Here is an 85,827-nt window from a genome sequence, read left to right on the forward strand (position 1 = left end):
AAAAGTGTGGGTCAACACCACCACCGGTGAATTTGGCGGGCGCGCCGACTGATCCCGACACCTTCCGCACATGCACGCAGTCCTCACCCCCATCGTCCTCAAAGCCCACGGAGTCCGGCTTGAACCGCTGGCGCTGGCGCATGTCGATGGCCTGATCGACGCCAGCTGCGATGGCGCACTGGCCACCCTGAATTTCACCAGCGTGCCCGCAGCCAATCCTGCCGACGTCCGTGCCTATATCGAAGCAGCACTGGCCGGGCAGCACGCCGGCACGATGCTGCCATTTGCAGTGCTGGACGCCGCTGGCCAGGTGCTGGGCAGTACCCGCTATTACGACATCGACAGCAGCGTGCCCACGCTGGCGATTGGCTACACCTGGTACCGCGCCAGCGTGCAGCGCAGCCACGTCAACACCACCTGCAAGCGCCTGTTGCTGGGCCACGCCTTCGAAGCCTTGGGCATGCGCACGGTGTACCTGCATACCAGCCACGCCAACCTGCGCTCGCAGGCCGCCATCGAGCGTTTGGGCGCGCACCAGGATGGCGTGCTGCGCCAACACAAACGCCACAAGGACGGCAGCCTGCGCGATACCGTCTGCTATTCCATCATCGATACAGAATGGCCTGAACTGCGCAAACGACTGGATGCGCGACTAGTCGCCGGTTGATCAATCGAACACTTTGCCCGGATTCAGGATGCCATTGGGATCCAGCACCGCCTTGATCCCGCGCATCAGCGCGATTTCAGTGGCGCTGCGGGTGCAGCCCAAGTAAGGCTTCTTCACCAGGCCAATACCGTGTTCGGCGGAGATGCTGCCGCCGTGTGCTTCCAGGACTTGCGCCAGCAGTTTGGTCACCCGTTCGCAATCGGCCACGAAGTCGGCCTGCGACATGGCGTCGGGCTTCAGGATGTTGATGTGCAAGTTGCCATCGCCGATATGGCCAAACCACACCACCTCGAACTGCGGGTATTCCTTGCCAAGCAAGGCTTGCGTGGCCAGCAAAAACGCCGGCATCGCGGAAATGCGCACCGACACATCATTTTTGTACGGTACATACTTGGCCAGACTTTCGGTGATGCCCTCACGCAAACGCCAGAGCTGCGCGGCTTGTGTGTCGCTGGCGCTGATCACGCCATCACTGACGAGCCCCTGTTCCATGCACTGCTCGAACGCAGCCAGCGCCTCGCTTTCATTCGCTGCATCGCTGGCAAACTCCGTCACAACGTAATACGGATGCGTTTCCGCGAAGGGCGGCTGCGCGCCATGTGCAAGGACGTGTTTGAGCGCCACATCGGTCAGAAATTCGAAGGCCTGCAATTGCAAGCGCGCACGGAATGCGGCAAACACCTGCATCAGTGCATCGAACGAGGGCAGCGCCAGCAACATGACATTGCTGGGCGGCGGTGGGTCGGTGAGCTTGAGCGTGGCCTCGACGATCAGGCCCAGGGTGCCTTCCGAGGCAATCATCAGATGCCGCAAGTCGTAACCACTGGAATTTTTCACCAGCGCACGCCCAAGCTCGACCAGCTCGCCGCTGCCGGTGACCACTTTCAACCCAGCCACCCACTCGCGCGTGTTGCCATAACGCACCACACGAATACCGCCGGCATTGGTAGCGATCGTGCCACCGATGCTGCACGAGCCGCGTGACGCAAAATCCACCGGGTACTGCAAGCCGTGGTCGCGGGCGGCGTCTTGTGCAGTTTGCAAGGCAATCCCGGCCTGCACCGTGAGCGTGCGATCCACCGCATCGAAGGCCAGCACCTTATGCATGCGCTCCAGGCTGATGACCAACTCCCCTTTGGCCGCCACCGCCCCCCCCGACAGACCGGTGCGGCCGCCCGAAGGCACGATGGCCACGCCCTGCGCATTGGCCCAGCGCACCACCGCCTGCACCTCATCCACACTGCTTGGCAGGGCAATGGCCAAGGGCGCGGGCGCCCAGCGCCGGGTCCAGTCGCGGCCGTAGTGCTGCAGATCGGCCGGATCAGTCAGCAGGCGCAGTGCAGGCAGCGCAGCGTTCAGTGAAGCAAGGCGGGGATCGGTCATGGGCGGTATTCCTGACGTGCGAAGACAGTGACCAGCATCGCTGGCACATCCGCCGCACTGGACAATCATTTGGCATGGGTTGCTCGAAAAATAGCATGTCGCAGTGCAACAATTGCGATTGATTTGTGGCTATAGTCGGGCTTCACTCCCCGCCCGGAACCCTGCACGCATGGCCAGCAAGAAGACCTCCTTCCCGAAACAGGACATCCGGGTGCTGCTGCTGGAAGGCGTCAGTCAGACCGCGGTGGAGATCTTCCAGGCCGCCGGCTACAGCCAGATCGAATACCACAGCAAGGCACTGCCGGAAGACGAGCTGAAGGCGCGCATCAGTGAGGCGCATATCGTCGGCCTGCGTTCGCGCACCCAGCTCAGCGCCGAGGTCTTGACCGATGCCAAGCGCTTGCTGGCGATTGGCTGCTTCTGCATCGGCACCAATCAAGTGGATTTGGAGGCTGCCGAACAGGCCGGCATTCCGGTCTTCAATGCGCCCTACTCCAATACCCGCAGCGTGGCCGAGTTGGTGGTGGCGCAAGCCGTGCTGCTGGCACGCGGGATCCCGCAAAAAAATGCCGAATGCCATCGCGGCGGGTGGTCGAAAGCCGCCACCGGCAGCCACGAGGTGCGCGGCAAGACCCTTGGTATCGTGGGCTACGGCCATATCGGCACCCAGGTGGGCGTGCTGGCCGAAGCACTGGGCATGCGGGTGATTTTCCACGATATCGACACCAAGCTGGCGCTGGGTAATGCGCAGCCGGCAGCCGGGCTGGAGGATCTGCTGGCACGCGCCGATATTGTGACGCTGCATGTGCCGGAAACGCCGTCCACGCAATGGATGATCGGTGCCGAACAGATTGCGAAAATGAAGCGCGGCGCGCATCTGATCAATGCCGCGCGCGGCACCGTGGTGGTGATCGAGGCCTTGGCTGCGGCACTGCAATCAGGCCAGCTGGGCGGTGCGGCGGTGGATGTATTCCCGGTCGAGCCCAAGGCCAATGGTGATGAATTCCAGTCGCCATTGCGCGGTCTGGACAACGTGATTTTGACCCCGCATATCGGCGGCAGCACACTGGAAGCGCAGGACAATATCGGCGTGGAAGTGGCGGCCAAACTGGTGCGCTACAGCGATAACGGCAGCACGCTGTCGTCGGTCAATTTCCCCGAAGTGACCCTGCCCGAACACGCCGGCAGCCTGCGCCTGCTGCATATCCATCGCAACGTGCCGGGTGTGTTGTCGAAGATCAACGACATCTTCAGCCGCCACGCCGTCAATATCGACGGCCAGTTCCTGCGCACCGACCCGAAACTGGGCTATGTGGTGATCGACATCACCGCCGACGAGGCGAAGGCCGGCGCAATCAAGGACGAGCTGGCAGCGATCCCGGGCACGTTGCGGACGCGCGTGCTGTATTGATGTTCAGGCCTCGGCTTGACGGGCTAACCACTTGCCCGCCATGCGCCGCACCGACGGGTCGGCATCGGCATCCACGGCCAGCTCGGCAATGTCGCGCCATGCCAAATCCAGTGATTCCTCACTGATGGTGTACGCCTCATCCGTGCCTGCGCGCACGATAAACCGTACATCGTAATGCCAGTGCTCTGGCACCGTTTTGTGGATCGGGATGCGGTGGCGGTCCAGATCAAAAATGGCCGGCTCGACACGCAGCCCGGTCAGTCCGGATTCTTCTTCGGCTTCACGCAATGCCGCCGCGCTCAAATCACGCTGGCCATCAGCATGCCCACCCAGTTGCAGCCACAGCCCCAGCTTGCGATGGTGGGTCAACAGCACGCGTGCGCCGTCTGCGCTGACCAGCCAGCACGATGCGGTGAAATGCCCCGCCAGACGTTCGCGCAGGAACGGGTTCTCGGCATCCCCCAGCAGCGTGTGGAACAGCGCCACGGTGGCGGCTTCCTGCGGCCAGCGTGCGGCATAGGTGGTCAAGGCGCTGGCAAGTTCGGCGTCCATGCAACACAGGTTCCCGATGACTGAATACGTCCATTATCGCCTGCCATGACCACTAGCGCTTGTGCTGAATGGCCATGACCGTATAAGGTCGGCGGCTTGCGGCGAGCTGGGGCTTGCTGCCCATTCACCATCCACCGGGGAGTCACCTGATGCTGTTCCAGCGCGTCAAGCCGCTTGACAAGATTCTTGAAACTGCCGAGAAAAAGGCACTCACACGCCAACTCGGTGCCTTCCAACTCACCATGCTGGGTATCGGCGCGATTATTGGCACCGGCATCTTCGTGCTGACCGCCGAAGCTGGCCAGAAAGCCGGCCCAGCCATGATGGTGGCGTTCGTGATTGCCGCCGTGGTGTGCGCACTTGCCGCACTGGCGTATTCCGAATTGGCCTCGATGGTGCCGGTGGCCGGCTCTGCCTATACCTACACCTATGCCGTGATGGGTGAAGCCATCGCTTGGACAGTGGGTTGGGCACTGGTGCTGGAATATGCGGTGGCGGCCGGCGCGGTGGCGGTGGGCTGGTCCGGCTATATGAACGGTTTATTGGCCAGTGCTGGCATTGAATTACCCACCGCACTCAAAACCGGGCCGATGGATGGCGGTGCTTTCAACGTGTTGGCATTCACCATCTCACTGGTGATTACCGGCCTGCTGGTGCTGGGCACCTCCAAATCTGCCAAGGTCAATGCGTTCCTGGTGTTGATCAAGGTCATCGCACTGACTGCCTTCATCTTCATCGCAGTCCCGACGGCCAAGGACGTGAACTTCCAACCGTTCTTCCCCACTGGCTGGGGCAGCCCGCTGGGTGGCGTCGGCGTGCTGGGGGCGGCAGCGTCAATTTTCTTCGCCTATGTCGGCTTCGATGCGGTGTCCACCGCTGCGGAAGAAACCAAGAACCCCAACCGCAACATTCCGATCGGCCTGATCGGCTCGCTGCTGGTGTGCACCGTGTTCTACATGCTGGTGGGCTACGGCGCGGTGGGTTCCATTGGCTCGCAACCGATGATCGTCAACGGCATCGCCTTGCACCCGGGCACCCCGGAAATGGCCGCCGCTTGCGCCGGCTCGGACGCGCTGGTGTGCAGCAAGGAGCCGTTGGCGCATGTGTTGAAGATGATCGGCTTTGCCAAAGTCGGCAACCTGATTGGCCTTGCCGCAGCCATCGCACTGCCATCGGTGGTGCTGATGATGATCTACGGCCAGACCCGCATCTTCTTCACCATGTCGCGCGACGGCCTGCTGCCGGAAGCGCTGTCGAAGGTGCACCCGAAGTTCAAGACTCCGCACGTGGTCACCATGATCACCGGCGTGTTCGTGGCGCTGTTCGCCGCGATGTTCCCGGTGGGCATCCTGGCCGACATCTCCAACTCCGGCACCTTGTTTGCGTTCATGGCGGTGGCTGCGGGTGTGTTGATCTTGCGCAAGCGCGAGCCCAACCGCCATCGCCCGTTCCGCACACCGATGGCGTGGGTGGTGTGCCCGCTGGCAATTGCCGGCTGCTTGCTGCTGTTCTTGAACCTGTCGATGTATACCATCGGTATGTTCTTCGGCTGGGCCATCATCGGCTTGATCGTGTACGCGCTGTATGGCTATCGCAAGAGTGAATTGGCACGCGGCGTGGATCACCCGAACGCGCCGAAGATGGATGCAGAACCGCCGTTCCACGAAGGCCCGCAGGCATGATTGCGTAGGCTAGCGTCACCAAAAACCCGGCTTCGGCCGGGTTTTTGGTGATGGCCTTCCGTTATGCTTTGCGCATGCCCAATACGCATCATTTGCACGACCACGAACGCGCCGCCCGCCAGTCGCTGATTGACCACTGCCGGGCGATGAATGCCAGCGGGTTGTCGCTGAACAAATCCGGCAATGCCAGCATCCGCTGGCGCGATGGCTTACTCATTACCCCCACCGGGCGCAGCTACGACCGTTTGCTTCCCGAGGACATCGTGTTTCTGCACGCCGATGGCCAGTGCCCACCGGGGCAGTTGTTGCCTTCCAGCGAATGGCGCTTCCACTGCGACATCCTGCAAGCCTTTCCCGACATGAACGCGGTGGTGCACGTGCATTCCACCCACGCCACCGCACTGGCCTGTTTGGGCGAAGAAATCCCGGCCTTCCATTACATGGTGGCGGTGGCCGGTGGTGACCGTATTCCCTGCACCGACTACGCCACCTTCGGCACGCCAGAGTTGTCGGCCAGCATCATGCAGGCACTGCAGGGCGGCCTGCGTGCATGCTTGATGGGCAACCACGGTCAGGTCAGCACCGGCATCAGCCTGTCAGCCGCCTATGCACTGGCCGAGGAAGTGGAGAATCTGGCACGCCAATATCTGCTGGCGCGCTCGCTGGGCCACACCCGCAATCTATCTGCCGAAGAAATGGCGGTGGTGGTGGAAAAGTTCAAGACCTACGGGCAACAAGCGCGGCCTGAATAATCGGCATGCCCGCCAAGCCGATGGGCATTCGGGATCGGGCCGGCACCGGCTAAACTGAGCACATGAACACACCTGCCTTCGACCACAATCTGTACGCCGGCTGTGCCGCGCAGATCATCACCCATACCCGCGAATTGGCTGCCAAGGGCTTTACCCCGGCCACTGCCGGCAATTTCTCCATCCGCATGGGGCCCGATCATGCCGCCATCACCATTTCCGGCAAGGACAAAGGCCGCCTGACCGAAGCCGACATCATGGTGGTCAACATGGGCAATGAGCCGGTGGCCACCCACCACCGGCCATCGGCGGAAGCCGCACTGCACACCCATTTGTATCGCAAGTTCCCGGATGTGGGCGCGGTACTGCACACCCACTCGCCCACGCAAACGATTGCCGGCTTGCTGTATGCCGAAACGGGCCATGTACCGCTGCGTGGCTACGAACTGTTCAAAGCCCTGCGCGGCCACGCCACCCACGAAACCAAAGTGGATTTGCCGGTAGTGCCCAATTCGCAGGATATGGACACGCTGACTGCCAGCGTGGATGCCGTGCTCACCCAACCCAACCAATGGGGGTATCTGATCGCCGGGCACGGGCTGTACGCCTGGGGTCGCGACATCAGCGAAGCGCGCCGGCATCTGGATGCGTTTGAATTCATGCTCGGTTGCGAGCTGGAAATGCGCCGGCTGGGCGCGCGCTAAAGGAATCCTGATGAGCCGTCTTCGCATCTTTCACGACAACGACCCGCACGCCCCAACGCACACTCTGCATGCACACGCCGACATCGCCGATGCCCTGAAGCATATCGGGGTGGCGTTCGAGCAATGGCAACCCGCGCATCCGGTGACTCCCGGTGATCCTGCCGAGGCCATCATGGCCGCCTACCAGTCCGATATCGACCGACTGGTAGCCGCACGCGGCTTCAAAAGTGTGGATGTGGTCAGCATCGCACCCGACAACCCCAACCGCGAAGCGATGCGCGCCAAGTTCCTGGACGAACATGCGCACAAGGAAGACGAAGTGCGCTTCTTCGTGGCCGGCAGCGGCCAGTTCAATTTGCACGTGGGCGGCAAGGTCTATGAAGTGCTGTGCGAAGCCGGTGATCTGATTTCCGTTCCCGATGGCGCAACGCATTGGTTTGATATGGGCCCGCAGCCCAGTTTCGTGGCGATTCGTTTTTTCACCGAACCGGATGGCTGGGTGGGGTATTTCACCGGCAGCGATATCGCGTTGCGGTTTCCACGGTATGCGTAATCCTGCGTCTGCCATGACCACCATCCTTACCGATATCGAAGGCACCACCTCCAGTATTTCCTTTGTCAAGGACGTGCTGTTTCCGTATGCGCGCGCGGCCCTGCCCGGCTTTGTGCGCGAACATGGGCATGCGGCCGAGGTGCGCCGCTGGCTGGATCAAGTGGCCATCGAAATCTCGGCCAGCGCCTGCCAGGACGCGGTGATCGTGGAAACCCTGCAAGGCTGGATTGATACCGATCGCAAACACACTGCGCTGAAAGCGCTGCAAGGCATGGTCTGGGCGGCTGGCTATCAGGACGGTGATTTCACCGCGCCGCTGTACCCGGATGTTGCCCCGGCACTACGCCAGTGGCATGCAGCGGGGCATCGGCTGGCGGTGTATTCCTCGGGCTCGGTGCCGGCGCAAAAATTATTGTTTGCGCATACCGATGCGGGGGATTTGACGCCGCTGTTTTCCGGCTTCTTCGATACCGAAGTGGGTGGCAAACGTGAGGCCGAAAGTTATCGCGTGATTGCCCGACAATTGGGGCAAGCCGCACGCGACATTGTATTTTTGTCGGATGTGGTGGCCGAACTCGACGCCGCCCGCGACGCCGGCCTGCGCACGGTATTGCTGGACCGCCGCAACGACTACCCGCAACCGCGTTCGGGGGATGCCGCCAACGGGCATTTGCGGGTCGAATCGTTTGCGCAGATAACCCCCCTGTAGGAGCGCATCACAGGGGCGCGCCCGATCACTCAGGGTGAGTCCAGCAGCGTATAACGCGTGACTGCCGTCACCTCACCACGCCAACGGTCGAAGGCGCGCACTTCCACTTGATGCACGCCCGCAGCGAGTTTGGTGGGCAATGCGCCACGCCATAAATGCGGAGACACCGCCGCTTCCGGCGAACGATCAAAGCCACGCAACACCGTGGTTTGATCGTCGCGCATGTTTTCCTCGGTCAATGCCGGATCCGGCAGCAGCACTTTTTTCATCGGCATCCACGCGCCGTCATCCACACGGAACTCCAGCCTGGAGTCGTTATCACCCATGTAGAAATTGGCAAATACGCCCCATGCCGGATACGCGCCGCGACGCAGCACTTTGGGTGCATGCAGGCCGATTTGCGTATTTGGCGCGTGATGTGCCGGTTGCCATGCCAATGCGTATTCGCCCGCAGGTTTCACCGTGAGTACGGCGTAGCCATTGGGCGTGCCATCGTCCATGCGCGCATCGGGCAAGCCTTCGGCATCTTTGGCCCCCGACCAGTACGAGCCACAGGCCGCACCCAAGTTGAATTCATGCAGCGGGCTTGCACCCAACCAACCATCCGCCGCCGTGTGAAAGACGTGGCGCTGATTATGGCTGTGCGCACTCAACACCAACACGTGCGGGAAGGGGGCCAGCAAGGCAAACAAGCGCGCACGATCAGTCGCGCGAAAGTTCTTCTTGTCCACCTCATCAAACAGCGGGATGTGCATGGCCAAGACCAGCAGCTTGTCTTTGTCCAAAGTGGGCAAATAGCGCTGCAGAAATGCGTACTGATCTTCGCGGAAGCCGCCGATATACGCAGGCTTCTGCCCGGGCAGGGTGATGACATCATCCAGCACCACAAAATTGGCCAGCGGCGTTTGCCGGGCGCGGGTATCGGCACCGTACACACGATGGAACGCGGCAAGCGCTGTCGCATCGCTGGTCGCGCCGGGGTCAATGTCATGGTTCCCGGGCGCATATAGCCACGGCACGCCCAAGGTTTCCGTCACCTGCTTGACGGTGGGCAACAACGCCGGCACATCGTCCACCAGATCGCCCAAGGTGAGCCCCAGCGTGGCCGGGATGCGCCCGTGGATGGGCTGCACGATGTCGCGGCGGAAATAATCCACGTCCGACTCCGACTTGACCTGCGGGTCACCAAACACCAACACCTGCGCGGTGGGCCCGGCCGCGCCGGCGGGCACGCGGCGATAGTCGAGACAGCCCGCGCCGCGCCAGCCATCGGCATGCGGCAGCGCCTGTGGGGCTTCCACATCAACCGGAACACAGGACACCGTTTCCGCCTGTGCGACCGGCGCCAGCAACAGGAATCCCGCCAAGAATAGTTTATGCATTGCCTATTATGCGCAATCCGAATAGCCCTGCACTAGAATGCCGCCATGGGGATGGGTTATTCAACAATCGGGCGATACGCACGCTGGCGTGCTTGGGCAGTCCTGCTGCTGGCGCTGGCTGCATGTTTGTGTGCAACGCTTCCTGCAATGGCATCCGCCCCCCCAGCATTGCGCTTGGATGCTGGCGATAACAGTTTTCAATTGTCACCGGGTTTGCGCTACTGGCACGACCAGCATGCCAACGCCAGTCCTGAGCAAGCCTTTTCACAAGCGCAAACCGACGTATTTGCACCGTTGCCGGGAGGCAACCCCGCGTTCGGTTTTCAAACCGGTGCATACTGGTTTTACCTGCCAATCGAGAACATGCAGCGGGACGAACCGCGCTGGTTGCTGGTGCAGGAATACGCGCTGAGCGACCACTTGGACTTATACCTGCGCTACCCCGATGGGCATGTGGAGCATCAACAGGGCGGTGACCATGTGCCCTTCTACAACCGCTTCGTGCGTTTCCGGCATCCCAATTTCAGGATCGATTTGCCTGCCGGCACGCGGGTGGAATTGTTGCTGCGGGTGCAGAGCGAAAGCTCGATGCAGGTGCCATTGGTGTTATTCACGCCACAGGCCTTTGCCGAATTGATGCGCGATACCCAATTTGCCAATGGCCTGTATTACGGCATCGTGCTGGCATTGCTGTGCTACAACTTGGTGTTGTGGTTAATGCTGCGGGATAGCAGCTACTTCTGGTATTTGCTGCACACACTGGCGTTCGGGCTGGTGTTGTTCACTTTGAACGGCTACGGGTTTGAGTACCTTTGGCCCACCTCGGCGTGGTTGGCCGATGCCGCGGTCCCCATCTCCATCTGCCTGGCCTTGATGGGCATGCAGATGTTCTCGCGCAGCTTTTTGGATCTGCAAGCACGCTGGCCCGCCGGCAACATCGCGTGTTTGGTAATGGTGGGGGTGTTCGGTGCGATGGGTGTGGCATCGATTTGGCTGCCGTACAGTACCGCGACGCCGATAGTCTCGCGTGCAGTGTTGCTGGGGATCGCGTGGATCATCACTGCTTCAGTGGTGATGTTGTTGCGCGGCTACAAGCCCGCCCGCCTGTTCTTGCTGGCATGGTCGATGTTCCTGATCGGCACCACCGCGTTCACCCTGCTCGCCTTCGCCATCTTGCCGCAAAGTTTCTGGACCCAGTACGGCGTGCAGATTGGTTCGGCATTGGAATTGTTGCTGCTGTCACTGGCACTGGGGCACCGTTACGCCGGGCTGCGTAACGCCAATATCCGACTGGTGCAAGATGCCAACGAACGACTGGAGCGCGGGCTGATCGATCGCACCCGTGAATTGCGCACAACCTTGGCACAATTGGGTGAGGCCAACGTCAAGTTGCAAGAGTTCAGCCGACGTGACCCGCTGACAGGGGCATACAACCGTCGCCACTTCCATGAAGCACTGACCAAAGCCCTGGACACCAGCGGCAACAAACATAAATCACAAGCCCTGCTGTTGCTGGATATCGACCACTTCAAGCGCATCAATGACCAATACGGCCATTTGGTCGGCGATGATTGCTTGAAATCGATTTCACGCAGTATCAATGAAATCGCGCAAACCTTGAACGGTTTGGCGGCGCGCTACGGTGGCGAGGAGTTTGTGTTGCTACTGCCAGGCACGGATGCCCGCATGGCGCTGCAAACTGCCGAAACCGTGCGCTTGCGCATCCAGCAAACCATCATCCACAGTCACGGCCACGTGATTCAACTCAGTGCCAGTATTGGTGTGCACACGATTGGCGTGCAGCAAGACATCCTGCCAGACGAGGCGATCCGCTTGGCCGATGAAGCCCTGTATCGGGCCAAACATGATGGCCGCAACTGTGTGCGGCATTCGATCAGCGTGGCTTGAACTCAACCACGCCTTGTTGCGAGTATCTGTTTGGCATCTTGTAGCGACAAGCCACGTGCGCGCAGCAAAACGGTCAGGTGATACAGCAAATCCGCCGCCTCACCCAGCAAGGCCACGTCGTCTTGCGCTACCGCAGCCAACGCGGTTTCCACGCCTTCTTCGCCGACCTTCTGCGCGATACGGCGAATGCCAGACTCAAGCAATTTGGTGGTATAGCTGCCAGCGGGCCGCTCACGTTCGCGCTGAGCGATCAGCGCATCCAGCGCCATCAAGTCATCAGCGGGGGCATCGGCAAAACAACTGGCGCGCTCAAGGTGACAGGTGGCACCGTGCGGATGCGCTTGCACCAGCAGGGTATCGGCATCGCAATCAGCCGCAATCGACACCACGTCCAATACATGGCCGGAGGTCTCTCCCTTCATCCACAAGCGTTGTTTGCTGCGGCTGAAAAATGTCACCCGCCCACTGGCCAGGGTGGCGGCCAGCGCATCCTTGTTCATATAGCCCAGCATCAATACGCGCAGGGTGGTGGCGTCTTGCACGATGATGGGCAACAGGCCGTTTTGTTTGTCCCAGGCCAAGGTTTCGATGTCGATCAACGTACTCACAAACGCACCTCGACGCCCTGCCCGCGCAGGCATTGTTTGAGTTCTGGAATAGCAATTGCGCCGGAGTGAAACACGCTGGCGGCGAGTGCGCCATCCACATCCGCTTGCTGGAATACATCGGCAAAGTGCACAGCCGTGCCAGCACCACCCGAGGCCACCAATGGCACGCTGCACAGCTCACGCACAGCGCGCAGTTGTTCGATGTCATAGCCACTGCGCACGCCGTCGCTACCCATGCAATTGAGCACGATCTCACCGGCACCCAACTGCTGCGCCTGGTGCACCCAATCCAATGTGGTCTTGTCGGGCGCACGCATCGCCTGCGGGTTGCCGGTATGGCTGCGCACGCGCCATTGCCCATCGGCTTCGCGCACTGAATCAATGCCCACCACCACGCACTGCACACCAAAGGCATCGGCCAATTCCGCGATCAATTGCGGACGCTCCAACGCAGGGGTGTTGATCGACACTTTATCGGCCCCGGCAAACAGCACCGCACGCGCATCCCCGACACTGCGGATGCCACCGGCCACGCAAAACGGAATGTCGAGGATACGGGCGATGCGTTCCACCCAATCACGCGACACGCTGCGCCGTTCAGGGCTGGCTGCGATATCGTAGAACACCAACTCATCCGCACCGGCATCGCGGTAGCGCAGCGCCAATTCGACGATATCGCCCATATCCACATGGTCACGAAAGCGCACGCCCTTCACCACGCGGCCATCGCGCACATCCAGACATGGAATGATGCGGCGGCTCAACATGCCAGTGCTGCCGGAAGTTGCAGATTGCCATCCAGCAATGCCTTGCCCAACACGATGCCGGCGCAACCTGCGGCACGCGCCGCCATCACATCCTCCGCATTACGTGCGCCGCCACTGGCCTGGATGGCAAGCGTTGGATGTGCGACACGCAGACGTTGATACAGCGCGATATTCGGCCCCGACAACATGCCATCACGGGCGATGTCGGTACACAGCAAATGGCGCAAACCCGACTCGGCATAGCGCGCCGCCAACGTATCCAGCGTGTCGTTGGCTGTTTGTGTCCAGCCATGCACGGGCAAGCGCCATTCGCCGCTGTCGTCCTGCCGTGTATCCAGAGCAATGGTCAACGCATCGCCGCCAAACGCCGATAACCAATCCAGTACCAAGGCAGGCTCGCGTACCGCCAGCGAGCCCACCACCACGCGCTGTGCACCTGCACTCAGCAGTTGTTGCACATCTTCGCGACAGCGCACGCCGCCGCCGGTTTGCACCTGCAACCCCGTGATCTGACAGATCGATTGCAATAACGGCTGCAAGGTATAGCCGCCAGCTTTGGCAGCATCCAGATCCACCAGGTGCAGCCACCGCGCACCAGCATCCGCATAGCGCTGGGCCAGCGCAAGCGGATCATCGGCATAGCGCGTCTCCTCTGCATAATCGCCCTGCCGCAAGCGCACTACGCGCCCAGCGCGTACATCGATGGCGGGATACACGGTAAAGCTCATGCCCCACTCCATTGCAGGAAGTTCGACAACAAGCGCGCGCCCGCAACGCCGGAACGTTCGGGATGAAATTGCATGCCCGCCACCTTGCCACGCTGCACCACCGCCGCAAACGTGGCCCCATGCGTACAACTGGCGATGCAGGCATCGGTGACCGGCGCGGCATAGCCATGCACGAAGTACACACTCGCCTCACCCACACCCTCCAGCAGCGGCGAGGCGCGCAATGGCTGCAAAACATTCCACCCCATATGCGGCACCCGCAACCCCGCATCAGCTTGCAGTTTTCGCACCCGCCCCGGCAACACACCAAGGCAGTTCACGTCGCCTTCGTCGGAAGCCTCAAACAGCAATTGCATGCCCAAACAGATGCCGAGCAAAGGCACCGCAAGTGTGGGCAGGACATCGGCAAAGCCGCGTTCGCGCAACAGCCGCATCGCCGGCGCCGCCGCGCCCACACCGGGCAAGATCACCCGTGTTGCGGCGCGCAGGCCATCGGCATCGCGCACGATGCGCGGCTGCACGCCCAATCGCTCCAGCGCGTAGCAGACCGAGCCGAAATTGGCCCCGCCCGCATCAATGACAGCCACGGCAGTCACAGCACGCCCTTGGTCGAAGGCAGGTCTGCGCCTTCACGCCTGATCGCTTGCCGCAATGCACGTGCCAAGGCTTTGAAGCACGCCTCGATCTGGTGGTGATCGTTATCGCCGGTCACACTGAGGTTGAGGTTCAACCCTGCGGCATCACACAACGACCGGAAGAAATGCGGCACCAATTCGGTGGGCAGATCACCTACGCGCTCGCGCTTGAAGTGTGCAGTGAACACGCAATACGGGCGGCCGGAGAAATCCAGCGCGGCCTGCGCCAGACATTCGTCCATCGGCAATGTAAACCCATAACGCGTGATGCCGCGTTTATCGCCCAAAGCCTCACGCAGGGCCTGTCCCAGGGTCAGCGCCGTATCTTCCACCGTGTGGTGCTCGTCAATGTGCAAATCGCCATCACAGCGGATGGATAACGCAACGCCACCGTGCTTGCCGATCTGCTCCAGCATGTGGTCGAAGAACGCCAGCCCGGTGGCAATCTTCGGTTCGGCCACGCGATCCAGATCAATCTCGACCTGAACCCTGGTTTCCTTGGTATTGCGCACCACGCTGGCACGGCGCGGCGCATCGGCCAGTGCATGCGCAATTCCGGCCCAGTCCCATTGCCCGCCAAATTGCGCGGTCTTCAGCTGGAAGCCACGAATGTTCATGTTCTCGGCAAATTGGATATCGGTCATGCGGTCGCCTACCATCGCGCTGCGTGACCAATCAACCGTGCGGTCTTGCAGATAGCCCAACAGCATGCCGACACCGGGTTTACGGTTGGGAGTGTTGTCCTGCGGAAAACTGGTATCAATGAATTCATCACGAAACACGATGCCTTGGCTGGCAAAAATCTGCTTCATCAAGGCATGTGGGCCATCGAAATTTGCTTGCGGATAGGTGGCGCTACCCAACCCATCCTGGTTGCTGACAATGACAAACACATAGCCGGCATCGCGCAGTTTGAGCATGGCCGGAATCACGCCTTCCACGAAGCGCAATTTTTCATAGGCATCGATCTGGAAATCCTCTGGCTCCTCGATCAAGGTGCCATCGCGATCCACAAACAGGATTTTTTGCAGACTCATGCCGCCACCTCACGCACAGCTTCCAGTGCTGCCAATACTCGGCTGCATTCTTCTTGCGTGCCCACCGTGATCCGCAGTGCATCACCCAGTTGCGGCATGGCGCGCATATCGCGTACCACCACACCGGCAGCCAACAGCGCCGCGAACGCGGCATCGGTATCGACAAAGCGCACCAGCAAGAAATTACCTGCGGACGCATAGACCCGGCGCACAGCCGGCAAGTGCAGCAAGCCCGCCTGCAACTGCTGGCGTGCTTCACGCACCGTACCGATCCGGCTGGTTGTCGATGCCAATGCCTGCGGTGCCAATGCCGCAAGCGCAGCGGCGGCAACGGGTTGCGGCACCGGGTACGGCGCTTGGCAACGGCGCAGTGCGTCGATCAGTTCACGCGATCCGATGACGCAGCCCACTCTTGCCGCCGCCAATGCATGCGCTTTCGACAAGGTACGCAGCACCGCGATATTGTCGTGCCCACTGAGCAATGCCGTGGCCGAGGGTGCATCGGCATACTCCAGATATGCCTCATCCACCACCACCATGCAACGGCCACGCAACCGCTGCGCCAGTGTGGCGATGGCCTCCAGGCTCAGCAATTCACCCGACGGATTGCCCGGCGAGCATAGGAACAGCAGGGTGGCGTTTTGCGTCAATGCAGCATCCCCCATTGCCGGCACATCCACGCATAGGCCGGCATCACTGTCGACCAGTGGCACATCGATGATGCTTGCACCGTGCAACTTCGCGCACACCGCATACATGCCAAACACCGGTGTTGCGATAACGATGCGGCCCTGCCCCGGCGCGCAAAACGCACGCACTAACAGGTCAATGGCCTCATCGCTGCCACGCCCAATCAAGAGCTGCTCCGGTGCCACCGCATACAACTGCGCCATGCACTCACGCAAGGCTTGCGGCTGCGGCTGCGGGTAGCGGCGCAAACGCGCATCGTCATCTGTAGCATTGGCCCATGCGGATTCGTTGGCATTGAGCCAGACCTCACCTTGCAGGCTGGTCGTGCGCGCCGACTGATAGCCTGCAAATGTGCGCAGGTCATCGCGCAGCAAGGCATTCACGGTGGTCTTCATGCCGCCTGCTCCAGCCGCACTTCCACTGCCCGCGCATGGGCCTGCAAGCCTTCAGCGTACGCCAGCGTGACGGCACATGGCCCTGCATTGGCGAGACCCGTGCGGCTGGCGTCCTGCACGCTGATCGCCTTCTGGAAGCTTCCCACCGACAACCCGCTCCACGCCCGCGCGGCACCGCCAGTAGGCAGCACATGGTTGCTGCCGGAGCAGTAATCGCCCAAGGCTTCGGGTGTGTAGTCGCCAAGAAAAACACTGCCTGCGTTGCAAATCATATCCAGCCAAACGCGTGGTTCACGCACCGACAAAATCAAGTGCTCAGGTGCGTAGCGATTGCTGATCTTGATCGCCTGCGCGATGTCTTTCACCAAGACCAAACGCGAACGGCTTAAGGATTGTGCTGCGATATCAGCGCGTGGCAATTGCGCCAATTGCGCATCGACCTGTGTCGCCACGGCATCCAGCATGTCTACGCTATCGGTCAGCAACAACACTTGCGAATCCGGCCCATGCTCGGCCTGCGAGAGCAGATCGGCCGCCACGAATGCGGGGTTCGCACCGGCATCGGCGATCACCAATACTTCCGATGGCCCCGCTGGCATGTCAATGGCAAGACCACCGGGACGCTGCGCCGCCTGCCGCTTGGCCTCATCCACCCACGCATTGCCGGGGCCGAATAGTTTGTCGCAGGCAGGTACCACTGGGGTGCCCAAAGCCATCGCCGCGATCGCCTGCGCGCCGCCGAGTTTGAATACACGCACGCCTGGGGCCTGTTGTGCAGCCAGCAACACTGCCGGATCTGCGCTGCCGTCCTTGCGCGGCGGTGTGCACAACACGATGTCCTTGCAGCCTGCCAAGCGTGCTGGAATGCTCAACATCAATGCCGTGGAGGGCAGCGGCGCGCTCCCGGCGGGGACATACAAGCCCACCCTCGGGATCGGTCGCTGGATGCGCTCGCAGCGCAGGCCAGGTGCGGTATCCACGGCATAGACACTAGCCATGCCGGCACGGTGAAAGGTTTCAATGCGGCCAGCGGCTTCGGCTATCGCCGCCTGTACGGTGGGGCTAACCTGCGCGAAGGCCGCCGAAAATTCTGCTGCACCCACTTCGAAATCTTGCAGCGCCACGCCATCAAATTGTTGCGTGTAATCACGCAAGGCGGCATCGCCGCGCATCGCCACTTCGGCAAAGATCGCCTGCACACCCTCGCGCAACGCATCCGATACCGCTTGCACCGGGCGCTGCAACACGGCCATGCGTGCGGCGTCATCCAACACATTCCAGTCCACGCGCTTCATGCCAGCATCCGTTCCACCGGCAACACCATCAAGCCGCGTGCGCCAGCGCGCTTGAGATCTTCCAGCCGCTGCCACGTCATCGCGCCGTGACACAGCGCCTGCAACGCCAAGGTATCCGCACCATCCACCGCACAGACCGTGGGCGGCTCGGCATCTGGCAACAATTGCAGCAGCTCGTTCATGGCCTCGCGCGGGGCCTGGAACATCAACAGTTTGCTATCGCGAATACGCAGCACGCCGTCCATCCGCCGCAGCAGCAAATCGGCCAGGTCGGCGCGGGCATCAGCGAAGGGGTGTGCGGGGCCGGCCAGTACCGCTTCGCTTTGTAAAATATCCAGCACTGGCTTGAGCTGATTGGCGGCAAGCGTGGCACCGCTGGATACCAGATCACAGATGGCATCGGCCTGCCCCAAACGCGGCGCGATTTCCACCGACCCGTTGAGCATCACGATGTCGGCCTGCACACCCTGCGTGCGCAGCCAAGCCCGCAGCTGGTTGGGATAGGTGGTGGCAATACGCTTGCCGGCAAGCTGGGTGGGGCTTTGCCAGTCCCAAACATCAGGCACCGCAATCGAAAGGCGGCAACCGCCAAACCCCAATGCGCGCCATTCGCGGAATGCGGCCGGCTTGCCGGATTCCTCACGCTCATTGATCAGCTCACGCAGGACATTGCGACCCACGATGCCAAGATCGCACACACCCTCGGCAATCAGGCCGGGGATGTCGTCATCGCGCACCAACAGCAGATCCACCGGCAGTGATTCGCCATAGCAAAACAGCTTGTCGCGACTTTCGCGCCAAGACAGCCCGGACGATGCCAGCAGTGCACGCGCCGGTTCACTCAGGCGACCGGATTTTTGAATGGCAATGCGCAAACGGTCACGCACGGCGGAATTGGCGACAGGGCTCATGGGAATGGCTTCAGTTGGTGTTGGAAACAGCGGGCAGTTGCAGACGGCGTGCGGCGGCTTGATAGCCGCCCGCGCCACGCTCGATGCAACGCGCTACCCGGCCAATCGTGGTGACGCTGACCTTGGTGCTGTCATGGATGTCGCGATACGGCTCGCCTTTCAGCAAATGCGGCACCACCCTCCAGCGGTCGCCCATCGCTTCCAGCTCTGCCGGCGTACACAGATCCTCCAGAAACGCCTGCACCTCTGCCGCCCCTTTCAGCTTCGACAGCACATGGGCCAGCGCTCCGATGGCAACCGCGGCGTCGTACTTCGGCAAGGGTTCGGGACGTTGCTTCATGGTGATTTCACCGGGCTGGGAAGTGTCTTTGCGCGTTACTACCTTAACGCATTAATGTAATAACGCGTTAGTACATTAATGCAACACTACCCTGATGTCAATGATAATGACGCGGTGCAAATTGCTGTTCGGATTGGTGCTGACAGCCACCATTCAAGCCCGCAGCAGGGAAATGCGGCAAAAGAAAACCGCCCCCTGAACATCAGGGGACGGTCATGTCTGCCTGCAGTCCTGAATCGCAATCAGCCGTGGCGCACCGCATCCAGAATGCTGCCATCCAGCACCATCGCGATGGCCGTGGCCACTTCACCATCCAGCGCACGATCGCGGTCGAGATAGGCAATCCGGGAGCGAATCGCAACATGGGCGGCGGCCACGGCCCTGCCCGGTTGGAATTCGCTGGCCTGTGCCAATTGCTCGCGCAGTGCATTTACCTCACTCAAAAACACGGCGCGGTCCGCACCTTCCGGCAGCGGCCCGCCGGCGACTTTGCTGGCGAAGCTTTCCGCATCGGACTGCTTGGCCAAATCGCGGGCGGCGTTGATCATGCCGCGACGCAAGTCCAGCGCTTGCGCGGCGGTGTACAGCTCCAGCGCCAACACCTTGCTCAGATCCCCCACCATCGCCAGCACATGGCGTGCTTCGTTGGCGCCCATCGACACATGGTCTTCGGCGTTGGCACTGGTGGGGATGGAGTACACCGAGGCCGGCATCGCACGACTGGCCAGATCATTGACGATGGCCGCTGCGGTGTACTGCACGATCATGTGCCCCGACTCGGTACCGTCTTCGTTGCCGATCAGGAATGCAGGCAAGCCATCATTGGTGGACGGATCCACCAGTTTGTTGAGGCGGCGTTCGCTGATCGAAGCCAACACCGGGATGGCGGCTTTCACGTAACTCATCGCCAGCGCCAGCGGCATACCATGGAAATGGCCGGCGGAAATCACCTGCTCTTCCACATGCTTGGCATCGATCTTGTCAGGGAACACCAGCGGGTTATCGGTCAGCGCATTGAGCTCGATCTCCAGCACGCGCTTGGCTTGCTCCAGCGCATCGCGCACGGCACCGTGTACCTGCGGGGTACAGCGCAGTGAATAGCTATCCTGCGGCTGGTGTTTCTTGCCGCCACGAAACGGCAGGAAGCGTTGGTAGAACTTCTCGCGACCGTGGCGCTGCGACAGCGGTACCCAATCCCAACCGATATCGAAATTGAGTGCCTGTGCTTGCGCGGTGTGCCAACTGCCAGGCAACCATTGGCGGAATTTCGGCACCAAGTGATAGGCGATGTCGGACAGGGTGGAGCCTTCCAACAGGCGCAGCAGATTGGCCGCCACTTTCACCTGCCCCGGATGCGGGCGCAGTGCGTGGACTTCCGGCGCGAACGCGCCCAAGCGGCCGGCAAACGCATCAATGGTCATCGCGGCGGCAAGATCTGCGGTATCCAGCAAATCTTCCAACTGCTGCAACGCCAGCACACCGGTGGCCAGCATTTGCGCGGTGCCGTTGTTCAACGCCAAGCCTTCCTTGTACGACAACTCCACCGGCTGCAACTGTTTGCGCGCCAGCGCCTCGGCACCGGGCATGCGCACGCCATCGACAAACGCCTCGCCTCCGCCCAACAACACGATGGCCAAGTGCGAGAGCGGTGCCAGATCACCAGATGCACCCACCGAGCCCAGCTGCGGCACCACCGGCACGATGCCGGCATTGAGCAGATTGGCCAGCGCTTGCAGGGTTTGCACGCGAATGCCGGAATGCCCGCGCAACAAAGTATTGATGCGAATGCACAACATCGCCCGCACCACCTCCGGCGCAAACGGTTCACCCACGCACACGGCATGGGTGATGATCAGATTGCGCTGCAATTCGATATGCGGCGATTGCCCGGACTTCACCGCACCCGGCAATTCATCGCGCAGGCGATGCGCGCCCAGCAGCTTGTCGGCATTGCTGCCAAAGCCGGTGGACACGCCATAGATCGGCTCCTGCTTGTCCACTTGCGCCGCCAGGAAATCGGCCGCGCGCGCCACCCGGACCAGGGCTGCGGCATCCAGCGCCACTGCTGCGCCATGCGCCACCGCCACCAACTGCGTGCGCGTCAGCGACAGGCCATCCAACCTGATGACATCACTCATGACCCCGTCCCTGCAGCGCCACGCAGCTGCTCACGCTCCACCAACAAGGCCGCCGCCAATTCGGCTTCGACCACTTCAAATTGCTCACCACGACGCAGGTCTTTCACCGCAACCACCCCGCGTGCGGCCTCATCATCGCCACGCATCACCACAAAGCGGATGCCGGCCTTGTCGGCATACTGCATTTGCTTGGCCAACTTGCGCGGCTCGAGTTGGGTTTCCACGTTCAACCCCGCCGCGCGCATTCGCTGCGACAGCGCCAGTGCGTGATCCAGTCCAGCATCATCCAGCAACGCCATCAGCACATCGACCGAACTGTCTGCAGTGCCCACCAACCCGGCCTCGCGCAGCTGATAGAACAGCCGGGTCAGGCCAATCGAAATCCCCACACCCGGCAATTTCGACTTGCTGTAATGACTGGCCAAGTTGTCGTAGCGCCCGCCCGAGCAGATCGAACCGATCTGCGGATACGCATCGAGGGTGGTTTCGTACACCACGCCGGTGTAGTAATCCAGCCCGCGTGCGATCGACAGATTCAATGCATAGCGCGACTCGTTCACGCCCAAGGCGTGCAGCTGCGACAAGATCCCGCGCAAGGCCTCGCGCCCCTCTTCGAACAACGGTGTGCCGCTGCCCAACGCATCCAGCTTGGCCAAGGCATCCGCATGACTGCTGGACCGCACCTGCGAGAATGCCATCAATTTGTCGATCACCTCCGACGCCAGCGCAAAACCCTCGCCTGCCAGCGTTTCACGCACAGCATCGACACCGCGCTTGTCGAGCTTGTCCAGTTCGCGCAGCACCAACAATTGCGCCTCGCCTTCAATGCCCAGTCCTTCGAAATACCCGCGCAGCAACTTGCGATGGTTGAACTGGATGGTGAACTCACCGATGGACAATCGCTCGAATACCGCCGCGATGACCGCCGGAATTTCGGCATCAAACCGTGGCGACAGCTCATCCTTGCCGATCACGTCGATATCGCATTGGTAGAACTCGCGAAACCGCCCGCGCTGCGCCCGCTCGCCGCGATACACGCGCTGCATCTGGTAGCGGCGGAACGGAAATGCCAATTCGCGCTCGTGCTCGGCCACATAGCGCGCCAGCGGCACGGTCAGATCGAAGCGCAGGGCCAGCTCGGGCAACCCCTCCGCGGCACGGTCGAGCGCGCCGGTGGATTGCACGAAATACACCTGGCGCTCGGTTTCGCCGCCGGATTTGGTCAGCAACACCTCCGACAACTCCATCACCGGCGTCTCCACCGGCAGGAAACCAAAACGCTCGAAGGTCTGGCGAATCGTGTCCAGCATGCGCTGGAACGCGATCTGGTCGCGGGGCAACAGTTCCATCACCCCTGGCGGGGTACGTGGCTTGATCACGGTGGGGGCTCCGGGGATACGGAAAACCACTAGTTTAACGTCCGCACCCATCCACCGTGCCTTTAAGTTCCAGCATTGCTTGCAGCACTCGCAGCAACTCACTAAACTTGGCGAAACCTTTTGGGGCCATAGCTCAGCTGGGAGAGCGCGTCGTTCGCAATGACGAGGTCGGGAGTTCGATCCTCCCTGGCTCCACCAAAATTCAACGCCCAACTGTTTTCAGTTGGGCGTTTTCATTTGTGCTTCCCGCATGCCACGCGGGGTTCGCGGACATTCTGTGTGTGCGACCGGGGTTCTATGGTCTGGCAGGAGCATCCCAGGTTGCCCTCCGTTTCGCCCTCTCTTCTCTCGAAATCGGCACTAACTTCTTCGCCGTAGCGCACGCACATGGCCTTTTGCGACGGCGAGTTCAATTCTGATTCGCAACAGTGTTGATTGATTCCTCGTTGATGACTTCGAGGGGCGTTTTGAAGCCGAGTATCTTTCTGGGGCGGTTATACATGCGCTGCTCTTTCAATTGGGCAAAACGGTAGATCGATGGCTGGTCACGCCAGCACCGAAAACAACTTTTTCAGGTAGGCACTGCCGCCGTCCTCCATGAACAGCACATGGCGGCCCTCCAGATCGGCTACCGAACGGAATCGCACCGTTCTCCGTCCTGCTCCCTCACGAGTTCATGCCAGCGCGGCACACGACCCGAGGCGTCCGGTTCAGGCTCTGGTTCGACGATTTGCACCACAGTTTCCGGTACGCCACCCCGAACGCTGTTCGCCAGTTCCCATTGCAGGATGGCCTCCAGCGAAAAACGCAGGTTCCTGACCAGCAGCAGATGCGGGATGCGCTTGCGCTCTCGCTCGATTCGGTCGGTGAACAGGTGCGCAGGCAGGCTGGTCGCCTCGATGATCTCCTTGGCACTGATGTACTGCAGTTCGGGCTCGGCGGCATCGGAAGGTTGAGGGTCGCCTTCGGCCTTCGGCGAATGAGTCACAGCGCGCGGGACACGCTCACCATCTCCAAGGATCGCCGTCCAGTGCTGTGCGCTCTGGCGTTCGAACTCGAGAACGTCCGCCTCGTGGTAACGGACGTGTTGAAACAACTTGTGCCAGACGGGCCCCTCGCCATCGAGGCGCCAGCGCCGCAGGGTTTTCAGGCTGATCTTCCAGCGGAAGGCAAGTTGCCGTTCAGTCATCACGGGGTAGTGCATCTTCTTCTCCTCAGCAGATGACCCCATGACAACGCTGTTCACCGTGGAAGCCAAGCTCAGTGCTCGATGATCACCCTGCGGCCGTTTCCGCAATCAGCACATCGGCCGGGATGCCCAGGCTCTTGTGCAGTCGTCGGATCATGGCCAGCGTCAGCGGGCGCTTGCGGCTCAGGACTTCGTAGACGCGGTTGCTTTTGCCGATGATCGGCTCAAGGTCTTTGATGGACAGACCGCTCTGATCCATCCGGAATTTGATGGCTTCCACCGGATCAGGCGCGGTGATGGGCACGTGCTTGGCCTCGTAGGCTTGCACCAGCGTGGCCAGGATGTCCAGGCGATCACCCTCCGGCGTACCCAGATCAGGGTCGGATTCCATCAAGGCCGAAATCTCTTTGAGCGTGGCCTTGTAGTCTGCTTCGGTGTGGATGGGGCGGATGTCCATGTTTTCCTCCGTGGCCGGTCAGGCCATTTCAACGGTTTCTGCGTCGACGGCGTCGTACTCCTTGTGGGTGCCGACGAACTTCACGTAGACGATCTGCAACTTGTATGCAATCGCCACGATCAGCCGGTAGTCATTGCCTTTGATGTTGAAGACCACGCGACGGTTCTTCAGCACGCTGGCGCTGCGGTACTGCGACTTGATGTCGGCGGGCTGAGACCAAGTTGCACTCGTGGCTTCTTCGTACCAAGCCTTCAACGGCTGCTCGGCCTCGGGATGGCGCTCCCAGAAGGCTCGAAGGGTGGACACGGCAATCACTCGCATGGGGTGCAGTGTAGTCCCATTTTGGGACTATCGCAACCCTGCGCTGACCCAACCGTGGGTTTCACGATGCAAAACGGCCATTTGGTAAAGGTGGGCACCCTCAAGAACAATGCTTTGCTAACGGACGTCATATACGGGCGCGGGTTCGGTTCCGTGTTCCGCCACTAATACCCAACCCCCAACTGTTTTCAGTTGGGCGTTTTCATTTGTGGATTTCGCCCGCCATGCGGGGCTGCAGCCGTTGTACATCAACCACTTGTGCGCGTGCCGATACGAAACTCGCAACGCGACATTGGACTTGCGTCGAATTCACCCACGCGCATACCGCGGCTGGGGCGATATCGTTGCCGGTCGCGCGCCCGTCGACCCGTACGCGATGATCACCTTTGCTGCCACCCATCCGCAAAAAGTGCGCCTCCGACAGTACAACCCGGCTTCATTTTGATGGTTTGGGCTGGGCAGCACTCACCGCACGATGCGGATTCGAGGCCCCTTGCGCCCACTTCCCCCAAACGGCGGTTGCCCGCGCCAGTGACGGATCAGCAACCAGCCAAACAGCATCCCGCCGAGATGGGCGAAATGCGCGACGCCAGGTTGCAGGCCGGTAATACCCACGCCCAGCTCGAACAGTCCATACACGATGACCAAGGTGCGCGCCTTCATCGGGATCGGCGGGAACAACAACATCACCCGCTGATTAGGGAACAACATGCCATAGGCCAGCAGCAGGCCAAACACCCCACCGGAGGCGCCGATGGTGGGGTACGGGTCACCGCCCTGCGCCACGGCATACGAACCCACCAGCAACTGGCACAACCCGGCACCCAGCACGCACACGGTGTAATAGGTCAGAAAACGGCGCTGGCCCCAGGTGTATTCCAGAGGTGCGCCAAACATCACCAACGCCAGCATATTGAATGCCAAATGCATGAAGCCGCCATGCAGAAAGGCGTAGCTGAGCAGCTGCCATGGCATAAATGCAGGCGCACTGGTTGCCGGGTCGTATACGCCATCGGCCCACGGCCACAGCATTAACGACAACATGGCATCGTTGCCAAGAAAATACTGCAGGGCAAACCCCAGCAGATTGGCAATCAGCAGGGCTTGCGTGATACGGGGGAGGTTGAACGGCATCCGTGCATCGATCCAGTTGCGTTGCGGTGCATCATAACGGTTCAGCGCGGAGCCCAGAATGCCGCATCCAAAGTATCCTCCGCTAGCGGCATGCGTACCTTGCCGTTATTCACTTGCACGCCTTCGGCTTGCAAGCGGCGAATCTGCTCTTCCCAGCCGGGGGAGCCGGCTGGAAACGCGATGCGGCCATCGGAGCGCAGCACCCGATGCCACGGCAGGCCGGGATCGTTGTTGTGGGCCAAAACCCGCGCCACCATCCGCGCCCGCCCTGGCAACCCGGCACGCCGCGCAATCGCACCATAGCCGGCCACCTGCCCGTAGGGCAGCGCACGGACCGCCGCCAAAATGCGTTGCTCTGAGGTCGGGGGCGATGCGGTGGGTAACATGGTCGGGTTAGCATAGCCGCTTGCTCCATTCGCAGGACGCAGAATTGGATATGAAAAATTTCGAACAAATTCGCCGCCACCTGGTCGCCGCTGGCTACAAGTTGAGTGTGCAAGAACCTTTTGTGGCTTGTGTTGAACTGTCGCTGGCACACGGCAAACGGCATCAAGCGATCTTTCTAGCAGAAATGCAGGATGACGATGGCCGTGACTATCTGCGCATCAGTACTGCGTTGGCCCCGATCACTGGGCTGGACGCACGGCGTGCACTACGCTTCAACTGGGATAGCCGGGTGGGCTATCTGGCCATCAGCGAACTCGATGGCGTGCCCTATCTGCACCTGTGCGAAAACCGCCCCTACGACACCCTGACCGCGTCCGAGATTGACCGTCTGGTGCTGGAAATTGGCGGCACTGGGGATGAAATGGAACACCGCATGTCGGCTGGTGGTGATTTGCTGTAACCCTTTCTGCGCCAACGCATTGCACAAAAACGCCGGCATCGGGGCCGGCGTTTTTGTGTTGCCTCAGTGCGGCAAGGCTTACACCCATCCACACAACCGTAGCAGTTGATAGACCCCATAAGAGACGGCACCGGATGCGGGAATGGTGAGGATCCACGCCCAGACGATGCGCTCGATCGTGCCCAGCTTCAGCTTGCGCGGATTCTTGGCAAAGCCCACGCCCATGATCGCGGTAGACACGGTATGCGTGGTGGAGACCGGCATACCGAAATGCGCCGCCGCCATCAATACCGTGGCCGAACTGGTATCTACGGCAAACCCGTCCAACGGGTGCAGCTTGACCATCTTGTGACCCAGCGTCTTGATGATGCGCCAGCCACCCGATGCGGTGCCCGCCGCCATTACCAGTGCGCAGGTAACCACGATCCACGTCGCCACATCGGTGCCCGACGAATGCGCCGGATGCATGAAGGACAACCAGCCTGGCAAACCCTTCAAGGCTCCACTGGCTTCGGCACCGACCAAGGTCAATGCAATCACGCCCATGGTCTTCTGCGCATCGTTATGCCCGTGTGCATAGCCCATGTAGGCAGCCGACGCGATTTGCAACTTGCCGAAGCTGGCATTGATCCAGCGTGGGCGCGCCATGCGCTTGAGCACGCCCCCCACACGCTCCATGCCGAAAATCAAGCCCCACAGCAGGGTCATCAGCAGCACCCCCAGCAAGAACCCAACCAGCGGCGAGGTCACCATCGGCACCATCACTTTCCACACCAGACCCTTGCTTTTGGTCCAGTCGGCCGCGCTTTGAATCCAGATCAGTGAATTGAAGTTCATGTGCGAGGCTGACAATGCGGCGCCGCACAAGCCACCAATCAACGCATGCGAGGACGATGACGGCAACCCAAACCACCACGTCAGCAGGTTCCACACGATTGCACCAAGCAATGCACTCAACACCAATTGCGAGGACGCATCCACCACTCCGGTGTTGACGATACCAGTGGCGATGGTGGCCGCCACCGCCGTCCCGGTCAGCGCACCCAGCATGTTGGTCACGGCCGCCAGGATGACCGCCTGACCAGGCGTAAGCACCTTGGTGGCCACCGACGCAGCAATGGAGTTGGCGGTGTCGTGGAAACCGTTGATGAACTCGAAAGCCAACGCGGCCACGATCACCACTAAGACGAGGGTCAGCATGGTGCTGGCTCCGTCACGAATTCTTCAACACGATCTGGTAGGCCACCACACCGGCTTCGCGGCAGCGGTCGATGGCTTTTTCCAGAATCTCGAAGAACTCCTTGAGCAGGAACATCTGCAAGCTGTCCAACTTGCCCGAATAGATCTCGCGGTACAGCTCCAGCATCAGGCGATCGGCTTCGTTCTCGATCGAACGCAGCTTCTCGTTGAGTGCCGTCATCCGGTCCAAATTCATATGTTCCAGCTCATCCACCATTTTCACGACCACTTCCGCCGCTTGCTCCAGCATCGCGGCGCGTGGCGCAAAGTCGATGTGCGCAAGATGCGCGGTGGCCAGTGCGTAGCGGTCGGCAAATTTTTCAATTTGCTTGGGAATTTTGTGCAGGGCCGAGCCCAGCGCTTCGATGTCTTCACGCTCGAACGGGGTGATATAGCTATCCACCAGCGCCTTGCTGAGCTTGTCGGCAGCCGCGCGCTCACGCAGGCGCGCCAACTTGAAAGCATCCAGTGCCGGCTGGCGGTCGGCCTCTTTCATCATTGCGTGCAGCGCTTTGGCGCTATCCAGGGCTGCGGCAGCGGCATCGTCCAGCAGCGCATAGAACTGGGTACCGGAGCCGAAAATAGTTTGCAGGGAGAACATGGGAGACCGCCAGATGTCAGGAATGTTGCAACGATAGTGCGCAATTATGACGGCTAGATGACGGCTTGTGCTGCTTCCGCGTACCGCACCCTGCCCTGCTATGATGCGTTCGCGCTCCGGCGCACCCCATGGACGCACATTACCTTCCGCCGCCAGCCATCCATTGCCGCACCGCACAGGTGCCGTGCGTGCTGGCCGCATGCCCCCATCTCCTTTTCGCCTGCACCTGGTGACCCCCCGTGCTGGAACTATTACTCATTGTTTTCGCCCTGATCTTGCTGAACGGCTTTTTTGCGCTGTCGGAAATGGCCGTGGTCACCTCGCGCAAGGCACGTTTGAAGCAGAATGCCAGCAGCAGCCGTGGCGCCCGCAAAGCGCTGGAACTGGCCGAGCACCCCGAGCGCTTCCTGTCCACCGTACAAGTAGGCCTGACCCTGATCACCATTGTCACCGGCATGTTGGGTGGCGAGGCGATCGGCAGCCTCATCGGCGCATGGCTAGCCACCCATGCGCCGGCATTGGGTGAATACGCAGGCACGCTGGGCAAGGTGCTGGCGGTCAGCCTGATTACCTATCTCAGTATCGTACTGGGTGAACTACTGCCCAAGCGGCTGGCCTTGCTGGCCCCCGAACGGGTGGCTGCCGCAGCTGCGTTACCCATGCACTGGCTCTCGCGGCTCGCCAGCCCGGTGGTGTGGCTACTCAGTGCCACCGTGCGCGGCTTGCTGCAATTGATGCGCGTGGGCAGTGGGGACAACGCGCAAGTGACCGAAGAGGAGATCCAACTACTGGTCAGTGAAGGCCATGAGCAAGGCGTGATCGACCTTGACGAGCGCAACATGCTGAATCGAGTGATGCGGCTGGGTGATCGCACCGCGGATAGCCTGATGACCCCGCGCACCCGCATCACCTGGCTGGATGCCTCGGCCAGCCTGGCCGAGAACCTGGCCGCAATGCAGGACGGCGCGTTTTCGCGCTACCCCGTCTATCGTGGCGATGACAGTGACGTGGCCGGCATTTTGGAAGTCAAAACCCTGCTGGATGAATTGGGCAAGCCGCATCCTGACTTGTTCAATGATTTGCGCCCGGCAGTATTCGTTTCCGAATCCACCCATGCCATGAAACTGTTGGAAATCCTGCGTGAAGAACAACAATCCCTGGCCCTAGTGGTAGACGAATACGGTGATATTCAGGGCATGGTGACGATTAGCGACATCGTGGATGCTGTGATCGGGCGGCTGCAAACCGGCACCGAGGCCGATACCGACGAAGCGCTGGTGGTGACCCGCGAGGATGGCTCACTCTTGGTTGATGGCGGTCTGCATGTACAGGAATTGCGCGAACTGACTGGCGAGCGTTTGGCCGATGCTGACGAGCTGGAATATCGCACTGCGGCCGGCATGGTGATTGCCCAATTAGGCCGCATCCCGCGGGTGGGCGAACATTTCCGGATCGGCGCATGGCGGATTGAAGTCGTGGATCTGGATGGCCCGCGCATCGACAAACTGCTGCTGCAACGCATCGACCCACTGCCCGGTGAAGGCTTGGGCTAGGCTCTCGCGACCGCCACACCCTGCCGGCCCGGCGGCGCGCATCAACCCAACAGATCGACAAATTGCTGCGGCTCCAATGGATAGCCCAGCCAGAAGCCCTGCACCAGGTCGCAGTCGCGCTCGCGCAGCAGATCAAATTGTCCCTGCCGTTCCACACCTTCGGCCACCACGGTGACCCCCATCGAGTGGGCCATCGCGATGATCGCGCTGGTCAACACCAGATCATCCGGGTCACGCAACAGATCCGAAATGAAACTGCGGTCGATCTTCAGCCCGTCCACCTGCACCCGCCGCAAATGACTCAAGCTGGAAAAGCCGGTGCCAAAATCATCCAGCCATACCCGCACACCCAACTGCCGCAACTGCCCCAGCAGCTCGGTCGCGTGCGCCTCGTCGCTGATCACAGCGGTTTCGGTCAACTCCAAATGCAAACGCTCGGCTGCCAAGCCGGTTTGCTCCAGCGCGTTGATCACTTGCCCGATCAGGTCCCCGCTACGCAACTGCCGCGCCGATACGTTAACCGAAATGAATGGCGGCTCACCCGCACCTTGCGGTACCGGCCAACTGGCCGCTTCCTGGCAGGCACATAGCAGCACTTGCACACCAATCTGCTCGATCAAGCCACACTGCTCGGCGACATCAATGAACAGTGAAGGCGCGATCACGCCTTCCGCGGGATGATTCCATCGCAACAAAGATTCTGCCCCCACCAACACCTTGTCGCGAGTACGGTAAATCGGCTGATAGGCCAGACTCAACTCGCCACGCTCCCAGGCACCGCGCAAATCGTGCTCCATCCGCACCCGCCGCTCCACCGCCAAGTCCATCGCCCGACTGTAGAAACGGTAGCAATTCTTGCCGGCCACTTTGGCCTGATACATTGCGATATCGCCATTTTTCAACAGGCTGGACACGGTAGCGGCATCCTCCGGGAACACCGCTACGCCGACCGAGACACCCAGCAAGACTTGACGCCCATGCAACAGCATCGGCTCGCCCAAAGTAGCAACCAGTGCTTCAGCCAACTGAATCGACTTCTCGCGCACGCTGCCATCACTCATACCCTCGGCCAATTGCAGCAAAAGCACGAATTCATCGCCGCCAAATCGCGCTACCAAGATGTCAGCGCCGGTGATTGATTGCACGGCTTGTTCGATACGCAAAGCCACCTGCTGCAACACTTCATCGCCTGCCTCGTGGCCAAGCGTGTCATTAATGCGTTTGAAATCATCCAGATCCGCAAACAGCAAGGCCAATTGCTGTCCAACCCCCTGCAAGGCACGCAAGCGATTTTCCAACGACTCACGGAACGCCAGCCGATTGGCCATTCCGGTCAAGGCGTCGCTGTAGGCCACCCGCCGAATGTCGCGGTCATGCCTGTTCAGGCTTTCACGCATGCGCCCCACCGCACGAATCAGATCACCAATTTCATCGGCACGCTTGCTCTCGGCAATGGGAGAAGAAAAATCGCCGGCTTCGGTCTGACGCACGGCATCACCCAACAGGTTCAGCGGCCGCAGCAGCAGCCGCTGCAACAACATCGCCACTAAAAGCGCAAAGGTGGCCAACATCGCGCACAACACGAGCAGCCAGGTCAGGCTGCGCTGATTCACCTCATCAAATCTGGCCCGCAATGCAAGCAGCGACTGCTCTTCCGCGTGATTGGTGCGCGCCGTCGAATAGCCAATCCGCACGCCCCCCAAAGATTCGTCACCAATACGGATAGGTGCCGACACATCCAGCACATTGGCCAAAAAACGCGTATGCGACCCGGACGCCGCCATGATTTCTGGCGCCAACGCGTCATTCATCGGTTTGCCAAATGCTGCAATATCCCCGGAGCCATCATGCAGAATGCGGCCTTGCGCGTCATACACCAGCACATATTCCACATCTGATGAACGCAAGGTACCGCGTGCCAAGGTACCCACCGCATCCAGATCGAAGTAATACAGCGGGTTGGTCAAGGCATCGGCCAATTGACTGGCCTGTGCCTCACCACTGCTGCGCAACTGCTCTTCCAGCAATTTGTGTGTGCTTTGCTTGGTGATCTTGATGGCCTCGTTCTGGATCACCTGCAGGCGATGCCATAACAGCGCTGTCAACATCAGCACCAGTGCCAGAACCCCCAGAATCACAATCTGAAACCGTGCTTGCAGGCTCAACTGCGGACGCTTCATTCAACCTCCGTGTTGACCCGACGCACATCCCGCCCGAGCTGCTGCAACACTTGCTTGTCGGTATCCGTTATCGGTACGAAATGCGCTGTTTTCATGAATCGGCGCAGTGCTTCGCCGGCGTCGGGATCGCGTGCAGCCTCCATCAATACCTCCTGCAGCCGCGCCTGCACATTGGGGGCTAGCCCGGTACGCGTCAGCATCAGCGCACGCGGCACATCCGGAGTACGCCCGATCACCCGAAAATCCTGGGCGAAAGTGGGTGGCATTCGTGTCGGGTTGATCCAATCCAGATTGCTCAGCACGCCCACATCCACCAGACGCTTATGTACCCACGTGGTGATGTTCAACTCGGTACGCGCAAATACATACCCGACCCGATCCGATGCTGGCTTGTCCATCGGCGAGAGCAGCAGCTCCAGTGCCAAACCATCACTCAATAATTGCGCCGCCGGTAGAAAGTAAGCACTTGTCGAATACGGATTTTGAAACGCAATGCTATGCCCGGCCAAGTCTTTGAGAGTCTGGATAGGACTATCGCGGCGCACGAAAAATACCGTGTGGTAGCGCACCGCGCCCTCTCGTTCGGTAATCAAGAACGCATGTGCCACCCCACGCTGCTCGAGGATCGCAGCATTGCCCGCGGTTTCATTGATCCAATCCACCCGCCCACGACGCAGATAACTGGCCATTTGCTGCGGATCTCTGGCCATCAGGATCCGCCCACTGCGAATGCCCACCGAAGCCATGCGTGGTATCACGTAATCCAACAGCGGCTTGAGCTGGTCGTAGTGGGCCTTGGGGTCATCACTGACCCGCCCCAATACCAGCACACCATCATCCGCCTGCAAGTTGGATTGTTGCGCATGGGCTGCCGGCAGCCATGACAACAGGCACAGCAGACTGAGCAATGCGGAAAACAGGCGACGCATGATGTCAGGGTGTCATGTTCTGATGGCGGTTGTCGGAGGCTACCGGATTTTCTTGTCAACGGAAGCCTCACCCGCAATTCGGGCCATCCGTTGGGTGTCAGCCAACACGCCTCGCAGCAGGCGCACATCAGCGCTGTCCAGATTGGCGCGGAGGTACAGGCGCCGCAATTTGCGCATCGCAGAATCCGGTGCGCGCCCTTTGTGAAAATCGATTTGATCCAATGTGTCGGCCAATTGCGCGAATAGCCCCTCCAGTTCGGCGTGCGCCGCCACCTCGGCAGTGGGCGGCGGGGTGCGGCTTTGGCCGGCGCTGCCGGCATCACCCAGCAGCGCGCAACGCAGTTCGTAGCTGAGCACTTGTACCGCGGCCGCCAGATTGAGCGAGCTGAACGCCGGGTCCGAAGGGATATGCACTGCGGCGTGGCAAAGCTGCAACTCTGCATTGTTCAGCCCGGTGCGTTCGCGCCCGAACACCAAGGCCACTGGGCCTGCAGCTGCCGCCACCAGCGCGCGCTGCGCGGCATCGCGCGGGTGCAGCGGCTCCAATTGAATGCGCCGGTTGCGCGCCGTGGCCCCCAACACCCACCGGCAATCGGCCACCGCTTCGGCCAAACTGGCAAAGACGGACGCACGCTCCACCAGGTCATCGGCCCCTGCCGCCATCGCCAGGGTATCCCGATCCGGTGCCTTCTCGGGGGCTACCAGCACCAATTTCGACAGCCCCATGGTCTTCATCGCACGCGCCGCAGCACCGATATTGCCGGGATGCTGGGTGCCCACCAGCACAATGCGCAGGTGGTCAGCCAATATCGTGTTCACTGCATGCAGATCATTCATGTGCAAATGGTAAACTTTGCGCACCGGTCTGTGCGCCGGAATGCTCTTTTCCGCCGTTGCCCATCCACCTCACACCTGCGAGGCGCTTTTCCATGCAAAAACCCGTTGTCACTGTCATGGTCAAGGCTGCACGTGCAGCTGGTGGCGTGTTGTTGCGCAACATGAACAAGTTGGATGCGATCAATGTGATCGAGAAAGATCGCATGGATTACGCCAGCGACGTCGATGAACAGGCCGAGCAAGCCGTCATCAAGGAGCTGCGCCGCGCCTATCCGGATGCCGCATTTCTGGGTGAGGAAGGTGGCAAGCAAGGCAAGAACGGCGGCAGTTTGTTCGTGATCGACCCCTTGGATGGCACCAGCAACTATTTGCATGGCATCCCGCATTGGTGCGTGTCGATCGCCTTGGTTGAAAACGGCGAGCCGCAACATGCAGTGATCTTCGACCCGCTGCGCAATGAATTGTTTACCGCCAGCAAGGGCAGCGGCACAGTGCTCAATGACCGTCGCGTACGCGTATCCGAGCGCAAGGACCTGAATGGCGCGATGCTGGCCACCGGCTTTCCTCCGCGTGAGCGCGAGCGCGCACCGGCGCAACTGGAATGCGTGCGCGAGCTGCTGCGCAGTATTGAAGATATTCGCCGCACCGGTTCGGCGGCACTCGACTTGGCATATGTGGCCTGCGGCCGCTTTGATGGCTATTTCGAATCGGGCGTGAAGCCGTGGGACATCGCCGCCGGTGCGCTGCTGGTGCGCGAAGCTGGCGGCCGCGTCTGCGACTTCAAGGGTGCCGCCACCGGGCCCATGGATACCCGCGGCATTCATGGCCGCGCACTGCTGGCCGGCAATCAGAAATTGTCTGCCGAATTGCAGAAAGTGATTATGCAGTCGGGGTTTGCGGCGGCCTGCGCATAACCGATTGCTTTCGATTTGACCCACAAAAAACCCGCGCAGCTGCGCGGGTTTTTTGTGGGTCACTGCAGCACCGATTAGGGCCGGCGTGCCAGCTCGGCGTGATCTTTGGCTTTCGGCATCAAGTCCTGCTTGACCACCTTGAACGGCCCGATGGTCAGCATCGGTACCGCCACGATCACCGACGACACCACCACGATGACGGCACCGATCATATGGGTTTCGGCCAAACCTTCCATTGATTCACCGCCGTACATGTACAGCGCCATCGCCGACAGGAAGAACATCACCGCAGTAATGATCGTGCGTGACAGGGTCTGGTTGATCGAGCGATTCAGCACTTCCAGCGGATCCACCCGCAGACTACGGAAATTTTCACGCACGCGATCGAACACCACGATGATGTCGTTGATGGCAAACCCCATCACCGACAGCATGCCGGCCAGCACGGTCAGGTCAAACTCGCGGCCCAGCATCGACATGTAGGCAATCGTCAGGATCAAGTCGAAGAACGCGGTGATGATGGCCACCATCGCAAACTTCCATTCAAAGCGTGCGGCGATGTAGATCAAGAACCCCACCAGCATGAACAAGGTGGCATAGACACCGTTCATTGCCAGGTCGCGGCCTACCTGCGGGCCGACGAACTCGCCAGGCTGCACGGTGGCTGCATTCTCTGGCGTATTCACTGCGGCCAACACCTGTGCCGACACTTTTTGTGCGGCGTCGGCGGCGTTGTTGTGTTCGGCATCGGGTTGCAAGCGAATCATCACATCGCTGCCGCTGCCCACGCTTTGCACCTGTGCATTGTGGATGCCGGCCTTGGTCAGGCGGTCACGCACATCTTCCACGTGGATGGGTTTGGCGAAATGGGTGCGCACCATGGTGCCGCCGGTGAACTCCAGCGCGTAGTTGAAGCCCTTCAGGCCGATGATCGCGATGGAAGCCACCAGCAACACCAGCATCAAGGCCAGCACCGGACGGCGGTGGCGCATGAAGTCAATCGTGGTGTCGTTTGGGATAAGGTGCAGCGGAAACAGTTTCATTCGGTCATTCCTTCCCGGTCAGATCGCCACGGAGGTGAGCTTCTTGCGACGGCCGTAGATCAAACTGGCCAGTGCACGCGACACGGTAATTGCGGTGAACATCGAGGCGAAGATGCCGATGATCATGGTCAGGGCGAAGCCCTTCAGCGGCCCGGTACCGAACGCATACAGCGCCACACCGACGATCAAGCCAGTCAAGTTGGCGTCCATGATGGTGTGCGATGCGCGTTCGTAACCTTCGGCAATCGCCGATTTAGGCGGCAAGCCCAAACGCAATTCTTCGCGGATCCGCTCGTTGATCAGCACGTTGGCGTCCACCGACAAACCCACCGACAACGCCAACCCGGCAAACCCGGGCAGGGTCATGGTGGCACCAAACATCGACATCACCGCCACCACGATCAGCAGGTTGAACAACAACGCCACCGATGTGATCAAACCAAACATGCGGTAGTAAATGCCGAAGAACACCAGCGTGAACAGGAATGAGAACACCACCGCCTTGATCCCGCGTGCCACGTTTTCGGCACCCAGGCTGGGGCCAATCACGTACTCCTCGACAAAGTCCATCGGCGCGGCCAGCGAACCGGCACGCAACAGCTTGGACAGGTTATCGGCCTCGGTGCGTTCCAATCCGGTGGTCTGGAATTGCTTGCCAAACACGCCACTGATGTTGGCCACCGAAATCACTTCTTCCTTGACCTTGAAGCTGCGCACTTCCTTGCCATCGACCATCGTCACTTGCGGAATGCGCTCGGTGTACACCACCGCCATCGGCTTGCCCACATTGCCGCTGGTGAAGTCGAACATGCGCTGCCCACCCACGCCGTTCAAGGTCACGCTCACCGCAGGCATGCCGTTCTGATCGGTGCTGGCGCTGGCGGTCACCATTTGGTCACCGGTGGCGATGACGCGCTTGTTCAGCAGCACCGGGCGACCAGCGCGGTCATGATAAAGCTTGGCTTCCGGCGGGATGCGGCCACTTTGCTCGGCCTCCCCTGCATTGCCATCCACCACCGCGCGATATTCCAAGGTGGCGGTGGCACCAATCATGCGTTTGGCTTCGGCGGTGTCCTGCACGCCGGGCAATTCGACCACGATGCGATCTTCGCCCTGACGCTGGATAATGGGTTCAGCCACACCGAGTTCGTTGACGCGATTGCGCAAGGTGGTCAGGTTTTGCTCGATCGCGCTGGAAGCGATTTGCTGCATTTCCGCCTGCGGCACGGTGGCCAAAATACCCGCGGCATCATCAGTAAAGGTCAGTGTGGACTGCGCCTTGGCGAGGGCCGCGTGGGCTTTGTCGATATCACCCGGGCTATTGAGCACCACGCGCAGCGTGCTGCTGCCATTACGCTCCACCGAGCGATAAGCCACCCGCGCATCGCGCAAGCTGGTACGGATGTCATCGGCAAATGCGTCAAAGCGCTTGTCGACGGCCGCCTTCTTGTCTACCTGCATCGCAAAGTGCACGCCGCCCACCAAGTCCAAGCCCAGCACCATGGGCTTGCCGCCCAGTTTGGTCAGCCATGTCGGCACGGTGGAGGCCAGATTCAGCGCCACCGTGTAGTTTTCACCCACTTGTTCGCGGATCAAATCATTGGCGCGGGTCTGATCATCCAGCGACGCCATTCGCACCACCAAGTTGTCGCCCTCTTTGGCGATGGCCTTGGGTTTGAGGTGGGCACTATCCAGCATCGCCACCACCTTGGACGTCAATGCGGCGTCAAGCTGCGCGCCACGGTTGGCGGTAATCTGGATGGAGGGGTCCTTCTGGTATTTATTGGGCAGCGCATACAACACGCTGACCGCCAAAATCAGGAAGATGAGGACATATTTCCAGCGCGGGAATTCAAGCATTGCAGGATCCTGCTAGACGCCACTAGGGCGTCAGGTCTTGGTGAATCGGATGGAGATTGAATCAGGCCGACTTCAACGTGCCCTTGGGCAGCACGCTGGTGATGGCACCGCGTTGCAGCTTCAACTGCACGCCGCTGGCCACTTCCACACTGATGAAATTTTCACCAATGCCCACCACGGTACCGGCAACGCCACCGCTGGTGATGACTTCATCGCCTTTGGCCAGCTTGTCCAACATCGCCCGGTGTTCTTTCTGCCGCTTCATCTGCGGACGGATCATCAAAAAATACATGATCGCGATCAGAATGACCGGGAACAACAGGGTGGACAGCATGCCACCCGGCGCAGCAGCAGGTGCAGCGGTTTGGGCATGGGCAACGGGAATCAGGAAATCAAGCGGGTTCATTACGTATCCGAGTCAGTCAAACAAAGAGGCGGGCCTGAGGCCAGCCGGGGATTATGCCATGTCCCGCCCTGCCACTCCCTGCAAGCAGGGAAAGTGCGGGGTTCAGGTACGGCGCGCTGCGTAAAAAGACTCGCGGAACTGCGTAAAAGTTCCGTTAGCAATGGCGTCACGCATCTGCGCCATCAGGCGCTGGTAGTAGCGCAGGTTGTGCAAGGTGCCCAGCATCGGCGCCAGCATTTCGTTGCAGCGGTCCAGGTGGCGCAGGTAGCTGCGCGAATAACCACCGGTGCAGGCCACGCAATCACAACCTTCCTCAATCGGGCGCAGATCGTGCTCGTACTGCGCATTGCGCACCCGGATCACACCCGTGGAGGTAAAGAAATGTCCGTTGCGGGCGTTGCGGGTGGGCATCACGCAGTCAAACATATCCACCCCGCGCGCCACCGCTTCCACCAAGTCCTCGGGCCGGCCCACGCCCATCAGATAGCGTGGCCGGTCTTGCGGCAATTGCGGCGCGGTGTGCTCCAGCATGGCATTGCGTTCGGCTTCGCTCTCGCCCACCGCCAGCCCGCCAATGGCGTAACCGTCAAAGCCGATGTCCTTCAAACCCTCCGCAGACTGCGTGCGCAGGTCGTGATGCACGCCACCTTGCACGATGCCGAACAGCGCGGCGTCATTGCCTTCGTGGGCCCGCTTGCTGCGCGCAGCCCAGCGCAGCGACAGCTGCATTGATTTTTCGATCACCCGCCGATGTACCGGCTGGCCATCCTTGTCGTTTACCGGCGGGCACTCATCGAAAATCATCACGATGTCGCTGCCCAGCACCTTCTGGATGTGCATGGACTCCTCGGGCCCGAGGAACACCTTGCGGCCGTCGGTGGGCGCGGCGAAGGTGACGCCGGCCTCGGTGATCTTGCGCCGATGCGCCAGCGAGAACACCTGGAAGCCGCCGGAATCGGTGAGGATGGGCTTGTTCCAGCGTGCAAACCCGTGCAGCCCGCCGTGCGCTTCAATCACATCCAAGCCGGGGCGCAAGAACAAATGGAAGGTGTTGCCCAGAATGATCTGCGCGCCCAAGTCTTCGACCTGCGGCGGCAACACGCCTTTGACCGAACCATAGGTTCCCACCGGCATGAACGCCGGAGTTTCGATCACGCCACGCGGGAAAGTGATGCGGCCGCGACGGGCGGCGCCATCGGTTTTCAGAAGTTCGAAGGACATACGGCTCATGCGGAAGCCTCCTGCGGCCACAGCAACATCGCATCGCCATAGCTGAAAAAACGATAGCGCTCGCGCACCGCATGCGCGTAGGCGGCCAATATCCGGTCCTTGCCCGCGAACGCCGACACCAACATCAGCAGGGTGGATTCGGGAAGATGGAAATTGGTCATCAACGCATCCACGCTGCGGATCCTGTAGCCGGGAAAAATGAAAATGCTGGTATCCCCGGCAAACGGCTGCAGCACGCCATCCACCAACGCACTTTCCAATGCCCGCAGCACCGTGGTGCCCACCGCGATCACCCGCCCACCGGCAGCACGGGTGTGGCGTACTTGCTGCACCAGCTCGGCACCCACATTGATCCACTCACTGTGCATCTTGTGCTGATGAAGATCGTCCACCCGCATCGGCTGGAACGTCCCCGCGCCGACATGCAGCGTCACATGCCCAAACTGCACGCCACGTTCGCGCAGAGCGGTCAGCAAGGCATCATCAAAATGCAGGCCCGCGGTGGGGGCAGCCACCGCACCAATCTCGCGAGCAAACACGGTTTGGTAGCGCTCGGCATCATCCGCACCGGGTTCGCGCTGGATATACGGCGGCAGCGGCATCCGCCCGGCGTGTTGCAGCCAATTCTCCAGCGCCTGCCCAACGTGGAAACGCAGACGCCAGAAACCGGCCTCATCGCGCTCCAGCACCTCCGCCTCACCGCCGGCATCGAGTGCAATTTTGCTGCCGATCCGCGGCGGTTTGCTGACCCCCAACTGCGCACGCGCTTCATTGTCAGGCAACAGCCGCTCGATCAGGAATTCGACACGTCCACCGCTGGCCTTGTTGCCAAACAAACGCGCCGGAATCACCCGGGTGTCGTTGAAAACCAGCAAGTCGCCCGCGCGCAACAACAGGGGCAAATCACGCACCTGCTTGTCGGCAAACGCGCCGCCATCCGCCGGCACCAGCAACAAGCGACTGGCCGAGCGCTCCGGCAAGGGCACCTGCGCGATCAGTTCGGGCGGCAAGTCAAAATGGAAATCGGACTTCTTCAAGGCAATTCGCAGCGGCAAGGGAACCGCTTATTGTAGTCTGCGCCAATGCCTGCTTCAGCGTTCGAACTTGGTGGACAAGATGATCGAGCTGTTGGTGCGCTCCACCCCGTCGATCGCGCCGATGCGGTCGGTCAACACGTCCATTTCGCCCACGCTGGAGGTCACGGCCAGCGCGATCAGGTCATGCCCGCCACTGACCGAATACAGCACCCGCACCTCGTGCATGGCTTGCAACGCTTTCACCACCGCCATCATTTGCTTGGGGCGCAGGGTGATCATGATGTGGGCGCGAATGCGGCTGCGCTCCAATTCATCGTCGATGCGCACCGTATAGCCACGAATGACGCCAGACTGCTCCAATCTGGCAATCCGGTTTTGCACCGTGGTGCGCGACAGCCCCAAACGCCGGGCAATATCGGCGGTGGCGGCACGGGCATCCTCACGCAGCAGGGACAATAATTGTTCGTCGGCAGCGGATATTCTCATATCGCAAAATCATACCGGCATTTTGCCCAAAATGCCCGTCATTCAAGTCGATTTCACCCTACCGAATGACATGGAACCTCCCATAATGTGAGCTTTGGCGCTGCTGTTTCCGACCATTGCGCCCCGATGGAGACCCCAATGAGCCTGCTCGACACCCTCGCCCCCCTGCGCACGCACGGCCACGCCCGCACCACCGGCTTGGACGATGCCACCTTGCTCGACTTCGCCGGCCGTGACCCACAGCTAACCGAAGCCGCAGTGGCCGCCGCCGCAGAGTACGCCAGTATTCGCGCCGAATTCCCCGCACTGCTGGATCTGGACGAGAACGCGCAGGCGCAGCAAGTGCAGGCCGGCTTCATCAATTTTTATGCCGCCGATGCTGCCAACCCGTATGTCGCGCTGGCTGCACGCGGGCCGTGGATCGTCACCTTGAAAGGCGCGGTGCTGTACGACACCGGTGGCTACGGCATGCTGGGTCTGGGCCACACGCCGCAGGTGGTGATCGACGCGATGACCAAGCCGCAGACGATGGCCAACATCATGACCCCGCATGTCTCGCAGCTGCGGTTTGCCAATGCCATGCGCAAGGAAATCGGCCAGACCCGTGGCGGCTGCCCGTACACCGCCTTCATGTGCTTGAACTCCGGTTCCGAATCGGTGTCGCTGGCCTCGCGCATTGTCGATGCCAATGCCAAGAGCATGACCGACCCGGGCGCACGCCATGCCGGCAAGACCATCAAACGCTTGGTGGTGAAAGGCGCGTTCCACGGCCGCACCGAACGCCCGGCGCTGTATTCCGACTCCAGCCGCAAAACGTATTCGCAATATCTGGCCAGCTACCGCGGCGAAGACTCGGTACTTACGGTAGCACCGTACGACACCAATGCCCTGCGCAAAGTGTTTGCCGAAGCCGACGTCAACGGCTGGTTTATCGAGGCGATGTTCCTGGAACCGGTGATGGGCGAAGGCGACCCCGGTCGCAGCGTGCCGGTGGCGTTTTACAACCTTGCCCGCGAGCTCACTGCCGCGCATGGCAGCCTGCTGCTGGTGGACTCCATTCAGGCCGGACTGCGCGCCACCGGATATCTGTCGATTGTCGATTACCCCGGCTTCGAACACGCCCAAGTGCCGGACATGGAAACCTATTCCAAGGCGCTCAACGCTGGCCAATATCCGCTGTCGGTGCTGGCCGTCACCGCCGCCACCGCTGAGCTTTACAAGCGCGGCCTGTATGGCAACACCATGACCGCCAATCCGCGTGCATTGGACGTGGCCTGCAGCGTGCTGGGTTCACTGACCGCCGAGCTGCGCAGCAATATCCAGCAGCGCGGCAAGCAAGCACTGGAACTGCTGGAAGCACTGAAAGCCGAATTGAATGGCCCGATCACCAAGGTGCAAGGCACCGGCCTGTTGTTCTCCTGCGAGCTGACCAAGCAGTTCAAGGGCTATGGCGCAGGGTCCACCGAGGAATGGATGCGCGAGCACGGCATCGGGGTGATCCACGGCGGCGAAAACTCGCTGCGCTTCACCCCGCAATTTGCAATCAGCGAAGCCGAACTCAAGCTGATCGTGGCAATGGTCAAACGCGCCATTCTGGAAGGCCCTCGCGCAGCTGCTTGACGCTGCCTTGCAATTGACGCATCAATACGGGGCGGCCAGTGGTCGCCCCGTTTTCATCCGGTTTCCGTTTGGAGACTGACCGTTTGGAGAGCCGCCGCATGAAAATTGTCGAAGTCGACCACCCGCTGGTGCGTCACAAACTTGGCAAGCTGCGCGACATCAGCACCGATCCTGTGCATTTCCGGCAGTTCGCCGGTGAAATCGCCGCCTTGCTGGCGTTCGAAGCCACCCGTGACCTGCCCACCCAAGCCATCCGCGTGGACACTTGGGCCGGGCCATTGCAGGTGGATCATGTGCGCGGCGAAGACCTGACCCTCGTCCCTATTTTGCGTGCTGGGCTAGGTTTTCTGCCCGGTGTGCAAGCCCTGCTGCCAGCCGCGCCGGTGAGCGTGGTCGGCCTGCGCCGCAACGAAGCCACGCATCAACCGGAAGGCTATTACCAGCGACTGGCTGACCGCATGGAACAGCGCACAGCCCTGTTGATCGACCCGATGCTGGCCACCGGCGGCAGCGCGATTGCTGCAATTCAACTCCTGAAAAACGCCGGTTGCCGGCGCATCAAATGCATCTTTTTGGTCGCCGCACCGGAAGGCTTGCGCGCATTGGAGGCCGCGCATCCCGAGATTGAGGTGTATGTCGCGGCGATCGACGAGCGCCTGGACGAAAACGCCTACATCCACCCAGGGCTGGGTGATGCCGGCGACCGTTTGTTCGGAACGCCGGTGGATTGAGAAGGCCGCGCTATCCAGATAGTGCGCTCGATTGACAGGTTCTGGCACAGGCAGCCGATCTTTGCGCAACCCCGCCCTGTCCACCGAGAGGCGCGTGCAGGACTTCGTTCCATTGCAAATGACGAAATGCCCGTCGCGCATTTTCTCGGGAACATACCAGGCCACCTGGAAATACCGGGTGACTTGCGTTATGTGCCTGGTTGTCAACGATGCGGCAAACGACTCAGCAACGCGCTCCAGAACGACTCCGGCAACTGTGCGGAAATCGGCACGACCCATGCGGACGGCAGGGCAAAACTGGCGCACTTCACTGCGTCTTTTTCGGTCATCAAGATGTGCAGTTGGCTGCCAAAACTGAAGTCTTCCGGCGTATAGGCATGATGGTCTGGAAACGCGTGTGGCACTACACCAATGCCGGCTTCGCGCAACATCGAGAAAAAGCGCTCGGGCTCACCGATTCCGGCCACAGCGTGCACGCGCTGGTCACGAAAGGCCTCCAAGGATAGCCGCGCCCCAGTGTGCAATGGCCTTACCACGCCGATCTTCAACCGCATTGGCCATTCCGTGGTCTCGCAAGCCACCGGGTGTGGGACTGCACCAAAATTCAACACGCGAAATTCACAATCGGCGGCACGTTCGATGGGTTCGCGCAACGGCCCGGCCGGCAGCAGGCGGCCATTGCCGTAGTGGCGGCGTTGGTCTTGCACTTCAATTTCGATGTCGCGTGCCAACCGGTAGTGCTGCAAACCATCATCGCAAACCACCACATCGCAACCCACCTCGCGCAAGGCTTGAGCCGCGGCCACGCGATCACGATCAACGCGAACTTTCGCGCCACTGATGCCGGCGATCAGCAATGGCTCATCGCCACATAACGCAGCATCCATGCCCACCTCCACCCAGCGCGGTGTGCGTGCATCGTTGCGCCCGTAGCCACGACTGGCCACGCCGGGCGTGTAACCCGCCGCACGCAATCGCTCAATCACAGCCAACACCAGTGGTGTTTTCCCGCTACCGCCGGCAACGATATTGCCCACCACAATGACTGGCACACCGGGGTGATATTGACGCAGCAATCCACGCCGATAGGCGCTGCGGCGCAGGGCGATTAGCCCCGCATACCCTGTCGATGCAATGCGTGCCCACCACGGTGGCGTACTCCCATCGAACCACCAAGCAGGCGTCTGCGGCAGCCACGCAACGCTCAAGTGCCGGCTTCCCTAAATTGCATGGCATGCAGATGCGCATACAAACCGCCTCGCGCCAGCAGCTCAACATGCGTGCCTTGCTCGACCAACCGGCCTTCATCCAGCACCAGCACTTGATCGGCATGCTCAACGGTGGACAGACGATGGGCGATGACCAAGGTGGTGCGGTCTGGAATCAACGTAGCCAAAGCCTCCTGCACCAAGCGCTCGGACTCATTATCGAGTGCAGCGGTGGCCTCATCCAGAATCAGGATCGGTGCATCTTTCAACATCGCCCGCGCAATTGCCAGGCGCTGGCGTTGGCCGCCCGACAACTTACCGCCCTTGGCGCCGATATGGGTGTCCACACCTTCCGGCAACTGGTTCACAAACTCCATCGCATTGGCCGCCCGCAACGCTCGCGCCACCGCATCGGCATCAGCTTGTTGCAGTTCGCCATACGCCACATTCCGCACCACGCTGCCATCAAACAACATGACTTGTTGCCCCACCATCGCCACTTGTCGGCGCAGGGCAGCCAATGGGTAGTCGTTGAGGGCGTGACCATCCAGCAAAATCTGTCCGCTTTCAGGTTCGTAAAAACGCGGAATCAGTTTGACCAGTGTCGATTTACCGCTGCCAGAGCGTCCCACGATCGCGGTAACGGTGCCGGGGCGCGCAATGAAGCTGATCCCGGATAACGCCGCCTGGGTCTGCCCAGGGTAACGCGCCTGCACTGCGCGAAACTCCAGCACACCCTGCGTGCGTTGCAATGGGCGCTGGCCACTATCGGGTTCGTCTTCGGCATCCAGCACTGCAAACAGGCGATCGGCCGAAACAATGCCGCGCTGAAGCATACCCTGCACATTGGTCAGCTGTTTCAGCGCAGGGATAATCGCCATCATCGCCAGCATCAACTGCACAAAGCCGCCCGCAGTCAGTCGCCCTTCCATCGCCTCACGACCGGCAAAGAACAACATCAAGGCCAACCCGACTGCACCGGTCAATTGCACCACCGCCGACGAAATACTGCGGGTGGCTTCCACTTTCAGATTCAGCCGCAGATATTCATTGGCCAAACTGGAATAGCGCTGCATTTCGACGGCCTGTGCGCCATACACCTTGACTTCCTGTTGGTTCGACAAGGCTTGATCGGCGGCCAGCATTAACTCGGTGGCACTTTCCTGTACGCGATGGCCGAAGCGCCGATAGCGCTTGCCCACCTTATCCATCAACCATGCAATCGCCGGTGCGAGTAACAACACCACGAACGTGACCCGCCAACTGGCGTACAGCATCACCGCCAGCATCGAAATCACCTGCAAGGATTGTTGCAGCATGACCTTGGCCGAATCAATCGCCGCCTGCGCCACTTGGTCGCTATCCGAGCCCAGGCGCACCAGCATCGAGGGCACCGGTTCGGAATCAAACCGCAGACCCGGCAAACGCAGATACTTGGCCATTGCGCCCACCCGCATATCGCGCGCAATGCCGCGCCCGGCCTTGGCCATGAACAGGTCGCTGAGATACCCCGCCACACCGCGCACCACGAAGATGCCAACGATGGCCAGCGGCATCAACAAGCTGAATTCCTGATTCCGGGCGACGAAGGTCTCGTCAACCATGGGTTTGGTCAATAACCCGAACGCGCCGGCCGCCGCGCCCTCCAGTAACATCCCCACCATCGCCACCAGCAGCACGCCACGATAGGGCCGCGTGAACCCCATCAACCTGCGATAGATCGCCCACGGCGTATTGCCGTCGGTCATGGGGCGGCCCCTTGCGTCATCGGTGCCGGCGCAGTGGCATTGGCGATTTTGTGGAACCCCAATTGGCCCAAGGCTTCGTAAGTGGTGACCACAGCCTGCCACGGCGTACGCGCGTCGGCACGAATCAGCACGGTGCGGCCACGATCTTCTCCTGCCACTGCACGCAACGCCACTTTCAGAGACTCCACATCGGTACGCAATACTTCGCGATCCCCCACGAAGTAGCGCCCCTGTGCATTGATCAGGATCGACAGCGGCTGCCCTTGTGCCTGCGCGGGTTGACCATCGGCACGCGGCAGTTCCAGTTTCAACACTGAGCGCGCATCGAAGGTGGTGGTGACCACAAAGAAGATCAGCAGGCACAACAACACATCAATCAGCGGCACCAAGTTGATCTCGGGCGTGTCGTCGTCGCGGTAATCGCGGATGCGCATGCGGCCTGCCCTTACTGCTTCTTGCGGGCATTACCCGAAGCAGTTGCCGTGCTTGCACTGCCTTCCAGCACATCCCCCAGCCGCATTGCCTCGTGCTCCATCTCCACGATGTAACTGGCAATCCGGCCACGGAAGTAACGATGGAACGCGAGTGCCGGGATCGCCACGATCATGCCAGTGGCTGTGCACACCAGGGCTTTGCCGATGCCGCCGGCCAATTGATTGGCATCGCCGATGCCGTGATCAAGGATGCCCAAAAACATTTGAATCATACCTACCACAGTACCGAACAAGCCCAGCAAGGGGCCAGCTGCGGCAATGGTACCCAGCGAGTTGAGAAACCGCTCCATGCGATGCACGAGATGCCGGCCCACATCCTCGACCCGTTCACGCATCACCTCACGACCACGCTGGCGCACGTCCAGCTGTGCTGCCAGCAAGGCCCCAAGTGGCGAATTGGAGCGCAAAGAGTCGATATGCGCCTGTTCCAGCGGCTTGCCTTTGGCCACCCAGATACGAACCTCTTCACCCAGTCCTGGCGGCAGGATGCGCTCGCGCCGCAGGCTCCAAAAACGCTCGACCACGATTGCCAATGCCACTACGGTGAGCAGTAATAGCGGGATCATGGGCCAGCCGCCCGCTTTGATCAGTTCCAGCATTTAGCAATCCTTCGGCCATCATGGCCGCAAAATCTCAGGCGCGTAGCATAGCCCAGCCGCTTGCCCGCGCCGTTGTACCGCATCCCACAAACGTGGCTGGTCGCTGCGGCGTTCGCGCAATTGCAGGCCCTGCCGGCCAATCCACACCTGCAATGCGCCCGAGCGCGAGGTATCCAGTACCTCCGCACCGGCCGCGCACCAGCGCCGCACCACCGCCTCACGCGGGTGCCTGAAACGGTTGTCCGCGCCCGAAGACACCAGCGCCAACCGCGCCCCGGTAGCGCTGACAAAGCCTGGATCAGACGACCCCGCGCTGCCGTGATGGGGCACGATCACCACGGCATTGCGCAGGCTGGCGGGTTGTTCGGCCAACAGTTTGCGCTCGACGTATTGGCCGATATCGCCGGCCAACAAGGCGCTGTCGGTGGCGGTTTCGATGCGCAGCACGCAACTGGATTCGTTATCGAGATAGGGCATGCCCTCGGCCGGGTGCAGCACACGAAATCGCACGCCATCCCATTGCCACTGCTGCCCGGCCACGCAGCGTGCCGTGCCATGGGTGGGGCTGCCCGCTGGCACCCACACTTGGGGTATCGGAAAGACGCTGGCCACCGCCTGCAAACCGCCGGCATGGTCATTGTCGCCATGACTGACCATTGCCAGATCCAGGTGCCTTACGCCCAGCCCATGCAAGGCGGGGATTACCGCACGCTCGCCGGCGTCATACCCATCAGCCACCGCGGGCCCCATGTCATACAGCAGGCTGTGATGTGCGGTGCGCACCAGCACCGACAAGCCCTGCCCCACATCAATCACGGTCAGCTCAACCGCCCCGACCGCCGGCAATTCTCGCGCTGGCAACAGCAACGGCAGCCAGAGCAACAAGACCAGCGGCTTGCCCGGCAATCCGCGTGGCAGCAGCAACCAGAATGCCGACAACAGCGCCAGCGGCAGCGCAAACCAGCGTGCTTCGGGCAACCACAGCATGGCCAAGGGACTGTCGGCAATCCGCGTCAACACTGGCCAAAGCAGGTCAAAACACCACGCCGCTGCCTGCCAGCACCACGGCCCAGCCCCGGCATGCAGGGTTTCGGCCAACACGCCCAGCAAACTCAGGGGCACCACCACCAAACTCCACCACGGCACCGCCGCTAGGTTGGCCAAAGGCCCGGCAAACGAGGCCTGCCCGAACAGCACCACGGTCAGCGGCAGCAAGCCCAAACTGGCCACCGCTTGTGCGGCGAAAAAACCGCGCAGGATCGGCATGATGCCCTTGCCTCCTCCCTCCCCCGCATCCCCCGGCAAGCACCACAGCAACCACGCTACGCCAGCAAAACTGAGCCAAAACCCAGCGCCCAGCACGGCCAACGGATCCAGCAACAGCAATACGATGCAGCCCAACCCCAATGTATCGGCGATGCGCTGGCGGCGACGCAAGCAGCGCGCCAGCACCAATACCGCGATCATCACCACCGTGCGCATGGTGGGCACCGCCATTCCGGTCAGCAGCGCGTAGCCAAACGCGCCCAGCACTGCGCCGCCACCCGCAGCAAACGGACGTGGTAGCCAGCGGCACAGCGCAGGCAACAGCCACCACAGCCCCCCAGCCAGCAAGGCGCAAAACCCGGCCACCAGCCCCACATGAAACCCGGAAATCGCGATTAAATGGGTCAAGCCGGCAGCGCGCAGGCGCGCCCAATCGGTATCGTCCAATGCGCGGGTATCGCCCAGCGCCAATGCCTGCACAAAGCGCGACGACGCGACCGGTGTTGTGCTGGCGATGCGCGCACTCATCGCCTCACGCCACGCATCAATACCAGACGGCCCCGCCAAACGACGTGCGCGCAGTGGCTTCTGCACAAAGCCGGTGGCGCTGATGCGCGCCGCCAGTGCATACTTTTCCGCGTCACTGCCGCCGGGGTTGCGCAAGCCACGTGGCGCACGCAGCTTGAGCGGGAATTCCCAACGGCTGCCAGCCTGCAAGCGCGCACGCGGCCGTGGATCATCGTCATACCACGCCAGCCGCAACCGCTGGCCACGCAGTGATGCAGGTTGGCTGATATCCGTATCCACCACGAATTCAAAACTGGTGCGTCGAACCTCGTGCACCGGCAGCTCGACAATCTGCCCACGCAAGATCAGCGACTGGCCCTGCAAAGCCACAGGTAGCTGTGCCTGCAGCGCATGCGCGGCCTGCAAACCGGCCAATGCCATCCCCAGCAGCAGCACCCCGAGCACGCGCCCACCGCGCAAGGGGCCGGCATTAGCGCGCCATGCCAACCCCCCACCCACCAGCACGCAACACCACAGCACGCCTCTCGGTGGCAACCCCGGCAGCAGCAGACACAGGCTGACGCCTGCCAGCAAGCTCGCGGCACAAAGTGACCCAAATAATGCAGCGCCCGCATGCGCAACGTGCACACCCGATGCGCGTTGATGAAACCATGCAAGCGAGAAGTGGGCGGCCATGCGGATAGCATCCAACACCCACCTGCTGCTGTCCGTCGGTGCAAGGAACACCGTAAGGTCAGGATTTTCCCCGTCAGACCTCGCTGGCCGCCAATACGTGCAAACGCCCCTCGCGCAGCTCCAACACGCGATCCAGCTTGCGTGCCAAGCGGCGATCATGGGTCACCAGGACAAGACTGGTAGCTTGGACGCGGTTGAGTTCCAGCATCTGCGCAAATACGGTTGCGGCAGTCTTTTCATCCAGATTGCCGGTCGGCTCATCGCCCAGTACGCAGGCAGGCGTGTTGACCAAGGCCCGCGCCACTGCTGCACGTTGGCGCTCACCGCCCGACAGCTCACCGGGTTTGTGCGCAAGCCGATGCCCCAAGCCCACCGACTCCAGCAGTGTTTGCGCCCGCGTGGTGGCTTCCTGCGTGGGCAGTCCCGCCAACAGCACCGGCATCATCACGTTCTCGAGTGCAGTGAATTCCGGCAGCAGATGGTGGAACTGATAGATAAAACCCAGCGCTGAATTTCGCAAACGACCGCGCGCGGCATTCGAGAGTGCGCTCATTTGCTGGCCGGCGACAAAAACCTCGCCCGTCGTGGGTACATCCAAGCCGCCCAACAAGTGGAGCAACGTGCTTTTGCCGGCACCGGATGCACCCAAAATCGCCACGGTCTCACCGGCTTGCACGGCAAACTCCAAACCATCAAACACCGGCGTATGCAGCTTGCCTTCGATGTAGGTCTTGCCCAGCCCTTCGGCACGAATTACGTCATTGCTCTGTGGCTCACTCATAACGCAGCGCCTCCGCGGGTGCGGTGCGTGCGGCGCGCCACGCTGGATACAAGGTGGCCAAGAACGCCATCGCCAAGGCTACGCAAGCAATCGTCACCACATCACCCGATTGCAGATCAATCGGCAGGCCGGTGATGTAGTACACATCCTCGGGCAGCAACTGAATGCCAAAGATATGTTCGATGCCTTTCAAAATGGCCCCCAGGTTGAGGGTCAACACAATGCCCCCAATCACCCCCACCACGGTACCAATCACGCCAATCAGGCTGCCCTGCACCATAAACACCCGCATCACCTGCGCGGGGGTCAGCCCCAAGGTGCGCAGAATGGCAATGTCGGCCTGCTTATCGGTCACCAACATCACTTGCGAGGACACCAGATTGAACGCGCCCATCGCGATAATCAGCGACAGCAAGATCGCCATCACCGTTTTTTCCATTTTCAATGCGCGAAAAAGATTGGCGTTTTCTTCGCTCCAATCGCTGACGCGGTACGGGCCCTTGAGATTCAGCGCCAAAGCACGAGCCACCGCGAACGCTTGATCCATGTCGTGCAGCCGCAAGCGTACCCCGGTTACACCCTCGCCCATTCGCAACACGCGCTGCAAATCGGTCAGATTGACCACCGCCAAGCCTTTGTCGAACTCGTTGTAACCGGCCTCGAAAATGCCGCTGACTTTGAAGCGCTTCATGGTCTGTACGCCGCCCACCGGGGTACTGCGAAAATCGGCGAGCGTGACGATGACATCATCGCCCACGCCGACTCCCAACCACAGCGCCAGTTCCCGGCCCAGCACGATGTTGAAGCTCCCAGGCGTGAGTTGGGTCAATTTGCCTTGCACCATTTTCTGCGGCAGTACCGAGACCTTGCCCTCTTCCGCCGGAATCACCGCCCGCAGCATTGCCGGCTGGTTGTTGGCGGCAGAAATCAGTGCTTCTTTTTCAATATAGGGCGCGGCCCCGGCCACGCGCGGATCACGCATCGCCACTTGCACCGCGTGCTGCCAGTCCTGCAGCGGCTCACCGTAGCCACTGACGGTGGCGTGTGCCGCCATGCCCAACATGCGATCACGGATTTCTTTCTGAAACCCGCTCATCACCGCGAGTGTGGTGATCAAGGCAGTGACCCCTAGTGCGATGCCAAGGATCGACGCCAATGAAATAAACGAGATGAAACCATTGCGGCGTTTGGCACGCAGATAGCGCAGGCCGATGGCGACGGGAACGGGTTTAAACATTACTCAGCCTTGAATGCGACGCGCTATCCTGCCATCGATGCCGGCATCGTGGCAGCCGCACGTTGCTGGATGGCCAGCCGCAGTTCACGTCGTTGCGAGTCGGACAGCGTGTCCGGGGCCCAAACCAGCCGCTGTGTGCAGCCAGCACGATTCCGCCAGTGCAAGAACACCAGCGGGCCACGCACATGAAGTTGCAGGTCCAGCAGTGGCTCATCATCGCAAACAGCCGGCGCGTTGCCGCCAGAAATGGACACATGGCGAATGCGCCGCTGCCAATAGCGCCTGGCATCCAGCAAGCCGCACCCCCCCGCAAACAGTGCCAGCGGCCACGCCTGCCAGCCCGATAGATCACTGGCCAGCACCGCCATCGGCGCCAACAGCACAAGCCCCAGCAGGGCCCCGGCCAGCAACCGGGAGGGCCGCCAATCACACTGGAACATTACGGATCTTCTCGACAAGCGCTGCGATTTCGACATCCGAGGACACCTCATGCCCCAAGAACCAGCGCCAGAGTGTGTCGTCTTCGATGTCCAAAAGCCGCAGGAAAACGGCGCGCTCGGCGGTCGGACTTTGCCGCCATTGCCGTTCCAACCACCTGTCCAGCAGCTGATCAAGCTCACGCATCCCGCGCCGGCAACGCCAGCGCAGTTTTTTCAGCTCGATGTCGTCGTCCATCACACCTTGCGCGCCACCATCAGCTTCTTGATCTCAGCGATGGCTTTGGCCGGGTTCAAGCCCTTCGGGCAGGTACGGGCGCAATTCATGATGGTATGACAGCGGTACAGTTTGAACGGGTCTTCCAGCTCGTCCAGGCGCGCCCCGGTGTCTTCATCGCGGCTGTCCACAATCCAGCGGTACGCTTGCAACAGGATCGCCGGGCCCAGATAGCGGTCGCCATTCCACCAGTAGCTGGGGCACGATGTGCTGCAGCAAGCGCACAGGATGCATTCGTACAAACCATCCAATTGTTTGCGATCGGCAGGCGATTGCAAGCGCTCGCGACCCGACGGTGCGGGGGTTTGGGTGCGTAGCCACGGACGAATGCTGGCGTGCTGCGCATAGAAATGCGTCAGATCGGGCACCAGATCCTTGACCACCGGCATATGTGGCAGCGGATAGATCGGCACTTCGCCCTTGCCCTTGCAGCTCTCGATAGCGCAGATGCAGGCCAGCGTGTTGGTGCCGTCGATATTCATCGCGCACGACCCGCAAATGCCTTCGCGACAGGAGCGACGGAAGGTCAAGCTGGGGTCAATTTCGTTTTTGATCTTGATCAGCGCGTCAAGCACCATTGGCCCGCACTTGTCCAAATCCACCTCGTAGGTGTCGGTACGCGGGTTTTGATCATCGTCCGGGCTCCAACGATAGATTTTGAAGGTGCGGGTTTTCTTTGCGTCTTTCGCCGCAAAGTGCTTGCCCTTGGTGATCCTGGAGTTCTTCGGGAGGGTAAATTCAGCCATGGTCTTAAACGCTCCCGATCAGTAAACGCGCGGCTTGGGCGGCACAACCGCCACATCGCTGGTCAATGTGTACATGTGCACCGGGCGGAAGTCGAAACTGCAAGCGCCCTTCTCGTCCACGCTGACCAAGGTGTGCTTTTGCCAGTTGGCATCATCGCGATCAGGAAAGTCTTCGTGCGCATGCGCGCCACGGCTTTCCTTGCGTTGTTCGGCCGAATTGATGGTCGCCACCGCGTTGATCAGCAAGTTGTTCAATTCGTAGGTTTCGATCAGGTCCGAGTTCCACACCAAGGAACGGTCGGTCACCTTCACATCTTGGAATGAGTCAAATACCCGCGCCATTTTTTGGCAGCCTTCTTTCAAGGTCTGGCTGGTGCGGAACACGGCAGCATCGCTTTGCATGGTGCGCTGCATATTGTCGCGAATCACCGCCGTTGGCGTGCCGCCATTGGCGTGACGCAGTTTATCCAGCAGCCCCAGCGCCTTGTCGCAGGCATCGCCTGCCAGTGGCTTATGCGACGCGCCCGGCTTGATGGTCTCGGCACAGCGGTTGGCCACTGCACGGCCAAATACCACCAAGTCCAACAGCGAGTTGGAGCCCAGACGATTACCGCCATGCACCGACACGCACGCGGCTTCACCAATCGCGTACAAACCCGGCACCACGGCATCGTTGTTGTCGCCAAGTTTGCGCACCACTTCGCCGTGGTAGTTGGTGGGGATACCGCCCATGTTGTAGTGCACCGTGGGGATTACTGGAATCGGCTGTTTGTGCACGTCCACGCCAGCAAAAATCTTGGCACTTTCGGCAATCCCGGGCAGGCGCTCGTCGATCACGCCGGGGCCCAGATGGGTCAGATCCAGCAGGATGTGATCCTTGTGCTCGCCCACGCCACGGCCTTCGCGAATTTCGATGGTCATCGAACGTGATACCACGTCGCGCGATGCCAAGTCCTTGTAATGCGGCGCATAGCGTTCCATGAACCGCTCGCCGTTGCTGTTGCGCAGAATACCGCCTTCGCCACGCACGCCCTCGGTGATCAGGCAGCCGGCACCGTAAATACCGGTGGGGTGGAACTGCACAAATTCCATGTCTTGCAACGGCAAGCCGGCACGTGCCACTAGGCCGCCACCGTCACCGGTGCAGGTATGTGCCGAGGTGGCGCTGAAATAGGCGCGACCATACCCCCCGGTGGCCAGCACCACACCCTGCGCACGGAATAGATGCAGGGTGCCTTCGGCCATGTCGAGGGCCAACACACCACGGCAAGCGCCGTCTTCATCCATGATCAAGTCAAGCGCAAAGTACTCGATCATGAACCGCGCATCGTGCGCCAGTGCTTGCTGATAGAGGGTGTGCAACATGGCGTGGCCGGTACGGTCAGCGGCAGCACAGGTACGCTGCGCCGACGGGCCCTCGCCGTATTTGGTGGTCATGCCGCCGAACGGGCGCTGGTAGATCTTGCCATCGTCAGTGCGCGAGAACGGTACGCCGTAATGTTCCAGCTCGATCACCGCCGGGATGGCTTCACGGCACATATATTCAATCGCGTCTTGGTCACCCAGCCAGTCACCGCCCTTGACGGTGTCATAGAAGTGATAGCGCCAGTCGTCCTCGCCCATGTTGGCCAGCGCGGCAGCGATGCCACCCTGCGCTGCAACCGTATGTGAACGGGTAGGAAACACCTTAGTGATGCAGGCGGTCTGCAGACCCTTGGCGGCGAGTCCAAACGTCGCACGCAGGCCAGCACCACCGGCGCCGACCACGATCATGTCGAATGTGTGTTCTTGGATCTTGTAGGCAGACATTGCGAATCAGCTCCCAAGCGCGATGCGCAGCACCGCAAGCACGCCGGCAATCGAGGCCAGTGCGCAGACAAAAATATTGGCGAAATGGGCAATCCCGGCGGTCAGCGGCGTATGCACATAGTCTTCGATCACCACTTGCAAGCCCAACCGCGCATGCCAGAACGCGCCGAGCAAAAACACGATCAACACAGTGGCATTGATGGGATCCACCACCAAATCACGAATATACGGATAACTTGCGGTACGCAGCGACAACAGCACGCCCAGCAGCCAAATACCCGACAACGCCACCGCGATTGCCGTGACTCGCTGCCAGATAAAATGCCCGGTGCCGTCTTTGCCCGAGCCCAAGCCGCGTGCACGCTTCAATGGCGTGCGCAGATCATTGCTGTTGCTGCTCATACTTGCCCCCAACGCATCAGCACGAAAGCCCATGCCAACACCACCAGCACGATGCTGCCGCCGATGGAAATCCAGCTGCTGCGAATGAAATCGGGAATGGAAAATCCATTCCCGGCATCCTGCACCAAATGGCGAATACCATTGAGAAAGTGGTAAGCCAGTGCCCAGCTGAAGCCAAACAGCACCAGCAAGCCCAACGGCGAGCCTGCACAGGCGGTGAAGCCTGCCCAGCGTTGCGGGCCTGCGGCCAGCGCCAGCAAACCCCAAACCAAACCAAGGGCACCCACCGCCAGCGCGACGCCGGTGATGCGGTGGGTGATCGAAGTCATCATTTGTACCTGTTTGCGATACACCTGCAAATGGGGTGACAACGGACGCTCGCGGGTCGCCATGTGGGGGCTCTCCGGTTAGGCGGCTAGGCCGCGTGGACGAAATCAGAAATCGATACAGCGGCCATTCTTTTCCCAATCTCCGAAGCGCGTGGGTTCCGGGCCTTCGCGTCCACCGTGCTCAACGGTGGCGGGCGGCGGCGGAACCGGCGCAGCATCGGACCCCTTTGCGGGTACCGAAACCGTTCCAGACTCGGGGTTTTGGGCTAAGTGGCCTATGATCGACGCATTCACAATATCGCAAGTTTACGCCCCGCCGACGATGCACGACAAGCCGAAAGCCGCACCAGCGAACGAATTCCACCTGTCCGATCACAGCGTACTTGCACTTTGCGGGCGCGATTCAATCGCATTTGCACAAGCACAATGCATGAATGACGTGGCTTTGCTGGGCGATGGCCAGTGGCAATGGAACGGCTGGTTGAATGCCAAAGGTCGCGTGATTGCGCTGTTCGCACTGGTTCGATTGAACCCTGAAACCCTGTGGCTGCTGCTCCCCGACGTGCCCGCCGAGGACCTGGCCGAGCAATTACGCCGCTATGTCTTTCGCAGCAAAGTGAGCCTGACTGCACGCAATGACCTGCAGGTGATTGGCAGCTTCGCCGTCCCGTTGCAGGCGCAATCCAACCAGATTGGCCTGCTTGGCGAAGCAGCAGGCGAAACGGTTGAGTTGGACCTGTCGGCGCAAGGCGGGTTTCGCCGGCTTTGCATCCGCGCAACATCTGCAACCGAAGATGCGGCCTGCATGGCTCAGTGGGCCGCATTCGATCTCCATCACGGCCTGCCTCGGCTACCTGCTTCACAAGCCGAACACTGGACACCGCAACAGCTCGGACTGGATCGGCTGGCCGCGTTCAGTGTGAAAAAAGGCTGCTACCCAGGCCAGGAAATCGTTGCACGCACGCATTTTCTTGGTCAAACCAAACGCACTGCCGGCTTGCTGCATTCGTCGCGCACGCTGGTTGCAGGCGAAGACATCTGCGATTCACAACAGCACCCGTCAGGCAAAATCGTGGCGTGCCGCGGCCCGCTGGCAATGGCGATATTGCCAACGCAGGACTTGGCAGAGGACGCCGGCAACTCTCTTTTCATCGCTGATCAGCGTGTCGAACTTGTGGCGTTTTTGGGTGGCCTGCAGCGCTGATTGCGTGGCCCATCGGAAATTTTTACTGCATTCGCTATTCTTGCGGCATGACCCGGGCCATGATGCAAAGGCACAAGGGGCAAGCTTCCAGAAGGCAATGATCCAGGAGCGAGGGGCATGACGACACTGCAATCGGATGTGCTGGTGATCGGCGGCGGGCTGGCTGGAATCGTGACTGCGCTGGAATGCCTGCGCGGCGGTCGTGACGTGATTCTGGTCGATCGCGACACCCCCGAACGCTTTGGCGGACTTGCGCTGTGGGCGTTTGGAGGAATGGCCCTGGTGGGCACTCCGCTACAGGCACGCAAACACATCATCGACACCCCCGAGATCGCACTGCGCGACTGGCTGCGGTTTGGCGAGCTGGATCTCAATGATCCGCTACCAATTCAATGGGCGCGCCACTATGTCGAGCAGTCGCGGCCGCAGGTGTACGACTGGCTGCAACAATTCGGCATCAGCTTCCTTCCGGCGGTGAATTGGGTGGAACGCGGCCTGTACGGCGAAGGCAATAGCGTGCCGCGTTACCACCTGCTGTGGGGTGGCTCGACCACGCTGGTACGGCGCTTGATTGCAGCACTGCATGCCGTGGACACCGGTGCCAAGCTCACCTTGCTGCATCGCCATCGCGCTATCGGCTTGAACTACGGCGGTGGTGGCGTGACCGGTGCACAGGTATTCGATGAAGCCAACCGCGTGCAGTTTGGAATTGAAGCCGATGCGGTGGTACTTGCGATGGGCGGTATCAATGGCAACCTGAGTGAGGTCCGCAAACACTGGCCACGCGACCGTCCGCAGCCGATGACCATGCTCAATGGCGCGCACCCGTATTCCGATGGCAGCTTGCATCATCTGGCGGCCGGTCTGGGGGCGCAGATCACCCATGCCGGTGAAATGTGGAACTATGCTGCCGGCATTGCGCACCCGCAGCCGCATTTCGACGGCCACGGCTTATCCACCATCCCATGCAAATCGGCACTGTGGCTCAATCATCGTGGCGAACGCATCGGCCCGCAGCCATTGGTCACGGGGTTCGATACCCATTGGCTCTGTCAGCAAGTGGCACAACAAGAACGTCCGTGGACGTGGCATCTGCTCAATCGTCGTATCGCACTGAAGGAATTTGCCATTTCAGGAGCCGAACACAACCCGAATATCCGTGATCAGAAGTGGTTGCCGCTGCTTTCGGAAACATTGTTTGGCAACGCGCGCTTGTTGCGCCAAATGCAGCAGGACAGCCCGGATTTTTTGACCGATGCAAGCCTGTCCGGGCTTGCGGCTCAAATGAATGCACTCACCGGCACCGAGGACATCGACCCGCAAACCTTGCAGGCCAGCGCAGATGCCTTCGATGCCAATTTCAGCAACGGTAATCGTGGGCAAAACGACGACCAGATCCGCCGCATCATGCATGCCCGTCAATGGGGCTCGGACCGGCTGCGCACTTGCAAACCCGCCCCGCTGCAGAAGCCCGGTGCTGGGCCCTATATCGCCATCCGCATGCAATTGATCACACGCAAGAGTTTGGGTGGGCTGCGCACCAATCTGCAAAGCCGGGCCCTCGATGCCAATGGTCAGGCAATTGCCGGCCTGTATTGCGTCGGCGAGGCCGCCGGTTTCGGCGGTGGCGGCGCCTGCGGCAAGCGTTCACTGGAAGGCACGTTCCTGCCTGGCTGCATTCTTACCGCACGCGCTGCGGCACGTTCCATCACCACCGGGCTGTGAAAAATTCCGCATGAATGGCGCGCAAGCATTGATGAAAACGCTGGCCGATGCCGGCATCAACGTATGTTTTTCCAACCCCGGCACCAGCGAGATGCACTTTGTTGCAGCCTTGGACTCAGAGCCCAGGATGCGCGCCGTGTTGACCCTGTTTGAAGGCGTCGCCACCGGTGCCGCCGATGGCTACGCACGGATGGCTGGCACACCCGCCGCCACCTTGCTGCATTTGGGCTGCGGGCTGGGCAATGGGCTGGCCAACCTGCATAACGCACGCAAGGGCAAGGTGCCGGTGCTCAATATCATTGGCGATCACGCGACCTACCACGTGCCGCTGGATGCGCAGTTGCAATCGGATATCGAAACCGTGGCGCGCAATGTCTCGCCCGGTTTTGTGCGCGCCGCACGCAGCACAGCCAGTCTGTGCAGCGACGCCGTCGACGCCATCACCTGCGCACGCGGCTTGCCCGGCCAAGTGGCAACCTTGATCCTGCCCGCTGACGTGTCGTGGGGCGAAGGCGGCACTCCCTGCCCGCCGCTGGCTGCACCGGCCCCGCCGGTGGCCGACGATGCGTGTATTGCCGCGATTGTCGATGCCATTCGCAGTGGCGAGCCCTGCGCATTCCTGCTGGGCGGACAAGCCCTGCTGGAGCCCGCCTTGCTGGATGCGGCACGCATCGCTGCGCACAGCGCAGTCAAGCTGTTTTGCGAGGTTTTCCCAACGCGCCTGCCGCGCGGCGCAGGGCTGCCCGCCATCGAACGCATCGCCTATCTGGCCGAATTGGCCAGCGTGCAACTGCGCGACACGCGACACCTGATCCTGGTCGATGCCAAATCGCCAGTGTCGTTTTTTGCCTACCCCGGCAAGAAAAGCGAATTGGTGCCGGAAGGTTGCCACGTGCACACCCTGGCCACCCCGGCACAAGACGCCGCCGCCAGTTTGGTCAAATTGGTCGCCGCACTGGGCGCGGGCAATACGCCTGCACCGCTGCAAGCCCCGCAGCGCCCCACAACGCCACGCGGAAAGCTGACGGCCGCCAAAGTCTGCAAAGCGGTAGGCGCATTGCTCCCCGACAATGCCATCATCATTGATGAGGCCATCACCTCCGGCCTGCTGCTGGGTGTCATGACCCAAGGCGCGCCGCGTCACGACCTCATCACGCTCACTGGCGGTGCAATTGGCCAAGGACTCCCCAATGCGGTGGGCGCAGCCATTGCCTGCCCGGACCGCCCGGTGATTGCATTGATCGGCGATGGCAGCGCGATGTACACCATTCAAGCGCTGTGGACGCTGGCGCGTGAACAACTCAACGTTACTGCGATCATCTTCAACAATGCCAGCTATTCGGTGCTCAACGTGGAATTGGACCGTGTGGGTGCCGGCCAAGCGGGGACCAAAGCACGTGCCCAGCTTGACTTGCATGGCCCGGTGCTGGATTTTCAACAGCTGGCGCAGGGGATGGGCGTGCTGGCGGTTCGCACGGATACCGCTGCAGGCTTCAACAAGGCAATGAGCAATGCTCTGCACACGCCCGGTCCACACTTGATCGAAGCGATGGTGCCGGAATCACTCTCCGGTGCCAAACGCCGGTTGCTGCCGTGGATGCTGCGCGCCATGCCGCGCCTGCCTCCGGCAGTGGCACTGGCGCTGAAGCGCAAGATTGCGCCCTAGCTGGCACAGCAAGCCGGCACAGCATGCCAGGGCGCGGCACGTCCTTGTGCTGCAGCAACAGGACACCGGCCACTGCTACTTGTCACTGCCTGACCAGAATGGGTGCGGCACATCCATGTGCCGCAGCGACGGTGGTTCCTTGTACCGTCGCCTTTAACTTTGAATTTGCTGCTGCGGGCAACTGGCATCCAATTGCTGGAGGCGGATCATCAGCACCTCGCCCCCCCCCTCCAGTGCATAACGTGTGCGCTCGTCGCCACCTTGCAAAATTGCGGTGTCACCTTGCTGCATCCGGGGCAATCCGCATTCCGCGTTAAATTCAGCCTGCCCTGCCAACAGATAAATCACCCAGGTTTCACTGCGATCGACAAATAACACCATTGGCCCAACCAAAGGCCGCCGCCAGGTTTGTGCAGTGACGCAAGCGCGCTTCCACATGAGGTTGAAATCGCGACTGGGTCCCTCCAGCAACTCCCCTGTCAATGGCTGCTCTCCTGAAAATCGTGCTTCCCCATGCGGCGGCAACAGGGTCCGGATGTGGCCATCGTCAAACTTCAGGCGCATTCCATTTCCAGACAGCAACACCAACCAACGATCCACGCCCGGGAACGTCGAAAATGCGGCATCGGCCTCGATATCCGCAATCGACAGCCGCCAATTCCAATCCTCGCAATCGGGAACCCGCAGCACCTCCGATGTCCAACCGGCCGCATTTTTCCAGGGCATCCTGCGGTAATCCTGCGCCCGCAAGACGCTTGCCATCAGCGTCGCATCCAACCTGTCATGCACACTCTCTACCTCGGTAAATTCGGAACGCCTCGGGCTCATCGATGCACTAATTGTTGCAAGTTTGCCTTGCCATCGGTTTGCCCAACCGGTTGCATCACTGGCCGTGCATTACTGACCATGATGCGATCCCGATTGGCTTCTACCGTCTTCAGGCCAATGCCCTTGACCATCGCCAATTGCTCAGGGCTGCGGAACGCACCATTGGCGGTGCGGTAATCCACGATTGCCTGCGCCTTGACCGGGCCAACATTGACCAGCACGCGATCCAGCGTCGCCACATCGGCGGTATTGATATTCACCCGTTCCGCCGACAGCGCCAGCCCTGCGCAAAGCAGCAGTACCAGGAGCCCCCAGGATTTCAACAACAGCTTCATCACCGATCACTCAACTTTTTTTTGCCGAAGTCCACCCGAGCAAGCGTGGCGTGGGGATGGACATAGCGTGTCTGGCCCGTGGTCAGAAGGCTATCGGATTTGTGCCGATCATCCATCGGAAGATATCCCGACCTTGCGTAGGAAAAATCTGACTGGCCATCCGCAGTCCCTCCCGGTGATGGGGGAATGCGAAGGTGGGCGTTACAATTGCCGCATCGCCACATCACTGCACAGGGACGCCATGCACACCAGCCACATCAACGCCACCCAGATCCGTGAGTTCGTGGCTGCCAAATGGGATGCCGAAATCGTTCCGCAGCTGGTGGAATACATCCGTATTCCCAATAAATCGCCGATGTTCGACGCCGATTGGGTGCAAAACGGGCATATGGATCGCGCCGTGGCACTGCTGCAAGCGTGGGCCAGCGCCCAGCCCATCCCCGGCATGCAGCTGGACGTGGTCCAGCTGGAAGGCCGCACGCCGCTGATTTTCATCGATATCCCCGCCGCCAATGGCGGCCGCAACGATGACTGCGTGCTGCTGTATGGCCATTTGGACAAGCAGCCGGAAATGACCGGTTGGGATGCAGACAAAGGCCCATGGCTGCCGGTGCTGGAAGGCGACCGCCTGTACGGACGCGGCGGTGCGGACGATGGGTATGCGATTTTCGGCTCGCTGACCGCGATCATGGCCCTGCAAGCGCAAGGCGCGGCGCATGCGCGCTGCGTGGTGCTGATCGAAGCCTGCGAAGAATCCGGCAGTAATGACCTGCCCTTCTACGTGGACCATCTGGCCGAGCGCATCGGCAAGCCCTCGCTGGTGGTGTGCCTAGATTCGGGCTGCGGGAATTACGAACAGTTGTGGTGCACCACCTCGCTGCGTGGCCTGACCGGTGGCAACCTGACCGTGAAAGTGCTCTCCGAGGGCGTGCACTCGGGCGATGCCTCGGGCATCGTGCCGTCCAGCTTCCGCGTGCTGCGTGACTTGCTGTCGCGTATCGAAGACGAAGACACTGGCCGCATCCTGATCGACGGCATGCATGTGGACATCCCCGCCGAACGTCGTGCGCAGGCCGCCAAAGTGGCCGAAGTGCTGGGCGACGAAGTGTTCGACAAATTTCCGTTCCTGCCCGGCATGGCGCCGATGGGCAGCGACCGCACCGAGCTGGTGCTCAACCGTACGTGGCGGCCGGCGCTGTCGATCACCGGAATGGATGGCATCCCGCCGTTGGCGTCGGCCGGCAATGTGCTGCGCCCGTTCACCGCCGCCAAACTGAGCTTGCGCCTGCCGCCCACGCTGGACGGCAAACGCGGCGGTGAATTGCTGCAAGAAGCCCTGCTGAAGAATCCACCCTATGGGGCCGAGGTCAGCTTGTCGCTGGAAAAAGCCAGCACCGGCTGGAACGCACCCGCCCTCGCCGCGTGGCTGGAAGGCGCAATCGATCACGCCAGCCAGGAATTTTTCGGCAAACCGGCGATGTACATGGGCGAAGGCGGCACCATCCCGTTCATGGGCATGCTGGGCGAGAAATTCCCGGGCGCACAGTTCATGATCACCGGCGTGCTGGGCCCGCACTCCAACGCCCACGGCCCCAACGAATTCCTGCACATCCCGATGGGTAAAGCGGTCACCGCCTGCGTGGCACGCGTGGTCGCCGAACACCACGCCGCCAGCCTGCGCGGTGAAACCACCGGCGTAGCCGCCGCCACCACCAACTCGTATGCCGATACCCCTGGTGGTTGCTGCTGATTGCACAGACCTGTGGATTCCGTGAGCCAAGCGCCCAAATCGTCCGACAAACCGGCCGAACACACCCCGCTAATGCGCCAGTTCTTCGCCGCCAAGGCGGAGCATCCGGAGGTGTTGCTGTTTTTCCGGATGGGCGATTTCTACGAGCTGTTTTATGACGATGCGCGCAAGGCAGCACGGCTGCTGGACATCACCCTGACCCAGCGCGGCGCATCCGCGGGGCAGCCGATCCCGATGGCCGGCGTGCCCTATCACGCCGCCGAAGGCTATCTGGCGCGCTTGGTGGCGCTGGGCGAATCGGTGGCCATTTGCGAGCAGATCGGCGACCCGGCACTCAGCAAAGGTTTGGTCGAACGCAAAGTGGTGCGTATCGTCACGCCCGGCACCGTGACGGACGAAGCACTGCTGGACGAACGCCGCGACACGCTGTTACTGGCCATTTCACGCGGGAAGTATGGCTACGGGTTGGCGTGGGCGGATCTGTCCAGCGGTCGCTTGCGTGCGAACGAAGTGGCGGGTGAAGACGCGCTGGAAGCGGAACTCGCCCGCCTGCAACCGGTGGAAACCTTGCTTGCCGATGAAGACGGTTGGCCGGCCTGCGCGTTGGAAGCACGTGGCCTGCGCCGACGTGCACCGTGGCTGTTCGATGCCGATTCCGGCCGCCGCCAACTGCTGCAATTTTTTGGTGTGCATGACCTCACCGCATTTGGCATCGAGGATCGCCCGCTGGCCATCGCCGCCGCCGCCGCGCTGCTGGGCTATATCGAAGAAACCCAGAAGCAGCGCCTGCCGCATCTGCGCAGCATTGCGCTGGAAACCAGCGACGACGCCATCGCCATGAACGCAGCCACGCGCCGGCACCTGGAGCTGGATTCGCGTGTGGATGGCGATGTAAAGGCCACCTTGCTGGGCGTGCTGGACTCCACCATTTCGCCGATGGGTGGCCGCCTGTTGCGGCGCTGGCTGCACCGCCCATTGCGTGACCGCCGCACGCTGGGGCAGCGTCACCATGCTGTGCAAACCCTGATCGAACATCGCGTCGAGAACGCGTTGCGCGAAGCCTTCCGCAGCTTGGGCGACATGGAGCGCATCCTGTCGCGTGTCGCCCTGCGCAGCGCCCGTCCGCGCGACCTGGCTACCCTGCGCGATGGCTTGGCGCTGCTGCCGACATTGCGCGGCTTGCTGGTGCCGCTGGATTCACCGCGGTTGCAAAGCCTGCACCTGCAACTGGGCGAGTTCGACGCCACCGCGGCCTTCCTGCACGCGGCCATCGTTGCGCAACCACCGCTGCTGGCACGTGATGGTGGCGTGATTGCCGACGACTTTGATGCCGAACTCGACGAGCTGCGCCAGCTATCCACCCATGCCGACCAATTCCTGATTGATCTGGAACAGCGCGAGCGCGCATCCAGTGGCATTCCCACCCTGAAAGTGGGCTACAACCGCGTGCACGGCTACTTCATCGAAATCAGCAAGGGCCAGGCCGACAAAGCGCCGATGCACTACACGCGGCGGCAAACCCTGACCGGTGCCGAGCGCTACATCACCGAAGAATTGAAACAGTTCGAAGACAAAGTGCTGTCCGCGCGCGAACGTTCGCTGTCGCGTGAAAAGCTCCTGTACGACGGCGTGCTGGATCATTTGAACACGCAACTGGAACCGCTGCGCGCCTGCGCCAGTGCACTCAGCGAACTCGATGTGCTGGCCAGTTTTGCCGAACGCGCCAACACGCTGGATTGGGCGATGCCGCAGCTGCGCGACATCCCCGGCATTGCCATCGAGCGCGGCCGTCACCCGGTGGTGGAAGCGTTGCGCGACGCGCCGTTCGAGCCCAACGATCTCGTCTTCGATGACGCCACGCGGATGTACATCATCACCGGCCCCAACATGGGCGGCAAATCCACCTTCATGCGCCAGAACGCACTGATCGTATTGCTGGCCTGCATCGGCAGTTTTGTGCCGGCAGCGAAAGCGACCATCGGCCCGATCGACCGCATCCTGACCCGCATCGGCGCCGGTGATGATCTGGCCCGCGGCCAATCCACCTTCATGGTGGAAATGAGCGAAACCGCCTACATCCTGCACCACGCCACCGATCAATCACTGGTGTTGATGGATGAAATCGGGCGCGGCACCTCGACCTATGACGGCCTCGCACTGGCCGATGCGGTGGCACGCCAGCTCGCTGCCAGCAACCGCAGCTACTCGCTGTTTGCCACGCATTATTTCGAACTCACCGCGCTGGCCGAACCCGGCAGCGGGATTGCCAATCTGCATCTGGATGCGGTGGAGCATGGTGACGCGTTGGTGTTCATGCACGCAGTACGTCCAGGCCCCGCCAACCGCAGCTTTGGCCTGCAGGTGGCGGCCCTGGCTGGCCTGCCCAAAGCCGCGCTGCAACAGGCGCGGGCACGCTTGGCCGAGCTGGAATCGCATAACCGCAATACACCCGTCACCCCCTTGAGCGCGCCCGCCTTGGATACACCGCAACAGTTCGGCCTATTCGCTCCATCTTCTGCCGCACTGGATGCACTGGCCTCGATCGACCCCGACGAGCTCACGCCCAAGCAAGCGCTGGAAGCGCTGTATCGGCTGAAGGCATTGCCGTGACCGCGCCGCTTGCGGTGCATGTGGATGCATTGCTTGCCGGCAAGGCGGTGGCGTACACGCGACCGGGCGCGATCAGCGCGATCGCCAAGCGGCCATGCATCGGCGCAGTACGCATCGGCGAACTCGGGCTGGAAGGCGATGAACAAGGCGATCCGCGCGTGCACGGCGGCATCGACAAAGCCGTACATCACTACCCCTTCGATCATTACTCCGCATGGCGCAGCGAACTGGGCGATACACCCGTGCTGCAACAACCCGGCGCGTTTGGCGAAAACATCAGCACGCGCGGCATGACCGAAGCCACGGTCTGCCTCGGCGACCGCTTCCAGCTGGGCAGCGCCCTGTTGGAAATCAGCCAGGGCCGGCAACCCTGCTGGAAGCTCAACGACCGCTTCGGCCTGCCCGACATGGCCCGTCGCGTGCAAACCACCGGCCGCTGCGGTTGGTATTACCGCGTGCTGCAAGCCGGCGATGCCTGTACCGGCGATACCCTGACCTTGCGCGAGCGCCCCCATCCCGACTGGCCACTGACCCGGCTGACCCAGCTGCTCTACGGGCGCGCACTCGACCCGGCACAGCTGAAACCGGCACTGGTACTGCCGCTGGTGCCGTCGTGGCGAAAACTCATTGAACGCCGCCTGCAGCAAGGCACGGTCGAGGATTGGGACAAGCGGATTAATGGACCAATGCAGGACTGATTCAGTCAATCGACTGCATCTCTCCATCTATAGGCAATTTCTATTCAAAGAATCACATCATTCGATTTCTCAGCACAGCGGAAAGCGCCTATCGTGGCGTCATCGCCCACGTCCGCAAAGGATCGATCATGAGCAAGCCCAGCGACAGCAATAAGCAATATCCGGCCACTCACCTGACCACTGACTTCGGTGCGCCGGTGCCCGACAATCAGAACAGCCTCACCGCCGGCCCACGCGGCCCGCTGTTGGCACAGGATGTGTGGCTGAATGAGAAGCTGGCCAACTTCGTGCGCGAGGTGATCCCGGAGCGGCGCATGCACGCCAAGGGCTCGGGCGCGTTCGGCACGTTCACCGTCACCCAGGACATCACCCGCTACACCCGCGCCAAGCTGTTCGAGAAAGTCGGCAAGCAGACCGAACTGTTCGCCCGCTTCACCACCGTCGCCGGCGAGCGCGGCGCGGCCGATGCCGAGCGCGACATCCGCGGCTTCGCGCTGAAGTTCTACACCGAGGAAGGCAACTGGGACATGGTGGGCAACAACACCCCGGTGTTCTTCATCCGCGACCCGCGCAAGTTCCCCGACCTCAACAAGGTGGTCAAGCGCGACCCACGCACCAACCTGCGCAGCGCCACCAACAACTGGGACTGGTGGACCCTGCTGCCGGAAGCGCTGCACCAGATCACCATCGTGATGAGCGACCGCGGCATTCCCGCCAGCTACCGCCACATGCACGGTTTCGGCTCGCATACCTACAGCTTCTGGAACGCGGCTGGCGAGCGCTTCTGGGTGAAGTTCCACTTCCGCACCCGGCAGGGCATCAGGAACCTGAGCGACTCCGAAGCCGCCGCGCTGATCGGCAATGACCGTGAAAGCCACCAGCGCGACCTGTTCGACGCCATCGAACGCGGCGACTTCCCGAAGTGGACGATGTACGTGCAGGTGATGCCCGAAACCGACGCGGAAAAGGTGCCCTACCATCCGTTCGACCTGACCAAGGTGTGGCCGAAGGCGGACTATCCGCTGATCGAGGTCGGCGAGTTCGAGCTCAACCGCAACCCGGAGAATTTCTTCGCCGACGTCGAACAGAGCGCGTTCGCACCCGGCAACCTGGTCCCCGGGATTGGCGTGTCGCCAGACAAGATGCTGCAGGCGCGGCTGTTCAACTATGCCGACGCGCAGCGCTACCGGCTGGGCACCAATTACCAGCAAATCCCGGTCAATGCCGCACGCTGCCCGGTGCACAGTAACCATCGCGACGGCATCGGCCGGGTTGACGGCAACTACGGCGGGCTGCCGCATTACGAGCCCAACAGCTTCCAGCAGTGGCAGGAACAGCCGCAGTTCCGCGAGCCGCCATTGAAGATCGGCAACGTCGCTGACTGGTTCAATTTCCGCGAGGACGATGCCGACTACTACAAGCAGCCCGGCGACCTGTTCCGACTGATGAATCCGGCCCAGCAGCAGATGCTATTCGACAACACTGCCCGCGCGATGGGCGACGCGCCGGACTTCATCAAGCAGCGCCACATTGACAACTGCAGCAAGGCCGACCCGGCCTATGGTGCCGGCGTGGCCAAGGCGTTGGGGCTATAACCGAATGCAGGCGCCCTATCCTGCAGCCGTCTTGCCTATTTTTCACCTTGCCGACGTAGGATGGGTGTTCACCTCCGCAGGAATGCCCCATGACCGCCATGACCCAAGACCTTGCCGCCCAGCTACAAGGCGCACCCTTGCAACAAATCGCCAGCCAGCTGGGGCTTGATCCCGTACAGGCATCGGGTGCCATCAGCACCGCCTTGCCTTTGCTGATGGGCAAACTGGGCAGCAATGCCGCCAGTCCCGAAGGTGCACAGGCCTTGCTGGGTGCGCTACAGAACAATCACAGCGGGCTGGATATCGGCAGTGTATTGGGCGCGGTGTTGGGCGGCGGCGGCGGTGCAGAGGCCAATGGGGCCGGCATCTTGGGGCATATTTTTGGTGGCCAACAAGACAGCGCACAGGCTGGCGTGGCCCAAGCCACTGGTTTGCCGCATGCGCAGTCTGGCCAACTGCTGCAAATGTTGGCTCCGATCGTGATGGCCTACCTTGGCAAGCGAATGTCGGGGGATGCCGGTGGTGCAGATGCGCTCAGTGGCTTGTTGGGGCAAGAACACCAGGCGATCCGCCAACAAGGCGGCACCAGTGGCGGGCTGCTGGGCTCTTTGCTCGATCAAGACGGCGATGGCCAACTGGGTTTGAGCGATGCGCTCAAAATTGGCAGTTCGTTGTTTGGTGGCGGTGGGCGCTGAAGGCCGCGACCCCACATGCCCGGCACATCTCACCCGGTGCCGGCGGTGTGCATTGTGGCAAGCCTAGGCTTATGCCACTCTGCCGCATCTAACCGGAGTGGGGGATGCGCTTGAGTAATTGGATTTCGGCCCTGTTCCAGCGTTTGTTTTCTCGCTCGGGGTCACAACCTGCGCCGCGACGATCCTCATCTTCTGGCAAACCCGCGTTAGCCCGCGACGTTGATCCCGAGATGCGCGAAGTGTTTTTGCTGGAGCTTGAAGACATCACCAAAAATGTCGAAAACGCGCTTGCCGCTTGGTGCAAGGATTTCTCCAATCCAGCCCCCACGCGAGCGCTCTCGCGTGCATTTCACACGCTCAAAGGCTCGGCCCCGGTGATTGGGGCCACCCAGCTGGCAGATCTTGGCCGCGCCGCCGAGCAGGCGGCCAAGCATGCCGGACGCAAGCGCAACCCCGATCAAGCACTGATCGATGCGATCACCGCCGCCTCGCATTTACTGCCGCAATGGCTGCATGCGATGCGCCATAGCCAACCCGTCCCCGATGGAACGGTACGGGTCACCCGTCTGTTGCAACGCGCCGCAGGATAAATGCCGGCGCAGCTGCAAAAAACAGGTTCAGCCCAATGCCTGCGCCAGGTCCGCCCACAGGTCTTCCACATCCTCGATTCCCACCGACAGCCGCAGCAGGCCATCGGTAATCCCGGCAGCTGCTTTTGCCGCAGGATCCACCATGCGATGGGTGAGCCCGGAGGGATGTTGGATCAGGGTATCGATGGAGCCCAGACTTACCGCCGGCGTCATCACTTTGACCGTGGCCATCACCTTGGCAGCAGCGGCATGCCCACCAGCCAACTCGAATGCCATCAGCGTGCCGGGGCCACACATTTGCGTCCCCAACAACTGCGCATTGCGTACCGTGCCCAGCCCCGGATAAAACACCTTGTTCACCGCCGGATGCCCAGCCAACCGTTGCGCCAAGACTTGCGCATTGGCTTGCGCTGCTTCGACGCGCAATTTCAACGTAGGCAAGCCACGATGCAACAGATACGCCGCCAATGGGTGCAGCAAGCCACCCGTCGCAGCACGCACGGTGCGCAGTGGCCCGGCGTGGGTTTCATCGCAACACACTACGCCGGCAATCACATCGCCATGCCCACCCAGAAATTTGGTGGCACTGTGCAGTACATAGGTGGCACCGAGTGCCGCAGGGGTTTGCAGGACTGGCGTGGCGAAAGTGGAATCCACCAGCACCGGCACCTCGCCGGCAGCCGCTATCACTGTTTTGATATCGACCAAATCCAAGGTGGGATTGGCGGGGGTTTCGATGACCACCAGCACGGTATCGGCGCGGCGTTTGGTGGCAATGTCTTCGGCAGCCACGAACTCTGCCTCTAACCCGCACATGCCACTGGCCAACAGGTGGTCCGATGTGCCATACAACGGCCGCACCACTAGCACATGGCCACCATGCGCGCGACGTGCCAGCAATACGGCGGTGAGCGCCGCCATCCCCGAGGCAAATGCCACGCAGGCATCGGTACCCTCCAATTTGGCAATCGCGTTTTCGGTGCGTGCCACGGTGGGGTTGTGCAGGCGCGCATAGATCGGGTTGGCGGCATCATGCTTGCCACCAATCAGCGCATCAAAACTGGCCCCCGCCACATCGAGATCCGCGATTGGGTAGGTGGTGGATAAATCCAGTGGCGGCGCATGTACGCAAAGCTCGCCAAAATCTTCGCGCCCGGCGTGGACGGCGATGGTTTGAAAACGATGCATGGCACTTCCCCACATGGAATATTCATTCCATGCTAGAACATTGTTCGACAACTATAATTCATGTCGAATAGTATTTTGAAATTCAATCATATGACCACACTTGATCGAATCGATTACGCCTTGTTGCGCTTGTTGCGGAAGAATGCACGGCTACCCAACAAAGACCTTGCCGGAAAAGTGGGGATCGCGCAGTCCACTGCGCTCGAACGGGTGCGCAAGCTGCGCGAAGACAAGGTGTTGCTGGGCTACCACGCCGAGATTGCGCCGCAGGCGATCGGCATCGGGCTGCAGGCGATGGTGTCGGTACGGCTGGCCAAACACTCGCGTGCGCTGGTCGATGGTTTCCATGCCCACCTGCTGGCGCTGCCGGAAGTGCTGGCCTGTTATCACGTCGCCGGCGCCGACGACTTCCTCGTCCACGTCGGCGTGCGCAACAGCGACCACCTGCGCAACTTCACCCTGACCGCCTTCACCGAGCGCGAGGAAGTGGCGCATATCGAAACCCGGTTGATTTTCGAATTCCAGCGCAACAGCGAACTACCGCCGTGGCCCATTGCGGATGCAGACTGAACCGTGCACGGCCCAATTTGCGGCATCCGTTGCAGCGATCGCAGCCGGCACAATTCCTTGCCTTGCATGACGATGACGCCATGAACGATCCCGCCAATCTCGAATTCACGCCCGAAACCATGCGCGCCATGGGCCATGCGGTGGTCGAACGTGCAGTTGCACACATAGCAGGCTTGGGAAGCATGCCATCGAACGGGAATTTCGACGGCATTGAAGACTTGTGCCGATCGCTGGCCGAGCCGGAACCGCTGGACGGCACCACGCTGGACGCGCTGCTCGACCCGTTGTTCGAGCAGTGGATTCCTCGCTCATTCGGCACACCCGGCCCCGGCTATCTGGCCTACATTCCCGGCGGCGGCATCTATCCGGCAGCGCTCGCCGACTTTATCGCCGACACCGCCAACCGCTACACCGGTATCTGGCAGGCGGCCCCGGCGCTGGTGCAACTGGAGGCCAACGCGCTGGACTGGATGCGCGGGTGGATGCAGTTCCCGGCGACGGCGCGCGGCATATTCACCCCCGGCGGCTCGATGGCGATGTTCAACGCGATTGCCGCAGCGCGCGAGCAGCGCCTAGGCACCGACATCCGCGCTGGCACGCTGTACGTGTCCTCGCAATCGCATCATTCAATCACCAAAGCGGCGCGGCTGGCAGGTATCGCCCACGATCGCGTACGCACCATCGAAGTCGATGAAAACTTCCGGATGCGCGTGGACGCACTGCAGCTGGCCATCGGCGCCGACCGGTCGGCGGGGCTGAAACCCTTCATGGTGTTCTCCACCGCCGGCACCACCAACACCGGCGCGGTCGATCCGATCGACGCAGTGGCCGAACTGTGCACACGCGAAGCGCTGTGGCACCACGTCGATGGCGCCTACGGCGCGTTCTTCCACATGGTGCCGGAGCTGCGCCCGCTGCTGGCCGGGCTACCGCGTGCGGATTCGCTTACCCTCGACCCGCACAAGGGCCTGTTCCTGCCCTACGGCACCGGCGCGCTGCTGGTACGCGACGGCGAAGCACTGCGCGCACTGCATGCCTCCGAGGCCGGCTATCTGCCGGACAACCAGAACGAGTTCTACGACCCGGCGCAGTACGGCCCCGACCTGTCGCGCGGTTTTCCCGGCCTGCGCATATGGCTGACACTGAAGCTGCTTGGCAGCGATCGCTACCGTGCCGCGCTATCGGAAAAGCGCGGCCTGGCATGCTGGGCCGCCGGCGAGGTCGCGAAGATCCCCGGCATCGTGATGGATGCGCCGCCGCAGCTGTCGCTATTTGCCTTCCATCTGGAACACGGATCGCTACCCACGCTGGAAGCGCAGAACGCCGCCACCCGCACGCTGATGCAACGGGTGACGGCACGCGGGCGCGTGATGCTCACCGGCGCGCAAGTGGGCGAACGCTTCCTCGGGCGGGTGTGCGTACTCAGCTTCCGCACCCGGCGTGCGCAGATGCAGGCATGTATCGAGGATATCGCTGCGGAAACTGCAGCAATTTTGTCGAAGCGGCAGGATTAATGCGCCGCGTTTACCGACGGCTCCGCTTTCGGCTTGAGCAAGCCTTCATCGTGCGCAGTCGCACGCTGACAGGCTGGTCGCTGCGAATGTGCCATTGCATAGTCCTGAAACACCGGCCTGGGCTCCAGCTCACCAATCTGGATGTAGTAGCCGATGAAGGCGGACAGGTAGAGGTCGGCCACGGTGAAGCGGTCGCCCACCAGAAAGCGCTTGCCCGCCACTGCGCCTTCCAGCGTGCGCAGCAGGTCGGCCTCGTTGCCGTAACCAGACTCCATCGACGGTGCGATGCTGCCGTGGCGGCGTGCGGTAATGAAGAACTCCAGCGGGCTGGCGAACAGCATCCAACGGTAGCAAGCGCCACGCTCTGGCGTGCCCGGCGGTGGCAGCAGGCCCAGCTCCGGCACCAGATCGGCCAGATGCAGACAGATGGCGGCGTTCTCGGTGATTGCCACGCCGTTGTGCAACAGCGCCGGCACCTTGCCCATCGGATTGATGGCAAGGAACTCCGGCGCCTTCATCGTGGTGCCGTACTCCAGCACAACCTCTTCGTAAGGCAGGCCGGTTTCTTCCAGCATCCAGCGGGTAATCCGGGCGCGCGACATCGGGTGGGTGTAGAAGCGCAATTGCGTGCTCATGAAGGCTCCTTGATCGGGTCGGGGTGAGCCCGCAGTGTGCGCCGGCCCTGCTGTCAATTTCTGTCAGCAGTGACGCGGTCACGCTGGCGCAGCTGCTCCTGCACGCGCCAGCGCCGCAGCAGACCATGCCGTGTCTCCGGGTAGCCGCGCCCGGCATCTTCCAGCCCCAGCACGCGATCAGCGCGAAAATGGCGAAACTCCCCGCGCAGTTCGCACCACGCGGCCAGCAAGCGGCGATCATCGAGGAAAGCCATCGCAAACGGCCAGATCGTACGCTGCGAGACCCGATTGCCAGCATCGGCATAGGCCAGATGCAGGGCTCGCTGGCCACGGATGGCGCGGCGCAGCGTCGGCAACCAAGGCTCCGGGGCCGAAGGGCGCCAATCCGGCGCGAACAAGCCACCGGTTTCCACCTGCAAGCGCAGGCCCTCCGGCAGGATGCCAAGGATGCGGTCCATTGCGCCGCGTGCCGCCGTCGCCAGCTCCGGGTCGGCATGCGACGCCACCCAGCGCGTGCCCAGCACCATCGCCTCGAGTTCTTCTTCCGAAAACATCATCGGTGGCAGCAGAAAGCCGGGGCGCAATTGGTAGCCAATACCGGGGTCGCCGGCAATGTCCGCGCCCTGTCCGCGCAAGGTGTCGATGTCGCGATACAGGGTGCGCAGGCTGACGCCAAACGTCTCCGCCAGTTGCACACCCGATACCGGCTGCCGACGCTGGCGCAATGCATCCAGCAATTTCAACAAACGAGTGGCGCGTGTGGACATGGACGTGGCGGAAACGGCGGCAGTGGACAGGCGCTACCTTAGCCTACAGCGCGTCGATATCCCCCAGCGCCCGAATCAAGCGACGTGCGCGCTTGTCGGGCTTGGTCTCGGGTGGATGGTAGCCGGCACGCTCGGCGGCGCGCTGGGCGCGGGCGAGTTCACGCGCCGCACGTGAGGCTTCGGATTCGCGATACAGCGTCTGCGCAATAGCCGCCGGGCCACGTACCACCGACAACATGAGCACGTCGAGTTCGAAAACCTCTTCCATGCGTTGCACGCGCAGCGCATCCCCCACCCGCACGCCACGCGCAGGTTTGGCGCGCTGCCCTCCCACCTCCACCTTGCCGGTTTCAATCGCGTGCTTGGCCAATGCGCGGGTCTTGAAAAAACGCGCGGCCCAGAGCCACAAATCAAGACGAACGCTACCGCTGTCATCCACCAATGTCATCTGCAAATTCCCGGAGATTCCAACGCAAACGGCCACCCGAAGGTGGCCGCTGTGCATCACGCGAAGCGCTGGATTACTCGGCAGCCGCGGCAGCCGCCTTGGCGCGCGCCTTGGCATTGCCAGCCAAGTCTTCCTTGATGCGGGCCTTCTTGCCTTCCAAACCACGCAAGTAGTACAGCTTACTGGCGCGCACCGCGCCACGACGCTTGACTTCCACCGAGTCGATGGTGGCACTGTGGGTCTGGAATACGCGCTCGACGCCAAAGCCATGCGAGATCTTGCGCACGGTGAACGCGGAGTTCAGGCCAGCGTTCTTCTTGCCGATCACCACGCCTTCGTAAGCCTGCACCCGCTCACGGTTGCCTTCTTTCACTTTCACGTTGACCACCACGGTGTCACCGGGGCCGAAATCGGGCAGCTTGCGGGTCGCTTGGGCGGATTCGAAATCTTGCAGCAGGGTATGGATCGAGGGCTTGTTCATGGGATCAACCTATTGATGTGTATTGCGTGCTTGTGCACGCGCCTGTTGGAGTCGTTGTTGCGCGAGTGCACGTGGACCCGCGTCATGGCACTGATAAAGCAGACATCGGTACAACACGGGCGATTGGCCCAGCCGCGCATTATAGCTGGGTTTTCCGTTTTGCGGCAAATACTTGGCGCACTATTGCAGGTTGGCCTTAAACCGTGTCTGGGCCGTCGTCGTCCGGCTCATCCACCGCCTGCAACCATCGGCTGCGAAAGTCGTCCAGCAAGGCGCGATCGCCTTTGGACAGTTCCGCTTCGTTCAACAACTCCGGCCGGCGAAGCCAGGTGCGGCCGAGCGATTGTTGCCTTCGCCAATAGGCAATGGCCGCGTGATTTCCCGATAACAACACCTCGGGCACGCTGCCTAGCGCGTGTTCCACCGGCCGCGTGTAATGTGGGCAGTCCAGCAGGCCATCGCCTTCAAAGCTGTCTTGCACGGCCGATTCGGCATCGTTCAGCGCGCCTTCCTGCAGGCGCGCCACCGCATCAATCAGCACCGCCGCCGCCAACTCGCCGCCGGACAGCACGTAATCGCCAATCGAAATTTCTTCATCCACCTCGGCTTGCAGCAGGCGTTCATCCACGCCCTCGTAGCGCCCGCACAGCAGCGCAATACGGGGACGGACCGCCAATTCGCGCACCGCGGCCTGGGTCAACGGCCGGCCCTGCGGACTGAGATAAATCACATGCGCAGGTGCGGGATCGGCAGCGCGCATCGCCGCCAACGCGGCGCGCAAAGGTTCGATCAACATCACCATGCCGGGGCCGCCACCAAACGGGCGGTCGTCCACGCGGCGGTAGTTGCCTTCGGCGTAATCGCGTGGATTCCAGCCATGCACCGACAACAACCCGCGCTCACCCGCACGCCCCACTACGCCGTGCGCGCTGATTTGTTCGACGAATTCGGGAAACAGGCTGAGGATGTCGAAGCGCATGACGCTCAAAAATCCGCGTCCCAATCGACCGTGACAACGCCGGCATCGAAATCCACCGAGACGATGTAAGTAGGCAGCACAAACGGAATCATGCGCTCGCGCTCGCCCTGCGCCACCAGCACATCGTTGGCACCATTATTGAAGATATGCGACACGCGGCCAAAGTCTGCGCCATCGGCATTGACCACGCGCAGCCCCTCCAAATCCACCCAGTAATACTCGCCGGGCGGCGGCGCAGGCAAGGCCGAACGCGGCACCCAGACCTCGACGCCGCGCAGCGCATCGGCGGCGTCGCGGTCGTCCACCCCCGGCAAGGTCGCCACCAGCCCTTTGCCGCCCTCGCGTACTTTCACGCCTTCGCACACCTGCGGGTTGCCGCGCGCATCACGCAGCGTCCACGGCTGATAGCGGGCAATCGCCTTTTCGGGATCGGTGAAGCTTTCCAGCTTGACCTCGCCACGCACGCCAAACGCACCGTGCAGGCGACCCACGGCAATCATCCGCTGGGAGCTGTCCGGTGCGTTCATGGAGGACTCTCGCTGTCACAGCGCCTGCGAACAGGCGCCATGCAAGGTGAATCAGGCAGCCTTGACGGCGGTCTTGTACAAATCAGCCACCTTGTCGGTCAGCTGCGCGCCGTTGTCCAGCCAATGCTTGACGCGATCGAGGTTGAGCTCAACGCGCTTTTCCGCACCCTGCGCCACCGGGTTGTAGAAACCCACGCGCTCGATGTTGCGGCCATCACGGGCGCTGCGGCCATCGGTGACGATGATGTGGTAGAAAGGACGCTTCTTGGCGCCGCCACGGGTAAGGCGAATCTTGACCATTGCAGTTTCTCGGTGTTGCCCAGCGGCCGGGATGGCCGGGTAAGCCGACAAGTTTAGCGTTTTTTCAAGGCGCAGCCAAGCACTTGAGCATCATGATCTTCCAAGGCGCGGGGCACACGCTGGCCGTCAGGCATGCCCCAGGGGCGGCGCTTTCGCCTCCGCCGGCGCCTCAGCCGCCATCGTGAGACGGTCGCGCCCTTCCTGCTTGCTACGATAGAGCGCCGCATCGGCCCGGGAGATCAGCCCGGCGGGCGCCTCGCCCGATACCGCAAGCGCTGCACCGATGCTCACCCTCACCGGTCGGTTCGGCCACTGCCTGGCATGGAACGCGGCCAGGATGCGCCGCCCCACTTGCGCCACGCGCTCTGCGTCGCTCCGCACCAGGACAACCGCGAATTCCTCGCCACCATAGCGTGCAGCCAGATCGCCCGGACGCAGCTCCGCATGCAGCAGGCGCCCGGCCTCCCGCAATGCATCGTCCCCTGCCTGATGGCCAAAATCATCGTTGAAGCTTTTGAAGTGGTCGAGATCAAGGATCAGCAGCGCGACATCCTCATTCTCCCGAAGCGCCTGCGCCAATCCCGCGTCGAACGCGCGCCGGTTGGCCAGCCCGGTCAGCCCGTCGGTGTTGGCATCGGTGCGCAACGCAAGCACGGTACGCCGCTGGCGCTCGCTGCGATCCAGCAGATAAGCCACCCACAGGATTGCGGCGGCGACCACGCCACCGGTCACCACCGCAGCCAGCGAAAGCGCCTGCGCTTCGGACACACCCAGCCACGCCTGTACCATCTCGAACAGGAAGGTCAGCAGGCTTGGCAGCAGCAACGCAGGCAGGATCAGCCGACGTGCGAATGCACCGCCCGGGCTGTCGGCCACCACGATACGCGTCAAGCCGGTGGATGGCACCGATGCCATCCACGCTAGCGTCAGCAACAGCAACAGCGACGCCGTCACGATCGGCATCCTGAGCGGCAGGTGGAATGCTGTCCCTGCCAGCACAAGCCCGAACGCGGCAATCGACGCCATGGTGATGGCGATGACCGCAAGCGCGCAGGCCTCACGCAGCCAAATCACCTGCCTTGACGCGACCGCCATCCCCACCAGCCCCAGCAGCGTGAATGCCACTGCCGTCAGTTCCAGCATTTTCCCGGGCGGCCTGTTCGGCCAGTGTGGAAGCAGCCCCCCCAGATCAGGCAGACAAATCACCTTGGCACCCGATGCAAATTCCAGCAGCTCGCACCCCGCAAGCAGGGTCAGCAGCAAGGACAGCAGGAAGCTGCTCCATGGCCATCTGTGCGACAACAGCAATGCGCCACCGGCAAGCACGCCAGCCAAGGCCGCGCCGGCACGCATGCTGGTAGCCGGGAGCGCAAACATCTGCAAGGGCGCCACAGCACTCACCCACGCCAGCAGCACGATCAGCGATACCGCTACCAGCAACCAACCCACGATACGCGAGTACACAATGAATCCGCGCACCACCTCGGTATTGACGCGAATGTCATTGCTCATGCTCAACCCGTTATCGAGTGCGGGCTGACGTAATCGCCAACCGGGGTGCGAAATGCAACATTCAGCCGATTCCAGCCATTGATGGCGATGATGGCCAGGGTCAGGTCCACCAGCGATTTTTCATCGAAATGACGGCGCGCCGCACCATAGACGTCATCGTCCACGCCATGCGGACCGGCTATCGCGGTGACCGCTTCGGTCCAGGCCAGCGCCGCGCGCTCGCGCTCGGTATAGCAAGGCGCATCGCGCCAGACCGGCAGCAGGTACACGCGCTGCTCGGTTTCACCCTGCGCCCGCGCATCCTTGCTGTGCATGTCCAGGCACCAGGCGCAGCCATTGAGCTGCGAGGCGCGGGATTTGACCAATTCGAGCAGCGACGCTTCCAGGCCGCTTAGATGGACCTGCCTCTCCAGCTGCAGCATGGCTTTGAAAGCCTCTGGCGAGGCATGCTGATAATCAAGACGCTGCTGCATCGAACACCTTCCGACGTTGATGCAACATTACGCCAAATCAGCGCATCGGCATACCGCCACGCCCACCCATCATGCCGGACAGGCCACGCATCATGCCCTTCATGCCGCCACGGCCCAGCTTGCCCATCATTTTCTCCATCTGCTGGTATTGCTTGAGCACTTTGTTGACGTCGGCCGGGGTGAGGCCGCTGCCGCGTGCCACCCGCGCGCGCCGCGAGCCGTTGAGTAGATCCGGGTTGCGGCGTTCTTTTTTGGTCATCGAATTGATGATGGCGATCATGCGCGGCACTTCCTTGCCGGTCACTTGCTGCTTGACCGACTCCGGCACCTGACCCATGCCCGGCAGTTTGTCCATCAAGCCAGACAAGCCACCCATGTTCTGCATTTGTTCAAGCTGGTCGCGCATGTCGTTGAGGTCAAACTTTTTGCCCTTGGCCACTTTCTCGGCCAGTTTTTTGGCTTTGTCTTGATCGACCTGCGATTCCACCTGTTCGACCAGCGACAGCACGTCGCCCATGTCGAGGATGCGGCCGGCGGCGCGCTCGGGATGGAACACGTCCAGGCCGTCGGGCTTCTCGCCCACGCCGACAAATTTGATCGGCTTGCCGGTGATGTAGCGCACCGAGAGTGCCGCGCCGCCGCGTGCATCGCCATCGGTCTTGGTCAGCACTACGCCGGTCAGCGGCAGTGCTTCACCAAAATGCTTGGCCGTCACAGCCGCATCTTGGCCGGTCATCGAATCGACCACGAACAAGGTTTCGACCGGGTTCACTGCGGCGTGCAGGGCTTTGATCTCGGCCATCATCGCAGCGTCAATGCTGGTGCGACCGGCGGTATCCACAATCAGTACATCGGCAAACGTCTTGCGCGCCTCATCTATCGCGGCTTTGACGATGGCCTCGGGCTTTTGCGAGGCATCGGAGGGGAAGAAAATCGCCCCCACCTGACCGGCCAGCGTCTGCAATTGCTCGATCGCGGCCGGACGGTAGACGTCGGCGGACACCACCATCACTTTCTTCTTGCGTTTTTCCTTCAGGTGCTTGGCCAGCTTGGCCACCGTGGTGGTCTTGCCCGCACCTTGCAAGCCGGCCATCAAAATCACCGCAGGGGCCGGCACATTGAGGTTCAGGTCGGATGCCTGCGCGCCCATCACCATGGCCAATTCGTCGCGCACGATCTTGACCAGCACCTGGCCCGGCGACAGCGAGCGCAGCACTTCCTGCCCCACCGCACGCACCTTGATGCGCTGGATCAAGGCTTGCACCACCGGCAGTGCCACATCGGCTTCCAGCAAGGCGATGCGCACCTCGCGCACGGCCTCGCTGATATTGGATTCGCTCAGGCGGCCACGGCCACGCAGGCGTTCAATCGTGCCGGACAGGCGCTGGGTCAGGGATTCAAACACGCGGGCGCACCAAAAATTGACGAATCGGGGATTATAGCCGGGCCTCACCAGTACCGGCATCGAAGCAACCGGATAGACTTCACGCAACGTCGCAACCGGATGCTGAACATGAAGCGTGGATGGATTCTGGGATGGTTGATTTCGGCAGCCTTGGCGCTGCCGTGCACAACGCTGGCTGCCGTCCCACAGGCCAGCCCGCCAGCCAAGCCACAAGCGGCGCCCGCCGCCAAGCCGATGGTGGCAAGGCCTGCTACGACTGCGCCAACGACCGCTGCCGTGCCGCTCACCAGCAAGCCCAAACTGCCACCGCCGCCGCCCATCGCACGCTTGGCGGTGGCCGCCAATTTTGCCGATGCCGCGCGCCAACTGGGCCGTGCGTATTCCAAGCAGACAGGGCATCGCATCGAAGTCAGCGCCGCCTCCACCGGCAAGCTGTACGCACAGATTCACAACGGCGCACCGTTCGACGTATTGCTGTCGGCCGATGCCGCCACACCACGGCGCTTGGCCGATGAAGGCATGGCCGATGGCAACACCGTGTACGACTACGCCATCGGTCGGCTGGTGCTGTGGAGCCGTGATCGCGACGCCGTGACCGATGGCGAGGCATTGCTGCGCAAAGGTCATATCGAACGTTTGGCCATCGCCAACCCAGCGTTGGCACCCTATGGCGAAGCCGCCCGCGAAAGCCTGAACTACGTACGCCGCTGGGTGGAACTGGAGCCCAAGCTGGTATTGGGTGAAAACGTGGGCCAGGCGACCCAGTTTGTGATCAGCGGTGCTGCACCACTGGGCCTGTTGCCGCGCTCGCTGGTTTTGCAGGCAGGCAAGCAGGGCAAGCCCGGTTCGGGCTGGGATGTGCCAGCCAGCTGGCATTCGCCCATCGTGCAAAGCGCAGTGTTGCTCCAGCATGGCTACAAAAATCCAGCGGCACGCGGCTTTATGAAATACCTGCAAAGCCCGGCCGCGCAAAAACAAATCCACGCGCTGGGTTACGACTGATCACCCATGCAAGTCGACACCCCCGCCTGGATCGCCGCGCTCTGGGTGACCCTGAAACTGGCGGGATTCACCACGCTGATTCTGCTGATCGTGGGCATGCCGCTGGCGTGGTGGCTGGCGCGTAGTCGCTCATTCTGGCGTGCGCCGGTGGGCGCGGTGGTGGCATTGCCGATGGTGCTGCCACCGACCGTGCTGGGGTTTTATCTGTTGATCGGGCTGGCACCTGCCGGCCCGATTGGGCAGCTGACCCAATCACTGGGACTGGGCAGTCTGGCATTCACCTTCAGCGGCCTGCTGCTGGCCTCGGTGCTGTATTCGATGCCATTTGTGGTGCATCCACTGCAAGCCGGTTTTGCCGCAATTGCAACGGATACCCTGGACGCTGCCGCCAGTTTGCGCGCCGGCCCGCTGGATCGGTTTTGCAGCGTCGTATTGCCACTGTCGCGGCCCTCGCTGCTCACCGCCAGCCTGCTCGGCTTTGCGCATACGGTGGGCGAATTTGGCGTGGTGTTGATGGTGGGCGGCAATATCGAAGGCCAGACCCGCGTGCTCTCGGTATTGCTGTATGACCAAGTGGAAGCAATGGCGTATGCCGACGCGCATGTGCTGGCAGCCTGCTTGTTGGCCTTTTCGTTTGCGCTGCTGCTGGTGATGCAGTGGTTGGGCCGACGCACGGCGGTGTTGCATGGCTGAACTTGCAAACACGCTGGAAATTTCCCTGCGGCTGGCACGCGGCGCGTTCCAACTGCACGCCGACCTGCGCCTGCCCGTGCAAGGCACCACAGTGGTGTTTGGCCCCTCCGGTTGCGGCAAAAGCACCTTGCTGCGAGCCATCGCCGGGTTGGAGCCGGCGGCCAGTGGGGGGGTGCAAATTGCTGGCGAACTCTGGCAGGCTCCGCAATTTCGCTTGCCCGCGCACCGCCGCGCAGTGGGCATGGTGTTCCAGCACAGCGCCCTGCTTCCTCACCTCAGTGTGCAAGGCAATTTGCGCTATGGCTGGAAGCGCGCGGGTGCCAGCGCGGCGCTGCTTGCGCAATGGATCGAGCGCCTGCAACTCACGCCGCTACTGGCACGTCGCCCACATTCGCTCTCGGGCGGTGAACGGCAGCGCGTGGCGCTGGCGCGTGCACTGGTCACGGCGCCCAAAGTCTTGTTGCTGGATGAGCCGTTGAGCGCGCTGGATGCGCAGCGCCGCAGCGAGATCCTGCCGTTTCTGGAAACCGTACGCCGCGATGCCGGCATCCCCATCTTGTATGTCACCCATGCGGTGGAAGAAGTGGCGCGGCTGGCCGATTATTTGGTGTTGATGGAAGCCGGCCACATCACCAGCGCCGGCCCTGCACTGGAGCTGCTCAATCGCAATGACTTGCCGCTGGCGCTGCGTGACGATGCCGGCGTGGTGCTGGACGCACAGGTCATCGACCGTGATGCTCACGGCCTGCTGGCCCTGCACACCCGCGCCGGCACGCTATACGCACACGGCCCCGCGCATCCACCCGGCACACCCCTGCGGATACGCATCCAAGCCCGCGATGTGAGCCTGGCGCTGCACCATCACGATGATTCCAGCCTGCTGAACCTGTTGCCCGCCACTTTGGAAACCTTGGATGCACTGCCCGGCGGACAAGTACAGGTGCGCTTGCTGGCCAACGGCACGCCGCTGCTGGCGCGGATTTCGCATCGCTCCCTGGAACGCCTTCAATTGCAACCCGGCATGGCGCTGTGGGTGCAAATCAAGGCAGTGGCCCTGCTGGTGTAATGGCTCGCAGTTGATTTCGATCAAGTGCATGCAAGCCTGCGCTGATTAGTCTCGGATGCGGTTTGTTTGAAAAAGGAAGTGCGCCGATGCCACGCCTGCTGCGCCACGTCCGCACCTCTACCGAAACCCTCTCGCCCGGCTATTTCAGCATGGTGATGGCCACCGGCATCCTGTCACTTGCAGCACATCTGATGGGCCTGCCGCACCTTGCCATCGGTCTGTTCTGGCTGAATTGGTGCTTGTTCGTGGTCATCGGTGCGCTGGCGTTGATGCACCTGTACTGGCATCCCAAGCGCGTGCGCGATGATCTGTTCAACCATCTCAACGCACCGGGGTTTTTCACCTTCGTCGCGGCCTGTTCGATCCTTGCCAGCCAAAGCCTGCTGATTGGCGGCAATCTGCCACTGGCCGCGCTCCTGGGGGGTATTGGCCTGCTGGCTTGGGTGCTGTTCACCTACACCATCTTTACCGTGCTCACGGTCAAGCAAGACAAGCCGGAACTTGCGCGTGGCATCAATGGTGGCTGGCTGCTGGCGGTGGTGGCCACCCAATCGATGGCGGTAATTGCGGCGCTGATTTCACAACACGTGGATCAACCGCTGCGGATGGAGCTCAATTTCTTCGCACTGTCGATGTGGCTGTGGGGCGGCATGCTGTACATCTGGATGATGTCGCTGATCTTCTATCGCTACACGTTTTTTGCGTTTTCTCCCGCCGATTTGTCACCACCGTACTGGATCAACATGGGCGCGATGGCCATTTCCACACTGGCCGGCTCACTGCTGATTCTCAACACCCCGCACGCGCCATTCCTGAACTCGATGCTGCCGTTCCTGAAAGGCTTCACCGTATTCTATTGGGCCACCGGCACCTGGTGGATTCCAATGCTGATTGTCCTGGCGATTTGGCGGCACGGTGTACGCCACTTCCCATTCACCTACGACCCGATGTACTGGGGCGCGGTGTTCCCGCTGGGCATGTACGCAGTCAGTACCTTGCGCATGATGGAAGCCATGGAACTGCATTTCCTTGGCCTGCTGCCGCACGTGATCTTCGGCATCGGCCTGTGCGCATGGGCATTGCTGTTTACCGGGCAGTTGCGGGCACTGCATCGGCAGTGGCGCGACACGCCAGCGTAAAGAGTTGACTCAAATCAAACCCGCCCGGGCATGGGTTAGTTATGCTGCCAATCGCTATATACATATCCACATATCGAAGGTATTGCCATGAAGCTTCGCCCCCTCGTACTCGCTGCACTGCTACTGACCACCCCTGCCCTGCACGTTGCCTATGCCGACAACCCCGTCCCCATCGCCAGCGTCAAGCCCAGCATCGAGGTACGCATCAGCGGCGCGGTCAAAGCGCCCAAGGCCTTCGATGTGACGGCACTGAAAAAGCTCACCACCCGCAACAGCGGGCCGATGGACGTGGTGTGCGCGTCCGGGGCCACGGTGGGCAAGGTCGCCAATTTCCGTGGCGCTCGGCTGACCGATGTGCTCGATGCCGTTGGCCTGAGCCTGGATGGCCACAAGGATGGCCGCCGCATGGTGGTGGTGGCACGCGCTACCGATGGCTACGTGGTCACCTTCTCCTGGAACGAGCTCTACAACACCGCGATTGGCAAGGACGTGCTGGTGGCTTGGGAAAAAGATGGCAAACCGCTGGATGTGCGTGAAGGCCAGCTGTTGTTGATCTCCGGGCAAGACACCAAAACCGGCCCGCGCCATGTGCGCAATCTCAGCTCCATTGAAGTATTACGAATGAAATGACCCCTGCGTGGCACAGGGACGTGCCACACCTTTTCCCAATCCCGGCCGCACGTTGCCGCACATTCAATTGTCGCGGCATGGCGCGGTATTGCCGGCATTCCCAATTCCCTCAGCACGCCCTGCTTATGCAAGCTCACACAAACAACAACCCCTACCAACGCCTGCAGTGCAGCGTATTGTCGGTCGCGCTGCTCATCAGCCTGTCCTGCTTTGCCTCTGCGCATGCCGAAGATACTGACAAAACCGGCAAACCCTTCGAACTTGGCCGCGTGGTGGTGCAAGGCCAGAAGGCAACGCGGTCCGCTGCTGGCGAATCCGCCATCTCCCGCGAACAACTGGATACCCTCAACCGCGAAACCGTAGGCGAGGCTGTTGCCATTGCGCCCGGCGTATCGCTCTCGCACAACAGCCGCAACGAGGCGATGGTGTACGTGCGCGGCTTTGACCCGCGCCAAGTGCCGGTATTTCTGGATGGCATCCCGCAATACGTCCCCTACGATGGCTATATCGACTTCGACCGCTTCACCACCTTCGGCCTTGGCGAAATCCACGTCGCCAAGGGCGCGGCTTCGCTGCTGTACGGCCCCAACACCTTGGGTGGTGCGATCAATCTGGTCTCGCGCAAACCCACCCAACCGCTGGAAGGCGACGTGCGCCTTGGTGCGGGCAGTCGCGGCGAGCGTAAAGCCGCAGCCAATCTGGGGATGCGCAAGGGCGACTGGTATCTGCAAGCGGGCTGGTCGTGGCTGGATGCCGACAGCTTCCCGCTGCCGGACGGTTTCAAGGACTACAAGGCCAAGCCCACCGATACCGGCGACGAACGCGAAAACGCCTATCGCAGCGACCGCCGCGCCTCGATCAAACTCGGCTATGCGCCCGGCGAGCGCAGCGAGTTCGCCATCGGCTACGTGAAGCAGGACGGCGAGAAGGGCAACCCGGTCTATACCGGCCGCGCCAGCGGCGGCATCCGCTATTGGCGCTGGCCGTGGTGGGACAAGGAAAGCCTGTACTTCATCGGCAACATTGGCC

87 protein-coding genes and 1 tRNA gene are annotated in these 85,827 nt (G+C 61.4%); 31 read left to right on the forward strand and 57 right to left on the reverse strand.

Going from position 1 to position 85,827, the window contains the following annotated elements:
- The first annotated feature begins 70 nt into the window (after nt 1-70).
- Nucleotides 71-667: a GNAT family protein gene (locus QWB57_RS07215; protein WP_288968960.1), complete on the forward strand. Its 597-nt coding sequence runs from the start codon at nt 71-73 to the stop codon at nt 665-667.
- Here QWB57_RS07215 and QWB57_RS07220 read toward each other — a convergent pair whose 3' ends face one another.
- Nucleotides 668-2,050: an FAD-binding oxidoreductase gene (locus tag QWB57_RS07220; RefSeq protein ID WP_288968961.1), complete on the reverse strand. Its 1,383-nt coding sequence runs from the start codon at nt 2,048-2,050 to the stop codon at nt 668-670. It lies immediately after the preceding gene.
- Nucleotides 2,051-2,219: 169 nt separating this feature from the next.
- Between QWB57_RS07220 and serA the strand changes: the two genes are divergently transcribed.
- Nucleotides 2,220-3,461, forward strand: a complete 1,242-nt coding sequence (gene serA / locus QWB57_RS07225; RefSeq protein WP_223629326.1) for a phosphoglycerate dehydrogenase — start codon at nt 2,220-2,222, stop codon at nt 3,459-3,461.
- 3 nt (nt 3,462-3,464) lie between these two features.
- Here the strand turns inward: serA and QWB57_RS07230 are convergent, their stop codons facing one another.
- Nucleotides 3,465-4,013, reverse strand: coding sequence for an NUDIX hydrolase (locus QWB57_RS07230; RefSeq protein WP_288968963.1), 549 nt, complete (start codon nt 4,011-4,013; stop codon nt 3,465-3,467).
- Between the two features lie 149 nt (nt 4,014-4,162).
- Here QWB57_RS07230 and QWB57_RS07235 point away from each other — a divergent pair, with 149 nt between their 5' ends.
- From QWB57_RS07235 to mtnC, 5 genes are all read left to right on the forward strand, one after another.
- A complete protein-coding gene (locus QWB57_RS07235) occupies nt 4,163-5,695 on the forward strand; it encodes an amino acid permease (RefSeq protein ID WP_223629324.1) in 1,533 nt (510 codons plus the stop codon).
- 74 nt (nt 5,696-5,769) lie between these two features.
- Nucleotides 5,770-6,447 (forward strand): class II aldolase/adducin family protein, encoded by a 678-nt coding sequence (locus QWB57_RS07240; protein ID WP_223629323.1) that lies wholly within the window; start codon nt 5,770-5,772, stop codon nt 6,445-6,447.
- A 62-nt stretch (nt 6,448-6,509) separates the two neighbouring features.
- The gene (locus QWB57_RS07245; protein WP_223629322.1) at nt 6,510-7,148 is read left to right on the forward strand and encodes a methylthioribulose 1-phosphate dehydratase; all 639 of its coding nucleotides are present in this window, start codon (nt 6,510-6,512) and stop codon (nt 7,146-7,148) included.
- A gap of 10 nt (nt 7,149-7,158) precedes the next feature.
- Nucleotides 7,159-7,701 (forward strand): acireductone dioxygenase, encoded by a 543-nt coding sequence (locus tag QWB57_RS07250; RefSeq protein WP_223629321.1) that lies wholly within the window; start codon nt 7,159-7,161, stop codon nt 7,699-7,701.
- A gap of 13 nt (nt 7,702-7,714) precedes the next feature.
- Complete coding sequence (gene mtnC / locus QWB57_RS07255; RefSeq protein WP_288968965.1) at nt 7,715-8,410, forward strand: acireductone synthase; 696 nt, start codon at nt 7,715-7,717, stop codon at nt 8,408-8,410.
- A 29-nt stretch (nt 8,411-8,439) separates the two neighbouring features.
- Here the strand turns inward: mtnC and QWB57_RS07260 are convergent, their stop codons facing one another.
- A complete protein-coding gene (locus tag QWB57_RS07260; protein WP_288968966.1) occupies nt 8,440-9,792 on the reverse strand; it encodes a calcineurin-like phosphoesterase C-terminal domain-containing protein in 1,353 nt (450 codons plus the stop codon).
- A 147-nt stretch (nt 9,793-9,939) separates the two neighbouring features.
- Between QWB57_RS07260 and QWB57_RS07265 the strand changes: the two genes are divergently transcribed.
- Nucleotides 9,940-11,700: a diguanylate cyclase gene (locus QWB57_RS07265; protein ID WP_223629318.1), complete on the forward strand. Its 1,761-nt coding sequence runs from the start codon at nt 9,940-9,942 to the stop codon at nt 11,698-11,700.
- 2 nt (nt 11,701-11,702) lie between these two features.
- Here the strand turns inward: QWB57_RS07265 and hisIE are convergent, their stop codons facing one another.
- The 11 genes from hisIE to hisS all read right to left on the reverse strand — a co-directional run bounded on the left by hisIE (nt 11,703) and on the right by hisS (nt 22,623).
- Nucleotides 11,703-12,308 (reverse strand): bifunctional phosphoribosyl-AMP cyclohydrolase/phosphoribosyl-ATP diphosphatase HisIE, encoded by a 606-nt coding sequence (hisIE, locus tag QWB57_RS07270; RefSeq protein ID WP_288968967.1) that lies wholly within the window; start codon nt 12,306-12,308, stop codon nt 11,703-11,705.
- Nucleotides 12,305-13,075, reverse strand: coding sequence for an imidazole glycerol phosphate synthase subunit HisF (gene hisF, locus QWB57_RS07275; RefSeq protein WP_223629316.1), 771 nt, complete (start codon nt 13,073-13,075; stop codon nt 12,305-12,307). The genes hisIE and hisF overlap by 4 nt, the downstream gene beginning before the upstream one ends.
- Nucleotides 13,069-13,803, reverse strand: a complete 735-nt coding sequence (hisA, locus tag QWB57_RS07280) for a 1-(5-phosphoribosyl)-5-[(5-phosphoribosylamino)methylideneamino]imidazole-4-carboxamide isomerase (RefSeq protein WP_288968968.1) — start codon at nt 13,801-13,803, stop codon at nt 13,069-13,071. Before hisA ends, hisF begins: the two co-directional genes overlap by 7 nt.
- Entirely contained in the window at nt 13,800-14,399 is a 600-nt protein-coding gene (gene hisH, locus QWB57_RS07285) for an imidazole glycerol phosphate synthase subunit HisH (protein ID WP_288968969.1), read from the reverse strand. The genes hisA and hisH overlap by 4 nt, the downstream gene beginning before the upstream one ends.
- Nucleotides 14,396-15,469: a bifunctional histidinol-phosphatase/imidazoleglycerol-phosphate dehydratase HisB gene (hisB, locus tag QWB57_RS07290; RefSeq protein WP_223629347.1), complete on the reverse strand. Its 1,074-nt coding sequence runs from the start codon at nt 15,467-15,469 to the stop codon at nt 14,396-14,398. Before hisB ends, hisH begins: the two co-directional genes overlap by 4 nt.
- 2 nt (nt 15,470-15,471) lie before the next feature.
- A complete protein-coding gene (hisC, locus tag QWB57_RS07295; protein WP_288968971.1) occupies nt 15,472-16,560 on the reverse strand; it encodes a histidinol-phosphate transaminase in 1,089 nt (362 codons plus the stop codon).
- Nucleotides 16,557-17,855, reverse strand: coding sequence for a histidinol dehydrogenase (gene hisD / locus QWB57_RS07300; RefSeq protein ID WP_223629312.1), 1,299 nt, complete (start codon nt 17,853-17,855; stop codon nt 16,557-16,559). Before hisD ends, hisC begins: the two co-directional genes overlap by 4 nt.
- Nucleotides 17,852-18,766 carry an ATP phosphoribosyltransferase gene (gene hisG, locus QWB57_RS07305; protein ID WP_223629311.1) on the reverse strand — a complete coding sequence of 305 codons (915 nt, stop codon included), beginning with the start codon at nt 18,764-18,766 and terminating at the stop codon, nt 17,852-17,854. The genes hisD and hisG overlap by 4 nt, the downstream gene beginning before the upstream one ends.
- A gap of 10 nt (nt 18,767-18,776) precedes the next feature.
- Nucleotides 18,777-19,106, reverse strand: coding sequence for a YerC/YecD family TrpR-related protein (locus QWB57_RS07310; protein ID WP_223629310.1), 330 nt, complete (start codon nt 19,104-19,106; stop codon nt 18,777-18,779).
- Nucleotides 19,107-19,348: 242 nt separating this feature from the next.
- Nucleotides 19,349-21,244 carry an aromatic amino acid ammonia-lyase gene (locus QWB57_RS07315; protein WP_223629309.1) on the reverse strand — a complete coding sequence of 632 codons (1,896 nt, stop codon included), beginning with the start codon at nt 21,242-21,244 and terminating at the stop codon, nt 19,349-19,351.
- On the reverse strand, nt 21,241-22,623 hold the full coding sequence (hisS, locus tag QWB57_RS07320) for a histidine--tRNA ligase (protein WP_288968973.1): 1,383 nt from the start codon (nt 22,621-22,623) through the stop codon (nt 21,241-21,243). The genes QWB57_RS07315 and hisS overlap by 4 nt, the downstream gene beginning before the upstream one ends.
- Before the next feature lie 122 nt (nt 22,624-22,745).
- Between hisS and QWB57_RS07325 the strand changes: the two genes are divergently transcribed.
- Nucleotides 22,746-22,821, forward strand: a tRNA-Ala gene (locus tag QWB57_RS07325).
- Between the two features lie 430 nt (nt 22,822-23,251).
- Here QWB57_RS07325 and QWB57_RS07330 read toward each other — a convergent pair.
- The 5 genes from QWB57_RS07330 to QWB57_RS07350 all read right to left on the reverse strand — a co-directional run bounded on the left by QWB57_RS07330 (nt 23,252) and on the right by QWB57_RS07350 (nt 26,110).
- Nucleotides 23,252-23,869: a hypothetical protein gene (locus QWB57_RS07330; protein WP_288968974.1), complete on the reverse strand. Its 618-nt coding sequence runs from the start codon at nt 23,867-23,869 to the stop codon at nt 23,252-23,254.
- Nucleotides 23,870-23,897: 28 nt separating this feature from the next.
- Nucleotides 23,898-24,269 (reverse strand): transcriptional regulator, encoded by a 372-nt coding sequence (locus QWB57_RS07335; RefSeq protein WP_126152463.1) that lies wholly within the window; start codon nt 24,267-24,269, stop codon nt 23,898-23,900.
- Nucleotides 24,270-24,287: 18 nt separating this feature from the next.
- Entirely contained in the window at nt 24,288-24,590 is a 303-nt protein-coding gene (locus QWB57_RS07340) for a type II toxin-antitoxin system HigB family toxin (protein WP_223629305.1), read from the reverse strand.
- Between the two features lie 465 nt (nt 24,591-25,055).
- Nucleotides 25,056-25,724, reverse strand: coding sequence for a rhomboid family intramembrane serine protease (locus QWB57_RS07345; RefSeq protein WP_288968975.1), 669 nt, complete (start codon nt 25,722-25,724; stop codon nt 25,056-25,058).
- Between the two features lie 41 nt (nt 25,725-25,765).
- The gene (locus QWB57_RS07350) at nt 25,766-26,110 is read right to left on the reverse strand and encodes an MGMT family protein (RefSeq protein WP_288968976.1); all 345 of its coding nucleotides are present in this window, start codon (nt 26,108-26,110) and stop codon (nt 25,766-25,768) included.
- A gap of 50 nt (nt 26,111-26,160) precedes the next feature.
- Between QWB57_RS07350 and QWB57_RS07355 the strand changes: the two genes are divergently transcribed.
- Nucleotides 26,161-26,571: a hypothetical protein gene (locus QWB57_RS07355; protein WP_223629302.1), complete on the forward strand. Its 411-nt coding sequence runs from the start codon at nt 26,161-26,163 to the stop codon at nt 26,569-26,571.
- Between the two features lie 78 nt (nt 26,572-26,649).
- Here the strand turns inward: QWB57_RS07355 and QWB57_RS07360 are convergent, their stop codons facing one another.
- Together QWB57_RS07360 and QWB57_RS07365 are read right to left on the reverse strand one after the other, a co-directional pair.
- Nucleotides 26,650-27,771, reverse strand: a complete 1,122-nt coding sequence (locus QWB57_RS07360; RefSeq protein WP_223629301.1) for an inorganic phosphate transporter — start codon at nt 27,769-27,771, stop codon at nt 26,650-26,652.
- 13 nt (nt 27,772-27,784) lie between these two features.
- A complete protein-coding gene (locus QWB57_RS07365) occupies nt 27,785-28,411 on the reverse strand; it encodes a DUF47 family protein (RefSeq protein ID WP_223629300.1) in 627 nt (208 codons plus the stop codon).
- Between the two features lie 242 nt (nt 28,412-28,653).
- Here QWB57_RS07365 and QWB57_RS07370 point away from each other — a divergent pair, with 242 nt between their 5' ends.
- Nucleotides 28,654-29,964, forward strand: a complete 1,311-nt coding sequence (locus QWB57_RS07370) for a hemolysin family protein (protein ID WP_223629346.1) — start codon at nt 28,654-28,656, stop codon at nt 29,962-29,964.
- Between the two features lie 41 nt (nt 29,965-30,005).
- Here the strand turns inward: QWB57_RS07370 and QWB57_RS07375 are convergent, their stop codons facing one another.
- The 3 genes from QWB57_RS07375 to QWB57_RS07385 are packed head-to-tail and all read right to left on the reverse strand — an operon-like array spanning nt 30,006 to nt 33,910.
- Nucleotides 30,006-32,144 (reverse strand): EAL domain-containing protein, encoded by a 2,139-nt coding sequence (locus tag QWB57_RS07375; RefSeq protein WP_223629299.1) that lies wholly within the window; start codon nt 32,142-32,144, stop codon nt 30,006-30,008.
- Nucleotides 32,141-33,073 carry a phosphate/phosphite/phosphonate ABC transporter substrate-binding protein gene (locus QWB57_RS07380; RefSeq protein WP_223629298.1) on the reverse strand — a complete coding sequence of 311 codons (933 nt, stop codon included), beginning with the start codon at nt 33,071-33,073 and terminating at the stop codon, nt 32,141-32,143. Before QWB57_RS07380 ends, QWB57_RS07375 begins: the two co-directional genes overlap by 4 nt.
- 39 nt (nt 33,074-33,112) lie before the next feature.
- A complete protein-coding gene (locus QWB57_RS07385) occupies nt 33,113-33,910 on the reverse strand; it encodes an RNA methyltransferase (RefSeq protein WP_223629297.1) in 798 nt (265 codons plus the stop codon).
- Between the two features lie 92 nt (nt 33,911-34,002).
- Between QWB57_RS07385 and QWB57_RS07390 the strand changes: the two genes are divergently transcribed.
- Complete coding sequence (locus QWB57_RS07390; protein ID WP_223629296.1) at nt 34,003-34,824, forward strand: inositol monophosphatase family protein; 822 nt, start codon at nt 34,003-34,005, stop codon at nt 34,822-34,824.
- 74 nt (nt 34,825-34,898) lie between these two features.
- Here QWB57_RS07390 and secF read toward each other — a convergent pair whose 3' ends face one another.
- From secF to QWB57_RS07420, 6 genes are all read right to left on the reverse strand, one after another.
- Entirely contained in the window at nt 34,899-35,867 is a 969-nt protein-coding gene (gene secF / locus QWB57_RS07395) for a protein translocase subunit SecF (protein ID WP_223629295.1), read from the reverse strand.
- An 18-nt stretch (nt 35,868-35,885) separates the two neighbouring features.
- The gene (gene secD / locus QWB57_RS07400) at nt 35,886-37,727 is read right to left on the reverse strand and encodes a protein translocase subunit SecD (RefSeq protein ID WP_223629294.1); all 1,842 of its coding nucleotides are present in this window, start codon (nt 37,725-37,727) and stop codon (nt 35,886-35,888) included.
- A gap of 61 nt (nt 37,728-37,788) precedes the next feature.
- A complete protein-coding gene (yajC, locus tag QWB57_RS07405) occupies nt 37,789-38,133 on the reverse strand; it encodes a preprotein translocase subunit YajC (RefSeq protein WP_288968977.1) in 345 nt (114 codons plus the stop codon).
- 102 nt (nt 38,134-38,235) lie between these two features.
- Entirely contained in the window at nt 38,236-39,363 is a 1,128-nt protein-coding gene (tgt, locus tag QWB57_RS07410; RefSeq protein ID WP_223629292.1) for a tRNA guanosine(34) transglycosylase Tgt, read from the reverse strand.
- Nucleotides 39,360-40,400, reverse strand: a complete 1,041-nt coding sequence (gene queA / locus QWB57_RS07415; RefSeq protein WP_288968978.1) for a tRNA preQ1(34) S-adenosylmethionine ribosyltransferase-isomerase QueA — start codon at nt 40,398-40,400, stop codon at nt 39,360-39,362. Before queA ends, tgt begins: the two co-directional genes overlap by 4 nt.
- A 54-nt stretch (nt 40,401-40,454) precedes the next feature.
- On the reverse strand, nt 40,455-40,886 hold the full coding sequence (locus QWB57_RS07420) for an Lrp/AsnC family transcriptional regulator (protein ID WP_223629290.1): 432 nt from the start codon (nt 40,884-40,886) through the stop codon (nt 40,455-40,457).
- A gap of 138 nt (nt 40,887-41,024) precedes the next feature.
- On the opposite strand from QWB57_RS07420, the gene QWB57_RS07425 reads away from it, so the two are divergent.
- Both QWB57_RS07425 and upp read left to right on the forward strand, forming a co-directional pair.
- Nucleotides 41,025-42,506: an aminotransferase class III-fold pyridoxal phosphate-dependent enzyme gene (locus QWB57_RS07425; protein ID WP_288968980.1), complete on the forward strand. Its 1,482-nt coding sequence runs from the start codon at nt 41,025-41,027 to the stop codon at nt 42,504-42,506.
- 98 nt (nt 42,507-42,604) lie between these two features.
- Nucleotides 42,605-43,237 carry a uracil phosphoribosyltransferase gene (upp, locus tag QWB57_RS07430; RefSeq protein ID WP_223629288.1) on the forward strand — a complete coding sequence of 211 codons (633 nt, stop codon included), beginning with the start codon at nt 42,605-42,607 and terminating at the stop codon, nt 43,235-43,237.
- 203 nt (nt 43,238-43,440) lie between these two features.
- Here the strand turns inward: upp and lpxK are convergent, their stop codons facing one another.
- The 14 genes from lpxK to QWB57_RS07500 form a co-directional block, all read right to left on the reverse strand.
- Entirely contained in the window at nt 43,441-44,445 is a 1,005-nt protein-coding gene (gene lpxK / locus QWB57_RS07435; RefSeq protein ID WP_288968981.1) for a tetraacyldisaccharide 4'-kinase, read from the reverse strand.
- Complete coding sequence (gene msbA / locus QWB57_RS07440; RefSeq protein WP_288968982.1) at nt 44,442-46,193, reverse strand: lipid A export permease/ATP-binding protein MsbA; 1,752 nt, start codon at nt 46,191-46,193, stop codon at nt 44,442-44,444. Before msbA ends, lpxK begins: the two co-directional genes overlap by 4 nt.
- The gene (locus tag QWB57_RS07445; RefSeq protein ID WP_223629285.1) at nt 46,190-46,627 is read right to left on the reverse strand and encodes a biopolymer transporter ExbD; all 438 of its coding nucleotides are present in this window, start codon (nt 46,625-46,627) and stop codon (nt 46,190-46,192) included. The genes msbA and QWB57_RS07445 overlap by 4 nt, the downstream gene beginning before the upstream one ends.
- Before the next feature lie 11 nt (nt 46,628-46,638).
- A complete protein-coding gene (locus tag QWB57_RS07450) occupies nt 46,639-47,286 on the reverse strand; it encodes a MotA/TolQ/ExbB proton channel family protein (protein WP_223629284.1) in 648 nt (215 codons plus the stop codon).
- 18 nt (nt 47,287-47,304) lie between these two features.
- Entirely contained in the window at nt 47,305-49,755 is a 2,451-nt protein-coding gene (locus QWB57_RS07455) for a DNA internalization-related competence protein ComEC/Rec2 (protein WP_288968983.1), read from the reverse strand.
- 73 nt (nt 49,756-49,828) lie between these two features.
- Nucleotides 49,829-50,536, reverse strand: coding sequence for a lipoprotein-releasing ABC transporter ATP-binding protein LolD (lolD, locus tag QWB57_RS07460; RefSeq protein ID WP_223629282.1), 708 nt, complete (start codon nt 50,534-50,536; stop codon nt 49,829-49,831).
- A complete protein-coding gene (locus QWB57_RS07465; RefSeq protein WP_223629281.1) occupies nt 50,529-51,773 on the reverse strand; it encodes a lipoprotein-releasing ABC transporter permease subunit in 1,245 nt (414 codons plus the stop codon). Before QWB57_RS07465 ends, lolD begins: the two co-directional genes overlap by 8 nt.
- Before the next feature lie 23 nt (nt 51,774-51,796).
- Nucleotides 51,797-52,213 carry a protein YgfX gene (locus tag QWB57_RS07470; RefSeq protein WP_288968985.1) on the reverse strand — a complete coding sequence of 139 codons (417 nt, stop codon included), beginning with the start codon at nt 52,211-52,213 and terminating at the stop codon, nt 51,797-51,799.
- Nucleotides 52,200-52,448, reverse strand: a complete 249-nt coding sequence (locus tag QWB57_RS07475) for a succinate dehydrogenase assembly factor 2 (protein ID WP_288968987.1) — start codon at nt 52,446-52,448, stop codon at nt 52,200-52,202. Before QWB57_RS07475 ends, QWB57_RS07470 begins: the two co-directional genes overlap by 14 nt.
- Nucleotides 52,448-53,233 (reverse strand): succinate dehydrogenase iron-sulfur subunit, encoded by a 786-nt coding sequence (locus QWB57_RS07480; protein WP_223629277.1) that lies wholly within the window; start codon nt 53,231-53,233, stop codon nt 52,448-52,450. Before QWB57_RS07480 ends, QWB57_RS07475 begins: the two co-directional genes overlap by 1 nt.
- Before the next feature lie 18 nt (nt 53,234-53,251).
- Complete coding sequence (gene sdhA / locus QWB57_RS07485; protein WP_288968989.1) at nt 53,252-55,042, reverse strand: succinate dehydrogenase flavoprotein subunit; 1,791 nt, start codon at nt 55,040-55,042, stop codon at nt 53,252-53,254.
- Between the two features lie 6 nt (nt 55,043-55,048).
- Nucleotides 55,049-55,444, reverse strand: coding sequence for a succinate dehydrogenase, hydrophobic membrane anchor protein (sdhD, locus tag QWB57_RS07490; RefSeq protein ID WP_223629275.1), 396 nt, complete (start codon nt 55,442-55,444; stop codon nt 55,049-55,051).
- A complete protein-coding gene (gene sdhC / locus QWB57_RS07495) occupies nt 55,441-55,836 on the reverse strand; it encodes a succinate dehydrogenase, cytochrome b556 subunit (protein WP_223629274.1) in 396 nt (131 codons plus the stop codon). The genes sdhD and sdhC overlap by 4 nt, the downstream gene beginning before the upstream one ends.
- Nucleotides 55,837-55,878: 42 nt before the next feature.
- Complete coding sequence (locus QWB57_RS07500; protein WP_223629273.1) at nt 55,879-56,067, reverse strand: succinate dehydrogenase assembly factor 4; 189 nt, start codon at nt 56,065-56,067, stop codon at nt 55,879-55,881.
- A gap of 136 nt (nt 56,068-56,203) precedes the next feature.
- Between QWB57_RS07500 and QWB57_RS07505 the strand changes: the two genes are divergently transcribed.
- The 3 genes from QWB57_RS07505 to QWB57_RS07515 all read left to right on the forward strand — a co-directional run bounded on the left by QWB57_RS07505 (nt 56,204) and on the right by QWB57_RS07515 (nt 60,368).
- A complete protein-coding gene (locus QWB57_RS07505) occupies nt 56,204-56,977 on the forward strand; it encodes a folate-binding protein (protein ID WP_223629272.1) in 774 nt (257 codons plus the stop codon).
- A 117-nt stretch (nt 56,978-57,094) separates the two neighbouring features.
- On the forward strand, nt 57,095-58,702 hold the full coding sequence (locus QWB57_RS07510; protein ID WP_223629271.1) for an FAD-dependent oxidoreductase: 1,608 nt from the start codon (nt 57,095-57,097) through the stop codon (nt 58,700-58,702).
- Between the two features lie 10 nt (nt 58,703-58,712).
- Nucleotides 58,713-60,368 (forward strand): acetolactate synthase large subunit, encoded by a 1,656-nt coding sequence (locus QWB57_RS07515; protein WP_288968992.1) that lies wholly within the window; start codon nt 58,713-58,715, stop codon nt 60,366-60,368.
- Nucleotides 60,369-60,521: 153 nt separating this feature from the next.
- Here the strand turns inward: QWB57_RS07515 and QWB57_RS07520 are convergent, their stop codons facing one another.
- Both QWB57_RS07520 and QWB57_RS07525 read right to left on the reverse strand, forming a co-directional pair.
- Nucleotides 60,522-61,196 (reverse strand): HutD family protein, encoded by a 675-nt coding sequence (locus QWB57_RS07520; protein WP_288968993.1) that lies wholly within the window; start codon nt 61,194-61,196, stop codon nt 60,522-60,524.
- Entirely contained in the window at nt 61,193-61,531 is a 339-nt protein-coding gene (locus QWB57_RS07525) for a ComEA family DNA-binding protein (protein WP_223629269.1), read from the reverse strand. Before QWB57_RS07525 ends, QWB57_RS07520 begins: the two co-directional genes overlap by 4 nt.
- Before the next feature lie 256 nt (nt 61,532-61,787).
- On the opposite strand from QWB57_RS07525, the gene QWB57_RS07530 reads away from it, so the two are divergent.
- The 6 genes from QWB57_RS07530 (at nt 61,788) to QWB57_RS07555 (ending at nt 69,469) form a co-directional block, all read left to right on the forward strand.
- Complete coding sequence (locus QWB57_RS07530) at nt 61,788-63,281, forward strand: M20 family metallopeptidase (RefSeq protein ID WP_288969011.1); 1,494 nt, start codon at nt 61,788-61,790, stop codon at nt 63,279-63,281.
- 72 nt (nt 63,282-63,353) lie between these two features.
- Nucleotides 63,354-65,891, forward strand: coding sequence for a DNA mismatch repair protein MutS (mutS, locus tag QWB57_RS07535; RefSeq protein WP_288969013.1), 2,538 nt, complete (start codon nt 63,354-63,356; stop codon nt 65,889-65,891).
- Nucleotides 65,882-66,589: an MOSC domain-containing protein gene (locus QWB57_RS07540; RefSeq protein ID WP_223629343.1), complete on the forward strand. Its 708-nt coding sequence runs from the start codon at nt 65,882-65,884 to the stop codon at nt 66,587-66,589. Before mutS ends, QWB57_RS07540 begins: the two co-directional genes overlap by 10 nt.
- Nucleotides 66,590-66,717: 128 nt before the next feature.
- Nucleotides 66,718-68,184, forward strand: a complete 1,467-nt coding sequence (locus QWB57_RS07545) for a catalase (protein WP_288968995.1) — start codon at nt 66,718-66,720, stop codon at nt 68,182-68,184.
- Between the two features lie 89 nt (nt 68,185-68,273).
- Complete coding sequence (locus QWB57_RS07550; protein WP_223629266.1) at nt 68,274-68,879, forward strand: DUF937 domain-containing protein; 606 nt, start codon at nt 68,274-68,276, stop codon at nt 68,877-68,879.
- Nucleotides 68,880-69,109: 230 nt separating this feature from the next.
- Entirely contained in the window at nt 69,110-69,469 is a 360-nt protein-coding gene (locus QWB57_RS07555) for an Hpt domain-containing protein (RefSeq protein ID WP_263296785.1), read from the forward strand.
- Between the two features lie 27 nt (nt 69,470-69,496).
- Here the strand turns inward: QWB57_RS07555 and QWB57_RS07560 are convergent, their stop codons facing one another.
- Nucleotides 69,497-70,657, reverse strand: coding sequence for a PLP-dependent transferase (locus QWB57_RS07560; RefSeq protein ID WP_288968997.1), 1,161 nt, complete (start codon nt 70,655-70,657; stop codon nt 69,497-69,499).
- Nucleotides 70,658-70,747: 90 nt separating this feature from the next.
- Between QWB57_RS07560 and QWB57_RS07565 the strand changes: the two genes are divergently transcribed.
- Together QWB57_RS07565 and QWB57_RS07570 are read left to right on the forward strand one after the other, a co-directional pair.
- Nucleotides 70,748-71,227, forward strand: a complete 480-nt coding sequence (locus QWB57_RS07565) for an Lrp/AsnC family transcriptional regulator (RefSeq protein ID WP_223629263.1) — start codon at nt 70,748-70,750, stop codon at nt 71,225-71,227.
- 80 nt (nt 71,228-71,307) lie between these two features.
- Nucleotides 71,308-72,741: an aminotransferase class V-fold PLP-dependent enzyme gene (locus QWB57_RS07570; protein WP_223629262.1), complete on the forward strand. Its 1,434-nt coding sequence runs from the start codon at nt 71,308-71,310 to the stop codon at nt 72,739-72,741.
- Here QWB57_RS07570 and QWB57_RS07575 read toward each other — a convergent pair.
- The 10 genes from QWB57_RS07575 to ffh all read right to left on the reverse strand — a co-directional run bounded on the left by QWB57_RS07575 (nt 72,738) and on the right by ffh (nt 80,268).
- Nucleotides 72,738-73,376, reverse strand: a complete 639-nt coding sequence (locus QWB57_RS07575) for a glutathione S-transferase family protein (RefSeq protein ID WP_223629261.1) — start codon at nt 73,374-73,376, stop codon at nt 72,738-72,740. The two genes, QWB57_RS07570 and QWB57_RS07575, sit on opposite strands and share 4 nt — an antisense overlap.
- A 53-nt stretch (nt 73,377-73,429) precedes the next feature.
- Nucleotides 73,430-74,143 carry a YafY family protein gene (locus QWB57_RS07580; RefSeq protein ID WP_288969000.1) on the reverse strand — a complete coding sequence of 238 codons (714 nt, stop codon included), beginning with the start codon at nt 74,141-74,143 and terminating at the stop codon, nt 73,430-73,432.
- A 43-nt stretch (nt 74,144-74,186) separates the two neighbouring features.
- A complete protein-coding gene (locus QWB57_RS07585) occupies nt 74,187-74,591 on the reverse strand; it encodes an RNA-binding S4 domain-containing protein (RefSeq protein WP_223629259.1) in 405 nt (134 codons plus the stop codon).
- 73 nt (nt 74,592-74,664) lie between these two features.
- Nucleotides 74,665-75,072 (reverse strand): 50S ribosomal protein L19, encoded by a 408-nt coding sequence (rplS, locus tag QWB57_RS07590; protein ID WP_288969001.1) that lies wholly within the window; start codon nt 75,070-75,072, stop codon nt 74,665-74,667.
- Between the two features lie 196 nt (nt 75,073-75,268).
- Entirely contained in the window at nt 75,269-76,051 is a 783-nt protein-coding gene (gene trmD / locus QWB57_RS07595; RefSeq protein ID WP_288969002.1) for a tRNA (guanosine(37)-N1)-methyltransferase TrmD, read from the reverse strand.
- Between the two features lie 5 nt (nt 76,052-76,056).
- On the reverse strand, nt 76,057-76,578 hold the full coding sequence (gene rimM / locus QWB57_RS07600) for a ribosome maturation factor RimM (protein ID WP_288969003.1): 522 nt from the start codon (nt 76,576-76,578) through the stop codon (nt 76,057-76,059).
- Between the two features lie 51 nt (nt 76,579-76,629).
- Complete coding sequence (gene rpsP, locus QWB57_RS07605; RefSeq protein ID WP_223629255.1) at nt 76,630-76,878, reverse strand: 30S ribosomal protein S16; 249 nt, start codon at nt 76,876-76,878, stop codon at nt 76,630-76,632.
- A gap of 126 nt (nt 76,879-77,004) precedes the next feature.
- Nucleotides 77,005-78,390, reverse strand: coding sequence for a GGDEF domain-containing protein (locus QWB57_RS07610; RefSeq protein ID WP_288969005.1), 1,386 nt, complete (start codon nt 78,388-78,390; stop codon nt 77,005-77,007).
- Between the two features lie 2 nt (nt 78,391-78,392).
- On the reverse strand, nt 78,393-78,863 hold the full coding sequence (locus tag QWB57_RS07615) for a carboxymuconolactone decarboxylase family protein (RefSeq protein ID WP_223629253.1): 471 nt from the start codon (nt 78,861-78,863) through the stop codon (nt 78,393-78,395).
- A gap of 37 nt (nt 78,864-78,900) precedes the next feature.
- Nucleotides 78,901-80,268 carry a signal recognition particle protein gene (gene ffh, locus QWB57_RS07620; RefSeq protein WP_223629252.1) on the reverse strand — a complete coding sequence of 456 codons (1,368 nt, stop codon included), beginning with the start codon at nt 80,266-80,268 and terminating at the stop codon, nt 78,901-78,903.
- 108 nt (nt 80,269-80,376) lie between these two features.
- Here ffh and modA point away from each other — a divergent pair, with 108 nt between their 5' ends.
- The 6 genes from modA to QWB57_RS07650 all read left to right on the forward strand — a co-directional run.
- Nucleotides 80,377-81,270 (forward strand): molybdate ABC transporter substrate-binding protein, encoded by an 894-nt coding sequence (gene modA / locus QWB57_RS07625; protein WP_263296782.1) that lies wholly within the window; start codon nt 80,377-80,379, stop codon nt 81,268-81,270.
- A 6-nt stretch (nt 81,271-81,276) separates the two neighbouring features.
- Nucleotides 81,277-81,963: a molybdate ABC transporter permease subunit gene (modB, locus tag QWB57_RS07630; RefSeq protein ID WP_223629251.1), complete on the forward strand. Its 687-nt coding sequence runs from the start codon at nt 81,277-81,279 to the stop codon at nt 81,961-81,963.
- A complete protein-coding gene (gene modC, locus QWB57_RS07635; protein WP_288969007.1) occupies nt 81,956-83,029 on the forward strand; it encodes a molybdenum ABC transporter ATP-binding protein in 1,074 nt (357 codons plus the stop codon). The genes modB and modC overlap by 8 nt, the downstream gene beginning before the upstream one ends.
- 86 nt (nt 83,030-83,115) lie before the next feature.
- Nucleotides 83,116-84,168: a tellurite resistance/C4-dicarboxylate transporter family protein gene (locus QWB57_RS07640; RefSeq protein WP_288969008.1), complete on the forward strand. Its 1,053-nt coding sequence runs from the start codon at nt 83,116-83,118 to the stop codon at nt 84,166-84,168.
- 87 nt (nt 84,169-84,255) lie between these two features.
- Entirely contained in the window at nt 84,256-84,798 is a 543-nt protein-coding gene (locus QWB57_RS07645) for a molybdopterin-dependent oxidoreductase (protein WP_288969009.1), read from the forward strand.
- 125 nt (nt 84,799-84,923) lie between these two features.
- On the forward strand, nt 84,924-85,827 hold a 904-nt coding region (locus QWB57_RS07650; protein WP_288969010.1), incomplete at its 3' end, for a TonB-dependent receptor plug domain-containing protein.

The sequence above is a fragment of the uncultured Thermomonas sp. genome (assembly GCF_937872235.1).
Lineage (GTDB): Bacteria > Pseudomonadota > Gammaproteobacteria > Xanthomonadales > Xanthomonadaceae > Thermomonas > Thermomonas beijingensis.

What these genes read in the sequence shown, in the direction of transcription:
- QWB57_RS07375 (WP_223629299.1), bottom strand. Translation starts at nt 32,144, where the DNA reads ATGAAGCGTCCGCAGTTGAGCCTGCAAGCACGGTTTCAGATTGTGATT.
- yajC (WP_288968977.1), bottom strand. Translation starts at nt 38,133, where the DNA reads ATGAACCCGCTTGATTTCCTGATTCCCGTTGCCCATGCCCAAACCGCT.
- QWB57_RS07240 (WP_223629323.1), top strand. Translation starts at nt 5,770, where the DNA reads ATGCCCAATACGCATCATTTGCACGACCACGAACGCGCCGCCCGCCAG.
- hisF (WP_223629316.1), bottom strand. Translation starts at nt 13,075, where the DNA reads ATGTTGAGCCGCCGCATCATTCCATGTCTGGATGTGCGCGATGGCCGC.
- hisA (WP_288968968.1), bottom strand. Translation starts at nt 13,803, where the DNA reads ATGAGCTTTACCGTGTATCCCGCCATCGATGTACGCGCTGGGCGCGTA.
- QWB57_RS07580 (WP_288969000.1), bottom strand. Translation starts at nt 74,143, where the DNA reads ATGTCCACACGCGCCACTCGTTTGTTGAAATTGCTGGATGCATTGCGC.
- trmD (WP_288969002.1), bottom strand. Translation starts at nt 76,051, where the DNA reads ATGCGCTTCGACATCCTCAGCCTGTTTCCCGAATTCGTCGAACAAATC.
- upp (WP_223629288.1), top strand. Translation starts at nt 42,605, where the DNA reads ATGAAAATTGTCGAAGTCGACCACCCGCTGGTGCGTCACAAACTTGGC.
- rplS (WP_288969001.1), bottom strand. Translation starts at nt 75,072, where the DNA reads ATGAACAAGCCCTCGATCCATACCCTGCTGCAAGATTTCGAATCCGCC.
- QWB57_RS07525 (WP_223629269.1), bottom strand. Translation starts at nt 61,531, where the DNA reads ATGAAGCTGTTGTTGAAATCCTGGGGGCTCCTGGTACTGCTGCTTTGC.
- modB (WP_223629251.1), top strand. Translation starts at nt 81,277, where the DNA reads ATGCAAGTCGACACCCCCGCCTGGATCGCCGCGCTCTGGGTGACCCTG.
- QWB57_RS07265 (WP_223629318.1), top strand. Translation starts at nt 9,940, where the DNA reads ATGGCATCCGCCCCCCCAGCATTGCGCTTGGATGCTGGCGATAACAGT.
- QWB57_RS07365 (WP_223629300.1), bottom strand. Translation starts at nt 28,411, where the DNA reads ATGTTCTCCCTGCAAACTATTTTCGGCTCCGGTACCCAGTTCTATGCG.
- tgt (WP_223629292.1), bottom strand. Translation starts at nt 39,363, where the DNA reads ATGAGCCGTATGTCCTTCGAACTTCTGAAAACCGATGGCGCCGCCCGT.
- QWB57_RS07585 (WP_223629259.1), bottom strand. Translation starts at nt 74,591, where the DNA reads ATGACATTGGTGGATGACAGCGGTAGCGTTCGTCTTGATTTGTGGCTC.
- msbA (WP_288968982.1), bottom strand. Translation starts at nt 46,193, where the DNA reads ATGACCGACGGCAATACGCCGTGGGCGATCTATCGCAGGTTGATGGGG.
- QWB57_RS07215 (WP_288968960.1), top strand. Translation starts at nt 71, where the DNA reads ATGCACGCAGTCCTCACCCCCATCGTCCTCAAAGCCCACGGAGTCCGG.
- QWB57_RS07345 (WP_288968975.1), bottom strand. Translation starts at nt 25,724, where the DNA reads ATGCCGTTCAACCTCCCCCGTATCACGCAAGCCCTGCTGATTGCCAAT.
- QWB57_RS07465 (WP_223629281.1), bottom strand. Translation starts at nt 51,773, where the DNA reads ATGTTTAAACCCGTTCCCGTCGCCATCGGCCTGCGCTATCTGCGTGCC.
- secD (WP_223629294.1), bottom strand. Translation starts at nt 37,727, where the DNA reads ATGCTTGAATTCCCGCGCTGGAAATATGTCCTCATCTTCCTGATTTTG.
- QWB57_RS07385 (WP_223629297.1), bottom strand. Translation starts at nt 33,910, where the DNA reads ATGAATGATCTGCATGCAGTGAACACGATATTGGCTGACCACCTGCGC.
- QWB57_RS07470 (WP_288968985.1), bottom strand. Translation starts at nt 52,213, where the DNA reads ATGTTCCAGTGTGATTGGCGGCCCTCCCGGTTGCTGGCCGGGGCCCTG.
- QWB57_RS07510 (WP_223629271.1), top strand. Translation starts at nt 57,095, where the DNA reads ATGACGACACTGCAATCGGATGTGCTGGTGATCGGCGGCGGGCTGGCT.
- sdhC (WP_223629274.1), bottom strand. Translation starts at nt 55,836, where the DNA reads ATGGCGACCCGCGAGCGTCCGTTGTCACCCCATTTGCAGGTGTATCGC.
- secF (WP_223629295.1), bottom strand. Translation starts at nt 35,867, where the DNA reads ATGAAACTGTTTCCGCTGCACCTTATCCCAAACGACACCACGATTGAC.
- QWB57_RS07550 (WP_223629266.1), top strand. Translation starts at nt 68,274, where the DNA reads ATGACCGCCATGACCCAAGACCTTGCCGCCCAGCTACAAGGCGCACCC.
- QWB57_RS07555 (WP_263296785.1), top strand. Translation starts at nt 69,110, where the DNA reads ATGCGCGAAGTGTTTTTGCTGGAGCTTGAAGACATCACCAAAAATGTC.
- QWB57_RS07220 (WP_288968961.1), bottom strand. Translation starts at nt 2,050, where the DNA reads ATGACCGATCCCCGCCTTGCTTCACTGAACGCTGCGCTGCCTGCACTG.
- modA (WP_263296782.1), top strand. Translation starts at nt 80,377, where the DNA reads ATGAAGCGTGGATGGATTCTGGGATGGTTGATTTCGGCAGCCTTGGCG.
- hisG (WP_223629311.1), bottom strand. Translation starts at nt 18,766, where the DNA reads ATGAGCCCTGTCGCCAATTCCGCCGTGCGTGACCGTTTGCGCATTGCC.
- QWB57_RS07445 (WP_223629285.1), bottom strand. Translation starts at nt 46,627, where the DNA reads ATGCGCATCCGCGATTACCGCGACGACGACACGCCCGAGATCAACTTG.
- sdhA (WP_288968989.1), bottom strand. Translation starts at nt 55,042, where the DNA reads ATGTCTGCCTACAAGATCCAAGAACACACATTCGACATGATCGTGGTC.
- QWB57_RS07565 (WP_223629263.1), top strand. Translation starts at nt 70,748, where the DNA reads ATGACCACACTTGATCGAATCGATTACGCCTTGTTGCGCTTGTTGCGG.
- QWB57_RS07545 (WP_288968995.1), top strand. Translation starts at nt 66,718, where the DNA reads ATGAGCAAGCCCAGCGACAGCAATAAGCAATATCCGGCCACTCACCTG.
- QWB57_RS07260 (WP_288968966.1), bottom strand. Translation starts at nt 9,792, where the DNA reads ATGCATAAACTATTCTTGGCGGGATTCCTGTTGCTGGCGCCGGTCGCA.
- QWB57_RS07250 (WP_223629321.1), top strand. Translation starts at nt 7,159, where the DNA reads ATGAGCCGTCTTCGCATCTTTCACGACAACGACCCGCACGCCCCAACG.
- QWB57_RS07360 (WP_223629301.1), bottom strand. Translation starts at nt 27,771, where the DNA reads ATGCTGACCCTCGTCTTAGTGGTGATCGTGGCCGCGTTGGCTTTCGAG.
- serA (WP_223629326.1), top strand. Translation starts at nt 2,220, where the DNA reads ATGGCCAGCAAGAAGACCTCCTTCCCGAAACAGGACATCCGGGTGCTG.
- QWB57_RS07390 (WP_223629296.1), top strand. Translation starts at nt 34,003, where the DNA reads ATGCAAAAACCCGTTGTCACTGTCATGGTCAAGGCTGCACGTGCAGCT.
- QWB57_RS07560 (WP_288968997.1), bottom strand. Translation starts at nt 70,657, where the DNA reads ATGCATCGTTTTCAAACCATCGCCGTCCACGCCGGGCGCGAAGATTTT.
- QWB57_RS07335 (WP_126152463.1), bottom strand. Translation starts at nt 24,269, where the DNA reads ATGGACATCCGCCCCATCCACACCGAAGCAGACTACAAGGCCACGCTC.
- hisD (WP_223629312.1), bottom strand. Translation starts at nt 17,855, where the DNA reads ATGAAGCGCGTGGACTGGAATGTGTTGGATGACGCCGCACGCATGGCC.
- QWB57_RS07450 (WP_223629284.1), bottom strand. Translation starts at nt 47,286, where the DNA reads ATGCTGGAACTGATCAAAGCGGGCGGCTGGCCCATGATCCCGCTATTA.
- QWB57_RS07640 (WP_288969008.1), top strand. Translation starts at nt 83,116, where the DNA reads ATGCCACGCCTGCTGCGCCACGTCCGCACCTCTACCGAAACCCTCTCG.
- QWB57_RS07610 (WP_288969005.1), bottom strand. Translation starts at nt 78,390, where the DNA reads ATGAGCAATGACATTCGCGTCAATACCGAGGTGGTGCGCGGATTCATT.
- QWB57_RS07245 (WP_223629322.1), top strand. Translation starts at nt 6,510, where the DNA reads ATGAACACACCTGCCTTCGACCACAATCTGTACGCCGGCTGTGCCGCG.
- rimM (WP_288969003.1), bottom strand. Translation starts at nt 76,578, where the DNA reads ATGAACGCACCGGACAGCTCCCAGCGGATGATTGCCGTGGGTCGCCTG.
- QWB57_RS07645 (WP_288969009.1), top strand. Translation starts at nt 84,256, where the DNA reads ATGAAGCTTCGCCCCCTCGTACTCGCTGCACTGCTACTGACCACCCCT.
- QWB57_RS07230 (WP_288968963.1), bottom strand. Translation starts at nt 4,013, where the DNA reads ATGGACGCCGAACTTGCCAGCGCCTTGACCACCTATGCCGCACGCTGG.
- modC (WP_288969007.1), top strand. Translation starts at nt 81,956, where the DNA reads ATGGCTGAACTTGCAAACACGCTGGAAATTTCCCTGCGGCTGGCACGC.
- hisC (WP_288968971.1), bottom strand. Translation starts at nt 16,560, where the DNA reads ATGAAGACCACCGTGAATGCCTTGCTGCGCGATGACCTGCGCACATTT.
- QWB57_RS07575 (WP_223629261.1), bottom strand. Translation starts at nt 73,376, where the DNA reads ATGAGCACGCAATTGCGCTTCTACACCCACCCGATGTCGCGCGCCCGG.
- mutS (WP_288969013.1), top strand. Translation starts at nt 63,354, where the DNA reads ATGCGCCAGTTCTTCGCCGCCAAGGCGGAGCATCCGGAGGTGTTGCTG.
- QWB57_RS07455 (WP_288968983.1), bottom strand. Translation starts at nt 49,755, where the DNA reads ATGGCCGCCCACTTCTCGCTTGCATGGTTTCATCAACGCGCATCGGGT.
- QWB57_RS07315 (WP_223629309.1), bottom strand. Translation starts at nt 21,244, where the DNA reads ATGAGTGATGTCATCAGGTTGGATGGCCTGTCGCTGACGCGCACGCAG.
- mtnC (WP_288968965.1), top strand. Translation starts at nt 7,715, where the DNA reads ATGACCACCATCCTTACCGATATCGAAGGCACCACCTCCAGTATTTCC.
- QWB57_RS07350 (WP_288968976.1), bottom strand. Translation starts at nt 26,110, where the DNA reads ATGTTACCCACCGCATCGCCCCCGACCTCAGAGCAACGCATTTTGGCG.
- QWB57_RS07340 (WP_223629305.1), bottom strand. Translation starts at nt 24,590, where the DNA reads ATGCGAGTGATTGCCGTGTCCACCCTTCGAGCCTTCTGGGAGCGCCAT.
- QWB57_RS07505 (WP_223629272.1), top strand. Translation starts at nt 56,204, where the DNA reads ATGAATGACGTGGCTTTGCTGGGCGATGGCCAGTGGCAATGGAACGGC.
- QWB57_RS07425 (WP_288968980.1), top strand. Translation starts at nt 41,025, where the DNA reads ATGAGCCTGCTCGACACCCTCGCCCCCCTGCGCACGCACGGCCACGCC.
- rpsP (WP_223629255.1), bottom strand. Translation starts at nt 76,878, where the DNA reads ATGGTCAAGATTCGCCTTACCCGTGGCGGCGCCAAGAAGCGTCCTTTC.
- sdhD (WP_223629275.1), bottom strand. Translation starts at nt 55,444, where the DNA reads ATGAGCAGCAACAGCAATGATCTGCGCACGCCATTGAAGCGTGCACGC.
- QWB57_RS07570 (WP_223629262.1), top strand. Translation starts at nt 71,308, where the DNA reads ATGAACGATCCCGCCAATCTCGAATTCACGCCCGAAACCATGCGCGCC.
- QWB57_RS07235 (WP_223629324.1), top strand. Translation starts at nt 4,163, where the DNA reads ATGCTGTTCCAGCGCGTCAAGCCGCTTGACAAGATTCTTGAAACTGCC.
- QWB57_RS07480 (WP_223629277.1), bottom strand. Translation starts at nt 53,233, where the DNA reads ATGGCTGAATTTACCCTCCCGAAGAACTCCAGGATCACCAAGGGCAAG.
- QWB57_RS07475 (WP_288968987.1), bottom strand. Translation starts at nt 52,448, where the DNA reads ATGGACGACGACATCGAGCTGAAAAAACTGCGCTGGCGTTGCCGGCGC.
- QWB57_RS07355 (WP_223629302.1), top strand. Translation starts at nt 26,161, where the DNA reads ATGAAAAATTTCGAACAAATTCGCCGCCACCTGGTCGCCGCTGGCTAC.
- QWB57_RS07520 (WP_288968993.1), bottom strand. Translation starts at nt 61,196, where the DNA reads ATGAGCCCGAGGCGTTCCGAATTTACCGAGGTAGAGAGTGTGCATGAC.
- QWB57_RS07380 (WP_223629298.1), bottom strand. Translation starts at nt 33,073, where the DNA reads ATGCGTCGCCTGTTTTCCGCATTGCTCAGTCTGCTGTGCCTGTTGTCA.
- QWB57_RS07310 (WP_223629310.1), bottom strand. Translation starts at nt 19,106, where the DNA reads ATGAAGCAACGTCCCGAACCCTTGCCGAAGTACGACGCCGCGGTTGCC.
- lolD (WP_223629282.1), bottom strand. Translation starts at nt 50,536, where the DNA reads ATGAGTGAGCCACAGAGCAATGACGTAATTCGTGCCGAAGGGCTGGGC.
- QWB57_RS07420 (WP_223629290.1), bottom strand. Translation starts at nt 40,886, where the DNA reads ATGAGAATATCCGCTGCCGACGAACAATTATTGTCCCTGCTGCGTGAG.
- QWB57_RS07615 (WP_223629253.1), bottom strand. Translation starts at nt 78,863, where the DNA reads ATGCAGCAGCGTCTTGATTATCAGCATGCCTCGCCAGAGGCTTTCAAA.
- QWB57_RS07515 (WP_288968992.1), top strand. Translation starts at nt 58,713, where the DNA reads ATGAATGGCGCGCAAGCATTGATGAAAACGCTGGCCGATGCCGGCATC.